At 69.9% G+C, this 113,653-nt stretch carries 94 protein-coding genes, 4 tRNA genes, 2 pseudogenes and 1 riboswitch (2 of these 101 running past the window's edge); of the genes and pseudogenes, 46 read left to right on the top strand and 54 right to left on the bottom strand.

Translation table 11 applies throughout. From position 1 onward, the window contains the following. Positions 1–1,019: the 5' portion of a stealth family protein gene (locus ACTWLI_RS04030; protein WP_445155395.1), read on the bottom strand. Its footprint begins 565 nt before the window's first position; 1,019 of the gene's 1,584 nt are visible here — the first part of the coding sequence; its start codon is at positions 1,017–1,019; the stop codon falls past the left edge of the window. Positions 1,020–1,111: 92 nt separating this feature from the next. After that, complete coding sequence (locus tag ACTWLI_RS04025) at positions 1,112–2,020, bottom strand: hypothetical protein (protein ID WP_445155394.1); 909 nt, start codon at positions 2,018–2,020, stop codon at positions 1,112–1,114. Between the two features lie 211 nt (positions 2,021–2,231). Here ACTWLI_RS04025 and ACTWLI_RS04020 point away from each other — a divergent pair, with 211 nt between their 5' ends. Continuing rightward, positions 2,232–2,531, top strand: a complete 300-nt coding sequence (locus ACTWLI_RS04020; protein ID WP_445155393.1) for a type II toxin-antitoxin system VapB family antitoxin — start codon at positions 2,232–2,234, stop codon at positions 2,529–2,531. Then, on the top strand, positions 2,524–3,204 hold the full coding sequence (locus tag ACTWLI_RS04015) for a LytR C-terminal domain-containing protein (RefSeq protein WP_445155392.1): 681 nt from the start codon (positions 2,524–2,526) through the stop codon (positions 3,202–3,204). Before ACTWLI_RS04020 ends, ACTWLI_RS04015 begins: the two co-directional genes overlap by 8 nt. Positions 3,205–3,215: 11 nt before the next feature. Here ACTWLI_RS04015 and ACTWLI_RS04010 read toward each other — a convergent pair whose 3' ends face one another. From ACTWLI_RS04010 to ACTWLI_RS04000, 3 genes are all read right to left on the bottom strand, one after another. Further along, positions 3,216–3,854: a TetR/AcrR family transcriptional regulator gene (locus ACTWLI_RS04010; RefSeq protein ID WP_445155391.1), complete on the bottom strand. Its 639-nt coding sequence runs from the start codon at positions 3,852–3,854 to the stop codon at positions 3,216–3,218. A 67-nt stretch (positions 3,855–3,921) separates the two neighbouring features. After that, complete coding sequence (locus tag ACTWLI_RS04005) at positions 3,922–4,638, bottom strand: DsbA family oxidoreductase (protein ID WP_445155390.1); 717 nt, start codon at positions 4,636–4,638, stop codon at positions 3,922–3,924. A 57-nt stretch (positions 4,639–4,695) separates the two neighbouring features. Next, on the bottom strand, positions 4,696–5,229 hold the full coding sequence (locus ACTWLI_RS04000) for a GNAT family N-acetyltransferase (protein ID WP_445155389.1): 534 nt from the start codon (positions 5,227–5,229) through the stop codon (positions 4,696–4,698). Between the two features lie 189 nt (positions 5,230–5,418). Between ACTWLI_RS04000 and ACTWLI_RS03995 the strand changes: the two genes are divergently transcribed. Then, a complete protein-coding gene (locus tag ACTWLI_RS03995; RefSeq protein WP_445156115.1) occupies positions 5,419–6,567 on the top strand; it encodes an MFS transporter in 1,149 nt (382 codons plus the stop codon). 235 nt (positions 6,568–6,802) lie between these two features. Here ACTWLI_RS03995 and aceB read toward each other — a convergent pair whose 3' ends face one another. Together aceB and aceA are read right to left on the bottom strand one after the other, a co-directional pair. Next, positions 6,803–8,464, bottom strand: a complete 1,662-nt coding sequence (gene aceB, locus ACTWLI_RS03990) for a malate synthase A (protein WP_445155388.1) — start codon at positions 8,462–8,464, stop codon at positions 6,803–6,805. Positions 8,465–8,570: 106 nt separating this feature from the next. Further along, a complete protein-coding gene (aceA, locus tag ACTWLI_RS03985; protein WP_445155387.1) occupies positions 8,571–9,902 on the bottom strand; it encodes an isocitrate lyase in 1,332 nt (443 codons plus the stop codon). Between the two features lie 139 nt (positions 9,903–10,041). Between aceA and ACTWLI_RS03980 the strand changes: the two genes are divergently transcribed. Both ACTWLI_RS03980 and ACTWLI_RS03975 read left to right on the top strand, forming a co-directional pair. Continuing rightward, on the top strand, positions 10,042–11,553 hold the full coding sequence (locus ACTWLI_RS03980) for a helix-turn-helix domain-containing protein (protein ID WP_445155386.1): 1,512 nt from the start codon (positions 10,042–10,044) through the stop codon (positions 11,551–11,553). A gap of 247 nt (positions 11,554–11,800) precedes the next feature. Then, the gene (locus tag ACTWLI_RS03975; protein WP_445155385.1) at positions 11,801–13,549 is read left to right on the top strand and encodes a pyruvate dehydrogenase; all 1,749 of its coding nucleotides are present in this window, start codon (positions 11,801–11,803) and stop codon (positions 13,547–13,549) included. Positions 13,550–13,867: 318 nt separating this feature from the next. Here ACTWLI_RS03975 and ACTWLI_RS03970 read toward each other — a convergent pair whose 3' ends face one another. Continuing rightward, a complete protein-coding gene (locus tag ACTWLI_RS03970) occupies positions 13,868–14,731 on the bottom strand; it encodes a hydroxymethylpyrimidine/phosphomethylpyrimidine kinase (protein WP_445155384.1) in 864 nt (287 codons plus the stop codon). A gap of 142 nt (positions 14,732–14,873) precedes the next feature. Here ACTWLI_RS03970 and ACTWLI_RS03965 point away from each other — a divergent pair, with 142 nt between their 5' ends. Then, the gene (locus ACTWLI_RS03965; RefSeq protein ID WP_445155383.1) at positions 14,874–16,265 is read left to right on the top strand and encodes an MFS transporter; all 1,392 of its coding nucleotides are present in this window, start codon (positions 14,874–14,876) and stop codon (positions 16,263–16,265) included. 241 nt (positions 16,266–16,506) lie between these two features. Further along, complete coding sequence (locus ACTWLI_RS03960) at positions 16,507–17,205, top strand: queuosine precursor transporter (protein ID WP_445155382.1); 699 nt, start codon at positions 16,507–16,509, stop codon at positions 17,203–17,205. Positions 17,206–17,248: 43 nt separating this feature from the next. On the opposite strand, the gene ACTWLI_RS03955 is transcribed toward ACTWLI_RS03960, so the two are convergent. The 6 genes from ACTWLI_RS03955 to ACTWLI_RS03930 all read right to left on the bottom strand — a co-directional run bounded on the left by ACTWLI_RS03955 (position 17,249) and on the right by ACTWLI_RS03930 (position 23,259). Then, on the bottom strand, positions 17,249–17,998 hold the full coding sequence (locus tag ACTWLI_RS03955) for a dienelactone hydrolase family protein (protein ID WP_445155381.1): 750 nt from the start codon (positions 17,996–17,998) through the stop codon (positions 17,249–17,251). Positions 17,999–18,056: 58 nt separating this feature from the next. Continuing rightward, positions 18,057–19,355, bottom strand: coding sequence for a tRNA guanosine(34) transglycosylase Tgt (gene tgt, locus ACTWLI_RS03950; protein ID WP_445155380.1), 1,299 nt, complete (start codon positions 19,353–19,355; stop codon positions 18,057–18,059). A 33-nt stretch (positions 19,356–19,388) separates the two neighbouring features. Continuing rightward, complete coding sequence (locus ACTWLI_RS03945; protein ID WP_445155379.1) at positions 19,389–20,114, bottom strand: SRPBCC domain-containing protein; 726 nt, start codon at positions 20,112–20,114, stop codon at positions 19,389–19,391. A 123-nt stretch (positions 20,115–20,237) separates the two neighbouring features. Continuing rightward, positions 20,238–21,311: a DUF6707 family protein gene (locus ACTWLI_RS03940; RefSeq protein ID WP_445155378.1), complete on the bottom strand. Its 1,074-nt coding sequence runs from the start codon at positions 21,309–21,311 to the stop codon at positions 20,238–20,240. Positions 21,312–21,440: 129 nt separating this feature from the next. Continuing rightward, positions 21,441–21,980 (bottom strand): NUDIX hydrolase family protein, encoded by a 540-nt coding sequence (locus ACTWLI_RS03935; protein WP_445155377.1) that lies wholly within the window; start codon positions 21,978–21,980, stop codon positions 21,441–21,443. 76 nt (positions 21,981–22,056) lie between these two features. After that, the gene (locus tag ACTWLI_RS03930; protein WP_445155376.1) at positions 22,057–23,259 is read right to left on the bottom strand and encodes a PucR family transcriptional regulator; all 1,203 of its coding nucleotides are present in this window, start codon (positions 23,257–23,259) and stop codon (positions 22,057–22,059) included. A gap of 251 nt (positions 23,260–23,510) precedes the next feature. Here ACTWLI_RS03930 and ACTWLI_RS03925 point away from each other — a divergent pair, with 251 nt between their 5' ends. The 5 genes from ACTWLI_RS03925 to ACTWLI_RS03905 are packed head-to-tail and all read left to right on the top strand — an operon-like array spanning position 23,511 to position 30,958. Continuing rightward, complete coding sequence (locus ACTWLI_RS03925) at positions 23,511–24,839, top strand: MFS transporter (RefSeq protein ID WP_445155375.1); 1,329 nt, start codon at positions 23,511–23,513, stop codon at positions 24,837–24,839. Further along, the gene (locus ACTWLI_RS03920) at positions 24,836–26,464 is read left to right on the top strand and encodes a thiamine pyrophosphate-dependent enzyme (RefSeq protein ID WP_445155374.1); all 1,629 of its coding nucleotides are present in this window, start codon (positions 24,836–24,838) and stop codon (positions 26,462–26,464) included. The genes ACTWLI_RS03925 and ACTWLI_RS03920 overlap by 4 nt, the downstream gene beginning before the upstream one ends. A gap of 11 nt (positions 26,465–26,475) precedes the next feature. Further along, complete coding sequence (locus ACTWLI_RS03915; protein WP_445155373.1) at positions 26,476–27,888, top strand: gamma-aminobutyraldehyde dehydrogenase; 1,413 nt, start codon at positions 26,476–26,478, stop codon at positions 27,886–27,888. A gap of 19 nt (positions 27,889–27,907) precedes the next feature. Beyond that, on the top strand, positions 27,908–29,623 hold the full coding sequence (locus tag ACTWLI_RS03910; RefSeq protein WP_445155372.1) for an amidohydrolase: 1,716 nt from the start codon (positions 27,908–27,910) through the stop codon (positions 29,621–29,623). A 60-nt stretch (positions 29,624–29,683) separates the two neighbouring features. Then, a complete protein-coding gene (locus ACTWLI_RS03905) occupies positions 29,684–30,958 on the top strand; it encodes a M20 family metallo-hydrolase (protein ID WP_445155371.1) in 1,275 nt (424 codons plus the stop codon). On the opposite strand, the gene ACTWLI_RS03900 is transcribed toward ACTWLI_RS03905, so the two are convergent. After that, on the bottom strand, positions 30,955–31,719 hold the full coding sequence (locus tag ACTWLI_RS03900; RefSeq protein WP_445155370.1) for a VOC family protein: 765 nt from the start codon (positions 31,717–31,719) through the stop codon (positions 30,955–30,957). The two genes, ACTWLI_RS03905 and ACTWLI_RS03900, sit on opposite strands and share 4 nt — an antisense overlap. 43 nt (positions 31,720–31,762) lie before the next feature. Between ACTWLI_RS03900 and ACTWLI_RS03895 the strand changes: the two genes are divergently transcribed. Both ACTWLI_RS03895 and ACTWLI_RS03890 read left to right on the top strand, forming a co-directional pair. Then, on the top strand, positions 31,763–32,368 hold the full coding sequence (locus ACTWLI_RS03895; RefSeq protein WP_445155369.1) for a YdeI/OmpD-associated family protein: 606 nt from the start codon (positions 31,763–31,765) through the stop codon (positions 32,366–32,368). A gap of 52 nt (positions 32,369–32,420) precedes the next feature. Beyond that, positions 32,421–33,245, top strand: a complete 825-nt coding sequence (locus ACTWLI_RS03890) for a phosphatase PAP2 family protein (RefSeq protein ID WP_445155368.1) — start codon at positions 32,421–32,423, stop codon at positions 33,243–33,245. A gap of 67 nt (positions 33,246–33,312) precedes the next feature. On the opposite strand, the gene ACTWLI_RS03885 is transcribed toward ACTWLI_RS03890, so the two are convergent. The 5 genes from ACTWLI_RS03885 to ACTWLI_RS03865 all read right to left on the bottom strand — a co-directional run bounded on the left by ACTWLI_RS03885 (position 33,313) and on the right by ACTWLI_RS03865 (position 40,573). Then, a complete protein-coding gene (locus ACTWLI_RS03885; RefSeq protein WP_445155367.1) occupies positions 33,313–35,217 on the bottom strand; it encodes a glycogen debranching N-terminal domain-containing protein in 1,905 nt (634 codons plus the stop codon). Positions 35,218–35,268: 51 nt separating this feature from the next. Further along, on the bottom strand, positions 35,269–36,444 hold the full coding sequence (locus ACTWLI_RS03880; RefSeq protein WP_445155366.1) for an ABC transporter ATP-binding protein: 1,176 nt from the start codon (positions 36,442–36,444) through the stop codon (positions 35,269–35,271). Next, positions 36,441–37,940, bottom strand: coding sequence for an ABC transporter permease (locus ACTWLI_RS03875; RefSeq protein ID WP_445156114.1), 1,500 nt, complete (start codon positions 37,938–37,940; stop codon positions 36,441–36,443). The genes ACTWLI_RS03880 and ACTWLI_RS03875 overlap by 4 nt, the downstream gene beginning before the upstream one ends. 96 nt (positions 37,941–38,036) lie before the next feature. Further along, positions 38,037–39,089 (bottom strand): iron ABC transporter substrate-binding protein, encoded by a 1,053-nt coding sequence (locus ACTWLI_RS03870; protein WP_445155365.1) that lies wholly within the window; start codon positions 39,087–39,089, stop codon positions 38,037–38,039. Between the two features lie 164 nt (positions 39,090–39,253). Then, positions 39,254–40,573, bottom strand: coding sequence for a glycoside hydrolase family 76 protein (locus ACTWLI_RS03865; protein WP_445155364.1), 1,320 nt, complete (start codon positions 40,571–40,573; stop codon positions 39,254–39,256). A gap of 158 nt (positions 40,574–40,731) precedes the next feature. Here ACTWLI_RS03865 and ACTWLI_RS03860 point away from each other — a divergent pair, with 158 nt between their 5' ends. Next, on the top strand, positions 40,732–41,541 hold the full coding sequence (locus tag ACTWLI_RS03860) for an SDR family NAD(P)-dependent oxidoreductase (RefSeq protein WP_445155363.1): 810 nt from the start codon (positions 40,732–40,734) through the stop codon (positions 41,539–41,541). Positions 41,542–41,549: 8 nt separating this feature from the next. Further along, the gene (locus tag ACTWLI_RS03855; protein WP_445156113.1) at positions 41,550–42,770 is read left to right on the top strand and encodes an acyl-CoA dehydrogenase family protein; all 1,221 of its coding nucleotides are present in this window, start codon (positions 41,550–41,552) and stop codon (positions 42,768–42,770) included. A 110-nt stretch (positions 42,771–42,880) separates the two neighbouring features. On the opposite strand, the gene ACTWLI_RS03850 is transcribed toward ACTWLI_RS03855, so the two are convergent. Next, positions 42,881–43,708 carry a DUF1684 domain-containing protein gene (locus ACTWLI_RS03850; protein ID WP_445155362.1) on the bottom strand — a complete coding sequence of 276 codons (828 nt, stop codon included), beginning with the start codon at positions 43,706–43,708 and terminating at the stop codon, positions 42,881–42,883. A 16-nt stretch (positions 43,709–43,724) separates the two neighbouring features. Then, positions 43,725–44,372 (bottom strand): TetR/AcrR family transcriptional regulator, encoded by a 648-nt coding sequence (locus ACTWLI_RS03845; RefSeq protein ID WP_445155361.1) that lies wholly within the window; start codon positions 44,370–44,372, stop codon positions 43,725–43,727. A gap of 135 nt (positions 44,373–44,507) precedes the next feature. Here ACTWLI_RS03845 and ACTWLI_RS03840 point away from each other — a divergent pair, with 135 nt between their 5' ends. From ACTWLI_RS03840 to ACTWLI_RS03825, 4 genes are all read left to right on the top strand, one after another. Next, the gene (locus ACTWLI_RS03840) at positions 44,508–45,188 is read left to right on the top strand and encodes an NADPH-dependent F420 reductase (protein ID WP_445155360.1); all 681 of its coding nucleotides are present in this window, start codon (positions 44,508–44,510) and stop codon (positions 45,186–45,188) included. 88 nt (positions 45,189–45,276) lie between these two features. After that, a complete protein-coding gene (locus ACTWLI_RS03835) occupies positions 45,277–46,131 on the top strand; it encodes a Rieske 2Fe-2S domain-containing protein (protein WP_445155359.1) in 855 nt (284 codons plus the stop codon). 150 nt (positions 46,132–46,281) lie between these two features. Beyond that, positions 46,282–49,098, top strand: coding sequence for a phosphoenolpyruvate carboxylase (gene ppc, locus ACTWLI_RS03830; RefSeq protein ID WP_445155358.1), 2,817 nt, complete (start codon positions 46,282–46,284; stop codon positions 49,096–49,098). A gap of 120 nt (positions 49,099–49,218) precedes the next feature. Next, complete coding sequence (locus ACTWLI_RS03825) at positions 49,219–49,524, top strand: hypothetical protein (protein ID WP_445155357.1); 306 nt, start codon at positions 49,219–49,221, stop codon at positions 49,522–49,524. A 34-nt stretch (positions 49,525–49,558) separates the two neighbouring features. On the opposite strand, the gene ACTWLI_RS03820 is transcribed toward ACTWLI_RS03825, so the two are convergent. Next, positions 49,559–50,203, bottom strand: a complete 645-nt coding sequence (locus ACTWLI_RS03820; protein ID WP_056736046.1) for a DedA family protein — start codon at positions 50,201–50,203, stop codon at positions 49,559–49,561. A 67-nt stretch (positions 50,204–50,270) separates the two neighbouring features. Continuing rightward, positions 50,271–51,272 (bottom strand): RluA family pseudouridine synthase, encoded by a 1,002-nt coding sequence (locus tag ACTWLI_RS03815; protein ID WP_445155356.1) that lies wholly within the window; start codon positions 51,270–51,272, stop codon positions 50,271–50,273. 142 nt (positions 51,273–51,414) lie between these two features. On the opposite strand from ACTWLI_RS03815, the gene yczE reads away from it, so the two are divergent. Continuing rightward, complete coding sequence (gene yczE, locus ACTWLI_RS03810; RefSeq protein WP_445155355.1) at positions 51,415–52,059, top strand: membrane protein YczE; 645 nt, start codon at positions 51,415–51,417, stop codon at positions 52,057–52,059. A 30-nt stretch (positions 52,060–52,089) separates the two neighbouring features. Here the strand turns inward: yczE and ACTWLI_RS03805 are convergent, their stop codons facing one another. The 7 genes from ACTWLI_RS03805 to ACTWLI_RS03775 form a co-directional block, all read right to left on the bottom strand. After that, positions 52,090–52,926 (bottom strand): DNA-formamidopyrimidine glycosylase family protein, encoded by an 837-nt coding sequence (locus ACTWLI_RS03805; RefSeq protein WP_445155354.1) that lies wholly within the window; start codon positions 52,924–52,926, stop codon positions 52,090–52,092. Continuing rightward, positions 52,919–57,991 carry an Lhr family ATP-dependent helicase gene (locus ACTWLI_RS03800; RefSeq protein ID WP_445155353.1) on the bottom strand — a complete coding sequence of 1,691 codons (5,073 nt, stop codon included), beginning with the start codon at positions 57,989–57,991 and terminating at the stop codon, positions 52,919–52,921. Before ACTWLI_RS03800 ends, ACTWLI_RS03805 begins: the two co-directional genes overlap by 8 nt. A gap of 67 nt (positions 57,992–58,058) precedes the next feature. Continuing rightward, positions 58,059–58,685 (bottom strand): DUF4232 domain-containing protein, encoded by a 627-nt coding sequence (locus tag ACTWLI_RS03795; protein ID WP_445155352.1) that lies wholly within the window; start codon positions 58,683–58,685, stop codon positions 58,059–58,061. A 605-nt stretch (positions 58,686–59,290) separates the two neighbouring features. Then, positions 59,291–59,860, bottom strand: coding sequence for a copper resistance CopC family protein (locus ACTWLI_RS03790; protein WP_445155351.1), 570 nt, complete (start codon positions 59,858–59,860; stop codon positions 59,291–59,293). A 92-nt stretch (positions 59,861–59,952) separates the two neighbouring features. After that, positions 59,953–60,687, bottom strand: a complete 735-nt coding sequence (locus ACTWLI_RS03785; protein ID WP_445155350.1) for a YcnI family copper-binding membrane protein — start codon at positions 60,685–60,687, stop codon at positions 59,953–59,955. Positions 60,688–60,826: 139 nt separating this feature from the next. Continuing rightward, a complete protein-coding gene (locus ACTWLI_RS03780) occupies positions 60,827–61,456 on the bottom strand; it encodes a hypothetical protein (protein ID WP_445155349.1) in 630 nt (209 codons plus the stop codon). A 284-nt stretch (positions 61,457–61,740) separates the two neighbouring features. Continuing rightward, positions 61,741–61,830: transfer RNA gene (locus ACTWLI_RS03775), tRNA-Ser, on the bottom strand. A 185-nt stretch (positions 61,831–62,015) separates the two neighbouring features. On the opposite strand from ACTWLI_RS03775, the gene ACTWLI_RS03770 reads away from it, so the two are divergent. The 4 genes from ACTWLI_RS03770 to ACTWLI_RS03755 are packed head-to-tail and all read left to right on the top strand — an operon-like array spanning position 62,016 to position 65,867. After that, on the top strand, positions 62,016–63,032 hold the full coding sequence (locus tag ACTWLI_RS03770; protein ID WP_445155348.1) for a zinc-dependent alcohol dehydrogenase: 1,017 nt from the start codon (positions 62,016–62,018) through the stop codon (positions 63,030–63,032). Between the two features lie 3 nt (positions 63,033–63,035). After that, entirely contained in the window at positions 63,036–63,434 is a 399-nt protein-coding gene (locus ACTWLI_RS03765; protein WP_445155347.1) for a 6-pyruvoyl trahydropterin synthase family protein, read from the top strand. A 7-nt stretch (positions 63,435–63,441) separates the two neighbouring features. Next, entirely contained in the window at positions 63,442–64,593 is a 1,152-nt protein-coding gene (locus ACTWLI_RS03760; protein WP_445155346.1) for a glycosyltransferase, read from the top strand. 38 nt (positions 64,594–64,631) lie between these two features. Next, positions 64,632–65,867, top strand: coding sequence for a DNA glycosylase AlkZ-like family protein (locus tag ACTWLI_RS03755; RefSeq protein WP_445155345.1), 1,236 nt, complete (start codon positions 64,632–64,634; stop codon positions 65,865–65,867). Here the strand turns inward: ACTWLI_RS03755 and ACTWLI_RS03750 are convergent. Then, complete coding sequence (locus ACTWLI_RS03750; RefSeq protein ID WP_445155344.1) at positions 65,864–66,373, bottom strand: nucleoside deaminase; 510 nt, start codon at positions 66,371–66,373, stop codon at positions 65,864–65,866. The two genes, ACTWLI_RS03755 and ACTWLI_RS03750, sit on opposite strands and share 4 nt — an antisense overlap. Before the next feature lie 98 nt (positions 66,374–66,471). Between ACTWLI_RS03750 and ACTWLI_RS03745 the strand changes: the two genes are divergently transcribed. The 3 genes from ACTWLI_RS03745 (at position 66,472) to ACTWLI_RS03735 (ending at position 68,512) form a co-directional block, all read left to right on the top strand. Next, positions 66,472–67,368: a phosphatase PAP2 family protein gene (locus ACTWLI_RS03745; protein WP_445156112.1), complete on the top strand. Its 897-nt coding sequence runs from the start codon at positions 66,472–66,474 to the stop codon at positions 67,366–67,368. Between the two features lie 12 nt (positions 67,369–67,380). Then, a complete protein-coding gene (upp, locus tag ACTWLI_RS03740; RefSeq protein WP_346960434.1) occupies positions 67,381–68,016 on the top strand; it encodes a uracil phosphoribosyltransferase in 636 nt (211 codons plus the stop codon). Between the two features lie 118 nt (positions 68,017–68,134). Continuing rightward, positions 68,135–68,512: a VOC family protein gene (locus ACTWLI_RS03735; protein WP_445155343.1), complete on the top strand. Its 378-nt coding sequence runs from the start codon at positions 68,135–68,137 to the stop codon at positions 68,510–68,512. A 115-nt stretch (positions 68,513–68,627) separates the two neighbouring features. Here ACTWLI_RS03735 and ACTWLI_RS03730 read toward each other — a convergent pair whose 3' ends face one another. From ACTWLI_RS03730 to ACTWLI_RS03720, 3 genes are all read right to left on the bottom strand, one after another. Next, positions 68,628–69,374, bottom strand: a complete 747-nt coding sequence (locus tag ACTWLI_RS03730) for a hypothetical protein (protein ID WP_445155342.1) — start codon at positions 69,372–69,374, stop codon at positions 68,628–68,630. Further along, a riboswitch (cyclic di-AMP (ydaO/yuaA leader) is annotated at positions 69,373–69,543 on the bottom strand. (Overlaps the previous gene by 2 nt.) A 163-nt stretch (positions 69,544–69,706) precedes the next feature. After that, entirely contained in the window at positions 69,707–71,275 is a 1,569-nt protein-coding gene (locus ACTWLI_RS03725) for a HAMP domain-containing sensor histidine kinase (protein ID WP_445155341.1), read from the bottom strand. Between the two features lie 3 nt (positions 71,276–71,278). Further along, positions 71,279–72,019 (bottom strand): response regulator transcription factor, encoded by a 741-nt coding sequence (locus ACTWLI_RS03720; protein ID WP_445155340.1) that lies wholly within the window; start codon positions 72,017–72,019, stop codon positions 71,279–71,281. 627 nt (positions 72,020–72,646) lie between these two features. Between ACTWLI_RS03720 and ACTWLI_RS03715 the strand changes: the two genes are divergently transcribed. From ACTWLI_RS03715 to ACTWLI_RS03695, 5 genes and pseudogenes are all read left to right on the top strand, one after another. Beyond that, positions 72,647–73,510 (top strand): winged helix-turn-helix domain-containing protein, encoded by an 864-nt coding sequence (locus tag ACTWLI_RS03715; RefSeq protein ID WP_445155339.1) that lies wholly within the window; start codon positions 72,647–72,649, stop codon positions 73,508–73,510. A gap of 188 nt (positions 73,511–73,698) precedes the next feature. Beyond that, the gene (locus tag ACTWLI_RS03710; protein WP_445155338.1) at positions 73,699–73,902 is read left to right on the top strand and encodes a dodecin family protein; all 204 of its coding nucleotides are present in this window, start codon (positions 73,699–73,701) and stop codon (positions 73,900–73,902) included. Positions 73,903–73,955: 53 nt separating this feature from the next. Next, positions 73,956–74,483, top strand: a complete 528-nt coding sequence (locus tag ACTWLI_RS03705; RefSeq protein ID WP_445155337.1) for a SixA phosphatase family protein — start codon at positions 73,956–73,958, stop codon at positions 74,481–74,483. A 111-nt stretch (positions 74,484–74,594) separates the two neighbouring features. Further along, positions 74,595–75,152 carry a hypothetical protein gene (locus ACTWLI_RS03700; RefSeq protein ID WP_445155336.1) on the top strand — a complete coding sequence of 186 codons (558 nt, stop codon included), beginning with the start codon at positions 74,595–74,597 and terminating at the stop codon, positions 75,150–75,152. Positions 75,153–75,173: 21 nt separating this feature from the next. Beyond that, positions 75,174–76,055, top strand: a pseudogene (locus tag ACTWLI_RS03695) (EamA family transporter); the annotation flags it as partial. Between the two features lie 761 nt (positions 76,056–76,816). Here the strand turns inward: ACTWLI_RS03695 and ACTWLI_RS03690 are convergent. The 5 genes from ACTWLI_RS03690 to ACTWLI_RS03670 form a co-directional block, all read right to left on the bottom strand. Beyond that, positions 76,817–77,458 (bottom strand): TetR/AcrR family transcriptional regulator, encoded by a 642-nt coding sequence (locus ACTWLI_RS03690; protein ID WP_445155335.1) that lies wholly within the window; start codon positions 77,456–77,458, stop codon positions 76,817–76,819. Then, positions 77,455–79,500 (bottom strand): YhgE/Pip family protein, encoded by a 2,046-nt coding sequence (locus ACTWLI_RS03685; RefSeq protein ID WP_445155334.1) that lies wholly within the window; start codon positions 79,498–79,500, stop codon positions 77,455–77,457. Before ACTWLI_RS03685 ends, ACTWLI_RS03690 begins: the two co-directional genes overlap by 4 nt. After that, positions 79,497–80,171 carry an ABC transporter ATP-binding protein gene (locus tag ACTWLI_RS03680; RefSeq protein WP_445155333.1) on the bottom strand — a complete coding sequence of 225 codons (675 nt, stop codon included), beginning with the start codon at positions 80,169–80,171 and terminating at the stop codon, positions 79,497–79,499. The genes ACTWLI_RS03685 and ACTWLI_RS03680 overlap by 4 nt, the downstream gene beginning before the upstream one ends. A gap of 130 nt (positions 80,172–80,301) precedes the next feature. Further along, on the bottom strand, positions 80,302–81,759 hold the full coding sequence (locus tag ACTWLI_RS03675; RefSeq protein ID WP_445155332.1) for a dihydrolipoyl dehydrogenase family protein: 1,458 nt from the start codon (positions 81,757–81,759) through the stop codon (positions 80,302–80,304). Between the two features lie 200 nt (positions 81,760–81,959). Further along, positions 81,960–82,033 (bottom strand) — tRNA-Arg (locus tag ACTWLI_RS03670). A gap of 278 nt (positions 82,034–82,311) precedes the next feature. Between ACTWLI_RS03670 and ACTWLI_RS03665 the strand changes: the two genes are divergently transcribed. Beyond that, the gene (locus ACTWLI_RS03665) at positions 82,312–84,144 is read left to right on the top strand and encodes a phosphoenolpyruvate carboxykinase (GTP) (RefSeq protein ID WP_445155331.1); all 1,833 of its coding nucleotides are present in this window, start codon (positions 82,312–82,314) and stop codon (positions 84,142–84,144) included. Between the two features lie 233 nt (positions 84,145–84,377). Beyond that, positions 84,378–85,757, top strand: coding sequence for an FAD-binding oxidoreductase (locus ACTWLI_RS03660; protein ID WP_445155330.1), 1,380 nt, complete (start codon positions 84,378–84,380; stop codon positions 85,755–85,757). Positions 85,758–85,873: 116 nt separating this feature from the next. Here ACTWLI_RS03660 and ACTWLI_RS03655 read toward each other — a convergent pair whose 3' ends face one another. The 4 genes from ACTWLI_RS03655 to ACTWLI_RS03640 form a co-directional block, all read right to left on the bottom strand. Beyond that, on the bottom strand, positions 85,874–87,034 hold the full coding sequence (locus ACTWLI_RS03655) for a globin domain-containing protein (RefSeq protein ID WP_445155329.1): 1,161 nt from the start codon (positions 87,032–87,034) through the stop codon (positions 85,874–85,876). Positions 87,035–87,183: 149 nt separating this feature from the next. Further along, positions 87,184–87,633 (bottom strand): RrF2 family transcriptional regulator, encoded by a 450-nt coding sequence (locus ACTWLI_RS03650; RefSeq protein WP_445155328.1) that lies wholly within the window; start codon positions 87,631–87,633, stop codon positions 87,184–87,186. 13 nt (positions 87,634–87,646) lie between these two features. Beyond that, positions 87,647–88,153 carry a hypothetical protein gene (locus tag ACTWLI_RS03645; RefSeq protein ID WP_445155327.1) on the bottom strand — a complete coding sequence of 169 codons (507 nt, stop codon included), beginning with the start codon at positions 88,151–88,153 and terminating at the stop codon, positions 87,647–87,649. Positions 88,154–88,158: 5 nt separating this feature from the next. Continuing rightward, on the bottom strand, positions 88,159–89,577 hold the full coding sequence (locus tag ACTWLI_RS03640) for a phosphomannomutase/phosphoglucomutase (protein ID WP_445155326.1): 1,419 nt from the start codon (positions 89,575–89,577) through the stop codon (positions 88,159–88,161). A 123-nt stretch (positions 89,578–89,700) separates the two neighbouring features. On the opposite strand from ACTWLI_RS03640, the gene ACTWLI_RS03635 reads away from it, so the two are divergent. Continuing rightward, positions 89,701–91,884: a RecQ family ATP-dependent DNA helicase gene (locus ACTWLI_RS03635; protein ID WP_445155325.1), complete on the top strand. Its 2,184-nt coding sequence runs from the start codon at positions 89,701–89,703 to the stop codon at positions 91,882–91,884. 8 nt (positions 91,885–91,892) lie between these two features. On the opposite strand, the gene ACTWLI_RS03630 is transcribed toward ACTWLI_RS03635, so the two are convergent. The 3 genes from ACTWLI_RS03630 to ACTWLI_RS03620 all read right to left on the bottom strand — a co-directional run bounded on the left by ACTWLI_RS03630 (position 91,893) and on the right by ACTWLI_RS03620 (position 96,080). After that, entirely contained in the window at positions 91,893–93,530 is a 1,638-nt protein-coding gene (locus ACTWLI_RS03630; protein ID WP_445155324.1) for a phytoene desaturase family protein, read from the bottom strand. A 125-nt stretch (positions 93,531–93,655) separates the two neighbouring features. Next, positions 93,656–93,743: transfer RNA gene (locus ACTWLI_RS03625), tRNA-Ser, on the bottom strand. Positions 93,744–93,824: 81 nt separating this feature from the next. Next, positions 93,825–96,080, bottom strand: coding sequence for a prolyl oligopeptidase family serine peptidase (locus tag ACTWLI_RS03620; RefSeq protein WP_445155323.1), 2,256 nt, complete (start codon positions 96,078–96,080; stop codon positions 93,825–93,827). 74 nt (positions 96,081–96,154) lie between these two features. Between ACTWLI_RS03620 and ACTWLI_RS03615 the strand changes: the two genes are divergently transcribed. Continuing rightward, positions 96,155–98,218, top strand: a complete 2,064-nt coding sequence (locus ACTWLI_RS03615; RefSeq protein WP_445155322.1) for an FAD/NAD(P)-binding protein — start codon at positions 96,155–96,157, stop codon at positions 98,216–98,218. Here the strand turns inward: ACTWLI_RS03615 and ACTWLI_RS03610 are convergent. The 3 genes from ACTWLI_RS03610 to ACTWLI_RS03600 all read right to left on the bottom strand — a co-directional run bounded on the left by ACTWLI_RS03610 (position 98,215) and on the right by ACTWLI_RS03600 (position 104,676). After that, complete coding sequence (locus tag ACTWLI_RS03610) at positions 98,215–98,433, bottom strand: hypothetical protein (RefSeq protein WP_445155321.1); 219 nt, start codon at positions 98,431–98,433, stop codon at positions 98,215–98,217. The genes ACTWLI_RS03615 and ACTWLI_RS03610 overlap by 4 nt on opposite strands. Further along, complete coding sequence (locus ACTWLI_RS03605; RefSeq protein ID WP_445155320.1) at positions 98,430–99,872, bottom strand: glycosyltransferase family 2 protein; 1,443 nt, start codon at positions 99,870–99,872, stop codon at positions 98,430–98,432. Before ACTWLI_RS03605 ends, ACTWLI_RS03610 begins: the two co-directional genes overlap by 4 nt. Before the next feature lie 271 nt (positions 99,873–100,143). Continuing rightward, positions 100,144–104,676: an ExeM/NucH family extracellular endonuclease gene (locus ACTWLI_RS03600; protein ID WP_445155319.1), complete on the bottom strand. Its 4,533-nt coding sequence runs from the start codon at positions 104,674–104,676 to the stop codon at positions 100,144–100,146. Positions 104,677–105,041: 365 nt separating this feature from the next. On the opposite strand from ACTWLI_RS03600, the pseudogene ACTWLI_RS03595 reads away from it, so the two are divergent. After that, positions 105,042–105,167: pseudogene (locus tag ACTWLI_RS03595) on the top strand (helix-turn-helix transcriptional regulator); the annotation flags it as partial. 20 nt (positions 105,168–105,187) lie between these two features. Here the strand turns inward: ACTWLI_RS03595 and ACTWLI_RS03590 are convergent. The 3 genes from ACTWLI_RS03590 to ACTWLI_RS03580 are packed head-to-tail and all read right to left on the bottom strand — an operon-like array spanning position 105,188 to position 106,562. Continuing rightward, complete coding sequence (locus tag ACTWLI_RS03590; RefSeq protein WP_445155318.1) at positions 105,188–105,589, bottom strand: VOC family protein; 402 nt, start codon at positions 105,587–105,589, stop codon at positions 105,188–105,190. A gap of 10 nt (positions 105,590–105,599) precedes the next feature. Then, positions 105,600–106,049, bottom strand: a complete 450-nt coding sequence (locus ACTWLI_RS03585) for a helix-turn-helix transcriptional regulator (protein ID WP_445155317.1) — start codon at positions 106,047–106,049, stop codon at positions 105,600–105,602. Positions 106,050–106,058: 9 nt separating this feature from the next. Then, positions 106,059–106,562, bottom strand: coding sequence for a TspO/MBR family protein (locus ACTWLI_RS03580; RefSeq protein ID WP_445155316.1), 504 nt, complete (start codon positions 106,560–106,562; stop codon positions 106,059–106,061). Between the two features lie 111 nt (positions 106,563–106,673). Here ACTWLI_RS03580 and ACTWLI_RS03575 point away from each other — a divergent pair, with 111 nt between their 5' ends. Further along, the gene (locus ACTWLI_RS03575) at positions 106,674–107,429 is read left to right on the top strand and encodes a ZIP family metal transporter (protein ID WP_445155315.1); all 756 of its coding nucleotides are present in this window, start codon (positions 106,674–106,676) and stop codon (positions 107,427–107,429) included. Between the two features lie 91 nt (positions 107,430–107,520). Here the strand turns inward: ACTWLI_RS03575 and ACTWLI_RS03570 are convergent. Beyond that, positions 107,521–107,608: transfer RNA gene (locus tag ACTWLI_RS03570), tRNA-Ser, on the bottom strand. 160 nt (positions 107,609–107,768) lie between these two features. Here ACTWLI_RS03570 and ACTWLI_RS03565 point away from each other — a divergent pair. The 7 genes from ACTWLI_RS03565 to ACTWLI_RS03535 all read left to right on the top strand — a co-directional run. Continuing rightward, positions 107,769–108,752: an NAD(P)H-quinone oxidoreductase gene (locus ACTWLI_RS03565; protein WP_445155314.1), complete on the top strand. Its 984-nt coding sequence runs from the start codon at positions 107,769–107,771 to the stop codon at positions 108,750–108,752. Between the two features lie 178 nt (positions 108,753–108,930). Then, complete coding sequence (locus ACTWLI_RS03560; RefSeq protein ID WP_445155313.1) at positions 108,931–109,464, top strand: PadR family transcriptional regulator; 534 nt, start codon at positions 108,931–108,933, stop codon at positions 109,462–109,464. Between the two features lie 221 nt (positions 109,465–109,685). After that, positions 109,686–111,986, top strand: a complete 2,301-nt coding sequence (locus ACTWLI_RS03555) for a carbon starvation CstA family protein (protein ID WP_445155312.1) — start codon at positions 109,686–109,688, stop codon at positions 111,984–111,986. Positions 111,987–111,996: 10 nt separating this feature from the next. After that, complete coding sequence (locus ACTWLI_RS03550) at positions 111,997–112,188, top strand: YbdD/YjiX family protein (protein WP_445155311.1); 192 nt, start codon at positions 111,997–111,999, stop codon at positions 112,186–112,188. Between the two features lie 138 nt (positions 112,189–112,326). Beyond that, on the top strand, positions 112,327–112,995 hold the full coding sequence (locus ACTWLI_RS03545; protein ID WP_445155310.1) for a bacterial proteasome activator family protein: 669 nt from the start codon (positions 112,327–112,329) through the stop codon (positions 112,993–112,995). 7 nt (positions 112,996–113,002) lie between these two features. Beyond that, entirely contained in the window at positions 113,003–113,452 is a 450-nt protein-coding gene (locus ACTWLI_RS03540; protein ID WP_445155309.1) for a hypothetical protein, read from the top strand. Positions 113,453–113,563: 111 nt separating this feature from the next. Then, on the top strand, positions 113,564–113,653 hold the 5' end (the start) of the coding sequence (locus ACTWLI_RS03535; RefSeq protein WP_445155308.1) for an aldo/keto reductase. It continues 756 nt past the right edge of the window; 90 of the gene's 846 nt are visible here — the first part of the coding sequence; it begins with the start codon at positions 113,564–113,566; its stop codon lies beyond the right edge, outside the window.

The following is a 113,653-nucleotide window of genomic DNA, read 5'->3' as shown; positions in this document are numbered from 1 at the left end:
TCGTTGGAGTACAGGAAGTGCTCGGAGAGGCCCTCGATGTGGTGGAGTTGGCACTCCACGGCCTGGGAATTGTGCGTCGGCAGCACCGAGGGGTCGGCGAAGAACTCCTCGCTGCGCACGATTGTCACGCCCGGGTGGTCCGCGAGCCACTCCGGTGCCGGGGAGTCCGTCGCGATGAAGATCCGGCGGATCCAGGGCGCGAACATGTACACCGAGCGGAGCGCGTACTTCAGTTCGTTGATCTGGCGGAAGCGGGCCTCGTGGTCGTCGCCCTCGCCGACGACGACGCCGGCCATCTGCGCCCGGCGCGCCGCGACGTACTCCGGGGAGCTGCCGTCCACCCAGGAGAACACCAGATCGATGTCGAAGCTGATGTCGCTGGCGTGGTCCGCGAACATGTTCTCGATCGTGGGCCAGGTGTGGCCGTAGCGTTCCACCGTGCCGCGGACGGCGTCCTGCGCCAGCAGGGTCCGCCGGGTCAGCGAGTTCTCGATCGGCAGGATCAGCTCGTCGCCCTCGAAGCTCCACAGCTCCAGCTGGACTCCGGCCGAGGCGCCAAACTCCAGTCCGCCGCCGGGTTCCACCCGCGGCCGGTACAGGCGGAAGATGCGGCCCTGGCGGTTGGGGGAGAGTTCGCCGTCTGCGACCAGGACGGAGGACTTCTTCTTGGCGTCCACGGTCATGGAGTAGAACGGTTCGTCCCGGCAGGCTTCGACCAGCGCCTTCCGGAGCTCCCGGCGGTTCTTCCAGTCCACGGCCAGCACCGGCCGGTCGTTATTGCCGCGGACCAGCAGGTAGTCCAGTTTCGCCTCGGCCAGGACGGCACGAAGGAAGAGCAGGTCCTCCACCATGGCCTGGTACGGGGTGCGGTTCTCATTGATCAGCGCATATCTGCCGTGCCGGCGCACGACGTCGGGGCGCGTGCGGAGCCGTGCGACGGCGGCCGGCGAGGTGACCTCGGCGTGGGCGTGGTTGTCCTCGGTCGCCTGGCTGCCGTAGTAAATCTCGTCCTGGATCAATGCGTCCGTAATGTCAGTTCTCCGAGTCGTTGAAGGCCTACTGGGTTCTCTACTTGCATAATAGCCCGCGCCGCAAAACCGGCCTTGGGGGCCTACCCGGCCAGGGCCTCCCGCCAGCTGCGCAGGAACGCCGCGCCGGCGTCGTCGTGGATGACCTCCGCCCCGAGCCCCAGATCCGCGGCGGTCAGCACGTCGTAGGGCTTGACCGGCACGCCGTCGGCCGGCCGGACGTCGACGTGCTTGACCTGATGGTCGTTGTGGTGCAGCCAGTCCGCCATGGCGTAATCGGTCCGCGAATCGCCGACGGTCCGCCAGGCCTGCGGAGTGATGCCCTGGCCGGCCAGCAGTTCCACCGCCCGGCTGGCGCCCAGGTCCTTGCCCAGCCGGACGGATTCGATGTCGGTGGAGATGATGGTGGGGTCCACCCGGTAGTCGATGCGGTCGTCGCTGTCCGGGGCGTGGTGGTCCAGCCGCACCACCCCCAGGCCGTGCCGGGCCATCAGGTCCATGGCATCGGCGTCGAACAGCGCCTGTTCCTGGCGGTACTCGGCGTTGGCGACGGCGATGTGCTGCTCCACCGAGACCATGGCGCGCTTCGTCTCATCGAAGAACATGTGGGTGGCGTAGTCCTCGGCGACGAGCCGGCGCACGTCGTCGCCGAAGGCCTGCGGGACGGCCAGTTCGCGGTCCACGTGCACCGGGCCCGGCCCCGCGGCGGTGTAGCTGAACCACACCGCGCCCTTCTCGCAGATGGCGTGGACCAGGAGCCCCTCCGGCATCCCGGCGGCGATCATCGGGGCCATGACCTGCTCGCGGATGAACGCATCCGAGCGTCCGGTGTTGAACACCACCGGGATTCCGGCCGCCGCCAGGGCCAGCAGATCCGCAATGATGCCGGGCCGGACGTCACGGGTCAGCGGACTGGCCACCGGGCCGTCGACGTCGAGCAGCAGGGCCAGAGGCGGAGTCAGGGGCGCGGCGGGTCGTGCGGTTTCAGTCATGGCTCCATTCTCTCAGCCGGGGGCCGGGAGCCGCCCGTCGGACGCCGTTCATGACGCGCCGCCGGCCGGCGGCGGGATGACCGTGACCGTCCCGGCCGCGGCGGTGACAAGCCGGGCCGGCGGTGTGACAAATGATCACTGTTTGGCCACAACCTCCGGCGTCAACCCCGCTGTGATTCCCCTGGCCGGTGATCTTCCTTAGGCTTGCATGGTGATCTTTAAAGCTGTGGGCGAGGGACGCCCGTACCCCGACCATGGTTTCAACACGCCCAAGGACTGGGCCGCCCTGCCGCCGCGGCCCGTCCGGCTGGACGAGCTCGTCACCACCAAGCGGAACCTGGACCTGGACGCCCTGCTCGCCGAGGATTCGACCTTCTTCGGAGACCTTTTCCCGCACGTCGTCGAATACCGTGGTGTGCTCTACCTTGAGGACGGGCTGCACCGGGCCGTCCGCACCGCCCTGCACCAGCGCACCGCGATCCACGCCCGTGTCCTGGTGCTCAATGGCTAGGAAGCCCAAGGACCCGACCGTCCTGCACGGCCATCACGTCGTCACCGGCTCCGAGCTGCGGGCCGCGTTCGCGGAGGATGATGAGCTCGAGAACCCGGCGCGGATGCGGCGCCGGATCCTGCACGGCGTGGTCCTGGTGCTCCTGGTTGCGCTGGTGACCGCCGCCGTCGTCGTCGCCCTCCAGATCCGCGACGGCCAGATCAAACTCCCGACGGCGGAGCGCAGCCAGGCGGCGGCGACAGTGTGCCCGCAGGCAACGTACGATTACACCCCGCACGCCAAGATCAAGGTGAACGTCTACAACTCCACCAGCCGGCCCGGCCTGGCCCGGACCGTGGCCGGCGAGCTCCGGGCGCGCAAGTTCACCGTGGGCGCGGTGGGCAACACGTCCTCCGGGTTCCGCGGGGTGGCCCTGGTCGTCTCCGGCGCCGCGGGCCAGTCCGGGGCGTTCAGCGTCCAGCGCAACCTGCCGGGGTCGGACTACGTGCAGGACGCCCGCAACGACGCGAGCGTGGACGTCATCCTCACCGGCGACTTCAAGGCGCTGGCCAAGCCCGCCCTGGTGGACCAGACACCGGGCAAGCTCAGCTGCCCGCGGGAAACCCGGCGGGTCGTCGAGGATCCCGCAGCTCCGGTGGTGCCGACCGTGGTGCCGGCCAGCCCCAACCCCTGACCTTCGGACGCCTAGGCTTCCAGGCGGAGGGGGCGGCCGGCGTCGTCGAACCGGGCCCCGGCGCCCAGCTGGATGAAGCGCACGATGCGGGCGATCCGGGCCTCCGCCTCCGCGTCTTCGCCGGCCCCGTCGCCGCGGGCCGCACTGGAGGAGAGGGTGCCGTGGATGAGCTGGGCGAGCTGGCCGATGTCCGCGTCCGGCAGGTAGCCCTGGGCCATGCCGTCGCGGAGGATGTCCTGCAACAGGACGCTGAGCTCGCCCACATGGTCCGCCAGTTTCGCGAACGACGCCGGGGAGAGCACCGCGCCCATGGCCGGGCCGGGCGGCAGGTGGCGGCGGCTCAGGTCTGCCACCTGGGCGCGGACGTACAGGGCCAGGCGCTCCACGGGATTCTCGAGCGAGGCCAGGGAATCGCGCAGTTCCACGAGGAACCGCTCCGTCTCGTCCAGGGCGTAGGCGATGAGGAGTTCTTCGATGTCCGCGTAGTAGTTGTACACCGCGGTGCGGCCGATCCGCGCGTGTCGGGCGACATCGGTCATGGTCAGTCCGGGCAGCCCGTGGGTGAACAGCAGTTCGCCGAAGGCGGTCAGGATACGGCGCTGGGTCTCGGCGCGTTGGGCGGCGTTGCTCGCGGCCGAAATCCTGGGCATACGGACACTTTAGCGCGATCTGTCACTAAAAGCGGCACCTGTGGTCCTGCCGGGCCGCGGCGCCGCCTCAGACGGCGCAGCCGTCAGGCCCGCACACGGCGCCGTCATCGCCGGCTGCCGGCGCACCGGCGTCGACCATCACCAGCGGGTGGCTTTCCTGCCAGGCCTGTTCCAGGGCAGCGGTAAAGGTTTCCGCCGGCTGCGCGCCCGAGAGCCCGTACTTGCGGTCGATCACGAAGAACGGCACGCCGCTGATGCCCAGGGCCCGGGCTTCGGCGAAATCCTGCCGGACCTCGTCCGCGAACCTGTCGGTGCTGAACAGCTCCTCGACCGCGGCGGCGTCGATTCCGAGGTCCCGGCCCAATGACGTCAGGTAGTCGCGGCTGCCGATGTCGCGGCCGTGCTCAAAGTGGTCGCTGAGCAGCCGTTCCTTGGCGGCGTCCTGCTTGCCGTGCGCGGCGGCCAAGTGGATCAGCCGGTGGGCCGTGAAGCTGTTGGCCACCACGACGTCGTCGAACCGGTAGTTCAGGCCCTCCGCGGCGGCCACGGCGGCCACCTGCTCGAACATGCCGCTGACCTGCGCCGGCGCCATGCCCTTGCGGGTGCTCAGGTAGTCCAGTTCGGTGCCGTCATAGTGCTCCGGCAGGGAAGGGTCCAGCTGGAAGCTGCGCCACCGCACCTCCACAGCGTCGCGGTGCGGGAAGGCCGCGAGGGCAGTTTCAAAGCGGCGCTTGCCGATGTAGCACCAGGGGCAGGCCACGTCGGACCAGATCTCGATCTTCATGCTGGCGACAACCGCGGCCGCCCCGGGCTCATTCCCGCAGGGGTGCGGGCGGGGACGTCAGGGGACCGGGCGCTCCATCACGAAGTCGTGCTCGACGGCGGCCCCGAGGGTGAAGGATTTCGTCCCGACCTTCCGGAAGCCGGACTTCTCGTAAAACCGGATCGCCCGGGCGTTCTGGTCGTTGACGCCCAGCCACAGGCCGCCGGCACCGCCGGCCGCCGCGGCGGCGATGCTGGCCCGCATCAGCTCCGCAGCGGCGCCGAGGCCGTGGTGGTCCGGATGGACGTAGCACTTGCTCAGTTCCGTGGCGGGGCTGGTGTGCAGCACCGCGGCCACCTCCGGGTCCTGCGCCGGCCGGGCCACCAGCAGGCTGTAGCCGCGGAGGGCGCCGTCGACGTCGAGGACCAGCACCGTGACATCCGGATCGGCCAGGTAGCCGCGGAAGTTGGCCGCGCTGAGCGTGTTGGCCAGGTGCGCGGCGATATCCTCCGGCCGGGACTCCGGCGGGCAGGCGAGCGGAAACGTGACGGCGGCGAGCTCGGCCAGCTGCGCGGCGTCGTCGGCGGTGGCTTTCCGGATGCGGTGGGTCATGCCAAAACCCTAGCCCGCGGGCGGTGCCCGGGGATTTTCGTGAATCCGGCCCGTCATGTTCGGGCGGGTGCGGCGCCGGCGCCCGCGGTGCGTGATAGCAATGGGACTGATGAAAACATATTTCTGCCGCGCCGGGTCCCGGGCCGCCGGGTGAGCGCCCTGGGCAGGGTCCCGCGCGGGGTGCTCCTGATGGTCGCGATCGGCCTCATCGCCTTGAACATGCGCGGCCCGTTCGTGGCCGTGGCGCCGGTGGTGGGCGACATGCAGCGCGATTTGGGCTTCTCCCCGGTCGAGATCGGCTTTCTGACCGGCATTCCGGTGCTTTGCTTCGCCCTCGCGGCCCCGTTGGCGTCGCTGACCGGGCGGAAGCTCGGCCCGGAGTTCGCGATCACGCTGACCCTGCTGGGCGTGCTGGCCGGCGTCGTGGTCCGTTCCGCCGGCGGCGGCGCCTTGGTGATGCTGGGCACCGTCATCCTCGGCATTGCGATCACGATCGGCAACATCGTGGTGCCCCTGATCATCCGGCGCGATTTCACCCCGGCCCAGCAGAGTGCCGCCATGGGCACCTACACAGCGGCGCTGAACATCGGCTCCTTCGTCACCTCGATGGTCACGGCGCCGCTGGCGGAGCTGCTCGGCTGGCGTCCGGCCATCGCGGCGTGCGCCCTTTTTGCCCTCGCGGCCGGCGTGGTCTGGGTGCTGGCTGCCGGCAGGAGCTCGCTCCGGGCCGAGCCCATCCCGGGTGTGGACCCGGACCGGACGGCGGGCCGGCCCGCGTCGCGCTGGATCACGGTGGCGCTGACGGCGGGCTTCGCCGGGCAGGCCTTCTCCTACTACGGCGTCACTGCCTGGCTGCCCAGCCTCCTCGGCGATGAGCTGGGCCTGGCCCCGGCCGCGGCGGGTGCCGGGTCCTCGCTGTTCCAGATCCTGGCAATCGCCGGAGGCCTCGGCGTTCCGCTGGCGGCGCGCTTTGCCAGCACGACGACGGTCGGCCTTACCCTGGGTGCGCTGTGGCTGACGGTTCCGCTGGGGCTGCTGTTCGCCCCGGAACTGTGGTGGCTGTGGTCCTCGATCGGCGGGGTGGCGCAGGGCGGCGGCATTACCCTGATCTTCCTCGCCATCATCCGGCTGGCCCGGGACCAGGCCTCCGCCGGCAGGATGTCCGCCGTGGTCCAGGGCGCCGGCTACAGCTTCGGCGCGGCGGCCCCCACGCTGCTGGGCTACGTGCACGGCCTCTCGGGTTCGTGGACCGGGCCGCTGCTGATGATCCTCGGCTCGGTGGGCCTGTTCATTGTCGGGTGCGCGCTCTCCCTGCGGCACATCCCGAAGACGCACTGACCCCCGCCGTCCCTCCCGCGCGAACGGGCGCGCGAACGGACACTTGGGGCCCAGGCGCTGACTGACCCCCGCGCGAACGGACACTTGGGGCCCATGTTCTGAAGAGAACATGGGCCTCAAGTGTCCGTTCGACGCCGTTGTCGGGAGGTCTGCGGAGGGTTTTCCGTTGCCGGGCTGCCGCCCCGGATCTCGGGGGGCCTGTTGCGAAGGGCGTGGCAGCCCGGCGGACGGAAGTTTAGACAGAGACCAGATCCGCGCCGCGAACCTCCGCGGCGCCGTCGCGGGCCTCGTGCAGGAAGCGGTCATACGCCGGCAGGGTCAGGAAGGCCGGGAACTCGTTGCCGAGCGTGACCTCCTCGAAGATGTCGCGGGCGTCGGCGAAGCGGTCGCCCTCGAACCGCTCGAGCTTGGCGAACTCCTCGTCCAACATGTCCTCGACCCATTCGCGGGTGATGACGTCGCCGTCGTCGGTGATGGCCCGGGAGAAGATCCACTGCCACAACTGCGAGCGCGAGATTTCCGCCGTCGCGGCGTCTTCCATCAAGTTGTGGATGGCCACCGCGCCGTTGCCGCGCAGCCAGGACTCGATGTACCGGATGCCCACCTCGATGTTGTTCCGCACGCCCTGTTCGGTGATCGTTCCGGTGGTGGAGGCGATGTCGATCAGGGCGCGGTCGTCCGGCGTGACATCCTCGCGGAGCCGGTCCAGCTGGTTCGGGCGGTCGCCGAGGACGCCGTCGAACACCTCCCGGCACACCGGCACCAGGTCCGGGTGGGCCACCCAGGAGCCGTCGAAACCGTCGCCGGCCTCACGGGTCTTGTCGGCGCGGACCTTCTCGAAGGCGATGGCGTTGGCTTCCTCGTCCTTGCGGTTGGGGACGGCGGCGGCCATGCCGCCGATCGCCATGGCGCCGCGCTTGTGGCAGGCCCGCACCAGCTGTTCGGTGTAGGCGCGCATGAACGGCTGGGTCATGGTGACCTGGCCGCGGTCCGGGAGCACGAAGCGCGGCCCGCGGGTGCGGAAGTTCTTGATCAGCGAGAAAATGTAATCCCAGCGGCCGGCGTTCAGGCCCGCGGCGTGGTCGCGCAGTTCGTAGAGGATCTCCTCCATCTCGAATGCCGCGGTGATCGTCTCGATCAGCACGGTGGCGCGGATAGTGCCCTGCGGGATGCCCAGCAGGTCCTGGGCCAGGACGAAGATGTCGTTCCACAGCCGCGCCTCGAGGTGGTTTTCGATCTTCGGCAGGTAGAAGTACGGTCCCTTGCCCTGGGCGATGAGCCGGCGGGCGTTGTGGAAGAAGTACAGGCCGAAGTCGACGATGCCGCCGGCCACCGGAACGCCGTCGATCAGCATGTGCTTCTCCGGCAGGTGCCAGCCGCGGGGCCGGACCACGATGGTCGGCAGGTCCTCGGCGGCGCGGAGCTTGTACTCCTTGCCCTCCGGGGAGGTGAAGTCGATCCGGCGCTCCAGCGCGTCGGTCAGGTTCAGCTGGCCCTGGATGACGTTGCGCCACGACGGCGTGGAGGAGTCCTCCATGTCGGCGAGCCAGACCTTGGCGCCCGAGTTCAGCGCGTTGATGGTCATCTTCTTATCCACCGGTCCAGTGATCTCGACGCGGCGGTCCTCCAGGCCCGGTGCCGGGGGAGCGACGCGCCACTCCGGGTCGTTGCGGATGGACTCGGTTTCGGGGAGGAAGCTCGGGTCCTGGCCCTTGCTGATCCGCTGGCGGCGTTCCTGCCGGGCCCGCAACAGCTCCTGCCGGCGCTCCGCCGTCGTCCGGTGCAGCTTGCCGATGAAGGCCAGCGCATCCGGCGTCAGGACCTCGCCCTGCCGGCAAATCGGCTGTGCGGTCAACGTAACCCCGTTGATGGTGAAGTTGTCAGTGAAGCTGTTCATGGGAGTTGCTCCTTGGAAAGTCCGCCGTTGCCCTATCACTTGCGGTCCCTCTGAGGGGTCCATAGCGGCGCTAAGTGATAGGGCAACGGGCGGGTAAAGCCGGGGATTAGTGGAACTGGCCTTCTTCGGTGGATCCCACCAGGGCCAGGGTGGATGCGTTCGGGTTGAGCGCGGTGGCGATGTCGTCGAAGTAGCCGGTGCCGACTTCGCGCTGGTGCTTGGTGGCGGTGTAGCCGCGTGCTTCGGAGGCGAATTCCTTCTCCTGCAGCTCGACGTAGGCGCTCATGCCTTCCCGGGCGTAGCCGTGGGCGAGGTCGAACATCGAGTAGTTCAGGGCGTGGAAGCCGGCCAGGGTGATGAACTGGAAGGTGAAGCCCATGGCGCCGAGTTCGCGCTGGAACTTCGCGATGGTGGCGTCGTCGAGGTGCTTGCGCCAGTTGAACGACGGCGAGCAGTTGTAGGACAGCATCTGGTCCGGGAATTCGGCCTTGACCGACTCGGCGAACTTGCGGGCCAGCTCCAGGTCCGGGGTGCCGGTCTCCATCCAGATGAGGTCGGAGTAGGGAGCGTAGGCCTTGGCGCGGGCGATGCAGGGTTCGATCCCGTTGCGGACCTTGTAGAAGCCCTCGGGGGTGCGAACGGGCTGTCCACCTTCGCGGAGGATGAACTCCTGGTCGCGTTCGTCGACGTCGGAGGTGATCAGGGTGGCGGCCTCGGCGTCGGTGCGGGCGATGATGACCGACGGGGTGCCGGCGACGTCGGCGGCCAGCCGGGCCGCGTTCAGCGTGCGGATGTGCTGCTGGGTGGGGATCAGGACCTTGCCGCCGAGGTGGCCGCACTTCTTCTCCGAGGCGAGCTGGTCTTCCCAGTGCACGCCGGACGCGCCGGCCTGGATCATGGACTTCATCAGCTCGTAGGCGTTCAGCGGGCCGCCGAAGCCGGCTTCGGCGTCGGCCACGATCGGCACCATCCAGTCCTCGACGGTCTGGATGCCCTCGGAAAACTCGATCTGGTCGGCGCGGAGCAGCGCGTTGTTGATGCGGCGGACCACGGTGGGGACGGAGTTGGCCGGGTAGAGCGACTGGTCCGGGTAGGTGTGGCCGGAGTTGTTGGCGTCGGCGGCGACCTGCCAGCCGGAGAGGTAGATGGCGCGGAGGCCGGCCTTGACCTGCTGCACGGCCTGGTTGCCGGTCAGGGCGCCCAGGGCGTTGGTGTACTTGCCGGTCTTGTGTTCTTCGGTCAGCTGGTTCCAGAGCTTCTCGGAGCCGCGGCGGGCCAGCGTGTGTTCCTCGGAGACCCTGCCGCGGAGGCGGACGACGTCGGAGGCCGAGTAGTCCCGAGTGACGCCTTCCCAGCGCGGGTTGGCAGCCCACTCGAGCTCCAGGGCGGCGGCCTGCTCTTCGGGCGTCTGCTGGGTGGGCTCAAATGCTGCAGTCATTGTTGATCTCCTTTGATGACCCGGCCGGTGCCTGCTGCTTCCTCACAGCGGGACCGGGTGTTCCGGGCGGATAACTTTTCCGTACAACCAACTTTTCTGCACTTTCAAGGGGGTTTCTAGACTAAAACTGTGGAAAGAAATGCAGTTCTTCCCGTATTCTTCAGAAATGCATCCGAACAGCTGGAACCGCCGCGCCGCGTCCCCCTCCGCCGCCGTCGAGCCGGAAGCCGACGTCATCAGCATGGGCCGCAGGGTCCGGCATCTGCGCAAGGCGGCCGGCCTCACGCTCGATGACCTCAGCGCCGCCGTCGGCACCGCGCCGAGCCAGCTGAGCCTGATCGAAAACGGCAAGCGCGAACCCAAGCTTGGCCTGCTCCAGCAGCTCGCGGCCGCGCTGGGCACCACCATCGACGAACTGCTCGGCGCGGAACCGCCGAACCGGCGCGCGGCGCTGGAAATCGAGCTGGAACGGTACCAGCGGAGCCCGCTCTACGAGTCCCTGAAATTGCCGAAAATCCGCATCAGTTCGCGGCTTCCGATGGACGTGCTGGAGTCCATGGTGGGCCTGCAGCACGAGCTGGAACGCCGGCTCAACGAGCAGGTCGCCACGCCGGAGGAGGCCCGCCGGGCGAACGGCGAACTGCGGGCCATGATGCGGGAACGGAACAACTATTTCCCGGAGTACGAGGCGGAGGCGCAGAAGGTCCTGGCATCGGTCGGGCACACCTCCGGGCCGCTGTCCCACCATGTCATCGCGGACATTGCCGGGCACCTCGGTTTCAGCCTGCACCACGTGGGCGACCTGCCCCATTCCACCCGCTCGGTGACGGACCTGAAGAACCGCCGAATTTACCTCACGCAGAACGCCCGGAGCGACCATGACCCCCGGTCGGTGCTGCTGCAGGCCCTGGGCCACTACGTGCTGGGCCACCAGACCCCCACGAACTACGGCGACTTCCTGATGCAGCGGGTCGCCACAAACTACTTCGCCGCCGCGCTGCTGCTGCCGGAGCAGGCCACTGTCGAGTTCCTGAAACGCGCCAAGCAGGCCAAGGAAATCGCGGTCGAGGACATCCGGGACGCGTTCGCGGTGTCCTACGAGACGGCGGCTCACCGGTTCACCAACCTTGCCACCGAGCACCTGGACCTGCGCACGCACTTCCAGAAGACGCACAAGAGCGGGATCATCTACAAGGCCTACGAGAACGACGGCGTGACGTTCCCCCAGGACCACACCGGCGCCATCGAGGGCCAGCCCTCGTGCAAGAACTGGACCTCCCGCGTGGTGTTCGACGTGCCGGACAAGTTCAGCGCCTACAACCAGTACACGGACACCCCCGCCGGCACGTACTGGTGCACGGCCCGGACGGAACGTTCCGCGAACGGGGAGTTCTCGCTCTCCGTGGGCGTGCCCTACGCGCAGGTCAAATGGTTCCGCGGCCGCGACACCACGGAACGGTCCAAGTCGACCTGCCCGGACGAGAGCTGCTGCCGCCGGCCTCCGGCGTCGCTGACCGCGGAGTGGGCCGGGAATGCCTGGCCGTCCGCCCGCGCCCACTCCCACCTGCTCGCCGCGATGCCCCCCGGCGCCTTCCCCGGCGTGGACGAGACCGAGGTCTACTCCTTCCTGCAGGCCCACTCCGGCTCCTGACCCCCGGCGCCGACGCTCCCTCAGGTCTGGCGGGTTTTTGGGTGACGCTCCCTCACGTCTGGCGGGTTTTTGGGTGACGCTCCCTCCATCGGCTGAGGGAGGGTCTGTTGGTTGGCTGCCGGATCTGAGGGAGGGTCTGTTGGTTGGCTGCCGGAGGTGAGGGAGCGTCCGCTGGGAGAGGCTCGGAGGTGAGCGGACTATATTGGCCAGTGTCAGCTCATCGACCTACCCGCGGGAGCGTGCACCCATGGCCAAGGAACTTGCCACCCAGCTTGTCGAACAACTCCAGGCTGCCGGCGTGCAGCGGATCTACGGGATCGTCGGCGACAGCCTGAACCCGATCGTCGACGCCGTCCGGAAGACCGGCGGCGCCGCAAAGGGCGGGATCGACTGGATCCACGTCCGGCACGAGGAAGCCGCCGCCTTCGCCGCCGCGGCCGAGGCGCAGCTGACCGGCAAGCTCGCGGTCTGCGCCGGTTCCTGCGGTCCGGGCAACCTGCACCTGATCAACGGCCTGTACGACGCCAACCGCTCCGGCGCCCCGGTCCTGGCCATCGCCTCGCACATCCCAAGCAAGCAGATCGGCAGCAGCTTCTTCCAGGAAACGCACCCCGACCGGCTCTTCAACGAGTGCTCGGTGTACTCCGAACTCATCAGCACCGCCGAACAAGCGCCGCGCGTCATGCACAGCGCCATCCAGCACGCCGTGGCGCTCCGCGGGGTTGCCGTCGTGACCCTGCCCGGCGACATTGCCGGACTGGAAGCGACCGCCGAAACCCCGGCGCCGGCGTCGTTCCGGCCGGCCGCGCTCGTGCCCGACCCCGCCAGCGTGCGGGAGCTCGCGGACGCCATCAACGACGCCGGCAAGGTCGCCATCTTCGCCGGGGCCGGCGTCGACGGCGCGCATGATGAGGTGATTGCGCTCGCCGAACTGGTGAAGGCTCCGATCGGCCACTCACTGCGCGGCAAGGACTTCATGCAGTACGACAACCCCTACGACATCGGCATGACCGGTCTGCTCGGCTACGGGGCCGCGGCCGAGGGGATCGAGGACGCGGACCTGCTGATCCTGCTCGGCACGGACTTCCCCTACGACCAGTTCCTCCCCGGGACCCGAACCGCGCAGGTAGACCGCGCCGCGCAGAACCTGGGCCGGCGCACCGACGTCGACATCGCCGTGCACGGTGACGTGCTGCCCACGCTCGCCGCGTTGGTGCCGCTGCTCAAGGCGAAGAAGAGCCGCCGCTTCCTCGACGCGATGCTCAAGAAGCACGACCGGCTGATGAACAAGGCTGTCGGCGCGTACACCCGCAAGGTCGAGAAGACCCAGCCGATCCACCCGGAGTATGCGGCGTCGCTGCTGGACCAGGTCGCGGCCGAGGACGCGGTCTTCACGGCGGACACCGGCATGTGCAACGTCTGGACCGCGCGGTACATCAACCCGCTGGGCACCCGCAGGCTGATCGGTTCGTACCTGCACGGCTCCATGGCCAACGCGCTGCCGCACGCAATCGGCGCCCAGCTGGCCTACCCGGGCCGCCAGGTGATCTCGGTTTCCGGCGACGGCGGCCTGTCGATGCTGCTGGGGGAGCTGATCACGGTGGCGGCGCACCGGCTTCCGGTCAACGTGGTGGTGTTTAACAACTCGACGCTCGGAATGGTCAAGCTCGAGATGCTGGTGGACGGGCTGCCCGACTTCGGCGTGGACGTGCCGGACGCCAACTACGCAGAAGTCGCCCGGGCCCTCGGGTTCCACGCCGTCCGCGTCACCGACCCGGCCAAAATCGAAGCCGCCTACCGGGAAGCGTTCGCGCACCCCGGGCCGTCATTGGTGGAGCTCATCACCGATCCCAAGGCACTCTCGATCCCGCCGAAGATCAAGGGCGCCCAGATTCTTGGCTTCGCCACGGCCATGTCCAAAGTGGTCCTGAACCGTGGCGCAGGCGAGGCCGTGAGCATGGCGCGCAGCAACCTGCGCAACATCCCGCGGCGCTGACCCGGGCGCGGGGCGCGCGCGGGGCCGCCGCGGTTGGTTGACTGGCGGCAGGCGGATCTCCCGCCGTTCGACGCCGTTGCTTAGGGCCTTGGGGGCGCGATGAAGCAAATCGCACACGTCGAAACCGGACTACCCGTCTTCATGGGGACGGGCTTCGGACCCCAGCCCATTCATGAGACGCTCCCTCAGATTCTGCAGTGAAACTTCGAACGCTTGCGCAGATTCTGCAGGGAAACCTCGAACGCTCCCTCAGATGTGAGGGAGCGTCGGGGTGGGAGGCGCCGGATGTGAGGGAGCGTCGGGGGAGGGAGCCGCGGCTTAGCGGGGACCGCCCTGCCAGAGGGCGTCGAACGGAGCTCCCGAGGCCACCCGGTTCCGGATGCCCGCGGTGACGAAGTCCTTCGCGGCCCGGGCGGCCTCCAGTGGGGTGGCGCCTTTGGCCAGCTCGGCCGTCACCGCGGCCGCCAGCGAGCAGCCGGCGCCGGAAACGGCCACCTCGCCCACCTTCGGGGCGGAGAGGACCTCCAGCGTCTCGCCGTCGTAGTACACGTCGACGGCGTCGGGCCCGTCCAGGCGCACGCCGCCCTTGGCCAGCACGGCGGCGCCGCTCAGCTCGTGGATGCGGACGGCCGCGGCCTTGAGCGATTCGACGTCGGTGATCTCCAGCCCGGAGAGCGACTCGGCTTCGAAGTGGTTCGGCGTGACGAAGGTGGCCAGCGGCAGGATCTGCGCCTTGAGCGCCTGGTCGGTGTCCAGGGCGTGGCCGGGCTCCTGGCCCTTGCAGATGAGCACCGGGTCCAGGACCACGTTCCGGAAGGCGGAGTCGGCCAGCGCCGACGCGACCGTGGAGATCGTCGCCGGGCTGCCCAGCATGCCGATCTTGACCGTGTCGAGCACCGACGGGGCGCCGGAAGCGGCGCCGTACGCCGCCGTCGTCGCCTCCAGCTGGTCAGCGATGACCTGCTGGTCCACCGCGACGAAACGGTGGTTCCAGTCGTCCTTGGGGTCGAAGGAGACAATGCAGGTGAGGTTCGCGATGCCGAAGACGCCCAGTTCCTGGAACGTCTTCAGGTCCGCCTGCGCGCCGGCGCCGCCGGTCGCCTCGGAACCGGCGATGGTCAGGGCGACGGCGGGGTAGGCGTCGGCGCCGGAGGTTACGTTGTCCACAGCGTAGGAAGTCATGGACCCATCCTGCCACCCGCCGAAATCCGCTCGCATTGTGCGGATGACCAATATGACCAAAAGGCAAGTGTTCTGGATCACGGGGAATATGGTGGCGGACGGTGTTGCTTACTTGCGGCGCCGGATCCAGGAAGGTTCATTTATGAGCACCCAGCTGTCCGAAGCGGCACAAACCAGACGAGCCGTAGGCAACATCCTCAAGGGGTCTGCCGGCAACCTCGTGGAGTGGTACGACCTCTACGTCTACACAGTCTTCGCGGCGTATTTCCAGTCGCACTTCTTCAACTCCAAGGACGACCTGCAGGCCGGGCTTGAAGCGATGGCGGTCTTCTCGACGTCGTTCCTGATGCGCCCCATCGGCGCCTGGTTCTTCGGCCGGTACGCCGACCGCAAGGGCCGCAAGGCGGCACTGACCCTCAGCGTGACGCTGATGTCCGCGGGTTCCTTTGCCATCGCGGTGCTGCCCACCCAGCAGCAAATCGGCCTGTGGGCGATGATCCTGCTGGTCCTCATCCGCGTGATCCAGGGTTTCTCCGTCGGCGGCGAGTACGGCACCAGCGCCACCTACATGTCCGAGGCCGCCACCACCAAGCGCCGCGGCTTCTTCTCCAGCTTCCAGTACGTCACCCTGATCGGCGGCCAGATGCTGGCCCTGCTGGTCCTGGTCATCCTGCAGAACGTCATGCCCAAGAGCGATCTCGGCGAATGGGGCTGGCGGATCCCGTTCGCGATCGGCGGCGTCGCCGCGCTCGTAGTGCTGTGGCTGCGCCGTTCCATGGAGGAGACCGTCTCCGAGGAACAGATCGAGGCGGCCAAGGCCCCCGCCGTCGCCGGCCAGGCCCAGCCGGGCACCATGAAGCTGCTGTTCACCAGCTACTGGAAGCCGCTGCTGATCTGCATCGGCATCACCCTCGGCGGCACGGTGGCGTTCTACACGTACACCAACTTCATTTTGAAGTTCATGAATGACACCTCCGGCATCGCCAAGACCGACACCTCGGTGATCAACTTCTGGGCGCTGTTCATCTTCATGCTGCTCCAGCCGGTCTACGGCATCATCTCCGACAAGGTGGGCCGCAAGCCGCTGCTGCTCTGGTTCGGCATCACCGGCGTGCTCTTCACCTGGCCGCTGCTCTCCACCCTGGCCGGCACCAAGGATCCGTTCACCGCATTCCTGCTGATGATGGGCGGCCTGCTGATCGTCGGCGGCTACACCTCGATCAACGCCCTCGTGAAGGCCGAGCTGTTCCCCGCCTCCATCCGCGCCCTCGGCGTCGGACTGGGCTACGCGATCGCCAACTCGCTCTTCGGCGGCACCGTTCCGCTGATCGGCGCGGCGCTGCAGAAGGCCGGCCAGGAAGAGCTGTTCTTCACTTACGTCACGGTCGCGATCGGCATCTCGCTGCTGGTCTACATCTTCGCGCTGAAGAACAAGAAGTCCACGCACCTGGACCACGAGCAGGGCCACGCCTGGGAGCCCGCCGCTGCCAGCGAGGACGACGGCAAGGACCTCGTGGACGCCGCGCGCCGCTAGGGCTCGCGCTTCACGGACGACGGCGGGCTGCCGGCTCCGGGACCTCGGTTCCGCAAGCCGGCGGCCCGCCGTCGTCGTTAACGGCTAAGTGGCCGGCGCGCCGGGAGTGCGCCGTGCGGGTGGGAGAATGGAGGCGGTTCCCGGCCGCGTGCCGCAGGAACCTCCAGTGCTAATACAGCCGGCCGTCCTGGGCAGCACACGTCAGGGGCCGCCGAGCGAACCACTACGAAATGGAACACCCATGACTTCCGCCAAGACCTTCCCGGCAGCGGCCCCGCCGAAATTCGCGTCGATCGGCTCCCCATACTTCGGCATCATGCTGGCCGTCATGGCCGTGGTGCTGATCCTCTCCAACATCGGAGCCTCCAAGGGCGTGGCGATCGGTCCGATCATCACCGACGGCGGGTTCTTCCTCTTCCCGCTGGCCTACATCCTCGGTGACGTCATCAGCGAGGTCTACGGCTTCAAGGTGGCCCGCAAAGCCATCGTCACCAGCTTCGCACTGTCCGTCTTCGCCTCCCTCAGCTACTGGATCATCATCGCGCTGCCCGGCTTCGACGACGAGTACGGCGCGGCCAAGCAGTCCGCGCTGGAAGGCGCCCTGGGCCCGGTCCCGCAGATCGTGCTGGCCTCGCTGCTAGCCTTCCTGGCCGGCCAGACGATCAACTCCTGGATCCTGGTGAAGATGAAGGCCCGGACCGGGGAAAAATCGCTGTGGGCCCGGATCATGGGCTCCTCCGTGGCGGGCGAATTTGTCGACACGCTGATCTTCTGCAGCATCGCCGCCTCGGTGATCGGTATTCCCGACGTCGCGACCTTCGTGAACTACGTCCTGGTGGGGTTCCTGTACAAGACCCTCGTGGAGTTCGCCTTCGTCCCGCTGACCACGCTCGCCATCGGCTGGGTCAAGAAGCGCGAACCGAGTTACGGCGCGGCCTAGCTCCGCCCGGGCGTCGCCGGGTCCTGCCGGCGGAGCGCCCCGGTCAGGCCCTGAGCGTCCCGTCGAGGAGGTCGCGGAGTTCGCGGAAGTGCCGTTCGGTGGCCTCCGAGTGGAACGCTGAGGTGTCCGCCATCGAGTAGCCGTGGGGCGCCCCGGCGTAGACCTCGTTGCTCGCCGCGAGCCCGGCCGCGTCCAGGGCCTCGCCCAGCCGGGCCACCGCGGCGGCGTCCATGCTCCGGTCATGATCGGCGTGGCCGAACACGAACCGGGCCTGGGAGGTGCCGAGGCCCAGATGGGGGCTGTCGGGCTCGTCCGTGGCCAGGCCGCCGCCGTGGAACCCGCCGCAGGCCGCCACCTCGTCCGGGTGGGCGGTGGCGGTGCGGACGGCCAGCCGTGCGCCCATGCAGTAGCCCGTGACACCGATGGGGCCCGGAGCGACGCCGTCGAGCCCGCGCAGCGCCTGAACCCAGGCATCGATGTCCGGCAGGGCTTTGTCCGTGGTGAGGCGTCCGACGCGCGGGAAGGCAGCTGCGCCCGCCGCCTCGCGGCCCTCCGGCGTCGTCATGTCGAGGGCCGGCGCCAGCTCGGCCGCCGTTCCTTCGCGGTAGAAGACGTTCGGGGCCAGGACGATGTAGCCCCAGTCGGCGATGCGCTGCGCCATGTCCTGGATCCGGGGGCGCAAGCCGAAAGCGTCCATGTAGAGGATGACGCCCGGGAACGGGCCTTCGCCGGTGGAGGGGCGGGCTACCAGAGCCTCGGCGGGGCCGGCTGCGGCGGGGATGTCGATAAACATCCGGCCAGCCTATCCGACGCCGTTTCCCCGGGCGCGGGAGGAGCGCCCGGGGCGCGGCCTAGGAGTAGTAGCGGGCCAGGGTCTCGGCCTTGAACTCGAAGAAGGTGCCGTTCTCGATGGCGAGGCGGGCGTCGTCGACCATCTTCACCACGAAACGCTCGTTGTGGATCGAGATCAGGGTGGCGGAAACCATTTCCTTGGCCTTGAACAGGTGGTGGATGTAGGCCCGGGAGTAGTTCAGGCAGGCGTAGCAGTCACAGCCTTCCTGCAGCGGCCCGAAGTCGCGCTTGTACATGGCGCCGGAGAGGTTGTACCGCCCGGTGGGGTGGTAGAAGGCGGAGTTGCGGGCCACCCGGGTGGGGGAGACGCAGTCGAAGGTGTCCGCGCCGTTCTCGATCGCGGTGAAGATGTCGTCCGGCTCGGAGATGCCCAGCAGGTGCCGGGGCTTGTCCTCCGGCAGCTCCTCGTTGCACCAGCGCACGATCGTGCCGAGGTTCTCCTTCTCCAGCGCGCCGCCGATGCCGAAGCCGTCAAAGTTCATCGCGCCAAGGTCCCGGCAGGCCTTGCGGCGCAGATCCTCGTACTGCGCCCCCTGGATCACGCCGAACAGCGCCTGGTACGGCTTGCCGACCCGCTCCTCCGTGAGCCGGAAGTGCTCGGTGATGCAGCGCTCGGCCCAGCGTCGGGTGCGTTCCAGGGACTCCTCCTGGTAGCCGCGCGAGTTCTGCAGCGTGGTCAGCTCATCGAAGGCGAACATGATGTCCGCGCCGATCTGGTGCTGGACGTTCATCGAGATCTCGGGGCTGAACCGGTGCCGGTCGCCGTTGAGGTGGCTCTTGAACCACACGCCTTCCTCGTCGACGTGGGCCAGGCGTTCCTTGCCGGGGGCGACGGCGTCGTCCGGACCGGAGGAGTCGACGGACTTCATGTCGATGACCTTCTTGAACCCGGAGCCCAGGCTCATGACCTGGAACCCGCCGGAGTCCGTGAACGTCGGCCCCCGCCAGTTCATGAACGCGCCCAGCCCGCCGGCCTCGTCCAGCACGTCCGCGCCCGGCTGCAGGTAGAGGTGGTAGGCGTTGGCGAGCACCGCCTGCGCGCCGAGTTCGGCGACAGACTCGGGCAGCACGGATTTAACCGTGGCCTTGGTGCCGACGGCGATGAAGGCCGGCGTCTTGATCTCGCCGTGCGGGGTAGTGATGGTGCCGGTGCGGCCCAGGAACTCGCCGCCGTTCTGCTGGACCTGCGCGGGTGACGGGGCGCAGGTTTCGCTCAGGCGCTTGCCCACCCGGAACGAAAACTCGGACTGGCGGGCGGCTGCGGCGGGCAACGGCGTGGACTCGGGGTTAGCTGGCACCGTTCAAGTGTGCCAGCTAACACCGCCCAGGCCTTAGTGCAGCGGGTCGGATGTGGGGTAGTTCTCAGCCCGCCAGTTCTCCCAGTAGGTGCGGATGGCCTCCAGTTGGTGGGCGCCGAGGTCGTAGGTCGAGACGATCACGAGCGAACCGCCCTGGGGCCGCAGCTCGGGAATGGCGGGCTGGTCGGCCACGATGACCAGGCCGTCACCGTGTTCGGCGTAGCTGTGGACGGTCAGGCCCACCTGGTGGTTGCTGCGGTACCAGACCTTCCCGGCGACCTCCTCGCCGGTCGCCAGGGTGAGCGCGTAGGGCTCCCCAGAGGGCGGCACGTCGGCCAGGCCCAGCTTCTCGATCGCGGAGCCATCGGTTCCGGGGACGGCGAAGAAGAAGGTGCGCCGCGTGCCGTGCGGGTGCCGCTCAAGGGCGAAACGGAGCTGGTGCAGAAAGGTCAGCCAGCCCTGGGTGATGTCCTCGTCCCAGGCCGCCCATTCGGAGTTGTGGTCGATTGCAGCGCGCGTCACGCTGACTTCGGTACCGGCGGGGACCGGTTTGAGCGTGAAGATGTCGCCGCCGTCGACGACGAGCGAGGTGTGGTCCGCGCTTTCGACGACGTTGGGGCTGAAGTAGATCGCGTTGATCTCGGCGGCCTGGTCGTCGGCCTCCCAGCCGTGCCACTGGGCCACTTTGGCGGGTTCACGCAGCATGGTCCAGACCTGCTGCGCGTCGGAGTTGATCACGACGCTGAGATTGTTCGTCATGGGGGTGAATGTACCGCTACCCGGCCCCGCCCGGGTAGGGTCCACCGGTGCGCGGCGGCGTCCCGGCGGCGCCCCGCGGCGGCGTCCCGGCGCCCCAGGCCCTGCCCCGGGCCCGGCCCGGGGTCAGCCGCGGACGGACTCGAGTTCGTTTCCGATCCGGCGTTCGAGCTCCGGCCCGTCGATGGTCTGCGAACCGCCGTGGGCGCGCAGGAACAGGAGCGCCTCCAGCCGCAGGAGCCGCCATTCGCGCTCCGCGTCCGCGTTGGAGTTGTCAATCGCCCGGAAGATTTCCTTGTCGTACAGGTTCGGCTCGTTCAGGGAGCGCTGGCGCACCTTGGCGTTGATCCTGGCCTTGAACGGGTCGGTCTCCATGCTGTCCGGGGCGCGCAGGAACTTCTCGTAGACGGCGGCGCGGTCCGCCTCGCCGCGCTGCCGGCAGATGTAGCTGGCCAGCGCGAGGGAGGACTGCACGGAAGCCCAGCGGCCGCGGTTCCCGTCGAAGGGCAGCACGTTGAGCAAGTCCGCGACGGCCAGCGCGTTGTCGGCGTCCTGGAGCACGACAAACAGCTCGTGGGCCAGGTCGCTGAGGTCCTTGAGGCAGCTGCCGGACTTGGTGTTGATGCCTTTGGCGAGCCGGTCGCAGAGCAGCTGCACGCCCTGCGCGTCGGGGTGCGCACCGGCCGCGGCCTCGACAACCGACTCAGGGGTCCCCTCGGCGGCCGGGATCAGGGCCAGGTCGGCTTCGCTGGGTCCGCTTACCGCGGGCGGGACCACGGGAGCCGGAGGGACGACGACGGCGGGAGCCGCCGCGCTGTCGGCCGCGGCGGCGGGCCGGACAAGCTGGAGTTCGGGGCCGTTGTCCGGGCCGGGGGCTCCGGCAGCGTCACCGGCGTGACCGGCGGCTGGGCCGTCCGGGGAGGAACCGGCGTCGGCCTCAGAGGCCTGTCCGGGCGCCGGGTCCGGGCTGTCGTCCGAATGGTCCTGGACCAGGACCACGGAGCCGGCCGCGATCCGCAGCACCCCGCCGCCGGTGAGGGTGGCCCGAATGAGCGCGGGGGAGCCGAAGTCGTCGTCGTCAACGTCCACGCGCTGGATTTCGGCCGTGCGCGTGGCATCAGGCAGGAGCAGCAGATCCCCGGTCCGCAGAGATCCCGCCTGCCGTTCGCTGTAGTTCAGGGAGGCTGTGGGGTGGGTCATCTGGAGTCCTTAAATTCTCTTTCGGTCCGCCCACCAGTCTACAAAGGCGGGCGTGCGAAGTCGGGGACGCCGGGGTTCCTCCGGGCGCCCCCGGCGTCCCGTGCGGGCCGGCGGCGCTGCCGCCGGGCCCTAGTGGCCGACGCCGGCGAAGGCCAGGGCCTGGCGGATCAGGGCGCCCCGGCCGCCGCTGAACTCCAGCTGCACGCCGGAGCTCAGCACCTCGTCCGGGGTCATCCACGTCAGTTCCAGCGCATCCTGCCGCGGGGAGCATTCGCCGGTGACCGGGATGATGTACGCGAGGGCGACGGCGTGCTGCCGGTCATCGGTGAAACCGGTGTGGGACGGGGAGGGGAAGTATTCGGCCACGGTAAACGGGACCGGGCTGATCGGCAGTTGCGGAAACGCCAGCGGGCCCAGGTCCTTTTCCATGTGGCGCAGCAGGGCCGCCCGGATGGTCTCGCGGTAGAGCACCCGGCCGGACACCAGGGAGCGGACCATGGTGCCGTCCTCGTCGGCCTGCAGCAGGGTGCCGACCTCGTTCACGAACCCCAGTGGGTCCAGCCGGACCGGCACCGCCTCGACGTAGACCATCGGCAGCCGGCCGCGGGCTTCGAAGAGATCCTCATCGGAAAGCCAGCCGGGATTGGGGTCGGGAGTGCGCACGTTCATGCTTAAGTTCTACCCCATCCCGGTTCGGCGGGCGTGGTTGCGGCCCGCCGGGCCCGCCGGTGTCCAGGCCCAGGCGTCAGGCCCAGGCGACGACGACGCGGGCAGCCTGCGCGGGCACCGCCAAGTCCAGCCCGGTGAGGTCCTGGAAGCGGCCGATCCGGTTGAGGATGGTGTTGCGGTGGCAGAACAGCCGCTCGGCCGTGGCGGTGATGCTCCCGGTCTGGAGGAAGTGCCGGACCGTCTCCTCCAGCCGCTCGCGTTCCCCGCTGCGGCACGCCGCCAGGGCCGCGTCCAGGTGGGCCAGCAGGTCCAGTCCGGCGTCGGTCAGCTGCTGCTTGGCCAGCCGCATCCACGCCTCGTGGGCGGAGAGCGGCCCGGTGTCCGTGCCCTGCAGCAGGGAGGCGAGGGTCTCAGCCGTGCGGGCCGCCGCCGGCAGGGCGCGCAGTCCGGCGGCCTCCGGGACGTAGCCGCAGGCCACGCCAGCGAGGGCGGCCGGAACCGCCGGCCGGCTCCCGGGGCGCTGCTGCGGCAGCGGCCAGAAAACGTACGTGTTTCCGCCGAATTCGTGGACGAAGAAGCGGCTCCGCTGCTGCGGCCCGGATCCCGGGGCTGCGGCCCTGCGCAGGGCGGCCGCCGCGGGGCCGCTGGCGGCCACGAGGCCAAAGCGCGCGGCCGGATCAATCCCGAGTGCCGCTGCGACCTGGTTGACCGTGTCCGCGGACGGGCTGGTCTGATTGAAGAGGCGGGCGATGAACTCGCCGCGGATGCTGGACTCCTCCTGCGCCATCCGCACCCGCTCGGTCAGGTAGCTGGTGTGCGTGCGGGTGGCGAACTCGTCCACGACCCGCCAGACCCGGTCCACCCGCGAGGCCAGCAGGGCGGCATCCCCGGCGTCGGCGATCTGGAGCAGGCACTCCCAGATGATGCTGAAGTCCAGCCGCACCGCGGAGATTAAGGCTTCCGGTGGGATGCCGGCCCGGGCCCGTTTGGCCCCGAGCCCCGCGGCGAAGTCCAGCAGCGACTCCATCTCCGGTTCCGCCCCGGCTTCGTCGCCGGGCCGAAGGTGCTGCTTCCTGCTGCGCAGGCCCTCGACCAGCCGGCTGAAGGTCTCGCGGGCGGTTTCCGCCAAGTCGCCAGGGCCGAGCTGGGTGTCGGCGTATTCCGGGATCTCGCGGACCCTTGCCGCGAAGACCTCGGCCAGGGAGTCGATCCGGCCGTGGAGCAGCTCAACGAGTTCGGCCCAGCGGCGGGAGTCGCCCGGGGAATGGAAACTGTGCATTCACACATTCTAGGCGCGGATTTTCGTGGTGCACTGCTAGTTTTTTGGGCGAATCGTGCTGGCAGAATGGAGCACAAGAAACCGCGTGAGCGTAGTCACATCGCCGCCACAGCATCCGCAGGCACTCCGGCGGCAACGACAGCGGCTGTTCACGCAGCAACTCACGCAGCATCACCGCACCGGCGCACTCCGCAGTCCCGCACTGCCGGATGGCCGGCCGTCCCGGTCCCTTCCGCCTCATTGGAGAAACCATGGCAAGCAACGCCACAACGCAGCTGAACCAGCAGCCGCCCCGCATCGTCGACGAGAGCGTGACCAAAAAGGTCGCGCTCGCTGCCCTGGTGGGCACCGCCCTGGAATGGTACGACTTCTTCCTCTTCACCACCGCGGCCGCCCTGGTGTTCAACACCCAGTACTTCGTCTCGCAGGACCCCTTCGTCGCGGCCATGAGTTCCTTCGCCACCCTTGCCGTCGGCTTCGTGGCCCGGCCCATCGGCGGCTTCATCTTCGGCGCCCTCGGTGACAAGATCGGCCGCAAGAAGATCCTCATGGTCACGATCGTCGGAATCGGCGTCGTCACCGGCCTGATCGGCGTGCTGCCGAACTACATGAGCATCGGCGCCGCCGCCCCCGCCATCCTGGTGGCCCTGCGCATCCTCCAGGGCCTCGCCGTCGGCGGGGAGTGGAGCGGCGCGGTGATCATCGCCGTCGAGAATGCCCCGGTGGCCAAGCGCGCCCGGTACGCCGCGCTTCCGCAGATCGGGTCGCCGATCGGCACCATCCTGTCCTCGGGCGGCTTCTTCGGCATGCTCGCACTGGTCGGCCAGAGCAACTTCGACGCCTGGGGCTGGCGCATTCCCTTCGTGGCGGCCCTGCCGCTGCTGGCCGTTTCGCTCTGGATCCGCAGCAAGCTCAGCGAATCCCCGGAGTTCGAGGCGCTGATGGAGGCCGGCGAAACCGAGCACGCCCCCATCCGCGGGGTGCTGACCAAGAGCTGGCGCCAGATCCTGGTGGGCATGTGCTCGGCGCTGCTCGGCATTGGCGGTTTCTACCTCATCACCAGCTTCGTAGTCTTCTATGGCACCAAGATCCTGAAGATGCCCTCCGAGATCCTGCTGGCCGGTTCGCTGCTCGCGGCCGTGTTCGAAATCTTCGTCCTGATCTGGGCCGGCCGGATGGGCGAGAAGTACGGCGCCAGCAAGGTCATCCTGTGGGGCGGCGTGGCGTCCGCCGTCGTCGCGATCCCCGTCTTCCTGGCCATCAACACCGCCAACCCGGTGCTCGTGATCGCCGCCATGATCCTCGGCGTGGCCACCCTGTCGGTGCCGTACGCGGTCTCCGGCACGGCCCTCACCGCACTGTTCGCCACCAAAGTCCGTTACACCGGCGTGGCCATCACCTCCAACAGTGCCGGGGTCATCTCCGGCTTCATCCCGCTATTCGCGACCGCGCTGGTCGCCGCGGCCGGCAACTCGTTCTGGCCCGGGGCCTTCATCCTCCTGGTGGTCTCCGCGCTGACCGCGCTCTCCGGGCTGCTGCTGCCGTCCCTGAGCATTGCGGAAGAAGGAATGAAGCATTGAGCACCACCGCCGGGCATCTGATCGTCGAGCAGCTGGAACGGGCCGGCATCAGGCGGGTCTACGGGGTGCCCGGTGAAAGCTTCCTCGACGTCCTGGACGGGCTCCACGGTTCGCCGATCGAGACGGTCGTCACCCGCCACGAGGGCGGCGCCGGGTTCATGGCCGTGGCCGAGGGACGGCTGACCGACCTGCCCGGCGTGGCCATGGTCACGCGCGGGCCGGGGGCCGCCAACGCCTTCATCGCCGTCCACACCGCGCACCAGGACGCCACGCCGATGCTCCTCTTCGTGGGGCTCATCCCGGTGGCCGACCGGGGACGGGAGTCGTTCCAGGAGTTCGACATCAACGCCTGGTTCGGCAGCACGGCCAAGAAGGTCGTGACGCTCGACGACGCCGGCTCCGCCGCCCGGGTGGTGGACGACGCCATCTTCACGGCCCTCAGCGGACGGCCGGGACCCGTCGTCATCGGACTGCCAGAGGACGTACTGGTCCGCAGCGTGGACGCCGGCACCGTCGAGCCGCGCCGGGTGGCCCGGACCCGGCCGGCCGACGCCGGGCTCGCCGAGCTGGAGGAACGGCTGGCCTCCGCCGCCAGGCCCCTGCTCGTCGTCGGCGGCGAAGGCTGGGACCAGGCGGCATCGGACGCCCTGGCTGGCTGGGCCGAGCGCCACGGCGTCCCCGTGCTGGCCGACTTCCGCGCCTACGACGCGGTCCCGCACGGCAGCGGCAGCTACGCGGGCTACCTCGGCTACGCGAGGAGCGACGCCAACGCCCGGCGGCTGGATGAGGCGGACCTCCTGGTCTTCGTCGGCTGCGTGCGCTCCGATGTCCTGTCCGACGGCTACACCCGCGGGCTGGAGGCGGTCACCGTCGTGGTCAACCCCGACGCCGACCTCAAGGGCCACTTCGGCCGGCTGGACCAGCACCTGCCGGTCCACGTCGCTGCCTTCGCGGACGCCATCTCCGGCACGACGTCGGCCGCGCGGCCGGCGGCGGGCTGGCTGGAGGGCGCCCGGGCCGATTACGAAAAGTTCTCCACCGCGCAGCCGGACGCGGCCGGCGACCCGGGCTACGTTGACCTCGGCGTGGTGATGGAGATCCTGAAACAGGAGCTGGACGACGACGCCGTCATCACCTACGGCGCCGGCAACCACTCGCTGTGGCCGGCCCGGTACCTCCGGCACAACGCGGCCAACTCGCTCGCGGCGCCCCGCAACGGCGCCATGGGCATGGGGATTCCCGCCGCCGTGGCGGCGTCGCTGGCCTACCCCGGCCGCCAGGTGGTCTCCGTTGCCGGCGACGGCTGCTTCCTCATGAACGGGCAGGAGATCGCCACCGCGATGGGCCACGGCGCCCGCTTCATCGCGCTCGTGGTCGACAACGGAATCTTCGCGACGATCCGCGAACACCAGGAGCAGCACTACCCGGGACGGCCATCCGGCACGCACATGACCAACCCGGACTTCGCCGCCCTGGCGCGCTCCTACGGCGGCTACGGCGAGCGGGTGGAGTCAACGGCGGACTTCGCCGCCGCGTTCCGCCGCGCCGCGGCCTCGGGGCTGCCGGCCGTGCTGCACCTGCCCCAGGACCCCGCCGTCCGCGCCCCCAAGACCGCAAGCAACTGACTGGAGCGAGAGTGCTTACGCTGAAGAACGTCATCAACGGCCGCCCCGACGACGGCGGGACCGGCGCCACCCTGCCGTTCCACGATCCGCGTACCGGCGGGCAGCTGGGGGTCGCCCCGGATAGCGACGCCGCCACAGTGGACCGGGCGTTCACCGCGGCGCAGGCAGCATTCCGCAGCTACAAGCGCACCACGCCGGCCGAGCGGCAGGCCATGCTCCTGGCGCTGGCGGACCTGGTCGAAGCGAACGCGGACCGGCTGCTGGAGGCCGAGGTCGCGTGCACCGGCAAGCCGGCGGCCATCACCCGCAGCCTGGAGATCCTGCGCGGCGCGGACCAACTGCGCTTCTTCGCCGGCGCCTGCCGCGTGGTCTCCGGGACGGCCCAGACCGAATACGTGGCCGGATTCTCGTCCACCGTGCGGCGCGAGCCGCTGGGGGTCGTCGCCCAGATCACCCCGTGGAACTACCCCTTCATGATGGCGGTCTGGAAGCTCGGCCCGGCCCTCGCCGCCGGGAACACGGTGGTCCTCAAACCGGCGGACACCACGCCGTGGTCCTCGGTGATCCTGGCCGAACTGGCCCAGCAGGTCTACCCGGCCGGCGTCGTCAACGTCGTCTGCGGCGGGCGGAACACCGGAGCCGCCATGGTGGACCACCCCGTGCCCGAGCTCGTCTCGATCACCGGGTCCACCCGGGCCGGCGCCCAGGTGATGACGGCAGCCGCCGCCACGCTGAAGGACGTCCACCTGGAACTGGGCGGCAAGGCCCCCGCGATCGTCTTCGCCGACGTCGACATCCCGCAAACCGCCCGGGAGATCGCGCTCGGTGCCTTCTTCAACGCCGGGCAGGACTGCACCGCCGTCACCCGCGTCCTGGTCCACGAAACCATCCACGCCGAGTTCGCGCAGGCGCTCGCCGACGCGGCGTCGGCCCTGGTCACCGGCGGGGAGGACGCGGACCTCGGCCCGCTCAACAGCGCCGCCCAGCTGGACCGGGTGGAGGGCTTCATGGCCCGGCTGCCCGCGAACGCCCGCATATTGACCGGCGGCAAGCGCACCGGGACCGGGTTCCACTTCGCCCCGACGGTGATCGACGGCGTCGTCCAGTCCGATGAGGTCGTCGCCGAGGAAATCTTCGGCCCGGTCGTCACCGTGCAGCCGTTCGCAGACGAAGCGGAGGCCCTGGAGCTCGCCAACGGCACGAAGTACGCCCTGGCCTCCAGCGTCTGGTCCAACAACCACGGCACCGTGACCCGGGTGGCGAACGAACTCGACTTCGGCTCGGTCTGGATCAACTGCCACCAGGTGATCCCCGCCGAGGCGCCGCACGGCGGCTTCAAGCATTCGGGCACCGGCAAGGACCTCTCCGTTTTCGGGCTCGAGGACTACACCCGGATCAAGTCCGTCACCACCTCCCACCGCTGAGAATGACGCAAGGTATGCCATGAAACTCGATCTGCTGCTGACCAACGCCGACATCATCACCATGGACCCGCGGCGGCCCTCGGCCACGCGGCTGGGGATCTGGCAGGGACGCGTCGTCGGGCTGGATGAGGAGGTGGCGGACCTGGCCGCGGCCGAAGTCCTTGACCTCGGCGGCGCCACCGTGACCCCCGGTTTCATCGACGCCCACTGCCACACCACCTGGTTCGGGCTGGGCCTGGGCGAACTGGACGTCTCCGGCGCGCGCGGACTCAACCAGCTGTACGCGCTGCTGGAGGCGGGCATGGCGGCAGACGGTACCGCGGCAGACGGTACGGCGGCCCCGGCCGCGGTACCGGGCTGGCTGCTCGCCACCGGTTTCAGCCAGCAGCAGCACGGCGGGGCGTTCCCCGACATCGCCGTCCTGGACAGGATCACGGGCGACCGCCCGTTGTTCATGCGCCACAACTCCGGCCACATGGCCGTGGTCAACACCGCCGCGCTCCGGCTGGCCGGCGCGGACCAGGCATCGTTCGCGGATCCCGACGGCGGCGTCATCGTCCGCGACGACGCCGGCCGCCCCACGGGACTGGTGCAGGAAACCGCCCAGCAGCTCATCCAGCAGCTGATCCTGCCCTACTCCACCGAGGCGATCGAAGCGGCGCTGGACCGCGCCACCCGGTACTACGCGGCGGAGGGCATCACCAGCTTCACCGAGGCGGGGATCGGCGGCGGCTGGATCGGCCACAGCCCGGTGGAACTGGCTGCCTACCAGCGGGCGGCGTCCGCCGGCCGGCTGCACGCACGCGCCCAGCTGATGCCCGTCCTGGACGTCCTGCACCCGCTCGACGGGAAGCACCCGGGCGGCGCAGCCCATGCGGGCCTGGACCTGGGCATGGCCAGCGGCTTCGGCGACGACCTCCTGTCGCTGGGGCCGGCGAAAGTGTTCCTGGACGGCTCGCTGCTGGGGGAAACCGCCGCAGTCAGCCACGAGTACTGCAGCCACGGCGGAACGGACAACACCGGGAACACCGGCTACTTCCAAGCCGACCCGGCGGTCCTCCGGGACAACATCGAGGCCGCCTACGCCGCGGGCTGGTCCATCGCCGCTCACGCCATCGGAGACCGGGCCGTGGACCTGGCCCTGGACATCATCACCGACTGTGCGCGCCGGTTCGGGCCGCGCGCCGTGCCGAACCGGATTGAACACGCCTCCATGACCCGGCCGGACCAGCTCGGCCGGCTGGCTGCCGCGGGAATCGCCGTCACCCCGCAGGCCAGCTTCTTCCACGAGGGCGGCGACGGCATGACCGCCTCCCTGGGACCGGAACGCACCGGGTGGGCCTACCGGGCCTCCTCCTTCCTGAGCGCCGGGGTAATCCTGGCCGGAAGTTCGGACCGGCCGGTGGCGGACGGCAACGTCCTGCGCGGCATGCAGGCCTTCGTGGACCGGCGGACCTCCTCCGGCGCCCTGTTCGGCAACGCCGCCGAACGACTGACCCCGCGGCAGGCGCTCGCGGCGTACACCACCGGTGCGGCCGCGGCCACCGGCGCCGCGCAGGCCAAGGGCTCACTGGAACCGGGGAAACTCGCCGATTTCACCGTCCTGTCCGGCTCGCCGCTGACCGCGGAACGGATCGACGCGCTGGAAGTCCTGGCCACCGCCGTCGGCGGCCGCTTCACCCACCAGGCGCTGCCGGACCGCCCCGCAGGCACCGCCGCAGCCCTGCACCACTAGTCCCGCCGCCACGCCCGGCCCTTGTTCACTTCATCCCGTCCACCAGCACCAGGGGAACCCATGACCGCCAGCACTTTCAGCCCCGAAGACGCCGCCTTCCTCCGCGACTTCGCCACCATGAGCCGGTTCGGCGCCACCCCCAACGGCGGGGTCGACCGGCAGGCCGCCACCGCCGCCGACGGGGAGCAGCGGCGCTGGCTCACCGGATTGCTGGAATCCCGCGGGTTCAGCGTCCGGTTCGACCGGGCCGGCAACCAGTGGGGCCTGTACGAGGCCGTCCCCGGGGCGCCGTTTGTGGTGGTCGGTTCGCACATGGACTCGCAGCCGACGGCGGGAAGGTACGACGGCGCCTACGGCGTCCTCGCGGCGGCGCACGCCGCATTCCGGCTGGTTGAGGCATGGTCCGGCGGCCAGCGGGCCCGCGCGGCCGGCGGACCCAGGTTCAATATCGCCGTGGTCAACTGGTTCAACGAGGAAGGCTCGCGGTTCAAACCGTCCATGATGGGCTCGTCGGTCTACACCGGCAAGCTGGCCCTGGAGACGGCGCTGGAAACCACGGACGCCGCCGGGATCCGCGTGCGCGACGCCCTCGACGCGATCGGCGGACGCGGCGACTACGACGGCCCGGAAGCGGCCTGTTGCGCCGAAATCCACATCGAGCAGGGCCGCAGCATGGAACGCGACGGCGTCACGATCGGGCTGGTCAACTCAAACTGGGCGGCCAACAAGTACGAGTTCGTGGTGCTCGGCGAACAGGCCCACACCGGCTCCACGGTGATCGCCGACCGCAGGGATGCCCTGCTCGGTGCCTCGATGATGGTGGTTGCGGCCCGGGAACTCGCTGACCGGTTCCCAGGCGTCCTGCACACCTCCGTGGGACAGCTGACCGTCTACCCTAATTCGCCCGTCGTCGTGCCCTCCCGGGTGAACCTGCTGCTGGACCTGCGCAGCGCGGACGAAGCGGTCCTGGCCGAAGCCGACGCCCTGCTGCACCGGCGGATCGGCGAGATCGAGCAGCTGGCCAACGTCTCAGTCGAGCGCCACCACGGGCACTCCTGGCCGGTGACCCCCTACCAGCCCGAGGGAGTGGAGCTCGCGGCCAAGGTCGCCGCCGACCTCGGCCTGTCCAGCCGCGAGGTGATGACCCTGGCGGGCCACGACTCGACCAACATGAAGGACCTGGTCCCTACCGTCATGCTGTTCGTTCCCAGCGTGGACGGCATCTCCCACAACGAACACGAATTCACCCGGGACGAGGACACCGTGGCCGGGGTGGCGATGCTGACCGAGGTCCTCGGCCGGCTGTGCGAGGGAGCCCTGGCCGAGGGCGCCTAGGACGTCTCCGGCGCCGCCGAGATCCAGAGGGCGTGCGCGTGGGCGGCGCCTCCGTCCGCGTCGGGATTGGCGACGTGCAGCAGCGGAACGGCGGCGTCCTCCACGGCGGCCACCTCGTGGCCGGCCTCGGCGAGCCGGGTGCGGAGCGCCTCGAGGTCCCCGGCGTATTCGAAGGCCAGCCCGGCGCTGCCGGCCCCCGTTCCGGACCCGACCATCAGCACACCGCCGTTCTTGGCGGTAAACGTCTCGCTCTCGCCGGGGTCCGTGCCGGGCGCTCCCGGGGCTCCCGGCACCCGGGGGCGTGCGCCGATGTCGCGCAGCGTCCGGGTGGCGGCGGTCGGGTCCGCGGCGAACCAGATTCCGACGACGGCGAGGTCCGGCTCCGCTTCCGGGGACCCGGCCCAGCTGCCGTCCGGGGCGCGGACGGCAGGGTCGGCGAAGAACGCGAACCCGTCGGGGGCCGTCACCCGGCAGGACGAGCCGTGGTCGGCCTCGATGACCTCCGCCGTGGTGCCGCCGTCGCCGGCCGCCTCGGTGGTGCGCCGGGCGAATTCGGCAAGGTCGCCCACTTCCACCCCAAAGGAGGTGGAGCCGTCCTCCGCCGACCCCGCCTCGGCGAAGTGCAGCGCAAGCCGGCCGCCGCCGGCGTCGAACTCCCGCCAGGTGGCCTCGTCGACGGTCTTGACCAGGCCCAGGTCGATCAGCAGGCGCTCCCACTGGTCGAGCCGTGAGGTGAAGTGGATGGGTCGCACGCGCAGCATGGCAATCTCCCTGGCGGATCGGGGCTGGGAGCACAATGGTGCCATGGCTGCCGAACTAAGGGAACTGCTGCTCCGCGACGCCGCCGAATGGCGGGCCTGGCTGGAGCGGCACCACGCCGAGAGTCCCGGCGTGTGGCTGGTGCTGCACAAGAAGGGCGGCTCCGTCACGGAATTGGACTACGAGGCCGCCCTCCAGGAGGCGCTGTGCTTTGGCTGGATCGACGGCCAGGGCAGGCGCCGGGACGCGGAAACCTCCTTCCAGCGGATGACCCCGCGCAGCCGCCGGAGCGCGTGGTCCGCGCGGAACGTGGAGCGGGTCGGCCGGCTCGAAGCCGCCGGCAGGATGGCCCCGGCAGGCCGGGCCGCCGTCGAGAGCGCCCGGGCGGACGGCCGCTGGGAGGCGGCCTACGCCGGACAGGGAACGGCTGACGTGCCGGAGGACCTGGCCGCGGCCATCGCGGCCGAGCCGCGGGCGCAGGCGATGTTCGAGGTGCTGACCTCGGTGAACCGGTACGCGCTGATCTACCGGACCAACTCCGCCAAACAGGCCGCCACCCGGCAGCGCAGAATCGAGGGCTTCGTGGAGATGCTGGCCCGCAACGAGACCCCGCATCCGCAAAAGCGGCGGCCGGAGACGGGCGGACAGTAAGCTCCCAGCACCCGTCCGGGCAACCCGCAGCCGGTCATGGCAAAGTAGATGGATGCCTTCCCCAGAACGCGGACAGCCCCGCAGCGCAGACCCCACCCCGCGATCCCAGCGCCGGCTGTTCTTCGCCGCCGCGGGACTGCTGGTGGCCGGCGACGCCGTTTTCTGGCTGATGCTCGCCGCCGTCCAGACGGACTCGGGACTGGCGCTGCTGGACGGCGCCGTCCACAACGCGCTCGTGGCGGGCCGGTCGCCGCTGGCCACAGGCGTGCTGGCCGCGGTCAGCACCGTGACCTCCCCGGGCGCGATGGCGGCCATTGGCACGGCCGTGGCGCTGGTCTGGGCGGTCCGGGCCCGGGAGCTGTGGCGGCCCGGGCTGCTGCTCGGGGCGATGGCGGCCACCTTCGCGGCCTCCACCTTCATCAAGCACCAGATCGGGCGCGGCCGGCCCTCCGCCGCGGACTTCCTGATGGGGCCGGACGACGCCCTGTCCTTCCCGTCCGGCCATACCTTCGGAACCGGCGTCTTCCTGCTGGTGCTCGTCTACCTCCTGCTGGGCCGCAGCGGCCCGGGCCGGCGCTCGACGGCGGTGCTCGCCTTTACCGGCGCCGCGCTGGGGACGCTGCTGGTGGCGTTCAGCCGGCTCTACCTTGGCTATCACTGGCTCACCGACGTCGTGGCGTCGCTCGGGCTGGCGGTGGCCGTGACCGGCCTCGCCATCCTGGTCGACGGCCTCCGCGCCGCCCGCCGGGACCCCGCCGGCGAGGCCGTCCCTGCCGTCACGGTCACACCGGAGGCCGCTGCCGGGACCGCGGCCGCCACCCCGGAGGTCCTGCCCGGAACCACGGAGGCCGCGGCTCCCTCCCGCCGGCTGCCCTAGCTGTACTGCCCGTAGGCCGCGGCGCCTAGACCGCGGCGCTTAGACCGCGGCGCTTAGACCGCGGCGCTTAGACCGCGGCGCCCAGGGCCTGGGCCAGCACCACCGCGGACGCCGAGGACCACGCCTGCGGGTGGCACGAAGCCGGATACGGCACCGCCTGGCCGGACTCCGCGGCGCTGACACCGGCGAAGAGTTCCGGCAGCCGGTTCCCGAAGGCGCCGGCCGCCGCCAGCAGGCCGCCGGCGAGGACCTGCGCCTCGGCGGTGAATCCCTCGCCCAACAGGCCCCTGACGGCGATCGCGGTGTCATGGCTCCAGACCGACCCGCAGTGGTAGCTGAACGGCCAGAAGCCCGCCGCCCGCCGGGACAGCGTGTGCAGCCCGTACCCGGAGAAGAGTTCCGGGCTCAGCAGCCGGTCCGCCACCAGCCGTGCCTCGTCGGGATCCAGCAGTCCGGTGCCCAGCAGGTGTCCCATGTTCGACCCGGGGATGTCCAGCGCCTCGCCGTGGCCGTCGAGGGCCATCGCGGGGAACCGTCCGCCGTCGTCCTCCACCCAGAACCGTTCGCGGAACCGCTGCCGCAGCGCCGCCGCGAAGTCGCGCAGTTCCGCGGCCCCGGGTTCGCCGTAGGCGTCGAAAAGGTCCGCGGTCGCCACGGCCGCCTGGTAGGCGTAGCCCTGCACCTCCGCGAGGGCGATCGGCCCGTCGGCCTGCCGCCCGTCCCGGAACTGCATCGCATCGCGGGAGTCCTTCCAGCCCTGGTTGCTCAGGCCGTGCCCGGAAGTGTCCAGGTAGCTGAGGAACCCGCGGTTGGCCGTGTTGTCCGTGGCGGCGCCGGCCGCCAGCAGCCACTGCGCCGCGCGGGCGGCGTTGGGCAGCAGCGACCGGACCGCGGCGTCCTCGGCGCCGGTCCGGCCCAGTTCGGCGAGCAGGCACAGCCAGAGCGGGGTGGAGTCCACCGCGCCGAAGTACACCGGGGGAAGCCGCAGGGACTGGCTTTCGAGGACGAGTTCCTTGGCGCGCAGTTCATGGAGGATCTTGCCCGGCTCCTCGGCCGCGGCGGGGTCGGTCCCGGTGCCCTGGTAGGCGGCCAGGGCCCGGAGGGTGCCGGCGGCCAGCCCGGTATCGACCGGCAGCAGCAGCCGTGCCGCCCAGAGCGAGTCCCGGCCGAAGAGGGTGAAGTACCAGGGGGCGCCGGCGGCCAGGAACGGCGCGTCGGGTGCCGTGCGGGTCGCCAGCCGGAGCCCGTCGAGCTCGTCGAGCGCGTTGTCCAGGAGCAGGCCCAGAGCGCCCTCGGGGCGGCGCTGCACCCGGGCCGTGGTCGACGGCGGGGCGGCCACCACGGCGTCGCCGTCGTCGGACAGCACCGCCTGCCACTCCGCCGTCAAGGGTGCCCCGCGGCCGGCGGTGCCGCGCCAGGTGAGCCGTTCGCCCGGGCCGACCCGGCCGGGCGCGGCCACGGTCAGGGTCTTCCCGTCCTCGGCCCAGCGCAGGGAGGAGTCATCCGCTGCCGACGGCGGCAGCGGGTCCCGGAACCGGCCCAGCCGGATCGCGGCCATGTCGGTGAAGTCCGCAGCGAGCCGCACCTCGATCTCCGCGTCCAGCGCCTCCAGCGAGGTGCTCAGCCGCAGGGCCACGCGGACGGCGCCGGGCGTCACGGTCCAGGTCTGCAGGAGTTCGACGGCGGGGTCTTCGGTGGGGCCCTCGATGCCGCGGACCAGGCCGCGGACGCGGAGCACGCCGCCGGGGGAGGCCTCCACGGTGGCCGGCTCCGGTGCGAAGCCGTTGACGGTCACCTCGGCGCGGCACAGCATCCGGGTGTCCCCGTGCAGCAGTCCGGTGAACCAGCCGGTCTGCCCTCCGTCGTCCCCGCCGCCATCCCCGCCGCCCAGGCGGCCGTCGGCGTCCAGCCAGACCTGGGTGGGGGCTGCCACGGAGCAGTGCTGTCGGTGAAGCGCAGGCTGAACAGTCATGCGCCCACCCTATGCCGGAGGGCGGGGCCGGACCTAGCCTGCGGGCGGGGCTCAGTCCTCGGTGGTGTCCTCCATCGGGAAGGCCACGGCTTCCCCGACCACCCGGAGGCAGAGTTGCATGCCGGGCCGGGCGATGGAGGCGTTCCAGTGCCGGATGGTGATGATTTCCCCGCCGCCGGGGTAGCGGTGGTCGGCGACGGCGCCCTGGGCCAGCACCGGCGGCACGGAGAGCTTGAGCCGCACCGTGGTTTCCGGGCCGAAGTAGTCGGTGTCCACCACGGTGCCGCGGATCGGGCCGTCCTCGGCGATCCGGATCTGTTCGGGCCGGAGCATGAGCTGGACCCGTCCCTGTGCCGGCGGACGCCGGACCGGGATGCCGCCCAGCGAGCAGGTGGCCAGGGAACCCTCCATCCAGGCGTCCAGGATGACGGCGTCGCCCAGAAACTCGGCGGTGGCCCGGTCCGCCGGCCGGGTGTAGACCACGAACGGGTTGCCGATCTGGGCGAGTTTGCCGCCGCGCATCACCGCGACCTGGTCCGCGAAGGAGAGCGCCTCCGCCTGGTCGTGGGTGACCAGGATGGTGGTGACGCCGGCGTCCTGCAGCACCTTGCCGACGGCGCGGCGGGTGGCGACGCGCAGGCCGGCGTCGAGGGCGGAAAACGGCTCATCGAGCAGCATCAGCTCGGGCTCCCGGGCCAGCGCGCGGGCCAGGGCAACGCGCTGCTGCTGGCCGCCGGAGAGCTGGTGCGGCCGGCGTCGGGCCATCGCCGGGTCCAGGGCGACCATTTCCAGCAACTCGGCGACCCGGGACTTGACGGCCCGGTGGCCGCCGGGGAGCTTCCCGGCGTCGAGCCCGAAGGAGATGTTCTGGCCCACGTTCAGGTGCGGGAACAGCGCACCGTCCTGGGCGACGTAACCGACGTGGCGCTTGTGCGCCGGAACCCAGACGCCGTCGCCGGCCACCGGGCTGCCGTTGAGCGAGATGGTTCCGGTGTCGGGGTGTTCGAACCCGGCGATCAGCCGCAGCAGCGTGGTCTTGCCGGACCCCGATGGTCCCACGATCGCCGTCGTTCCGCCCTTGGCCACGGCAAGGTTGACGCCCTTGAGGACGGCCTGGGACCCGAAGTTCTTGGTCACGGCCTGGACGTCCAGGTGGCTGTTGGTGCTGGGCGCCACGGACGGTGCGATCCGGGGCTCCGGAAGCCGGGAGGGGTTTTGTTCGGTCACTGTCCCGCTGCTTTCTTGGACTGCTGGAAGAGGAGGTAGGTCATCGGCGCCGAGATCAGGATCATCAGCAGCGCGTAGGGGGCCGCTCCGGCGTAGTCGATTTCGCTGCTCTTGCTCCAGAACTCGGTGGCCAGGGTGCGGGTGCCGTTGGGGGAGAGCAGCAGGGTGGCGGTGAGTTCGTTGACGATGCCGAGGAAGACCAGCGCCGCACCGCCCGCCGCGGCCGGGGCCGTGAGGCGCAGGGTGACCCGCAGGAACGCCAGCAGCGGCGGCTTGCCGAGGGCCTGCGCCGCCTCGTCAAGCTCCTTGGGCGCCTGGGCGAGACCGGAGCGGAGGTTGACCAGGGCCCGCGGCAGGAACAGCAGCACGTACGCGGCGAGCAGCACGGCCGTGGTCTGGTAGAGGTCCGGGGCCATCCGGATGCTCACCGTGACGAACGCGAGGCCGACGACGATTCCGGGCATGGAGCTGGTGACATAGTTCGACAGTTCCAGGGCCTTGCTGAACCAGCCCGGGTGCCGCACGGCGAGGTAGGCCATGGGGAAGGCGACGACGACGGTGGCCGCGGCGCCGCCCAGGCCGTAGCCGAGGGTCTGCAGCAGCGCCGGCGCGAACTCGTCGGCGGCCCAGATCTCCGGTCCGCCGGCGAAGATCCAGCGCAGCACGAAGGTCAGCGGGAGCCCGAAGGCCAGCGCGGTGAGGGCCAGCAGGGCCAGCTGTGCCGGCACCTGGTAGACGTGGAGCGGCAGGCGCAGCGCGCGGGCCTGGGCGCCGGAGCCGACGCGGGCGTAGCGCGCGGTGCCGCGGCCGCGGACCTCCACCAGGAGCAGGATCAGGCAGAAGAACACCAGCACGCTGGCGAGCATGTTCCCGGCCGTTCCGTTGAAGGTCGACTGATACTGGACCATGATCGCGGTGGTGAAGGTGTCGAAGCGGATCATCGCGAAGGCCCCGTATTCGGCCAGCAGGTGCAGCGAGACCAGCAGCGCGCCGCCGGTCATGGCGATCCGGAGCTGGGGCAGCACCACGCGGAAGAAGGCCCGCCACGCGCCGAGGCCCAGAGAGGCGGCGGACTGCTCGATCGCGGGGTCCAGCCGGCTGAGCGTCGCGGCGGCGGGAATGTAGACCAGGGGGAAGTAGGAGAGCGTGGCGATCAGGACGCCGGACCAGAGCCCGCCGAGCGAGGGCACCGCGGAGACCCAGGCGTAGCTGTTGACGAACGCGGGAATGGCCAGCGGGGCCGCGAGCAGCACGGCCCAGACCTTGTGGCCCTTGAGGCTGGTGCGTTCCACCAGCCAGGCGCCGCCGACGCCGAGGACGACGCACAACGGCACGGTGACAAGCATCAGCAGCACGGTGTTCAGCAGCAGCTCGCCCACCCGGGAGCGGAAGATCAGGGCGACGGCGGTGTCCCAGCCGGTGGCGACGGTCATGAAGACCACGTAGCCGAGCGGGATCAGCGAAAAGAGCGCGATCAGGACGGCCAGGACGCCCACTGCGGAAACGCCGAAAGGCGGGCGGGGGCGCTTGCCCCTGCCCGCCGTCGTCGTGCCTCCGGTGGTTCCGGAAGCCGTTAGCGTTTTTGCCACTGCTTAGAGCAGGCCTGCCTTGGTCATCAGCTCGGTGACCTTGGCGGAGTTCAGCTTGGCCGGGTCGACCTTGGGCGCCTGCAGTTCCTTGAGCGGAACCAGCTTGTCGTTGGACGGGACGTCCGAGCCGACGGCGTACTCGAAGGAGTTGCCCTTCTGCAGGACTTCCTGGCCCTTCTTGCCGGTGATGAACTTCAGGAACGCCTGGGCGGCTGCCGCGTTCTTCGAGGACTTCAGTACGCCGCCGCCGGAGACGGACACGAACGCGCCGGGATCCTGGTTCTTGAAGTAGAACGGCGTGACGTTCTTGGAGTTCTCGCCGGTCTTGGCCTGGTCGCCGTAGTAGTAGTAGTGGTAGATCAGGGCGGCGTCCACCTCGCCGGCGTTGACGGCCTTCATGGCCGTGCTGTTGCCCTTGTAGGCCTTGTAGTTTCCCTTCATGCCCTTGAGCCATTCCTCGGTGGCGGCTTCGCCCTTGAGTTCGAGCAGGGCGGAGACGATCGCCTGGAAGTCGGCGCCGGACGGCGATGCCGCCCACTTGCCCTTCCACTCCGGCTTGGCCAGGTCCAGCATCGACTTCGGCAGCTTGTCGGCGGACAGCTTGGTCTTGTCGTACACCAGCACGGTGGAGCGGGCGGCGATGCCGGTCCACTTGTTCGTGGAGGGGCGGAATTCGGCGGGGACCTGGTCGACGGTGGCCTTGTCCACGTCCGCGAACAGCCCGGCGTTTTCGACCTGGGCCATGGCGGGGGAGTTCTCGGTGAGGAAGACGTCGGCGCGGGAGGCTGCGCCTTCCTGGATGATCTGGTTGGACATCTCGGTGTCGTCGCCCTGGCGGAGGGTGACCTTGATGCCGGTCTCCGCGGTGAAGGCGTCCACCCACTCCTTGGTCAGGGATTCGTGCTGGGCGTTGTAGACCGTGATTTCTCCGGCGGGCTTGCCGTCGGCTCCGGTAGTGCTGCCGGAGGTCGAGGTGCCGGCGCCGCAGGCGGACAGGCCGAGGGCGGCGGAAGCGGCCAGGGCGATGCCTGCCAGCGCGTTGGTGCGGATCTTCATGGGACTGCTTTCTGCAAGGAAATGGGCGTTGGTGCCTAACCTCCGTGAGCGGGGAAGTTAGGGCATGCTCACTACGAAAAACTGTAGTTAGCCGTACCTAAGTAACCAAGCCGAGAAGCCCTTAAGTGAGCAGGATCACACGAATTACGAAACTATTGCGTGACTTAATTCCCTGAGGCCGGCGGTGCGGGCTCCACGGAGGCCGGATCCGCGTCGTCTCCGGGGGCGGCTGCCTGGGCCTCGGCCGGCTGGGCCGCGGCCGGCAGAGATGCCTGGGCGGGCGCGCCCACCGGGGGGACCTTCCCGGCGATCGAGGCGGCTGCCTCCAGCACCATCCAGGCCTGCAGCTGGGTGGAAAGTTCGACGGCGGATCCGGCCGGGTACGTGCGGCGCGCCGGCAGCTCGGGCCGGGCCGAGAAGACCAGCCGGGCTCCCCGGCGTGCCAGCGGCTCCTGGGCCGCGACCAGGCGACGGCCTTCCCAGAAGGCCTCCGCCGTGTCGGTCACCAGCAGGGCTGCCTCGGCCCGGGTCTCCGCAGGCAGCCGCTCGTCGACCGCGGCCAGGGCGAGGTAACGGACCAGGATCCCGGTGAAGAGGCCGCCGTCGCCCGTCCCCTCGGAACGCAGCACGGTCGCCTTCCGCCCCATCAGCGGGGCGTCGACCGTGAGGCTGCGTCCGGCGGCCGCCACCAGCGCGGCCGCCCGTGCGAGGTTGGACTCGCCGCCCAGTTCCAGCAGCGCGCCCAGCACCGGGCCCTGGTTGTAGGTGTAAATAGCGCCTTCGAGGACCAGCTCGCCGCCGGGCGCGATCCGCAGGCCGTCGCGGTACATGCCCTGATCGGGGTCGTAGAGCTTGGCGTCCAGCCAGTCGAGCAGGGCCTGGGCCTTCGCGGCCTGCCCGGTCCGGGCGTAGTACAGGGCCACCGGGGCGGTGGCGGGGGTGTTCTTGAAGTCCCGCTTCTTGCTCCAGAAGGTGCCGCCGCCGAGGTCGTCGGTCGAGGCCGAATCGAACTGGAGAGTCAGGCTCCGGAGCACTTTGGCGTTGCGGCGGCGGCCGGCGGTCTTTCGGCTGTCCGCGGCCAGCTTCTCCAGCCGCAGGGTTGCCAGGGCGAGCCAGGCCATGTCGTCGTAGTAGTTGTTGACGACGGTCAGGAAGTTCCGGAGCCGGATGCCGGTGACGAGCCGGGAGGCGAGCCTGCCGGCGCTGGGCAGGTTGTCGCCGTCGAACTTCCCCGGCGTGTGGCCGTCGGTGCCGAGTTCGCGGCGGCCGGTGTCCACCAGGCAGTCGACGTAGTGCGCCTGCCACCAGTAATGCCAGGGCCGGGCGAGGTTCTTCAGCCGGCCCGAGGGGCGGGTGGTGGCGGCAATGTGGGTGCCGGGCAGGAAGAAGAGGCGCTGCCCGAACAGCCGGGTCACCGAACGGGCGGCCTCGTCGGCGCGGAAGGACCAGTTCGGGGCGGGGGAGTGGGCGGGTGCTGCGGTCATGGACCAAGCCTAGTGGCGGCCGCCGCCTCGGCGCGGACACCCGGCGCGGGGGTGCGCAACATTCCTATTCCAGTTAACCTAAACTAACTAAGTGTTCCCCGGCCGGCGGGCGCGACAGGTGCCTGGGCCGGGGTTTCGTTCCACATCAAGGAGGATGCATGGACGTCTTGGGTACTGTTGCGCTGATTACGGGCGGTGCGTCCGGGCTGGGGGCCGCGACCGCGCGGCGGCTGTTCGACGCCGGCGCGTCTGTGGTGCTGGTCGACCTGCCAACTTCGGCCGGGGAAGCCTTCGCAGCCGAGCTCAACGCGTCGGCCGGCGGCGGCGCGCCCGCAGCGGCCCACCGGGCCGTCTTCGTCCCCGCGGACGTCACCAGCGAGGAACAGGTGCAGGCCGCTGTCGACGCCGCCGCCTCCCTGGGCCCCCTCCGGATCGTGGTGAACTGCGCCGGCATCGCCACCCCGGGGAAGGTGCTGGGCCGGGAAGGCGTGCTGCCGCTGGAGACTTTCAGCCGCGTCATCCAGATCAATCTCATCGGTACCTTCAACGTCATTCGTCTGGCCGCCGCCGCGATGGCCGCCACCGAGCCGGTGGCCTCCGAGCTGGGCGGCCCGGAGCGCGGCGTCATCATCAACACCGCCTCGGTCGCCGCGTTCGACGGCCAGATCGGCCAGCCCGCCTACTCCGCCTCCAAGGGCGCCGTGGCCGCGATGACCTTGCCGATCGCCCGGGAACTGGCGCGCTCGCTGATCCGCGTCGTGACGATCGCCCCCGGCATCTTCGAGACTCCCATGATGGCGGGCCTGCCGCAGGAAGCGCAGGACTCGCTCGGGGCGCAGGTACCCCACCCGTCCCGGCTCGGCCGCCCCGCGGAGTACGCCAACCTCGCCGCGCACATCGTGGATAACGCGATGCTCAACGGCGAAACGATCCGGCTCGACGGCGCCATTCGGATGGGACCGAAGTGAGCCTCGGCGTGGACGCTCCCGCCGGCGGCTCCAGTGCTTCGGCCGGCGGGTCTGCCGCCGCCGGGCTGCCCACCGCGGACTTCTACGGGTTCGAGGCGCTGCTCAGTGCCGCCGAGCAGGCCAAACTGGCGGAACTGCGGGACTTCCTGGCCCGCGAGGTGGCGCCGTACGCCACCCAGTGGTGGAACGACGCCGAATTCCCGGCGCACATCCTGCCCAAGCTGGCCGCACTGGAACTCAGCGCCCCGGCCCAGCGCGGCTACAGCCACCTCTTCGCCGGCCTCGTCATCGCCGAGATGACCCGGGTGGACACCTCGCTCGCCACCTTCTTCCTCGTCCACCACGACCTGTTCGTGGAGTCGCTCTACGGCTTCGGCTCCGAGGACCAGAAGGCCCGGCTGCTGGCCGACGCGGCCGCCCTGCGCACCACGGGGGCCTTCGCGCTGACCGAACCGGACCACGGCTCCGACGTCGCCGGCGGCATGGAGACCACGGCGCGGCGCGTCGCAGATGACGCCGGCGACTACTGGGTGCTCAACGGCGCCAAGCGCTGGATCGGCAACGGCACGTTCTGCGACTACATGCTGGTCTGGGCCCGCGACGAGGCCGACGGGGCCGTCCGCGGTTTCATCCTCGATGCGGCATTGCCGGGGGTGCGCCGGAGCCGCATCGAGAACAAGATCGCGCTGCGCACCGTGCAGAACGCGGACATTGAGTTCACCGATGTCCGGGTGGCCGAGGCCGACCGCTTCGCCGGGATCAACAGCTTCGAGGATACGAACGAGCTGCTCCGCGGCTCGCGGATCATGGTCGCGTGGCAGGGCGTGGGCCAGCAGCTGGCCGCGTTCGACGTCGCCCGGCAGTACGCCGTCGAACGCGAGCAGTTCGGCCGGCCGCTGGCGAAGTTCCAGCTGGTCCAGCAGCAGCTGGTGGCAATGCTGGGCAACGCGGTGGCGAGCATGGGCATGATGGTCCGGCTGGCGCAACTGCAGGCCGACGGTGCCGCGGACATGCCGCAGGTGGCCCTGGCGAAGTCCTATGTCAGTGCCCGGATGCGCGAGACCGTCGCGATGGGCCGGTCCCTGCTGGGCGGCAACGGGATCGTCACCGACTACCGGATGGCCAAGATCTTCGCCGACGCCGAAGCGATCTACACCTACGAGGGGTCGTACGAGATCAACACCCTGATCGTGGGCCGGGCCGTGACGGGCGTGTCGGCCATCGTCTAACCCCCAGAGCGCGAACGTACACTTCAGGCCCCTGCGGGTGCGCGAACGTACACTTCAGGCCCCTGCGCCCGCGCGTTTTTGGGCGCGAAGTGTCCGTTCGCGCTGGGGGATTAGGCGAAGGGGGCTTTCTCGCCGGCTTCGATCCGGTAGTCCAGGCTGTTGTTCTTCACCGGCATGGGGCACGTGCCGTAGGGGGTGAAGGCGCTGGGGTAGTTGATCGCCCGGTTGAAGTCCAGGATCACGCTTCCATCGGGCCTCGGCCGGGCCGTCGAGACCTTGCGCCACTCGTCCGTCGTGTCGCCGTTGGTCTCGTCGTGGAACGTCACCGTCAAAGCGCCGAGCTTCTCTTCCTCGGCCTGCAGGCGGCACTCATGCGCCTGCCCGGGGAGCCGGAAGACGAGTTCGCCCACGGACGGGTGCACCCCGTCCACCAGTGGATTCGCGGTCCCGATCGGCACGTCCACCGGCTCCGGGTAGGGCTCGAAGCGGGCTTCGATGACAAGGTCCGGCCGGTAGTCGAAGGTGGGCACGCCGTCGAACCCGGTGAACACCGGCGACGCCGAATCGCGGGTGCGGATCGCGTACCGGCCGGCCCGCATGGCCAGTTCCACCCGGACCCGGCGCCCGTCCGCCCCGCCGAACTGGACCCAGAGCAGGGACTCCTCGTCGGCAAGGACGGCGCTGACGGTACCGTCCACGGCTTCGCCGGTCTCCACGAGCGTCAGCCCGTCGGCCGCGGCGGCGGTCAGGACCGCCGTCGAGCCGTCGGTGGACCACAGTCCCGGGGCGGGTTCGACGGCGGCGGGTGACGCCGGGAGCCACTGGAAGGACGTCAGGGTGAGCCAGCCGTAGTCGGCTGCCAGGGCTTCGTTGCGGTTCTTCCGGAAGCGCTGCCAGCGGGCCAGCTGGGCGTCGGCGGCGGGAGCGTCAGTGGTCACAAGATTCTCCGGCAGGTCAGTGGCGGGCGGGCGGGGACGGAAGGGCGGCGGCCACCAGCTGCGCCGCGGTGTTGCGGGCGGCGGTGGCGGCGGCGGGGTCGGCGTCGAGCACGCCGCTGGCCAGCCCGCCGTCGAGGACCAGGGTGAGGCTGCGCGCCAGCTGGTCCGGGTCGGTGGCCCCCGCCTGCTCGGCCAGCCTCCGGATCCAGGCCAGGATGTGTTGTTTGTGGGCGACTGTGCGCTCATGCACGCGCGTGCCCGACGGCGATTCGGCGGCGGCGTTGATGAACGCGCAGCCCCGGTAACCGTCGCGCCGGCAGGCGCTGGAGAGCGCGTCAAAGAGTCCCACCAGCTGGTCCGCGGGGTCCGGCCCGGCAGCTTCAGCGGCGGCGCGCAACTGCCCGGTCCACACTCCGTCCACCTGCTCCAGGTACGCGAGGATCAGGTCGTCCTTGGCTGGGAAGTACTTGTAGAAGGTTGCTTTGGCGACGCCCGACTCGGCGATGATCGTGTCGACGCCGGCGGCTCGGAGGCCCTGGGCGTAAAAGAGCCGGAAGGCCGTGGCGAGGATTTTCTCCCGGGCTGCTCCGGCCGGGGTCCGCGCTGCCCGCGGGCCGGCCTCGGCGGGGGCGGTGGCTGCGGCGGTGGCTGCGGACGGAGTCATAACTTCATGGTACGCAGACGAGTCTGTCCAAACAGTGATTGCCGTAGACAGTTCTGTCTGATAGCGTCGCGTTTGCGGTAGACGAACTTGTCTACCCGTTCCAAGCCCGATCCCTTTTTCCAGAATGAGGTCCCCATGAAAATTGCAGTTTTCGGCACCGGCACGGTCGGCCCCACGGTCGCGGCCGCCCTCGCCGCGCTGGGCCACGACGTCGTCATCGGCACCCGCGACCCGCAGGCAACGCTGGCCCGGACCGAAGCCGGTCCGATGGGCGGCGCGCCGTTTTCGCAGTGGCACGCCGACCACAGCGGGATCCCCCTGACTGGTTTCGCGGAGGCAGCCGCCGGGAGCGAGATCGTGGTCAACGCCACCAACGGCACGGGCTCCCTGGACGCGTTGACCGCGGCCGGCGCCGACAACCTTGCCGGCAAGGTCGTCGTCGACATCGCCAACCCGCTCGACTTTTCCCAGGGCTTTCCGCCGTCGTTGAATCCGGTGAACACGGACAGCCTGGGCGAGCAGCTCCAGCGCGCTTTCCCCGAGGCCCGGGTGGTGAAGACGCTCAACACGATGAACGCGGCCGTCATGGTCGACCCGGCGAGCGTGGCCGGCGGGGACCACTCGGTGTTTATCTCCGGCAACGACGCGGATGCCAAGGCGGTGGTGGCGGGGCTGCTCGCGGCGCTGGGCCACCGCGACATCATCGACCTCGGCGATATCACCACGGCCCGCGGCACGGAGATGCTTCTGCCGATCTGGCTGCGGCTGTGGGGCGCCTTCGGCAACGCGGACTTCAACTTCAAGATTGCCCGCTAGGAGTCCCTGCGGACCTTGATCCGCCCGCGGGCCGGGTGGAACACTGGGTGCCCTGCGCAGTTCTCCGGCCCGAAACCCAGGAGCAGACATGAACCCGCTGGATTCCCTCGTAGCTTCCATCGAGCGCTTTGACCGGCTGGATGGGGTTTCCGCCGCCCTCGCCGGGGTGGTCGGCAAGGCGGTGCAGCCGCGAGTTGTCCGGAACGTCCTCAGCGGCACCGTCATCGGCCACCCGGTCCATCCGCTGCTGACCGATCTCCCCATCGGCGCCTGGAGCATGGCGGCCCTGCTGGACGTCCTGGGCGGTGAGGCCATGGAGCCCGCCGCGGACCTCCTGGTGGCCATCGGGATCGCCGCCGCCGTTCCGACGGCCGCGGCCGGGCTCAACGACTGGTCGGACACCCACGGGAAACCCCGCCGGGTGGGGCTGGTACACGCCGCGGCCAACAGCGCAGCACTCGGCCTCTACGCCGCGTCCGGCGTCGCCCGGTCGAAGGGAAGCCGCGGGCTGGGCAAAACGCTGGGCCTGGCCGGATTCGGCATCCTGATGGTCGGCGGCTTCCTTGGCGGCCACCTCAGCTACGCCAGTGGGGTGAACGTGAACCGGACGGCCAACCGGACCGGCCCGGCGAAGTGGACCCCGGTGCTCGACGACGCCGAGCTGCCCGACGGCAGCCACCGCAAGGTGGAGGCCGGCAAGGTCTCGGTGCTGCTGTACCGCTCGGGTTCGCGGATCCTGGCCGTGGACAGCGTCTGCAGCCACATGGGCGGCCCGCTGGAACAGGGCGAGATCGACGGCGGCTGCGTCGTCTGCCCCTGGCACGGCAGCACCTTCCGCCTGAAGGACGGCAGCGTCGTCCGCGGCCCCGCGACCCGCCCGCAGCCCCGCTACGAGACGCGCCTGAACGAGGGGCGGATCGAGGTCCGCCGGACGCCCGGATAGCCCCGCGCCGGACCCCAAAGGGCTGGACGCTATGTGAGACGGATTCACGGCCACAGCGTGAGCCGGGTAACATCCCATGGGTACAAGTAACCCGGCTCACAGTATCCAGCGCAGTGTACGAGCCACGTCGAACCCTCGAAAGATGTTTCCATGGCTGACACTGCAATGACTTCCGGCACCGATCTCGCCGCCGAGCTGCGCGCCGACGTCCGCCGGGTGTCCACCCTCCTCGGCGAATCCTTGGTCCGCCAGCACGGCCCCGAGCTGCTCGACCTTGTGGAGCAGGTGCGCCTGCTGACCAAGGAATCCAAGGAAGCCGCCCGCGGCGGCGCGGACGCCACCGGACCCTGGAGCTCGTACGACGTCGTCGCCCAGGTCCGTGAGCTGCTCGGCTCCCTGCCGCTGGACCAGGCGACCGACCTCGTCCGGGCCTTCGCGTTCTACTTCCACCTGGCCAACGCCGCCGAACAGGTCCACCGGGTCCGCGGGCTCCGGACCCGGCAGGAAAAGGACGGTTGGCTGGCCAAGGCCGTCGCGGACATTGCCGGACAGGCCGGGGCCGGGGTACTCCAGGACGTCGTGGACGAACTCGACGTCCGGCCCATCTTCACCGCCCACCCCACCGAGGCGTCGCGCCGGTCGGTGCTGGACAAGATCCGCCGGATCTCGGACATCCTGGCCGAAACGACCCGGGAGGGCACCACGGCCCGCCGCCGCCAGGACCGCCAAGTGGCCGAGGTGATTGACCAGATGTGGCAGACGGACGAACTCCGGCAGGTCCGGCCCACTCCGGTGGACGAAGCCCGGAACGCGATCTACTACCTCACCGGAATCCTCGGCGACGCCATGCCGGAGATGCTCGCCGATCTCTCCGACCTGCTCGGCGAGCACGGCGTCACCCTGCCGGTCGGGAAGGCGCCGATCCGCTTCGGTTCCTGGATCGGCGGCGACCGGGACGGCAACCCCAACGTCACCGCCGGCGTCACCCGCGAAATCCTGCAGATCCAGAACCAGCACGCCATCCGGATCAGCATCGGCCTGATCGACGGGCTGATCTCCATCCTCTCCAACTCCACCGCGCTGGCCGGGGCGGACCAGGAACTGCTGGACTCGATCGACGTCGACCTGAAGAACCTTCCCGGCCTGGACCGCCGGGTGCTGGAACTCAACGCGCAGGAACCGTACCGGCTCAAGCTCACCTGCATCAAGGCCAAGCTGCTGAACACCGGCCGCCGGGTCGCGGCCGGATCCTCGCACGAGCCCGGCCGCGACTACGCCGCCACCGCGGAGCTGCTGGCCGAACTCGGCCTGCTCGAGGCCTCGCTGCGGAACCATCAGGGGGGCCTCGCCGCGGACGGCGCCCTCGCCCGGGTCCGCCGCGCCGTCGCTTCCTTCGGCCTGCAGCTGGCCACCCTCGACATCCGCGAGCACGCCGACCACCACCATGACGCCGTCGGCCAGCTGATGGACCGCCTCGGCGGACCCGGCGTGCGGTACGCGGAGCTCAGCCGGGCGGAACGCCTGGAGGTGCTCGGCTCCGAGCTCGCCTCCCGCCGGCCGCTCTCCGGCCACCCGATCAAGCTCGACGGCGTCGCGGACGGAACGTACGACGTCTTCCGCGAGATCCGCCGGGCGCTGCGCACCTACGGCCCCGACGTGATCGAGACGTACATCATTTCCATGACGCGCGGCGCCGACGACGTGCTGGCCGCGGCGGTGCTGGCCCGCGAAGCCGGGCTGGTCAACCTCTTCGGTGAGGCGCCGTACGCGAAGATCGGCTTCGCCCCGCTGCTGGAAACCGTGGAGGAGCTGCGCGCGTCGGCCGAGATCGTGGACGCGCTGCTCTCGGATTCGTCCTACCGGGAACTGGTCCGGCTGCGCGGCGACGTCCAGGAAATCATGCTGGGTTATTCGGACTCGAACAAGGAATCCGGCGTGATGACGAGCCAGTGGGAGATCCACAAGACACAGCGCAAACTCCGCGACGTCGCCGCCCGGCACGGGGTGCGGGTGCGGCTCTTCCACGGCCGCGGGGGATCCGTGGGCCGCGGCGGGGGACCGACCTACGACGCGATCATGGCCCAGCCCAACGGTGTGCTGGAAGGCGAAATCAAGTTCACCGAACAGGGCGAAGTCATCTCGGACAAGTACTCGCTGCCCGAGCTGGCCCGCGAGAACCTGGAACTCTCGCTCGCCGCGGTGCTGCAGGGCTCGGCCCTGCACCGCACCCCGCGCACTTCGGAGGACCAGCGCGAGCGCTACGGCCACGTGATGGACGCCGTCTCCGACGCCGCGTTTGCCCGGTACCGCACCCTGATCGACGATCCGGACCTGCCGGCGTACTTCATGGCTTCCACCCCGGTGGAACAGCTGGGCTCGCTGAACATCGGTTCCCGGCCCTCCAAGCGGCCCGATTCCGGCGCCGGGCTCGAAGGGCTCCGCGCCATCCCGTGGGTCTTTGGCTGGACGCAGTCGCGGCAGATCGTGCCGGGCTGGTTCGGCGTCGGGTCGGGCCTCAAGGCCGCCCGCGAGGCCGGCCACTCGGCCCAGCTTGTGGAAATGATGGAGAGCTGGCACTTCTTCCGGTCCGTGCTCTCGAACGTGGAGATGACGCTCGCCAAGACGGACATGGACATTGCCGGCTACTACGTCTCCACCCTGGTTCCGGAGGAGCTGCACCACCTGTTCAAGGCCATCCGGGCAGAGTACGAGCTGACCGTGGCCGAGATCCGGAACCTGACCGGCGAGGACCTGTTGCTGGACGCGCAGCCGACGCTCAAGCGGTCCCTCGAGATCCGCGACCAGTACCTGGACCCGATCAGCTACCTGCAGGTGGAGCTGCTCCGCCGGGTCCGGGCCGGCGCCGCGGAGAGGGACATGCCCAACGCCGAGATCGACGAGCGCCTCCAGCGGGCCATGCTGATCACGGTCAACGGCGTGGCCGCAGGCCTGCGCAACACCGGGTAGCCCCTTCGGACACTCCCTCAGGTCCGGCTCAAAGTCCTCTTGGATGCCGCCGGATCTGCGGGAGGGTCGCTGTAGTGCGGCCGGATCTGCGGGAGGGTCGGGGGCCGCTAGGGTGGGTTCATGCCCTCGTTCCAGACCAGACTCAAAATCACCGGGCTGAAGCCGGGAACGCCGCCGGAGGCGGTCATGGAGACCGCCATCGAGGCGCTCGGGACCCGGCACCACGTGGAGGCCAACCAGCTTGAAATCGCCGGGGGCGTGCCGCAGTTGAACCTGCGCTTCCTGGTGGACGCCACGGCCTACGCGGCGGAAAACCGCCAGGCGCTGGAGTCGGCCGCCATGATGCGTGACGCCGTCGAACGCGTTGCGGTCACCGGGACCCTCATGGTGCTGCGGCGCAACCGCGGCCGCTGGGCGCCGGTCTAAGAGAGCCGGTCTCACAGCAGCGGCGGGTTGCCGCCTAGAAATCGAGCTCGGCGTCCGGATCCGTTGCCGACGGTCCGGCTTCCACGACGGGCGAGCGGCTGCCGCGGCGGCGCGTGACGATCAGTCCGACGACGGCGCCGATCACCAGGCCAAGGAGCACGCCGATCAGCGAACTGGCCCAGAACGGCAGCCGCGTGGCCGACCCTGTGACGTAGCCCAGTCCCGCGGACCAGGCGGCCCAGAGCGTGCCCCCGAGCGCGGCGCAGAAGCTGAACCCGCGGGTGGAGACGTTGGCGATCCCGGCCGCCGCCGTCGTGGCGAGCCGGCCGCCGGGAATGAAGCGGATCCCGATGATGCCGCCGTAGGTGGAGGACCTGCCCGCCTTGGCGATGGCTTGGTGCACGCCGCGGTGGAAGGTGCGCCCCCAGCGCCAGCGGTCCAGCACATGGCTGAGCCGGCGTTTGAACAGCTGGAACACCAGCACGTCGCCAATCCAGGAGGCCAAGGCGGCGAGAAGCACCACCAGGAACACGTTCGCGCGGCCGTCGGCGGAAAGAGCGCCGCCGGTGATAACCAGCATCTCGGACGGGACCGGCGGGAAGATGGCGTCGCCGAGCACGATGGGAACGATCCAGCAATAGATTGCCGCTCCCCAGGTGTCCGCGCTCGCCAGTTCCATGGGCACAAGGTACCGCAAAGCGGACCGGACACGCGCGGGCCGCTCCCGCGCCGGCCGGGGAAGCCGGTTACCGGCCGGCGGCTGCGCCGTGCCGGTCGTCGGGATCGCCCGGGCGGGCCTCGGAGAGCTCGAGCCGGCTGCGGTACTCCACCGGCTTGCCGGAAATGGGGTCCACGAACCGGATGCCGCGGGCGAGCAGCTGCAGCGGCCTGGCGTAGTCGTCCGGCGCCTTGTCCAGCAGCTCGGGATAGAACGCGTCGTTCACGATCCCGAGACCCAGCGAGGCCATGTGCACGCGCAACTGGTGCGTCTTCCCGGTGTGTGGCTCCAGCCGGTACAGCGCCCGGCGCGGGCCGCCGTCGTCGGGAGCGGCCGACGACGCGTCGCCGGGACCGCCGAAGGTGCGGATCCGTTCGATCCGGGTCTCGGCGTTCGGCTCGCCGTCGATGACCTCGGCCAGCAGGTAGCTGCGGGACTTGGTCATCCGGTTCCTGACCACCACGGGGAAGTCGACCGCGGCATGCCCCGGCGCGGGGTCCGCGGCGGACACGCACTCATATTCCTTCTGCACCCGGCGTTTTTCGAACAGCACCTGGTACCTGCCGCGGGTCTCGGGGTTCGTGGAAAGCAGCAGGATGCCGGCCGTCATCCGGTCCAGGCGGTGCATCGGGACCAGGTCCGGCAGCTCCAGCTGGTTCCGCAGCCGCACCAGGGCCGACTCCTGGATGTAGGTGCCGCCCGGGGTGGTGGGCAGGAAGTGCGGCTTGTCCACGACCAGGAGGTGCTCGTCCTGGTGCAGGATGTTCAGTTCCACCGGGATGCGCGTCTCCGGCGGCAGCGAGCGGTAGTACCAGATGAAGGTGTGGCGCTGCAGCGGGGTGGTCCGGTCCAGGGGGACGCCGGCCTCGCCCACGATCTCGCCGGCGTCGAAGCGGTCGGCGATGCCCTGCGGGTCGATGTGCCCCCAGCGGTGCATCATGTAGTCCATCGCCGTCTCCCACGGACCCTCGTCCGGCAGGCGGAGGCGGGTGGCGTTGACGCCGTCGCGCACGGGAAGGGGGGACTGCATCACCGCTCCATTCTACGTGGCCGTCCCACCGTCCAAACGGACCGTCAATGTCGGCGCAGCTGCAAGAAGCGGAGCGGGGAATGCCGTAACGAAGGCGGCCTCGAGGAACTCCCGCGCGCGGGACGGTGGCAGGATGGTGCCTATGATGACGCGCCGACTGCTCCAGCTCCTGATTGGCCTCGCCTTGTTCGGCGTTTCCCTGGCCATGGTCGTCCGTGCCAGCCTCGGGGTGGCGCCGTGGGACGTGTTCCACCAGGGGCTGGCGGGCAGGACCGGGCTCAGCCTCGGCACGGTGGTCATCATCGTCAGTTTCCTGGTGCTGCTGCTGTGGATCCCCCTCCGGCAGCGGCCCGGAGTGGGGACCGTGGGCAACGCCGTGCTGGTGGGCGTGTTCGCCGACATCGGGCTGGCCCTGATCCCGCAGTTTTCATACCTTGGCGGCCAGATTGCGCTGCTGATCGGAGCTGTGCTGCTCAACGGCGTGGCATCCGCCCTCTACATCGGCGCCCGCCTGGGGCCCGGACCGAGGGACGGGCTGATGACCGGCCTCGCGGCGCGCGGCTGGAGGGTAGGAACAGTTCGGACCGGCATCGAGGTGGTCGTCCTGGCCGCCGGCTGGCTCCTGGGCGGTTCGGTGGGCGTGGGAACGGTGCTGTACGCCCTGGCGATCGGCCCGCTGGTCCAGCTCCTGCTGCCACGGTTCACCGTGCCGGAACCTGCCGGCAAGGGCAAAGAGCTGCCCGAGGCTGACGCTCTGGCAGCAGGGACCTCCTCGCCGGCGTCGTAGGCGTTCGTCAGGCCGCTACCGGCGCCGCCCCTAGCTCCCGGGCGGCGGCTGGCAGCGCGGGCAGAAGTAGATATCGCGTTCCTCGGTGCCGCTGTCCTTGGCCAGGACGCCGCGGCGGATCGGCGTGCGGCATTTGAGGCAGGGCTGGTGTTCGCGCCGGTAGACCCAGTACCCGGGCCGCCCGGCCGTGCGCCCCACCGGAACGCCGCGCGCGTTCAGCACGGTGACCCGGCGCCCGGGGCCGAGATTGGCGGTCAGCAGGACCTTCGCGTCGGTGATCATCGCCGCGAGGTCGGGCACCGCGGAGACCGGCGCCGCGGGATGCACGCCGGAGAGGAAGCAGGCCTCGCAGCGGTAGATGTTGCCGATGCCGGCAAGGTTGCGCTGGTCCAGGAGGGCGACGCCGATCGGCACCTCGGGCGCAGCGCGCATGCGGCGCTCGGCTTCGGCCATATCCCAGTCCGGGCCGAGCAGGTCCGGACCGAGGTGCCCGACCACGCTGTCCTCATCGGCGGTCGGAATGACCTCCAGCAGCCCGAGGGAGAACCCGACGGCGTCGGCGCTCGCGGTGCGGAGCACGCACCGGGCCGTGAACCCGGGCTTGCGCCAGCGGCCCCCGGGCGGGTAGATCTGCCAGGTCCCTTCCATCTTCAGGTGCGAGTGGATCGTCAGCCGGTCCCGCGGCCGCGGCCCCGCCACCCGCATCAGCAGGTGTTTGCCGCGGGGAACCACGTCCTGCACGGTCCAGCCGCCCAGTTTCAGCGTGGCGAACCGCGGCACGCGGAAGTCGGAAGCGAGCAGTTCCTTGCCCGCCAGCGCGGCGTGCAGCTGGGCCGCGGCGCGGAAAACGGAATCCCCCTCAGGCACGGATTCTCAACCCCTTCGGTGTCGAGTAGGCGCCGGCCTGCGCCAGCGCGGCGGCGACGGGCGTATCCAGGATTCCGTGCCCGTTGACCTTTTCCATGATCAGCTTGTCGACGGCGCCGCGGGTCACCACGCCCACCAGGGCGGCGCCGGCGGCGGCGAGGACCTCGGCGTCGTCGTCGAAGGCCAGCAAGGTCTTGCCGCCGCGTTCGACATAGAGCACCAGCGCGCCGTCGACCAGGACCACGAGTGCGCCGGCTTTACGGCCGGGGCGGTGGCCGGTGCCGGCTTCCACGTCCAGGGCAGGCCAGGGCAGGGCCGCGCCGTAGGGGTTCGCCGGATCCGTGGCGGCGAGGGCCAGGGCGACCGGCTCGGACTTGTTCACCTGGGCATCCTCGACGTAGGACCGCAGCCGGTCCACCGTGGCAGGCACCGCGAACTGGGCGGCGCCGAGGTGCTCGATGAAGTAGCCGCGGCGGCAGCGGCCGGCCTCCTCAAGCCGGGCCAGGACCTTGTACATCAGGCCGAACCCGCCCAGGATGTTCTCTGCCATGACCGAGCCCCGGGTGACGACGCCGTAGCGGTCCAGCAGGAGTTCCGCGGTGGCGCGGGCGTGGATCGTGGCATCCAGTTCGGGGGCGGGCAGCGCCGACCAGCGCCCCGCTGCCAGCGGCGGCGTGGGGGCCGCCCCGGCGGCGGAGCCGTACCGGCCGCCGGGCAAGCCGGCGGATCCGAGCAGCCCGGTGCCGTGCGCGCGGCCCAGCCGGCTGAGCCGCGGTGCCCGGGCCCGCGGCGCGCGGGCGACCTGCCGGTGGGCGGTGTGGCCGCCGGCGATCAGGGCCCGGACCGGGGCGAAGGTGTCCCCGGTGATCCGGCCGGCCCAGACCAGGTCCCAGAGCGCCGCGACGACGTCCTGGTCGCTGAGGACCGCGTCCATACCGCCGGCGATGTCGGTCAGCTGCCGGAAGAAGTAGCCGCCGCCGTTGTTCTGCAGGTGGTCCAGCAGCCGCTGCTGGGCGTCGCCCGGTGTGAACTCCGGGGCCGGGTTCAGGGTCAGTTCGGCCGAATCCGCCAGGTGCAGACTCACCCAGCCGTCGTTTCCGGGCAGCGACCCGGCGCCGGACCAGAGCACCTCGCCGGCGGCCATAAGTTCGTCCAGCATGGCCGGCTGGTAGTTGGAGACGCGGCCGGCCAGCACCAGCGGTTCCCACGCGGAGGCGGGAATCGGCACACCGGAGAGCTGGTCGATGGCGGTGATGATGCCGTCCAGCCCGCGCAGCGCCGACTGGCCACGGCCGCCGGGCGTCCGCACATGCTGCCAAGCCGGCAGGAACCGTCCGTAGGCCGACGCGTCCACCGGTTCCACCTCGGCGCGCAGGGCGGCCAGCGAGCGGCGGCGCAGCTTCCGGAGCACCTCGGCGTCGCACCATTCGCTGGCTCCGGCCGGAGGCACCACGACGGCCGGAGCGGCCGCCTCCGCGGTGCCGACTTCGGCCGGGTTGCGGTCACCCTCCGGTGCTGCGGCATGGGGCCGGAACTCGCCCTCGACGACCCTCCCGTCCGCGGCCAGCCGTTTCAGCGCGGTGCCGACGACGGCGACGCCGAGGCCCAGCCGGGCGGCCGCCTCCGCGGCGGTGAAGGGTCCGTGGGTGCGCGCGTAGCGTGAGACCAGGTCATCGAGCGGGTCCGCGACGGGTTCGATGAACGCCAGCGGCACGCCCATGGGCAGGGGAACGCCGAGGGCGTCACGGAGCCTGGCTGCGTCTTCGACCGCCGCGTAGCGTTCGACGCCGCCGATGTTGACCTTGATGGCGCGGTTGGCGCGCTGCAGCGCGGCCAGGTGCGCCGCGGCCGTGGATGCGTCCGCGGGGGGAAGGTCGGGAGCTGCCTCCGCAGCCTCCGTTCCGGCCTCCGGGACATCCGGGCCGCCGGGGGCCTCCGCACCGCCGGGAGCCTCCGGCGCGACGGCTTCGGCCGGGGCCGGCAGCGAAGCGGTATCGGATGCCGCCTCGCCCTGGAGCCGGAGCGCGACCTCGTCCGGGGTGAGCGGGCCCAGGAGCCGCAGCAGGTCGGCCACGCCCTCCAGGCCGCGCATCCGCCGGTCCGGGGCCAGCCGCTGCAATTCCAGCTCCGTGGCCTCGATGACCTTCGCGTCGAGCAGTTCGCGCAGCTCCACCCGGCCCAGGAGTTCGTTGAGCAGGGTCGAATCCAGCGCCAGGGCGGCGGCCCGGCGTTCGGCCAGCGGCGAGTCGCCCTCGTAGAGGAACTGCGCGACATAGCCGAACAGCAGGGATTTGGCGAACGGGGAGGGCTGCTGCGTCGTGGTCTGCAGGATGCGCAGCTCCCGCCGGTCGATCGAGGCGGCGATGTCCTTCAGGGCCGGAAGGTCGTAGACATCCTGCAGGCACTCGCGCACGGTTTCGAGCACGATCGGGAACGTCGGATACTTCCGCGCCACGTCCAGCAACTGCGCCGAGCGCTGGCGCTGCTGCCACAGGGGCTGGCGCTTGCCGGGGGTCTGGCGGGGCAGGAGCAGGGCGCGCGCGGCGCACTCGCGGAACCGGGAGGCGAAGAGCGCGCTGCCGCCGACCTCCGCGGTGACGATCTGTTCGAGCTCTTCGGGTTCGAACAGGAACAGTTCCGCCCCGGGCGGCTCATCCTCCATCATCGGCACGCGCAGCACGATGCCGTCGTCGGCGGCCATCGCCGAGCCGTCCATCCCGTAGCGCTGGTGCAGCCGCTGGCCGACGGCGAGGGCCCACGGCGCGTGCACGGGCAGCCCGAACGGGCTGTGCAGCACCACCCGCCAGTCGCCGAGCTCATCGTGGAACCGCTCCACCACCAGGGTCGTGTCGCTGGGGACCACCTCGGTGGCGAGCTTCTGTTCGGCGAGGTACTGGACCAGGTTGTTGGCCGCGAAGTCGTCCAGGCCGCTGGCCTTGCAGCGCTCGGTGGCAGGCCCGACGTCGGACGCGGACAGTTCGCGCACGAACGCGCCCAGCGCCCGGCCGAGGTCCACCGGGCGGCCGAGCGAGTCACCCTTCCAGAACGGGAGCTTGCCGGGCTGGCCGAAGGCGGGGGAGACCAGGACGCGGTCGTGCGTGATGTCCTCGATCTTCCAGCTGGTCGCGCCGAGGGCGAAGACATCGCCGACGCGGGATTCGTAGACCATCTCCTCGTCGAGCTCGCCGACGCGGCGGCCGCCCTTGGCAGGGGAGGCCTTGCCGGGCGCCTTGCCGTCGCCGGAGCCGCCCGAGCCGCCGGAGGAACCGGTCCCCTCGACCTCGGTGCCGATGATATAGACGCCGAAGAGGCCGCGGTCCGGGATGGTCCCGCCGGAGGTGACGGCCAGCCGCTGCGAGCCGGGCCGGCCCTCGATGGTGCCGGCGTTGCGGTCCCAGACGATACGCGGACGGAGTTCGGCGAATTCGTCCGAGGGGTAGCGGCCGGCCAGCAGGTCCAGGGTCGCCTCGAACGCGGAGCGGGGCAGGGAAGCGAAGGGGGCGGACCGCCGGACCGTGGCGAACCATTCCTCGACGTCGATCGCACCCAGCGCGGTGGCGGCGACGGTCTGCTGGGCCAGGATGTCCAGCGGGTTGGCCGGCACGCTGAGCCGCTCGATCTTGCCGTCGAGCATGCGTTCGACCGTGATGGCGGTGTGCACCAGGTCTGCCCGGTGCTTGGGGAAGAGCACGCCCTGGGAGATCTCGCCGACCTGGTGGCCGGCGCGGCCCACCCGCTGCAGGCCGCTGGCCACCGAGGGCGGGGACTCAACCTGCACCACCAGGTCCACGGCGCCCATGTCGATGCCGAGTTCCAGGGAGGACGTGGCGACGACGCAGCGCAGCCGGCCGGATTTCAGGTCGTCCTCGATCAGGGCGCGCTGGTCCTTCGAGACGGAGCCGTGGTGTGCCCGGGCCAGCACCGGATCCGCGCCGGCGGTGCTGCCGGCCTGGGCCATCATGTGCGCGGGCGTGGCCGTCGAGGCGGGTGGGCCGGACCCGCCTGCCGGCCCGCCGTCGTCGTCCCAGCCGCCGCCGGCGGCCATCAGCTGGCGCTCGGCGTAAATCTCGTTCAGGCGGGCGGTGAGGCGTTCGGCGAGGCGGCGGGAGTTCGCGAAGACGATGGTGGACTGGTTGGCCAGCACCAGGTCCACGATCTTCTCCTCGACGTGGGGCCAGATGGAGGCGTGCGGCTGCAGCCCGGACGCCGGACCCGAGTCGAACGCCCCGGCGGCGCCCTGCAGGTCGGACATGTCCTCGACCGGTACCGACACGGTCAGGTCCCAGGTCTTCTTGGCGGGTGGCGCCACGATTTCCGCCGGCGCCGAACCCGCGAGGAACTGCGCCACGAGTTCCTTCGGCTCGACCGTGGCGGACAGGCCGATCCGCTGGGCCGGTTTGGGCAGCAGCGCGTCGAGGCGCTCCAGTGAGACCGCCAGGTGGGCGCCGCGCTTGGTGCCGGCGACGGCGTGCACCTCGTCGATGATGATGGTGTCCACCTCCTCCAGGGTCTCCCGCGCCTTGGAGGTGAGCATCAGGAAGAGGGACTCGGGGGTGGTGATGAGGATGTCCGGCGGGTGGCTGAGCAGCGAGCGGCGGTCCGCCGCCGTCGTATCCCCGGAGCGCACGCCGACGGTAATCAGCGGCGCGGGCAGGCCCAGCCGCTTGGCGGTCTGCGTGATGCCGATCAGCGGGGCGCGGAGGTTGCGTTCGACGTCGACGCCCAGCGCCTTCAGCGGGGAGATGTAGAGGACGCGGGTTTTCCGCTTCGGCGTCTTGCGGCGCCCGGGCTTGGCGGCGGCGTCGACGCCGGGCAGCGGCTCGGGCTCGGCGGGCGCGGAAACCAGCAGGCGGTCCAGGGCCCAGAGGAACGCGGCGAGGGTTTTACCGGAACCGGTCGGGGCCACCACCAGGGCATGCGCGCCGGAGGAGATGGCGTTCCAGGCGCCCTCCTGCGCCGGCGTGGGCGCGGAGAAGGCACCCAGGAACCATTCCCGGGTCGGCCGGCTGAACCGGTCCATGGCTTCGGCTGCGAGTGTGCCGCCGGCGAGCTCCTGCCCCTTCATCCCTCCATCATGCCCTACCGCTCCGACACTCTTTCGCGGCGCGGATGGCGGTGTCCGGCGGGAGGGGTTACAGGGCCGTGAAGGCTCCGATGATCAGGAGGTTGACCGCGGATTCCCGGCACGCGTCCTTGGCCGCGGGGACGAACAGCGAGGCGGTGTCCTCGGGCGGGTAGACGCGGAATCCCGCGGCCGGGGTGCGGGTGCAGTCGGGGTAGTTGGCGGCCTGGGTGTAGCGCAGGGTGGCTTTGCCGGCTTTGCCCGGGGCGAGGAGCACGTCCGTGGCCGGCGCCGAGTCATCCCGCTTCGCGGCGGCCCCGATGGGTGCGCCGCTGGCCCCGGCAGTGAGGGATACCCCGGGGTAGCCCTGCAGCAGGCACGGTTCCGTGCCGGAGTTCTTCAGGATCAGCTGCATGTAGACGCTGCCCGCGGCCCCGCCGCCGCGGCTGTCCAGGGATGCGGTGAGATGTGCTGCCTTGCAGCGGGCGGGCCCGGCCGCTGACGTCGTGGCCGCGGCGGACGACGGCGGCGCCGAGGTGGTTCCGTCCGCAGTCGCCGCCGGGGTCTCGGCGGCGGATTCGCTGGCCGAGGCCGACGGCGGCGTGCCGGTGGCGGCGTTCGAGGCCCCCTGCGGCTGGCTGGTAGCGCAGCCGCTGAGCAGCAGCGCCGCGGCCGCCGCCGCTGCCAGGGAAGACATTGCCAGTCGTGTTGTGCTCTGCTGAGGCCTCATGGCTCCAGCCTTATGTTCCACGGTTGCCTGAGTCAACGACGCCACGACGCAGGACCCGGATTGATGCCCGGATTGTAATTTCCGGGGATCAATCCGCGGCGGTGGGTGAGATTTCGCTGCGCGGACGGATTTGGGCGCCGGAATTGGACCAGTGCTACCCGGGCCCGGGGTGCGTCCGTCCGGAAGCGCAGCCGCGGTCCGGAAACCCAGCGCAAACGACGGCGGTGACGCGACGAGCCGGGCAAAGCGAGGCCCCTGCCTCCTCGTAAACCAAGGAAAGCAGGGGCCTCGCTACGTAGCGGTGACTGTGGGATTTGTACCAATTACCCCAGTCAGGCGGGGTATCGGCGCAGCGCCGCAACTCCCGTAAACATAGCGATTTCGACTACTAGCTCACAGGCAAACACAGGTGCTCACATGTAATCCTGCACCAAAATGCACCACAGTTGTCCGCTGTTGGGCGACGCTGCTCATGCCGGATGTTCGCCAATCCTTCGTGGTGAATCGGCATGGATGGGCTTGCGCGCAGCCGATTCGATCAATCCGTCGACTAGCCCGGACGCGAGCTCGTCCTACTCCTGGCTTTCCGGGCTTCGGAGTCGCCGCTTGATGAAGAACCCGACCACAATCAACCCAATTACTAGGACAGCGGCTACCGCGCCCACCGTTATCAGTTCGGTCTCGAAGCCGGATCCTGTGCCTGCCGTTGTTGGGGAAGACGATGACGCCGGCGCGGCGGTGGTGTTTGATGCCCCGGCGGTGAACTTAAAGGTACCTTCGATGGGGTGGCCGTCGGAGGAAACGACCCGCCAGATGACCGTGTACTTGCCTTCGGGGGAGTCAGTCTTCACAGCCTGGGTGACGTGGTTATCAACGATAGTCACGGGCCCGTCAGCCTGGTCGGTGCCGGTGCTGTCTTCGACGCGGACGACGGATCCGAGGGCAACCGGCGTGTGGTCGAAGGTCAGGCCGATCTTCGCGGGGACGGTGCGGACCGTAGAGTCGTTGGCCGGGTCGGTGGTCTCGAGGGCATCGTGGGCCTGCGCGGCCGCGGCGGGAACCATCAGGAGCGCTGCCGTGGCGAGGGTCGCTAGGCATCGCGCGAGTCGGCCTCCCGGGCGAATGCGGTGTGCTGTATTCATGGGCGGGTCCTTTCAGAAGGGCGGGATCCCGGAGGCTGTGGCGGGACAGAGACCCCGCCACAGCCCCGGGCTCGAAGTGCGTCTAGCCTGCGCTACTTGGCTGCGGTGCCGGTGCGCCGGCCGGCTAGGACCAGTCCCAACGACGTTGCGCCGAGGATGAATCCGGCGGCGCCCAGGACGATGCCCCACACGCTTGTCGCGTCGCTGGATGCTGCTGAGGTCTGGCTCCCGGTCGCGGGGGAAGCCGCAGCCGGGGTCGTGGCGGCGTCCGTGCCGTCCTCGGCGGTTGTGGTGAAGGACGGGGCCGGGTGCTTCGGTTCCGGCTGTCCTTCAGCGCTCTGTTCGTCCCAGTTCACGACGGTCCCGTCGGTGTAGGTCTGGGCCGCCTTCAGGGTCACGGTCGTGCCCGCTGCGGGGAGTTTTCCGACGGAGAGTGAGAACGCCTGGTATTGGTTCTTTCCAAGCTGGTGCGTTGCGTCGGCGGTCCAGACCACGGAGCTCGGGGCCTTGGTGACGGTCGTGCCGGATACGGTGACCGGCTTGGGCAGGTCGCTGGTGATGACTTGGGCGCTCCAGCCCTCGACGGGTTTGACCGAGACCGAGGTGAACGGGGTCTCGGTGGGCAGCTGGACTTCGAGCTTGCTGGTCTTTGCGGTAGGGGACTCGTTCGGGACGTTGAACGTCAAATGCGTGTAGCCATTGGCTCCGGTGTCGTCGGGGTTGACGGTGACGTGGGCGGACGCCGCGCTGGCGCCCAGAGCGACCATGCCGGCCGTTGCGGTGACCGCAGCGAGGGTCTTTAGGGTATGGCGGATCGAGGATTTCATGAACAATGCCTTCCAAAAAAGGGTGCGCCAAGGGGCCGCATGTGCGGCGGCGCGAGTCAGGGGAAACGCATGCTGCCGACAGCGAGCCCTTGCCTGCGGGCAAGGCGGACGGGGTCAGCGGGGTAGAGCCAGGTGTCGCTCAGAGAGCGGAAGGGGCAGCAGGCGGCCCGCGCAGGGCGGGCAGCCTGAGGCTTCTCCACCGGGAAGGAATGACGAGGACGAGCGGGGCCCGAAGATGCGGGCAGACAAAAATGACCACCGCCGTCAGGATCCTGATGAGGGGCCTGAGCCACGCGGCCAGCGCCCAGACGGCGGCTTCTCCCCGGGCCAGGACCAGGGCGGTGACCAGCGTCGCTGCGGTGTGCAGGATCAGCATCAGCGATCCCGGCGCTGCGGCGTGCTCCGGCATCAGAGTTGACGTCAAAGGCAGGACGGGCCCGGTGCCGTGCAGATGACCATCTGAGATGGGGGTGAATGCCGTTGGCACCGACAGACCATTGAAGGCCTCGTGCAGGAGCAGCTGGCTGGAGCCGAGTAGAACGGTCATGACCGGTGCCGTGATTCTGGTTTTGGCCACAATCATCACCGGTGCCAGAGTCAGGGCGAAGAGGCCTGCGACGATGGTCGGGTCAGGCAGAGAACCGCCGGCCAGCAGGTGGGCGCTAGCGGCCAAAGCGAACATGGCGGCGGTAAAGGCAGCGGCGCGATGAAATTGGAACGGAGGGGTTATGCCAATCGCCACCTTCCACTCAAAACTGCCGCTCTCCACTCTAAGGAAGTTCAGGTGGTGAGCGGTAATTTGTGCAGGACGGTCAGGGATCAAGCAGAATCGTCTCCCGGTCAGCCTCGGAGGATTGCGAGATTCGCTGGAGACTGCAAGCCCTGGATTTTCAGGTCCCCGCAGCTTTGCGTCGGAACACCTCGGAATGGCTAGCGCCGCAGATCTGTTTGTCCCGCAAGTGCTTCACGCGTTGCCGGTTCCAACCTACGCTCACCAAGGGCACGTCACGTTCTGTGAATGAAGAAAACCCCCGGTTTCCCGGGGGTTTTCATTGGCGGTGACGGTGGGATTTGAACCCACGTTGGCTTTTACACCAAACAACATTTCGAGTGTTGCACCTTCGGCCGCTCGGACACGTCACCAACCTGACTAGGGTACCGGAGCAAGTCCCTCAACCCCAAAACGGCCCGTCAGCCCGCAGCCCCGCGCCGGCCCCCCGAAGACACGTCGGCGGGCGCAACGGCAGCCGCCCGCAGCCGTAGTCCGCGCCCCGCGCGGCCCGGCTGCTTTCATCCAGCCCGGCTCCGGCACTAGATTCGTAAGCAAGATGAGTAACGACAACGAGACACGACAAGCGACCGCCTACTGGACCGTTGGCCCGGAAAAGGGCGAACTTCGGCGCGAGGAGCTGCCAGCGCCCGGCCCCGGCGAAGCGCTGGTGTGCGCGCTGTACTCCGGCATCAGCAAGGGCACCGAGATGGTGGTGCACAACGCCCGCGTGCCGGAGTGCGTCGCCGGGAACATGGCCGCGCCGCACCAAGTAGGCAGCTTCCCGTCACCGGTGAAGTTCGGCTACCTGTCCGTCGGCGTCGTCGAGCAGGGGCCCGCGGAGTGGCAGGGCCAGACCGTCTTCTGCCTGTACCCGCACCAGGACCGCTACATCGTGCCGGTTGAAGCGCTCACGAAAGTGCCGGAGAACGTCCCCGCCCGCCGCGCCGTCCTCACCGGCACGGTGGAGACCGCCGTCAACGCCGTCTGGGAGGCCGGGCCCCGCCTGGGCGACCGGGTCGCCGTTATCGGCGCCGGGCTGGTCGGCGGCATGGTCGCCCAGCTCCTCGGAACCTTCCCGCTGGGCCGGCTGCAGCTGATCGACGTCGACCCCGCCAAGCGCGCCTTCGCCGACACGCTCGGCGTCGGGTTCTGCCACCCCGACGACGCGCTGGACGACTGCGACATCGTGATCCACTGCTCCGCCTCTCAGGCGGGACTGCAGCGCGCCCTGCAGCTCGTGGGCGACGAGGGGGACATCATCGAGATGTCCTGGTACGCCGACCGCGCTGTCACCCTTCCGCTGGGCGAAGACTTCCACGCCCGCAGGCTCTCCATCCGCGCCAGCCAGGTGGGCGTCGTCGCCCGCGCCCGCCGCCACCGCCGCACGAACGCCGACCGGCTGGACCTGGCCGTCTCGCTGCTGGCCGACCCGGTCTTCGACACGTTCCTCACCGGCGCCTCGGCGTTCAGCGAGCTGCCCGACGTCGTCCAGCGGCTCTCCGACGGCAGCCTGGACGCGCTCTGCCACGTCATCGAATACCCCGAAGTCCCCGCAACCGAAAGCACGAGGTAATCCGTGTTCAGCCTGACCGTCCGCCGTAATTTCATGATCGCCCACAGCCTGCCCCGGCCCGCCTTCGGCCCGGCACAGGGCCTGCACGGCGCCACCTTCGTCACGGAGGTGACCTTCCGCCGCCCCGCCCTGAACGAGGACGCGATCGTGCTGGACATCGGCGAGGCCGGCGAGGTGCTCGACGACGTTCTGGCGGGCCTGAACTACAAGAACCTCGACGAGCACCCGGACTTCGCCGGCAAGCTCAGCACCACCGAAGCGCTCGCCCAGTACATCGCCGACGCCGTCGCCGGCCGGATCCGCGGCGGCAGTGACGGCCAGGCGCTCGCCGGCATCGACGTCACCTTGCGCGAAACCCCCGACGCCTGGGCAAGCTACTCGCTCGAGTTCGACGCCGGCTAGCAGCACCGTGGAAGCGCCCGGCGTCCGGCTCCTGGTGCCCGGCAACGTCCGCCACACCTCCGGCGGCAACGCCTACAACGCCGCACTGCTTCGCGCCCTCGCGCAGCTCGGCGTCGCCACCGAAACCCTGCCCGTCGACGGCGGCTGGCCGGTCGGCAGCCCGGCGGAGCGGGGCGCGCTGCGCCGCATGCTCACCGCGCCCGACGCCGGCCGGGTCACCCTGGTCGACGGGCTGGTGGCCTGCGGGGCGCCGGAGGAGCTGGAGGCGGCGGCCGCGGCCGGGGCACCCGCTTGGATCCTGCTGCACATGCCGCTGGCGGCGCATCCCGACCTGGAACGCCGTGCCCTCCGGGCTGCCGCCGGCGTCATCTGCACCAGCAACACGGCCGCGGCGGCGCTCCGGACGGCCCACGGCCTGCGGGACACCGACGGCGGGATCCACGTCGCGGTCCCTGGCACCGACCCGGCGGCCCCAGCTGCCGGTTCGAGTCAGCCGCACCTGCTGGTCCTGGCTGCGCTGCTGCCCAACAAGGACCAGCAGCTCCTGCTCTCCGCCCTGGCGCAGCTCACAGACCTGGCCTGGACGGCGACGCTCGCCGGGTCGGACACCGCAGACCCGGGTTACGCCGCCCTGCTCCGCCGCCAGGCCGAACACCCGGGCCTGGCGGAACGGGTGCGGATCCCGGGGGAACTGCGCGGCACCGCGCTTGAGGCCGAATGGTCCGCGACGGACCTCAGCCTGCTGATATCCCGGTCCGAAACCTACGGGCTGGTGGTGGCCGAGTCACTGGCCCGCGGCGTGCCGGTGATCGTCCGGGACGGCACGGGAGCCGTCGAAGCGTTGGCGGCCGGCACCCCCGGCACGCCCGTTAACGGTACCCCCGCCCCCGGAACCCCCGGAACCCCCGCGGACGCCCCGGCGTTCCCGGCGCTGCCGGGCGCCGCCGTCGGCCTTGGCGAGGACCCTGCGCCGCTGGCGGCGCTGCTGCGCCGCTGGCTCACCGACCCCGCGCTCCGCTCCGCTTGGCGGGCCGCGGCCCACGCCGCCCGCGGCCACCTGCCCGGCTGGGACGCCACGGCGCGGGCCGTCCTGGACATCCTCGACCGCCCCGCCGGCCCGCGGCAGCAGCCGGGCCGGTCTCCCCACGCGGCCAACTAATACGGGCAACTCGGGCCGGGCGGGTGCAGAATGAGCCCATGGAGACCGAGCCCAGAACCGTGCAGCTGCCTTCCGCCGAAAGCCTGACGCCGGAGCGGCTGCGGGCCTGGTCCTGGCACCGCCAGGGCCTGGACGGCTCGCTCGCCGGGTGCAGCGCGGACGAAGTCTTTGCCCGGGCCGGCTGGGCACGGTCCATCGGCGGCGCCAACCCCTACCTCACCCTGTTTGCCCGGGCCGGAATCCGCCGGGCGCAGGTGGACGCCGACGTGCTGGCCCACAAAATCCTTGAACTTCCGACGGCGCGGGGCTGCACCTACGTGCTGGGCGCCGACGACTTCGCCTGGTCCCTGCGGCTGGGACGCGGCGCAGCCGAGTCCGGCTTCCGGGTGGTCGGCCGGCTCGGCGTGGACCGCGGGGAGATCGCGCTCCTCGAAGAACAGGTACTGCACACCCTCACCGAAGCCGGCGTCCCGCTCGACCCGCGCCGGCTCAAGGACGAACTCGGCGACTCCGTGCGCAACCTCGGCGAGGAGGGCAAGAAGAAGGGCGCAGCCACCACGCTCCCCACCGCCCTCGGCATCCTCCAGGCGGACGGGAGGATCCGCCGGGTCCCCGCGAACGGCCGGCTTGACCAACAGCGCTACGCCTACGAGCCGTGGGGCCTGTCGCCGAGTACGCTCAGCGACGAGGAGGTCCGCGAGGAACTGATCCGCCGCTACCTCGGCTGGACCGGCGGGGCTACCTTCAAACAGTCCCGGTGGTTCAGCGGCTTCACGGTGGCGCAGAGCAGGGACGCCTTCGCCGCCGTCGGCGCCGTCGAGGTTCCCACCGCAGCCGGGGGAGACCCGCTCTGGATGCTGCCCGACGACGTCGGCCTCCTCGCCGCCTTCGAGGAACCGGCCGAGGAACAGATCCAGTTGCTCGCGGGCTCGGATTCACTGGTGCTGTTGCGCCGGAACGCGGCCGAGCTGCTGGCCGAGGAGGATCAGGACAAACAAACGCTGGGCTCGCTCGCGCTCCAGGCGGACCTGCCGGACCATCCGATCCTTGACCGCGGCCGGATCATCGGACTGTGGCAGTACGACCCGGGCCGGGAACAGGTCGCGGCGTGGGTGTTCACCGCGCCCACCCCGGCGGTGGCGCAGCGGATCGCGGAAGTGGAGGCCTGGATCAAGGCCGACCTGGGTGACTTCCGCGCCTACAGCCTGGATTCGCCGGCGTCCCGGCAGCCGCGGATCGACGCGCTGCGGGCGTCGTCGGTGGCCGGGGCCTAGGCTTCGGTCGAGCGGTGGCCGGCGAAGAACTCCCGCAGCAGGTCCCCGCACTCCTGTTCGCGGACCCCGGCGTAGACCTCTACCCAGTGGTTGAGCCGGCGCTCCCGGAGGATGTCGAACACCGAGCCGGCGGCCCCCGCCTTTTCATCCCACGCACCGAACACCACCCGCGGAATCCGGGCCAGCACCACCGCGCCGGCGCACATCGCGCAAGGTTCCAGCGTCACCACCAGGGTGCAGTCCGCCAGCCGCCACCCGTCGTCGTGCAGTCCCGCCGACGCGCGGCGCTCGCGGAGCCGGGCCGCGGCCTCCCGGATCGCCACCATCTCGGCGTGGGCCGTCGGATCGCCGAGGGCCTCCCGCTCGTTCCGCCCGGAGCCCAGCACGGACCCGTCCGGCCCGACCACGACGGCGCCGATCGGCACGTCCTCGGTGGCCAGGGCCCGGTGCGCCTCGGCGAGGGCCAGACCCATCCATTCCGCATGCCGGGGCTCGGGGGAAGTCATGGCTCAATGATAGTTTCGATCCTAAGCAAGCTGTGCACCTGAGTGGTGCACCGGGAAGTCGGGAGAGGGCATTGAGCACCAGGACTGAAAGCTGGCTGATGCGGCGCTGGGGCAAGTGGGTGGTCCCGTACGCGGCCCTGTGGGTCACCATGCTGATCGGCGGCATCGTCGTGGTCGCCCTGGCGCTGACCAGCGCCGAGGTCTACGACGACGTCGTGGATGACGCCGGCATGGCCGGCCTGGACGAACCGACGCTGGCGTTCATGCAGCAGCTGCGCAACCCGGGCCTGGATTCGTTCGTCACCGGCTTCACCAACATTGGCGGTGGCATCGGCATGCCGATCCTGGCCAGCATCCTGACCGCCTGGCTCATCTGGGCGTCCCGGACCTGGCGGCCGCTGATCCTGATCGGCGGCGCCGCCGCCGTCTCGGTCACTGCGACCTCGCTGGGCAAGAAGCTGATCGGCCGCACCCGCCCGGACCACGCCGACGCCGTACCGCCCTATGAGGATTCCCCCTCGTTCCCCAGCGGCCACACCCTGAACACGACGGTGGTGATCGGGCTGGTTGTCTACCTCGCCTGCCTGCAGGTGAAACGCACCGTCGCCCGTGTCAGTTTCATCACGGCGGGCGCGGTGTTTATCTTCCTGATGGGCATGAGCCGGGTGTTCCTGGGCCACCACTGGATGACCGACGTGATCTTCGGCTGGGCCCTGGGACTGGGCTGGGTGGGGATCGTGATCCTGGCCCACAGGCTCTTCCATGTACTGCGGCACCGGGAGCGTACCGGTCCCGCGCCGACCTTCGACAACAAGGCGCACCTGCGCGACCGGGCCCCGGCGTCGGTCGTGGAAGGAAATGGAAATGGTGACGCCCGCGCGGACGACGACGGCGGGCGGGCCCACGACGGCGGGACCGCCAGCGCTGGGGCCGACAGCGGGAGCGCCGACGCCGGAACCCCCGGGCCCGGGGGACGCTCCTCAGCGTCCGGATGATAGTTTTGACCCATGCGCACTCTCGTTGTTGACCACCCGCTGGTCGCCCATAAGCTCACCGTACTGCGGGACAAAAACACCCCGTCCCCGGTCTTCCGGCAGCTCACCGAAGAGCTGGTCACGCTGCTGGCCTACGAGGCGACCCGCGACGTCCGCACCGAGCCTGTCACCATCGAGACGCCGGTCAGCACCACCATCGGCACGGCGTTCACCAAGCCCACCCCGCTGGTTGTCCCCATCCTGCGCGCCGGGCTCGGCATGCTCGAAGGCATGACCAAGCTGGTCCCCACCGCTGAGGTCGGCTTCCTGGGCATGGCCCGGGACGAGGAAACGCTGGACATCATCACTTACGCGGAGCGCCTGCCGGAGGATCTGACGGACCGGCAGATCTTCGTCCTCGACCCGATGCTGGCCACCGGCGGCACCCTGCGTGAAGCGATCAAGTTCCTCTTCAAGCGCGGCGCCTCCGATGTCACCTGCATCTGCCTGCTGGCCGCCCCCGAGGGGTTGGCGAAGCTGGAGGAGGAACTCTCGGACGCCAACGTCACGATCGTCCTGGCCTCGATCGACGAGAAGCTCAACGAAAAGTCCTACATCGTGCCGGGCCTGGGCGACGCCGGCGACCGGCTCTACGGCATCGCAGTCTAGACGCGGCGCAAGGCCCCGGACCAGCGGTCCGGGGCCTTTCTGCTGTCCACTGCCCGCCGTTTCCGGCGTCCGGCGTCGAAGGGTTCCGGCGGAACCCGTCCGGGACTAGCCTGTGGCCATGGACTGGAAACTTGAACTCGTTTTCGTGCCCGTGTCGGATGTGGACCGGGCCAAGGACTTCTACGTTAACAAGGTGGGCTTCAACGCCGACTATGACGAACGCCCCTCCGAGGGCATCCGTTTTGTCCAGCTGACACCGCCGGGATCGGCCTGCTCGATTGCGATCGGCGAGGGGCTTACCGATGCTCCGCCCGGCACCGCGCCGAGCCTCCAGATGGTGGTCAGCGACATCCAGGCCGCGCACCGGCAACTCAAGGAAGGCGGCGTGGACGTCAGCGAAGTCGACGTTCAAGACTGGGGCGAGTTCATCTACTTCGCCGATCCGGACGGCAACAAATGGGCAGTGCAGTACATCCCCGGCCGTCCCAACGGGTAGCCGGCCGGATCCGCCCCGCCGCTGGCCGCGCGGGGCGCAAGGCAGAAAGAGGCCCCGGATCCGGCGGATCCGGGGCCTCGTTCTGCGGGCACCCTACGGGAAGGGCCCGTGGTGCTTAGTACCAGTTGTTCGCGTAGTGGAAGTTCAGGGCGTTACACGGCGAGCCGTAGCGGTCCTCGACGTACTGCAGACCCCAGTTGATCTGGGTCCGGTAGTTGGTCCGGTAGTCCGCGCCGGCGCTGGCCATTTTCTCCGCCGGCAGGGACTGCACCACGCCGTACGCGCCGCTGCTGGGGTTGGTCGCGGTGGTCTTCCAGTCCGATTCCTTGGTCCACAGCTTCATCAGGCACTGCATCTCGCTCGGCGCCCAGCCGTGGGCCGGCAACTGGGAGGCCGCGTAGGCCTGCGCCCCGGCCGGGTCGTCGACGGCGATCGGCTTGGCGGGCTTTGCCGCCGCCGGTTTGGGGGCCGCCGGGGCCTTCTTCGGCGCCGCAGCCTTGGCGGTGGGGGAGGCCGGCGCCTTGGCTGCCTTGCTGGCCTTGGCCTCCACGCTCGCCGGGGCGGGGGAGGCAGGGGTGTTGCTGCCGACCCGTTCAAAGTTCAAGGTTTGCAGGGAAGCGGCGGTGTCCCTGGCCGCTTCATCGGCGCGGGCGCTCTGGCCCGAGGCCTGGCCTGCAGCGCCGGCGCCCAGCAGGACGGCGAAAGCTGTGGCGGCTACGGCGGCGCGCTTGCCGGCCGAGCCTGCACGAAGCCGTGACAGGGCAGAAGTGCGTTGGGCCGGGACGGCGCGGTGGCGCGCGTGGTCGGTGTCGGACGTGCGTTTAGCGCCTTCCGGGCGCGCGGGTACCTTGAAATCAGTCATCTATGCCTCTCAACGCCTACGGAGTGAGCTGTCGGGTTCGGATCCGTGACCCGGCCGCACGGAATCTCAACGTGTCGGCTTAACCCCAAGGGTGCATGGCTGCAGAATGCCCGGGAACACTGGGTCCCCCGCCTCTGCCTGGTCCATGAGAATCCGGGAAGCGGCAGAGCTTGGCGTCAACCCGGATGCGCGGTCAGATCGATGACCGCTCCATAAAACCGTACCGAACTCTCCTCCGAAAGTCACATTTAGGTAACGGGCGTGGTGTGGCGTGGTGTGGCGGCTTGCCTTTGGCGCCCAAGAGGATAGCGGGTTGGTGCAAGGCCGGCCGGTCAGGAAGCGGCAGCCGCTGCCGGCAGCCTGACGGCGAACTGGGTCCGGCCCGGCCGGGAGGTCACCTCGACCGTCCCGCCGTGGGCCTGGACGATCGAGTACACGATGGATAGCCCCAGCCCGCTGGTGCCCTCGGACGCCGGTGCGGCGACCGCCGTCGTCCCTGCCGACGGCGCTGCTGACGGTCCGGCGGGCCCGCCTGCGGCCCCGGCCGCCGGATTCGTGCGGGCGGCGTCGGCCCGGGCGAAGCGCGCGAAGACCCGGCCGACGAACTCCGGGGCGATGCCGCCGCCGTTGTCCGTCACGGTGACCACGGCGCTGCCGTCGGCCGCGCGCATCACGCCGGTGACCACGGTCGTTCCCGGCCCGGTGTGCTTGCGGGCGTTGGACAGCAGATTGGCGAGCACCTGGTGCAGCTGGGTGGAGTCGCCGCGCACCAGCACGGGCTCGTCGGGAAGTTCCAACTGCCAGATCCGGTCCGGGGCCATGACCTTCTCGTCGCTCACCGTTTCGACCGCCAGCTGGGTGAGGTCGACGTTGCCGAAGGTGGGCGGCTGCCCCTCGTCCAGCCGCGCCAGCAGCAGCAGATCCTCCACCAGCGCCGTCATCCGCTCCGACTGGCTTTGCACACGGGCCAGGGACTTCTCGCCGTCGGGGGTGAAATGCTCCGTCATCCGCAGCAACTCGGTGTAGCCGCGGATCGCGGTCAGGGGCGTCCGGAGTTCGTGGGAGGCGTCCGCGACGAACTGCCGCACCTTCATCTCGCTTTCCTGCCGGGCTTGCAGGGCATTGGAGACGTTCTCCAGCATCTGGTTCAGGGCGTAGCCGACGCTGCCGACCTCCGTGCCCGGGTGGGCGGCCGACGGCGGGACGCGCACCCCCAGCGCCACCTCGCCGGCGTCCAGCGGCAGCCGTGAGACCTTGGTGGCGACCTCGGAGAGCTGCTCGAGCGGCTGCATGGTCCGGCGGATGAGGGCGGTGCCGACGAGCCCGACCAGGATCAGGCCGCCGGCGGACACGGCTCCGAGGGTGCCCACCAGGGACGCCAGGGTGCTTTGCTTCTCGGCCAGGGGCAGCCCGGTGACAATGACGTCGCCGTACGGGGCGGTCGCGGCGATAAGCCGGTAGGCGCCCGCCGAGAGGGTCCGGTCCACCGGCTCCGCGTTCGGGGCCAGCGCCAGCAGGACCGCGTTGTCGTCGGCGGAGAGGCTCCTGCGCGTGGCATCGCCGGCAAGGACACCGGCGCTCACCACGGCGCCGCCCTGCAACCGGGCATTCAGCGTGCCGATGCCCTGACCGCGTGCCTCAAGCGGGTCCGGCCGTCCGCGGGGGTCGTCGGGGTCGGATCGGCCGAACTCGCTGGAGCGGTGCGCGGCGGCTCCGAGCTGTTCGTCGAGTTGCCGGGTGAGGAAGGAATCCATGGAGATGTAGCTGAAGACGCCCACTGCGCCGCAGATGGCCACGAGCAGTCCCATGGCCACCAGGACCAGCCGGGTGCGCAGATGCCACGTGGACGGGCTGCGCCAGTCGGGCCCGGGAGCGGCCGCAACGTCGGGGAAGGAAGGCATCGGTCAGTCCGCCGGTTTCAGGACGTAGCCGGCGCCGCGCACCGTGTGGATCATCGGCGCGTGGTTGGCGTCGATCTTCTTCCGCAGATAGGAGATGTACAGTTCCACGATGTTGGCCTGGCCGCCGAAGTCGTAGTCCCAGACCCGGTCCAGGATCTGGGCCTTGCTGATGACCCGTTTCGGGTTCTCCATCAGGTAACGCAGCAGTTCGAACTGGGTGGCGGTCAGGTGCACGTCCTCGCCGGCCCGCGTCACGTCGCGGGTGTCCACGTTCAGCACGAGGTCCCCGACGACGAGCTCGGCAGTGTCCATGGCGGCCACCCCGGAGCGCTGGACCAGCCGGTGGAGCCGCAGCAGGACTTCCTCCATGCTGAACGGCTTGGTGACGTAGTCATCGCCGCCGGCTGCCAGTCCGGTGATCCGGTCCTGGACGGCGTCCTTGGCCGTGAGGAAGAGCGCGGGTACCTCGGGCGCGAACGCGCGGATCCGGGTGAGCAGCTCGACGCCGTCGAACCCGGGGAGCATCACGTCCAGGACCAGCACGTCGGGGCGGAATTCCTTGGCCAGCTTGACCGCTTCGGGGCCGTCCGCCGCCACGGCAACGGACCAGCCCGCCATGCGCAGCCCCATGCTCATCAGCTCCGAGAGACTGGGCTCGTCGTCCACCACCAGGGCCCGGATGGGGGAGCCGTCCGGATGCGTCAGTTGGGGGAGGTGGTTGGTCATGGAGTGCGAAGTGGCCATGGGACGACTCTCCGATCTGCCGGTGAGGTGCGGCTTTGGGGATCCTGTGCGGCACCTGTGACTTCCAGACTATCGAGCTGGGTGTCCGCCCGGGACCGGGGCCGCGGCGGCCGGGTCGGGTCCTCAGGGCTGCCCACTGCGTGGACGGCCGGCCCGCGCACCGGACCAAAGATGCGATTTCGTAATTTCTGCTTACGGAAAACGCAAAGCCGCCACCAGGCCGCAAGATCGAATCATCTTCGGGCACGTGGCGAAATGCAGTTCTATTCCGCGTGATCTCCCGGCCCCAGACCGGCAGCGCAGAATTGTGATCTCCACTACAAACGGCGATTTTGTCTCACCATGCGGACTTTAGCGTCCATTGTTACTTGCTAGTTCTCATTGTTACGTTGCACACTTCCAATGTGAACAAGAACTCAACAGCACCTGCAGCCGCAGCTTCCTGGATCAGCGCACCCGCTGGTACTGAGATGCCCTGTTGTCGAATGCACGCCTAACTTCTACACCCCAGAACGTTTTCTAGGCATTCGCCCCCAGCCCAGCGTCGGGCGCCCCTCCCCAGTTCTCATTGCGGGGAAAAAGCATTCGAGCCGCGATGACGGCCATTCACATTGAGGTAAGCAATCCATGTCAGTTGCATCCGGATACGTCCACATCTCCGTCCGAAACGCTAACAAGGCCGGCCAGACCGGTGTCCGCCAGGGCTTCGGCGGCAGGCCCAGCTTCGGCCCTGCCGGATCCGCCAGCTTCCCCGCTCCGGGTTACGCCGCCCAGGGGTACAACCCGAACTCGTACGGCCAGCTGCGCGCGGTACCGGCCGAGACGGCCCCGACCACGGCGCCCACCCCGGTGATTGCCCCCGGGACTTCCGGCCCCGTCCGTCCGGTCCCCAACGACAACGTTGCCCGCGGCTTTGTGCTCTACATGGGCATTGACGAGGAGACCGCGGCTGCCGCCGGCACGTCCATTGCCAAGCTGGCCCAGGAAATCCGCGCCTACGCCCAGTCGCTCGTGCCCGGCGCGGAGAGCTACGCCGCGGTGGCCGTCGCCCCGGCTTCCGCCGCCGGTTCGGCCCTCGACGTCGTCCGCTCCACGTTCGGCGACCCCACCGCCGGTGCCCGGCAGCGCGCCGAAAACGCCCGGCTGCAGCAGCCGCAGGATCCGCGCCCGTCCGGTGTGCTGATCGACCTGGCCCGCCGCGAGGTGGCGCTCGACGGCGAATCGCTGAACCTGACGTTCAAGGAGTTCGAACTCCTTAATTACCTCGTGGAAAACGGCACCCGCACCGTGGGCCGCGACGAGTTGCTCGAAGGCCTGTGGAAGAACGCCGAGGAGGTCCCCAACGAGCGCACCATCGATGTGCACATCCGCCGGCTGCGCTCCAAGCTGGGCCGCCTGGCCAACACCGTGCGCACGGTCCGCGGCCAGGGATACCGCTTCTACGAACACCCGGAAGTTGTCGTCTGGGCCGCCCCGGAATACTCCATCTAGCTTCCAAGTCCGGCGCAAAGCGTCCGTCCCTGTTCCGGGGGCGGGCGCTTTCGCTTTGGCGGCACGATCCCTCGGCGCCTGCGCTCGGCGTCGCCGCAACCCGCGCCTCGCAACGCGCTTATGGACCCTATTGCGTTTCCTGCCTTCGGCGTAGTCTCGGACCGTCGATCCGACTATTGGGAGGAATCATGTCTGTTGCACGTATTACTACCCTGAGCTCGAACTCCAAGACCTCGTTCGAGGACGCCATCAAGGAAGGCGTGGACCGGGCCAACAAGACCCTGCGGAACGTTACCGGCGCCTGGGTCAAGGAGCAGAAGGTCGAAATCAGCGGCGGCGCTGTCGTCGCCTGGCACGTGGTGCTGGAAGTGACCTTCGTCCTGGAGGACTGAGGCCTCACCGGCGGGCGCGCTCGTGGCCGGCGGTCCCCACTAGGATGGGAGCCATGAGCGCGCATCACATACGACGGCTGGTGCTCATGCGGCACGCCAAGGCCGACTGGCCCGGCGGCGTGGCGGACCACGAGCGGCCGCTGGAAGAACGGGGCCACCGCGATGCACCGCTGGCCGGAGAGTGGCTCCTCAAGCACCGGGTGGTCCCGGATTTCATCCTCTGTTCCAGCGCCCTGCGGACCCGCCAGACCTGCACCTGGGTGTGCAGCGCCCTGGGGGACAAGGCGCCGACGCCGAAGCTCGAAGACGGTCTTTACGGCGCCTCCGCACTGCGCATGCTGGCCGTGATCAACCACGTCCCGGACACCGTCACAACGCTGATGGTGATCTCTCATATGCCCGGCGTCCAGGACCTGGCCATGCATCTGGCATCCCGGGACTCCAACCACGAGGCGTACATGGACGCGGCGACACGTTACCCCACCAGCGGGCTGACGGTATTCGAAACGGAGAAGCCCTGGGCCGAACTGGACGGCCAGGATGCCCGGCTGACCCACTTCAAGGTGCCCCGCGCGAAGTAGGCGACCGCACCGTCCTCGCTGATAGGCAGCCCGCGCTTTGTGTTGTTTACTGATGCTGCAACTGCTTTTACTGCCGGGTTTTATCAGCGACCGAGGAAAAGGTGGGTCACCGTGGATTCAGGACAGCTCATAGGCATCATCGTCGGCATCGTCGTGGTGCTCGCGATCATCGGTGTGGCAATGTACCTCAGCCGCAAGCGCAAGGCAGACGCGGACCGGAACCGGGCGGCGGAAATGCGGGAAAAGGCGGAGGCGGATCAGCTCGCTGCCCGCGAGCATGAGGCGAAGGCGGCACGGACCGAAGCGGACGCGAAGGCCGCCGAGGTGGAGGCCGAACGCCTTCGCCGGCAGGCCCGCGGAACGCAGCAGGAGGCCGAAGCCGTCCGTGCCGGCGCCCAGGAGCAGCTCCGCCGGGCCGACGACGTCGACCCCGACGTCGTCACCACCGAACGCGGCGACACAGCCCGCGGCGACGAATTTCACAGGGACACTGAACGGGACGCCGAGCGCAGGGACACCGTGGGCGGTGACACTCCCCGGGAACAGACCGGACAGGATGCCGAACTCCGCCGTGACCGGACCCACCGCGAGCCCCCGGCGGCTCCGGCCCCGGAGGCCGAGCACCCCGATGCCGACCGCCCGCACGACGAGCGGCCGCGCAATCTCTGAGCTGCGCGGCCGGGCGGCCCCGTGACGCCGCGGCATTCCGCGCTGGCCCTGCTCGTCGCGGTCCTCTGGGGCGTCAACTTCGTCGCCATTGACCTTGGCCTGCATCCCTCCGGCGCTCCGATGCCGCCGCTGTTGTTCGTCGCCATGCGCTTCGCCCTGGTCGTTGTCCCGTGCATCTTCTTCATCCGCAAGCCGGACGTCAGCTGGCGGGCGATTATTGGCGTCGGCCTCTTCATGAGTGCTGGCCAGTTCGGGCTGCTCTATCTGGCCATGGCCCTGGGCATGCCTGCCGGCCTGGCCTCGCTGGTGCTGCAGGCCCAAGTGCTACTCACGGTTCTGCTGGCCGCGGGGATCCTCGCCGAGCGGCCTACGCGCCGGCAGCTCGCCGGCGTTGTGCTGGGTATCGCCGGGCTCGCCGTCGTGGCCGTGGGCCGGAGCCTCGTGGCCCCGCTGCTGCCGCTGCTGATCGTGCTGGCTGCCGCGTTGTCCTGGGCGGCGGGGAACATCGTGGCCCGCAAGGCGCGCGCCGCCTCCGGGCTGGGGCTGGTGGTGTGGTCCGGCGCCGTCGTGCCAGTGCCGCTGGCCGGGCTGTCGCTCCTGGTCGACGGACCCTCCGCCGTCGCCGATGCCCTGCTGCAGCTGCAACCTGTGACGGTGCTTAGCGCGCTCTACACAGCGGTGTTCGGTTCGCTCGTGGGGTACGGCATCTGGAACCGCCTGCTGGGGCTGTATCCGTCCTCCGCGGTCGTGCCGTTCACCCTGCTGGTCCCGGTGGTGGGGATGACGACGGCGTGGCTGGTGCTCGCCGAGGTGCCGTCCGGGGCGGAAATCGCCGGCGGGCTGCTGCTCCTGTCCGGCGTGGCGATCGCGGTGCTGCGCTCCGTCCCGCGGACCCGGCCGGTCCGGGCCGGTCAGCGGCGGGTGCGGGGCGGGGCCGGGCGGGACGATGCGGCGGGACGGGCGGGTGCCTTGGCCGGCGCCTTCGCGGCCGGCTTGGGCGCAGGGGAGCGGGGCGCCGACGCCGGCGGCCGTTTCGCGGCCGGTGCCGGGGATGTGCGCGGAGCGGCCGGGCGCGGGGCCGATGCCCGCGGCGCCGCGGCCCGGGGCGCAGGAGTCCTGGCCGCCGACGTCCTGGCCGCTGGTCGGGCCGCCGGCCGGGCCGCCGACGAACGCGGTGCCGGGCGGGACGCCGACGAGCGGGACGCCGGCCGTCCGGACGCCGCGCGCCCGGACGCGTAGGCGGTACGGGGGCGCCGGCCGGGCAGGACGGTGCCCGCGAGCAGCAGGAGCAGCGTGGCGGCGCCGGCGGCGGCCGAAAGGTAGAAGTACAGATCCGGATGCTCGGAATCCACCCGCGTGGACAACGCCTCCGGGTCGGGGTTGAACGCCAGGCCCCACTGCCGCAGGAAGGCGATCCCGAAGGCGGCGAACAGGATGCTGCCGACGCCGCTGGCCAGCAGCGTCTTGTGCCGCCGTCGGACAATCACTTCCGCCACGCAGGCCACGTACGCGACGGCGGCGGCGGCGAGGAAGCAGAGGCCCACCGTTTCGTGCAGCGTGGCGCCGGTGAGGGCGAGCAGGGCCACGGCGGCCACGGAGGCTCCGATGGCGATCTTGCCGCTTATTCCCATGTGGCGCATGTGACCAATCATCCCCGACCGGGGCTAGTTCACCACGTAGCCACGCATGCTGGCCATGATCGCGGCAACGCTCTGGGCCCGGGTGCGCTCGGGGTTGTAGGTCTGCCGGTCGAGCCCCACCACGAAGCAGGCCCCGAAGATGGCGGTCTCCAGGCTGCCGCGGGACACCCGGGAATCCACCTGGTACTTGGCGGCCACGGCGTCGATCGCGGCGCCGATCACTCCGAGCAGGCGTCCGCGCAGTTCGGTAAAGGTGTCCTGCCATTCGCTGGGCGTGCGCCAGTTCTCGCTGACCCACAGCCGGGCGAAGGACGGGTACTCCGCCATGAAGTCCATGGCCTGGCCGATCATTTCGTCCATGGCGTCCAGCGGATCCGCGGCCGCGTCCTGCACGCTCAGCAGGCGCGTCATGAGGATGTCCACCCCGTGCCGCAGCAGCTGGGCGATCAGGTCCGATTTGCTGCCGAAGTTGTAATAGACCGTCCCCTTGGAGACGCCGGCGGCCGCCGCGATCTCGTCGACGGTCACCCCGGCGGCCCCGCGCTCGCCGATCAGTTCCATGGATGCGTCGAACAGTTTCTGCTTTGTCGCGTTGGTGCGCCCGGGCCGGAGCTTTTTCCCGCCGCCGGCGTCGGAGGCCGCAGTCTCGGGGGACGTGGTGCTCATACGGCGATCTCCGGCTTCAGGGTCTTGAGGGTCCAGAACTTGTGTTTCCGGACGGCGACGGCGGACATCGCCAGTCCCAGCACAGTGTAGCCAACCAGGCCCAGCAGGATCGGCACGATGCCGGCAAGGTCGGCGCCGTAGATCAGGTGCCGCATGCCGCCGACGACGTAGCCCATGGGCAGGATCTGGTGCACCACGTGGAGCGGCTCGGGGGTGGTCTGCCAGGGGAAGGTGCCGCCGGAGGAGACCAGCTGCAGGACCAGCAGGATCAGCACCACGAGCTTGCCGGGCGAGCCCAGCAGCGCCACGACGCCCTGGATGATCGCGCTGAAGGCCATCGAGGCGGCGAGCATCAGGACCCACATCAGCACCGGGTGCGCCGGGTTCAGGCCCAGCCCCACATCGACCACCAGGGTCAGCAGGCTGGCCTGGACGGCGGCGACGGCGAGGAACGGCAGCCAGCCGCCCGCGGCGATCTTCCAGGCCGGGGCGTTGGAGGCCAGGGCGCGCTGGGTGACCGGGCGCATCGCCTGGACGAGCATGAAGATCCCGATCCAGAGGGCCAGGGTGAGGAAGAACGGGGCCAGTCCCGCCCCGTAGGACCCCGCCTTGGCCTGCGAGACGTTGCTGACGGCCACGGGGTCCGCCATGACCTTGGCGAGGCTGTTCTTTTGCGTGTCATCGGGGTTGGGGACCTTGCCGGCGCCCTTGGACAGTTCCCCGGCGAGCGTGCCGGCGCCGTCGGAGGCCTTCGCCGCCCCGGTCTCGAGCTGAGCGGCGCCGTCGTCGAGCTGCTGCGCGCCACCGGCGAGTTTCTCCGCGCCGGCCAAGGCGTCCTGCTGGCCCGCGGCGAGCTGGGCGGAGCCGCCGGCAAGCTGGTCGGCGCCCGCCGAAGCCTTGCCGACCGCGCCGCTCAAGGCCGGGGCAGCGGCGGCGATCCGGGCGGCTCCGGAGCTGACGGCAGCGGAACCGTCGGCGAGCTGCTGGACCTGGGTTGCGGCGCCCTTGAGCGCAGCCGCCGCCGGGGACGGCGTGGGTGAGGTGTGCGCGTCGTAGTCGGCCATGATGGCGTCGGCCTGCTGCCGCGTGATGACTGCGGCTGCCACGAGCCGGTCGTTGGACGCGGCGACCTTGGCCCGCTGCGCCTGGGCGGCGGCCTGTTCGGCGGACGCCATTTGGCCGGCCATCCCCTGGAGCTTGGAGTTCAGGGCGGCGTTGCCGGCGGCGACCTGCGCCGCGCCGTCGGCCAGCCGCTGCGAGTCGGCGGGGAGGCCGGCGGTCTTGTCCTTGAGCTCCCCGAGCCCTGTTGCCAGTTGCCCGGCCCCGGCATTGAGGCTGTTTGCGCCGTCGAGCAGCTTGCGCTGCCCTGCGACCAGCTCGCCGGCCCCGTTCGTCAAGCCGGTCGTGCCCTCGTGCAGGCTGGCCGTGCCGTCGTGGAGCGAGGAGATGCCGCCGGCCAGGTCCTTCGCGCCGTCGGAGGCCTTGAGCATCTGGGTGTGGATGGTGCCGAACCCGGTGAGGAGCTGGTTCGCGGTTTCCTCGCCGACCTCTTTGGCGACCGTGCCGTGCACCGCGGTGGTGAGCTTGTCGACGATCGTGCTGAGCAGGTAGTTGTTGGCGTCGTTGGTGGTGACGTTGAGCATGGCCTGGTTGGCGGCGTCGAAGCTGCCGGGGGAGGCTAGGTTGGCCGAGAAGTCGCGCGGGATCTTCAGCGCAAAAGCGTACTTGCCGCTGCTGACGCCCTCGTCCGCCGTCTCAGCGCTGGAGACAGCCTGCCAGTTGAAGACATGGCCGTCCACCAGGCTGTCGGCGACCTTCCGACCGGCCTCCAGCCGGGTGCCGTCAGCCGAATCGGCGCCGGCGTCCTCCACCAATAGGGCGGCGTCGATCTGGTCCAGGTTGCCGTAGGGATCCCAGTTCGCGTACAGGTACACCGCGCCGTACAGCAGCGGCACCAGGGTCAGCGCCAGGATGGTGAGCTTCGGCAGCAACCCGCCGGTCATGCGTTTGAGTTCGGAACGGGCCAGCCGCAGGACGGTCATCGGGCCTCCTCCTCGGTTTCGGGCTGGAGCGGGGCTTCGGCCGGCGCGGGGACGGCATTGCCGATCCGCGCGACTGGACCGGTATAGCCGGCCGGGACGGCGGCGACGGTGGCGACGACGGCGAGCGGCCGCCCGGCGTCGTACGCCAGCTCCTCAAGCCGCGGCAGCCAGTGGGCCGGGTCGCCGCTGTGCCGGTCGGGGGAGTCCACCGCCAGCAGGTCGGTATGCGGGTTGGCCAGGGCCAGCGCCGTCAGCAGTTCGAGCCGCCGGTCGGCGGGCAGTTCCTCGGCCCAGCGGTCGGCGATGTCCTCGAAGCGGTTGACCTTGAGCCACGGCGTGCTGAGCAGCGCGCCCCGGTAGCGGCGGGGAACCAGCGCCAGGTCCTCGGTGACGAGGTCCCGGACGCTCAGGTGCTGCTCGGGTTCGTTCACGCCGGGCGCGTCCACGACGGCGGCCGCCTGCCGCAGCTGCTTGGTCCGGGCGCTGCCGTCCCATTCGACGGTGCCGCCGGAGGGCTTCATCCGGCCGCTGAGGGCCAGGGCAAGGGCCGTGCGCTGGTCCTGGCGGTGGCCGACGGCGAGCAGCAGCCCGCCGCGGGCGGTCTGGAGGGAGGTCGGCGGGAGCAGGAAGTCCCGGCGGCCGTTCACGTGGAGCTGGTGGGCGCTGAGCAAGGAAAGCCTTTCGCAGATGGTCTGCTTCAAGGCTAACTAAACTGACCGGTCAGTTCAAATAGATGTGGGCGAACGTACACTTGAGGCCCCGGAAAACAACGATTCCGGGGCCTCAAGTGTCCGTTCGCGCTTAGAGGCCGTACTCCTCGAGCAGGCGCAGCCACACTTCGCTGATGGTGGGGTAGGACGGGACGGCGTGCCACAGCCGGTCCAGCGGGACCTCGCCGACGACGGCGATCGTCGCCGCGTGCAGCAGCTCGGCGACGTCGGGACCCGCGAAGGTCGCGCCCAGCAGGACCCGGCGGTCCTCGTCGACCACCAGCTGCGCCCAGCCCTTGTAATGCTCAGAGTGCAGCGACGAGCCGGCGACCTGGATGGGCAATTCCACGGACCGTGCGCGGTAGCCGTCATTGCGGGCCTGCTCCAGGCTCCGGCCCACATTGGCCAGTTCCGGGTCGGTGAACACCACGTTGGGGACGGCATGGTCGTCGGCCGTGTGGGCGTAGCGGCTCCAGGCGGCGGGCGCGCCCGTGAGCGTTCCCTTGGCGCGGGCGGCGATCGCATCGCCGGTCGCACGCGCCTCGTACTTGCCCTGGTGGGTCAGCAGTACCTTCCCTGCGGCATCGCCGACGGCGTACAGCCAGGGCCGCTCCGCGTTGTCCGCTGCCCCGTCGATGAGGCCGCTGCTGTCCGTGCTTACCCGCAGGGGTTTCCCTTCCGTAGGGGAGAGCCCGACGCTTTCCAGTCCGATCCCCTCCAGCGCGGGCTGCCGGCCGGTGGCCACCAGCAGTTTGTCCACCGTGACGCTGGCACCGCCGTCCAGTACGAGGGTCACGGAGCCGTCGTCCTCCTGCCGGACCTCCGTGGTTGAGGCTTTCAGGTGGAGCTCGACGCCGTCGGCGCGCAGCCCCGCCTGGACGAGTTCGGCCGCGGGGGCCGGGAACGCGCCCAGCAGCGCGCCGCGGGCCACCACTGTCACCGCCGACCCGAGCCGGGCAAAGGCCTGGGCAAGTTCGGCCCCGGCCACGCCGCCGCCGAGCACCCCGAGCCGGTCGGGAATGTCCCGGGCGGAGGTGGCATCGCGGGTGGTCCAGAAGTCGACGCCGTCGAGGCCGGGCAGCGGCGGGATGGTGGGCCGGGATCCGGTGGCGACGACAACGGCGTGGCGTGCGGTGAGTGCGTAGGTGTTGCCGTCCAGCCCTGCCACCTCAACGCGGCGGATCCCGGCGACCCGCCCGCTGCCGCGGACCAGTTCGATTCCGGTGTCCTCGACCCACTGGACCTGGCTGTCGTCCTGCCAGTTGGAGGTGAAGTAATCCCGGCGTTTGAGCACCGCCGCAGCATCGAGCACCCTGGTGACCGCTTCTTCGGCGCCGGGCACGGTCTGGGCGCCATGGAGCGCGGTGCCGGGGCGCAAGAGGGCCTTCGATGGCATGCAGGCCCAGTAGGAACACTCGCCGCCGACCAGTTCCGCTTCCACCAGGACCGCGGTCAGGCCGCCCTTGACGGCGCGCTCGGCCACGTTCTCGCCCACAGCGCCTGCGCCGATCACGATGACATCGAATTCACGCTCAACCTGTGCCGTCATGGCACCAGCCTAGACCCGCGCGGTCCGCGCTACGGTTCCGGACCGGTGCGCCGCTGGCCCGGGGTGCCCCAGTCCGGAACCGGCGCGGTTTTCCGGAACATCCGCGCCGGGGCGCCGGCCCGTCCCTGGCAGGGCTCCCGGTGCGGCGGCAGGGCACAAAAAAAGATCCGCACCGGGACCGGTGCGGATCTTTTTCTCTGTGCGCCCAAAGGGATTCGAACCCCTGACCTTCTGTTCCGTAGACAGACGCTCTATCCAGCTGAGCTATGGGCGCATCTTCGGTTCTTCGGAAACTCTCGCTCCCCCGAACCTCGAATTACTTTACGCGAGACCGGCCCGGAGTGCCAAATCGAAGACGCTGTAATCTGCCCGACTAGACCGGTCTACGTGACCTTGATCACTTAATTCCAGCCTCCGCAGGATCCTGAACCCTGAGTTTGTGCGGTTTTTGGAGAGAACCCTGCCACCGGGCCCGGAATCCGGCCGGAAAGGCGGGAGTGTGCGGGCCCTAGCATTTGAGACACACCACTGAACCCGAAGAAGGGAACCGTAATGGGCGATCTGGCGCGACTGCCGCTGCTTGAGAAAGCACCCACCACTCATGCTGGCCTGCTGGCGTGGGTTGAGGAGGTAGCTGAACTGACCCAGCCGGACCGCATCCACTGGGTTGACGGGTCCGAAGAGGAGAACACCCGCCTGACGGACGAACTCGTCGCTGCCGGAACCCTCACCCGGCTCAACCCCGAACTGTTCCCGAATTCCTTCGCGGCCTTCTCCGATCCGGCCGACGTTGCCCGGGTCGAGGAGCAGACCTTCATCTGCTCCGAGAACGAACGCGACGCAGGGTTCACCAACAACTGGATGGACCCGGCCGAAATGAAGGAGAAGCTGCGCGGCCTGTTCAGCGGATCCATGCGCGGCCGCACCATGTACGTCATTCCGTTCGTCATGGGCCACCTCGACGCGGAGGATCCCAAGTTCGGCGTGGAGATCACCGACAGCGCGTACGTCGTCGCCTCCATGCGCATCATGGCCTCGATCGGGACCAAGGTCCTGGACAAAATCACCGAGACCAACGCCTTCTTCGTGCCGGCCCTGCACTCCCTGGGAGCGCCGCTGGAAGCCGGCCAGGCCGACGTCGCCTGGCCGTGCAACCCGGAAAAGTGGATCGTGCACTTCCCGGAGGAGCGCTCCATCTGGTCCTACGGCTCGGGCTACGGCGGCAACGCCCTGCTGGGCAAGAAGTGCTACGCGCTGCGCATCGCCTCGGTGATGGCTCGGGACGAGGGCTGGCTGGCCGAGCACATGCTCATCCTCAAGCTGACCTCGCCGGAAAAGAAGAACTACTACGTCTCCGCCGCGTTCCCGTCCGCCTGCGGCAAGACCAACCTCGCCCTGCTGGATCCGACCATCGAGGGCTGGGAAGTGGAGACCCTCGGCGACGACATCACCTGGATGCGGATCGGCAAGGAGGGCGAGCTGCGCGCCACCAACCCGGAGGCCGGTCTCTTCGGCGTCGCCCCCGGCACCGGCTGGGGCACCAACCCGAACGCCATGCGCGCCATCGCCAAGGGCCACAGCATCTTCACCAACGTCGCCCTCACCGACGACGGCGGCGTCTGGTGGGAGGGCATGACCGACGAGGTTCCGGCCCACCTGATCGACTGGCAGGGCAACGACTGGACGCCCGAGTCGGACCAGCCCGCCGCGCACCCGAACTCCCGCTTCTGCACCCCGATCTCGCAGGTCGACATGCTGGCGGAGGAGTACTACAGCCCCGAAGGCGTGGAAGTCTCGGCCATCCTCTTCGGCGGCCGCCGCAAGACCACGGTTCCCCTGGTGACCCAGGCGCGCAGCTGGACCAACGGCATCTTCATGGGCTCCACGCTGTCCTCGGAGACGACCGCCGCCGCCGCCGGACAGGTGGGCCGGCTGCGCCGCGACCCGATGGCCATGCTGCCCTTCATCGGCTACGACGCCGGCGACTACCTGAAGCACTGGATCAGCGTCTCCGGCAAGGCCAACCCGGAGCGGCTGCCGCACATCTTCCTGGTGAACTGGTTCCGCCGCACGGCCGACGGCGGCTTCGCCTGGCCCGGCTTCGGCGACAACGCCCGGGTTCTCAAGTGGGCCATCGAGCGCATTGAGGGCAAGGCCGACGCCGTCGAGACGCCCATCGGTTTCGTGCCGACCGGCGCATCGCTGGACCTCACCGGCCTGGACCTGACCCACGCGCACGTGGAAGACGCGGTCCGCGTGGACCGCGCCGAGTGGGACGCCGAGCTTGCCTCCATCGAGGAGTGGTACGCGCGGTTCGGTGACTCGCTGCCCGAGGCGCTGCGCGCGGAACTGGATTCGCTCAAGGAGCGCATGTCCGCGCACTAACCGGCGCTGAACCGACGACGGCGGCCCCGCACCTTGGCAAAGGTGCGGGGCCGCGGTGTTTTCCGCCGGGAAGCGGCTGCCGGGGCTAAGGTCCCTACCCCGAAGCCGGGCCGGGCCCTAGGCTCAAGCCATCCACCAGCCGGGCCGGCAGCCCCGTGTGCGGGACGGCGTCGTCCCGGGCCGGGCGCCGCGCCCTCCGTCTGCCGCGGCGGGCGAGACCCCAGGAGCCCAGCATGCTTGCACCCGAGGACATCCAGGCCCTTTCGAGTACCGTCCGCGGCCCCGTGTTGACGCCGGACAGCGAGGATTACGCTGCCGAGACGTTCGCCTTCAACGCCGCGACCGTGCACCGGCCCGACGTCGTACTGGGGGCCGAGGATGCCCAGGACGTTGCGGCAGGCGTGCGGTGGGCGGCGGCATGCGGGCTGCCGGTTGCCGTGCAGGCCACCGGGCACGGAGCCGACTCGGTAGTGGAGGGCGGCCTGCTGATCAGCACGCGGCGGCTCCAGGCGCTGCAGGTCGACCCGGCCGCGCGGACCGCGCGGGTGGGCGCGGGCGTCAAGTGGCGCAGCGTCCTGGAGGCCAGCGTGCCGCATGGCCTCGTCGGGCTGCACGGGTCCAGCACCGACGTCGGCGTGGTCGGCTACACGGTCGGCGGCGGCCTGCCCGTCCTGGGCCGGGCGCACGGGTTTGCCGCCGACCATGTGCGCAGCATGGAGGTAGTCACGGCCGACGGCGCGCTGCGGCGGATTAACGCCGAGGCCGAAGCGGAACTGTTCGCCCTGATGCTCGGGGGCAAGGGCAATTTCGGGATCGTCACGGAGCTGGAATTCTCCCTGTTCCCGCTGGGGGAGTTTTACGGCGGCGGGATCATCTACCCCGGCGCCGATGCTGCCGTCATCCTGGCCGCGTTCCGGCAGTGGCTGCCCACGCTGCCGGAGGACGCGTCGCCCTCCATCTCCTTGCTGCGGCTGCCGGACATGGAGTTTGTCCCCGCACCGCTGCGCGGCCAGTTCGTGGTCCATCTGCGCTTCGCCGCGGCGGCCGGGCGTGAGGAGGGTGACCGTCTCCTGGCGCCGATGCGCGCCGTGTCGACCCCGCTGATGGACACGGCCGGACCGATGGACTATCTGGATGTCGACCAGATCCACATGGACCCGGCGGATCCCCTCCCGTTCGCCGACGCCGGGGCGCTCCTGACGGACCTGAACGAGGAAACCGTGGCGGACCTGCTCGCCCTCGCCGGCGAGGGTACGGATTGTCCGCTGCTGCTGGTGGAGATCAGGCCGCTCGGCGGGGCGCTGGCCCGGGCCGGGGCGTTGCCGAACGCCGTCTCGGGGCGGGATGCGGCGTTCCTGCTTTTCCTGCTGGGCTTCAAGATGCCGCCCATCGCAGAGGCGGTCCAGGCGTCCATCCGCACCATCCTGGCTGCCATGGCCCCGCACTCCACCGGCTACACGCTGGTCAATTTCCATGGCCAACCCGGTGACGAGGCCGACCGGGCCCGCGCCTGGTCACCGGCGGTCTACGAGCGGATGCGGGCGGCGAAGGCCAGCTACGACCCCGCCAACGTCCTGCGGTTCGGGCACGCCATTACCGGCGTCCCGGCCTGACCCGCGGCAGGCGCCGGGACGCCGGGTGCGTTCCGGCCCGGAGAACGACGACGGCCGCCCGCCTCCTTCGCGCCGAAGGTGCGGACCGCCGTCGTCTGTTACTGGCGAGGGGCTGCTCAGTTGGCGAGCCAGATGTCCGGGCCGAAGACCTCGTAGTGGATCTTGGTGGCGGGGATGCCGGCGTTGATGGCCTCGTTGCGGATGTTCTTCATGAACGGCAGCGGCCCGCACAGGTACAGCGAGGCGTTCGCCGGCAGGTCCACGTCGCGCAGCGACATGAAGCCCTCCCGGGCGCCGGCCTCCGGGCGTTCCAGCCAGAGCTGCAGTTCGGCGCCGTCGAGGCGTTCGACGTCGTCGGTCATCTGGGAGCGCAGCGCCCAGCTGTCCAGGGTGCTTTCGGCGTGCAGCACCAGCACCTGGCGGTCCGAGCCTGACTCGGCGAGGGAGCGCAGGATTGAGGCGGACGGTGTGCAGCCGATGCCGGCCGAAGCGAGGACCACGGGGCCGTCGTCCTCCTTCAGCGTGATCTCGCCGTAGGGGTTGGAGATCTCGAGGATGTCGCCGACTTCGACGTGCTTGTGCAGGACGGGGGAGACCTCGCCGCCGTCGTCGAGCTTGGTGGTGAAGCTGCGGCTGGTGCCGGCGTCGCCGGAGAGCGAGTACTGGCGGACCTGCCGCAGGCCCTCCGGCAGGGTCACCTTGACGCTGACGTACTGGCCCGGAAGGGCGGCGGTGACCGGGGTGTCGTCCGCCGGTTCCAGGGTGAAGGTCATGGAGCCGGTGCCGGCGGGGGCCTTGGCGGCGACCCGCCACGGGGTCCACATCTTGTCGTTCGCCTGGTTGGCGTAGAGGCCCTTTTCCAATTTGATCAGGGCGTCGGCCATCAGCCAGTAGACCTCGGTCCAGGCCTCGGCGATTTCGGGGGTGATGACGTCCGCGAGGTCTTCGGCGATGGCGGCGAAGAGGTGCTCGTAGACCACCTGGTACTGGGGTTCGGTGATGCCGAGGGACGCGTGGCGGTGGGCGATGCGCGACAGCACGGTCTCCGGGAGGGTGCCGGGGTTGCTCACAAGGTGGCTGGCGAAGGCGGCGATGCTTCCGGCCAGGGCCTGCTGCTGGTTTCCGGAGCGCTGGTTGGAACGGCTGAAGAGACCGTCGAGCAGTTCGGGGTGCGCGCCGAAGAGGCGGGCATAAAACTTGGGCGTGATGTCGGCGATCCGGGAACCGACCAGCGGCAGGGTGGCCTCGATGACGGGGAAGGACTTGTCCGAGAGCATTGCTGACTCCTGAGATAGTGGCCCGGGGTCTTCAACCGGACCGATTCCGAAATACTTGTATTTAAAATACGAGTATTTATGCCTCAGTTCTACAGGTCGTAGAAATTGGTTGCAAATCGGCGTGACGCCCGGGCGTGGCGCGGCCTTGCCTAGAGCTCCGGGCGCAGGCCGATGGTCTGGAAAACGGGAGCCATCTGCCGTTCGGTGGGCAGGGACGCGACCACGAGCCCATCCAGTTCCCGGTAGAACGCCTCACGGGCGCGGGCCAGGGCTCCGCGCAGCCGGCACTCGGCGATCAGTGGGCAGGTACCTGCGGAGCCGACGCAGTCGGCCGGGTCGGTCCTGGTGTCCAGTTGGCGCAGCAGCTGGCCGACGGTGGCGACGCGCCCCGCGGCGCTGAGCCGGGCCCCGCCCAGCCGGCCGCGCTCGACGTCGATCAGGCCGAGTTCGCGCAGCCTGGCCATCGCCTTGCTGACGTGGTTGTAAGGCGTGCCGACCGCGTCCGCGATGCTCTGGGTGGTGAGCAATTCGCCGTCGGGCGCGGCTGCGAGCACCATCATGGCGCGCAGGCTCACGTCCGCGAAGGCGTTGATCTTCATCGGGGCGGCTTGTCTAGTCCACCCAGACGGTGGGTTCGTTGGTGTCGGCGGAGAGCTCGCCGAATTCCAGCGCGTTTGTTTCCGGATTCCCGCCGTAGGGCAGGACGGCGGCGAAAACGGAGCCGTCCCGGTGTTCGGCGGCCACGTGGATGGCGTCGGAATCCTCTTCCAGCAGGGTGATGTCGCAGACGATCGCGGCGGCGCGGAACTCGTCCCGGTGCTGGCGGAGCAATTCGGTCAGGTCCGCGATCATGCCGTCCGCGTCGAAGTCGGCGTCGGTGCCGCCGGCAGCGTCGGCCGGGGTGACGGCGACGAGGCGGACCTCGCCGTCGTTCTCCACTACCAGGGCGAAAGGCAGGAAGCCGCCGTTGCGCTCGAGCTGTTCCTGCGCCGCCCCGACTCCGGTGCCGAGCAGGTTCTCCAGGTCGGTCGCGCTGGCGTCCGGCACGGAACCGCGCCAGGAATCCTCGGCGGGGTCCGCCGGTTGCAGGGCAGCGTTGGAGGCCTCGGGATCAGTCACGGCGTTCAGCTCCGGACCAGGGCCAGGACCCGGTCGCGGACGCGTTCCATGGTGTCCTGGTCGACCGCTTCGACGTTGAGCCGCAGGAAGGGTTCGGTGTTGGAGGGGCGCAGGTTGAACCAGTAGCTTCCGTCCGCGGCGATGAAGGTGCTGCCGTCCAGGTAGTCGACCTCGACGTCCTCGGTGTGGAAGTCCACCCGGACCCGTTCCACGGCGGCGGCCTTGTCCTCGATTTCCGAGTTGATCTCGCCGGAGGACCGGTAGGGCTCGTATTCGCGGCCCAGTTCGGACAGCGGGCCGTCCTGCTCGCCCAGCGCGGCCAGGACGTGCATGGCCGCCAGCATGCCGGTGTCGGCGTTCCAGAAGTCGCGGAAGTAGAAGTGCGCGGAGTGCTCTCCGCCGAAGATGGCCCCCTCGGCGGCCATGACGGCCTTGATGAAGGAGTGTCCCACGCGGGTGCGGAACGCCCGGCCGCCTTCGCTGGCGACGAGTTCAGGCACCGCCCGGGACGTCAGGAGGTTGTGGATGATCGTCGGGGTGTCCTCGCCGTTGGCCTTGGCGCGGGCGATTTCGCGCCGGGCCACCATGCCCGTCACGGCGGACGGGGAGACCGGCTGGCCCTTTTCATCGATCACGAAGCAGCGGTCCGCGTCGCCGTCGAAGGCGAGACCGACGTCGGCGCCGTGCGCGATGACGGCGGCCTGCAGGTCGCGCAGGTTTTCCGGCTCCAGCGGGTTGGCCGGGTGGTTCGGGAACGAGCCGTCGAGCTCGAAGTAGAGCGGGATGATCTCCAGCGGGAGCTTGGTCAGCAGCGTGTCGCCAAGCACCGCAGGGGTGGTCATGCCGGCCATGCCGTTGCCGGCGTCCACGACGACCTTCAGCGGGCGGGAGCCGCTGAGGTCCACGAGACTGCGCAGGTATTCGGCGTAGTCCCTGAGCACATCGCGGACACTGATCAGGCCGCGGGGAACGTCGCCGGGGATGGTGCCGGCGTTGAGGTAAGCCTCGGCGGCGGCCTGGATCTCTTTGAGGCCGGTCTCGGAGGAGATCGGCACCGCGCCGGCCTTGGCCATCTTGATGCCGTTGTATTCGGCCGGGTTGTGGCTGGCGGTGAAGGTGGCGCCGGCCGCGTTCAGCGATCCGCAGGCGTAGTAGAGCTCGTCGGTGGAGATGAGGTCGAGCAGCTGGACGTTGGCGCCGCGGGTGGCCGCACCGTTGGCGAAGGCCCGGCTGAACTCCGGCGAGGAGGGGCGCATGTCGCCGCCGACCAGGACGGTCTCTCCGGCCAGGTCCAGGACGTCCACGAACGCGGCCCCGACGGCCTCGACGATTTCGGTGGTGATGGATTCGCCCACAATGCCGCGCACGTCGTACGCCTTGAAGGACGCCGAAAGGTCAAAGGTCTTCGTCTGTTCGCTAGTCACGGCTCCTATCTTACGTGGAACCGGCCACGGCCCTGCCGGGCCGCGGACGTATGTGGACAGGCCTTCTCCACATACGCGCCGGCCCGCTTCGTGGCTGTCGGACCGGGCTGGGATACTGAATCAATGGCCAATAACCAGAACGCTGCAGTCCTTCCCGCCCCCGGTTCCGCCGCCGGCGGCGGAACCCGTGACCAGGCCCGCGCCGTTTTGCGGGAATTGGTGGGGCATCCGGAAGCGGAGTTCCACGACGGCCAGTTTGAGGCGATCGAGGCGTTGGTCGACGGCGGCCGGCGCGCCCTCGTGGTCCAGCGCACCGGCTGGGGGAAGTCCGCCGTGTACTTCGTCGCATCCCTGCTGCTCCGCCGCCGCGGCGCCGGGCCGACGCTGATCGTGTCCCCGCTGCTGGCACTGATGCGCGACCAGGTGGCCGCCGCCGCCCGCGCCGGGGTCCGCGCGGTGGCCATCAACTCCGCCAACCAGCTGGACTGGGACACCGTCCGCGCACAGCTCGCCGCCGACGAGGTCGACGTGCTCCTGGTCTCTCCCGAACGTCTGACGAACCCCTCCTTCCGTGAGAACCAGCTGCCCGAACTGGTCCGCCGCACCGGCCTGCTGGTGATCGATGAAGCCCACTGCATCTCCGATTGGGGCCACGACTTCCGCCCCGACTACCGGCGGATCGCGGACCTCATCACGCAGCTGCCGGACAGCGTGCCCGTACTGGCCACCACCGCGACTGCCAACTCCCGGGTGGTCCACGACATCGAGGAGCAGCTCGGTGAGGGGGTCCTGACGATCCGTGGCGCACTGGGCCGGGAATCCCTGCGCCTTGGCGTGCTGCGGCTGCCTGATTCCCGGCAGCGGCTGGGCTGGCTGCTGACCCATTTGCGTGACCTCCCGGGCAGCGGCATCATCTACACCCTGACCGTGTCCGCCGCGGAAGACACCGCCCGGCTGCTGGCCGAAGCCGGCCACGAGGTGCTCGCTTACACCGGACGCACCGACCCCGCGGACCGGGAACGCGCCGAGCAGCTGCTCAAGGACAACCAGGTCAAGGCGCTCGTGGCCACGTCCGCCCTCGGCATGGGCTTCGACAAGCCGGACCTGGGCTTTGTGGTCCACCTGGGTGCGCCGTCGTCCCCGGTGGCCTACTACCAGCAGGTCGGCCGTGCGGGCCGCGGCGCGGCGAACGCCGACGTGCTGCTCCTGCCCGGTGCCGAGGACCGGGACATCTGGCAGTACTTCGCCACCGCCTCCATGCCCTCCGAGGAAAAGGCGGCTGCGGTCCTGACCGCCCTCGCCGAGGCAGGCACGGCCGTGTCCACCGTGGCGCTCGAGGCCCGGGTGGACCTGCGCCGGACGCCGCTGGAACTGCTGCTCAAGGTGCTCGCCGTGGACGGGGCAGTCGAGCGGGTCGGCGGCGGGTGGCGCTCCACCGGACGCCCCTGGACCTACGACGCCGAGCGGTACCGGCGGATCGCCGAGGCGCGGGTGGACGAGCAGGACTCCATGGTGATCTACCAGGACACCGCCGGCTGCCGGATGGAGTACATCACTTCGGTGCTCGACGACGAGACCGCCAGCCCCTGCGGGCGCTGCGACAACTGCGCCGGCCAGTGGTTCCCGGCCGACATCGCAGCGGACGCCACGCAAGCGGCGGGGGAGACCCTGAACAGGGCCGGCATGGTGCTGGAACCGCGGCTGCAGTGGCCCAGCGGCATGGACCGGCTGGGCGTGCCGGTGAAGGGCAAGATCAAAGCGGAGGAAAGCGTCACCAACGGCCGGGTCCTGGCCCGGATGACGGACCTGGGCTGGGGCGGAGCCCTGCGGGAGATCTTCGCCGCCGGCGCCCCCGACCGCGCCGTGGACCAGGCCATGCTGCAAGCGTGCGTCCAGGTCCTGCGCGAGTGGGGCAGCGGTGACGCGCGCAACCCGGGCTGGAGCGGCGCGGGGCGCCCGGCGGCCATCGTGAGCGTCCCGTCCCGGAGCAAGCCCGAGCTGGTGCAGACGCTGGCGCAGGGGATTTCAGGGATCGGCCGGATCCCGTACCTCGGCCAATTGGAACTCGCCCATGGCGGACCGACGGGCGGCCGCGGCGGCAACAGCGCCTACCGGCTCGCGGGCGTCTGGGACCGCCTCGTGGTCGGGCCGGAGCTCGAGGCGGCCCTGGCGGGCATCCAGGGCCAGAGCGTGATGCTGGTGGACGACCTGGCGGACAGCCGCTGGACCGTCACGGTGGCCGGCCGGGCGCTCCGGCTCGCGGGCGCCGGGGCTGTGCTGCCGCTCGTACTCGGCCAGGCCGGCTAGGCCCAACGCTAGCGGCCTGAGTCCTCTGCTTCCAGGACGGCCATGGCGGCGTTGTGACCGCCGATGGCGCTGACCGCGCCGCCGCGGCGGGCACCGGATCCGCAGAGCAGGAGCTGCGGGTCGTCGGTCGCGACGCCCCAGCGCCGGGCGGGGGTGTCCAGCGGGGTGTCGTCCTCCGCGAAGGGCCAGTCCAGTCCGCCGTGGAAGATATTGCCGCGAGGCATCCCGACGGCCCGTTCGATGTCCAGCGTGGTCTTGGTTTCGATGCAGGGCCGTCCGTCCGGGCCCGTCAGCAGGAGGTCCTCCACCGGTTCGGCGAGGACGCTGTTCAGTGACCGCAGCACGGCGGCCTGCAGTTCGGCACGACGCGCGTCATTGTTGGCGGCCGTGACGAGCCGGTCCGGGACGTGCAGGCCGAACACCGTCAGGGTCTGCGCACCTGAGTCCTGGAGTTCGGGGGAGAGGATGCTGGGGTCCGTCAGCGAATGGCAGTAGATCTCGCAGGGGAGCGGGTCGGGAACCTCGCCGGCCGCGGCGCCAAGGTAGGCGGCGTCCAGTTGGGACCAGGTCTCGTTGATATGGAACGTGCCGCCGAAGGCCGCCTCCGGACTGACCGTATCGTCCAGCAGCCGCGGCAGCCGTTTGAGTAGCAGGTTGACCTTGACCTGGGCGCCTTCACGGAGATGGTTCGGGTTCTGCGTCCCGTGCGGTGACCCGGTCCGGGCGGCGCCGGTCCCGGCCTCACCGGCGGTGCGCAGGCGGTCCAGGACAACCGGTGCCACGTTGGCCAGCACCCAGGGGGCGGAGACCGTGTGGTCGGCGCCGTCGTGCCGGTACTCCACGACGCCGCCGGCCCGGACGGACGTGGCTTCAGCCGAGGTGAGGATGACCGCCCCGGCCTCCCGTGCGGCGCGTTCCAGTTCCCCGGACACCGCACCCATCCCGCCCACGGGCACATCCCAGTCGCCGGTGCCGCCGCCGATCAGGTGGTAGAGGAAGCAGATGTTCTGCTGCAGATCGGTGTCGGCCGCCCGGGCGAAGGTGCCGATCAGGGCGTCGGTGAGCACGACGCCGCGGACCAGGTCGTGGTCCAGCGCCCGGGTGATCGCCTCTCCGACCGGCCGTTCCACCATGGCTTCCCACGCGTCGCCGGCTCCGGCCAGGGCCGCCAGCCGTTTCGCCTCGGAGCGGGTCGGCAGCGGGGCGGTCATGGTGGGCCAGAGCGCGCGGGTGAGTTTGCCGCAGCCGGCATAAAAGTCGGTGAAGGCGCGGAATTCGCCCTCCGGAGCCCCGAGCGCGGTGAACGACGCCGCCGTGGCCGCGTCGTCGTCGTTGTCGATCAGCAGGCCGCGGCCCGGGTCCGCAGGGTCAGGGGTGTAGGAGGAATACCGCCGCCGGGCCAGGGTGATGTGCAGGCCGAGGTCGTCGATGATCTGCCGCGGCAGCAGGCTGACCAGGTAGGAATAGCGCGAAAGCCGGGCCCCGACGCCGTCGAATGCCTCGGCGGAGACCGCCGCGCCGCCGGGCCGGTCGAGCTTCTCCAGGAGCAGGACCTTCCGCCCGGCCCGGGACAGGTACGCTGCGGCGGCGAGCCCATTGTGGCCCCCGCCCAGGATGATCGCGTCAAACGCGTGGTTGGTCGACATGCGCCTATCCTGCCATCCGAGAACCCGCCCGGAGGTGAGGGAGCGTCGGGCGGGTTCGGCCCGGAGGTGAGGGAGAGTCCGACCCGGGTACGCAAAAGGCCCCGGTCCAGGACCGGGGCCAAACGCGGAGACGGGGGGATTTGAACCCCCGGTGGAGTTGTGCCCCACACTTCATTAGCAGTGAAGCCCATTCGGCCGCTCTGGCACGTCTCCAATTGCTATTACTAGCCAACCAAGGATACGCAGAACCGGCCATGCAGTGCAAAACGGTCGACGCGCCGCCCGGCGCCGGGGTCAGGCGGTCCGGCCGGCCAGCGCACGCCAGAGGAAATGCTGGCTCCGGCTCTGCAGCGCCGCGGCCTGGCGGTTGTCCGAGGCGCCGGCATGGCCGCCCTCCAGCGCCTCGTGGAACCAGACGTTGGGGATGCCCATGGCCTGCATGCGGGCGGCCATCTTGCGGGCCTGCACCGGACCGACCCGGTCATCCGAGGTGGCGGTCCAGATGAAGGTCTCCGGGTACTCCACGCCGTCGCGGAGCAGGTGGTACGGCGAGAAGGTCCGGATGAACTCCCACTGCTCGGCGACATCGGGGTCGCCGTACTCGGCGATCCAGGAATACCCCGCGGAGAGCTTGCTGTACCGGCGCATATCCAGCAGCGGCACCCCGCAGGAGACGGCGCCGAAGAGCTCCGGGTACTGGGTGAGCATGTTCCCCACCAGCAGCCCGCCGTTGGAGCCGCCGACGCACCCCAGCCGCTGCCGGGACGTCACCCCGCGGGAGATCAGGTCCTGCGCGACCGCGGCGAAGTCCTCATAGGCCCGGTGCCGCTTGTCCTGCAGGGCGGCGCGGTGCCAGGACGGCCCGTACTCGCCGCCACCGCGGATGTTCGCCACCACGTAGACGCCGCCGCGGCTGTGCGGTGCATCGCCTTCGGCCGCCGCGGATTCCTCCGTGCGGCGTTCCAGCCAGGCCCGGCCGACCGCGCCGCTGTAAGCGGGGGTGCGGGAGATCTCGAAGCCGCCGTAGCCCGAGAGCTGGGTGGGGTTCTGTCCGTCCAGGACGAGGTCCCGGGCGGCGATCTGGAAGTACGGCACCCGGGTGCCGTCCTTGGACACGGCGAAGTGCTGCTGGACCTCGTAGGCGTCGTCGTCGAAGAACGACGGCGCGGTCCGGACCACCTCGTGCGTGCTGGTAACGCCGTCCACGCCGGCGCGGACCAGGGTGCCGCGCGTCAGCGTGCTCGGGGTGGTGAACCCGGTGGCGACGAGCCAGAAGTCGTTCCCGGCGGTGCCGCCGGCCTCCTCCGTGCCGCCGGCCTCATCGTCATCGAGATCGTCCTCGTCGCTGACGGCGTAAGCGGTCACGTCGTGCAGCGGCGGGCAGGCGTCCAGCGTGCTGGACGCCCAGGCCGCGTCGGTGCCCGGCCGTTGCGGATCCAGCACCCGGATCTCCGAGGACACGTCCCGCAACAGGTTCAGCAGCAGGAAGTCCCGGGTCCAGCTCCAGGACTGCAGCGAGGTGTGTTCGTCGGGGGTAAAGAGAACGGACAGGTCCCGGCCGCCGGCCAGGAAATCCTCGAAGTCCGCCGCCAGCAGGGAACCGGCCGGGTAGGTGGTCCCCTCCACGGTCCACTCGCCCTGCGGGCGGAACAGCAGCCACTCGCGGTGGGAGCTGAGGTTGACGTCGGCGGGCACCTCAAGTTCGACCCACGAGCCGTCCCGCAGCACCGAGGTGCGCTTTTCGAAGAAGCTGATCCAGTCCACCGCGAAGGTCCGCTCGAAGCCGGGGGTCGGGTCGTGGAGCAGCAGGGCCATCATGTGCTCCTCGGGGATCTCGAAGAGCCGCTCCGCGGCGTCCAGGGTTTCGGCGCGGCGCAGCCGCACGCCGGTCCGCGCGTAGGAGGAACTGGTGCGCGGCAGGTCCGCGGCCGTCGTCGCCACCAGCAGGGTGTCGGCGTCGAGCCACGAGACGTTGCCCTTGGCCGTCGGCAGGTCGAAGCCGCCCGCGGCCGGGTCGACGAAGCTGCGGGTCTCGACGTCGAACTCCCGGTAGCGGTTCGCGTCGCCGCCGTCGGGGGACAGCGCCAGGAGGGCGCGGCGGTGCGGCTCACCGGGCGCCGGACGGAGGAAATTCGCGCCGTGGAAGACCCATTCCTCGCCTTCGTCCGCGGCAAGGGCATCGACGTCCAGCAGCACCTCCCAGGCGGGCGCCCCGGCGCGGTAGCTCTCCCAGTCGGTCCGGCGCCACAGTCCCTTGGGGTTCTCGCGGTCTTTCCAGAAGTTGTAGTACCAGCGGCCGTGCTTGCCCACCATGGCGATCCGGTCGGTGGAGTCCAGCACCTCCAGGATCCGGTTTTCAAGCTCGCCGTAGTCGGCGTCCTCGAACAGTTCCTCGGTGCGGGCGTTCTGCTCCCGGACCCAAGCCAGTTGCTCCTCGCCGTAGATGTCCTCCAGCCAGATGTTCTCGTCGACGGGTTCGGGTGCGGTAGCGGAAACGTCCCCTGAGGACTCGCCGGACGCGGTGGAATGTTCAGCTGCAGAGGTGCTCATTGGCCCATCCAAGCAACAGCGGCGCCGCGCAGGCAAGTCAAGCCGCCGGCCCGGATGCCGATACGCTGGATGCCGTGGGAATATCGCAGAGCATCCGGACGGCACTGATCGGCGCCGGGCCTCGGGGCACCAGCGTGCTGGAACGGCTGCTTGCGAACTGGACACCGGCCGCGGCGGGCGCGTCGCTGCACATCGACGTCGTCGACCCCTACCCGGCGGGCCCGGGCCACGTCTGGCAGCCCGGGCAGTCGCGGCTCTATCTAATGAACACCCAGTCGTTTTACCCCACCGTCGTGCCCCAGGAGCCGGAGCTGGCAACGCCGCTGGCCGGCGGCACCTTCGACCAGTGGCGGCAACGGCAGCAGACGGAACCGGACCCGGAGCTCTCCGCCGGGGACCGGGAGGAGCTCGCCGGGCTGACCTCTGCCGACTTTCCCAGCCGTGCCCTGTATGGCCGCTACCTGCGGTGCACGCTCAAGGAACTGATCCGCAGGCTTCCCGCCGGTGTCACCGTGGAGTTCCACCGCAGCGCCGCGGTGTCGGTCCGGCCGACGGCGCAGGACCCGGTTCCCGAAACCGGCCCGGTGCCCGACGACGTGCATGTGCCCGCGGACGGGCAGGCCGGCGGGGGCGCCCGGTTCGATGTCGCCCTGGACGACGGAACCGTGCTCAGCGTCGATTCCGTAGTGCTGGCGCTGGGGCACCTGGAGTCCCGGCTCAGCCCGGAGCAGCGCGAACTCCAGGCCGCGGCCGAGGAGCTGGGGCTGAAATACCTGCCGCCCGCGGTCCCCGCCGACGTCGACTGGTCCGTGATCCCCGCCGTGCAGCCGGTCCTGGTGCGCGGCATGGGCCTAAACTTCTTTGACGTCATGGGCCAGCTCACCGAGGGGCGCGGCGGCAAGTTCCTGCCCGCCCCGGACGGCGGCCTGGCCTACCAGCCCTCCGGCCGCGAGCCGAAGATCATCGCCGCCTCGCGCCGCGGGACCCCGTACCGGGCCAAGGCCGCCCTGGCCGGTTACTACCCGTCGTCGGTTTCGCTGCGCTACTGCACCGAGGAAGCGCTCGCGAAGTTCGCGGCGGCCGGCATCGTCCCCGGCTTCGACCACGACCTCTGGCCGCTGCTGCACCGGGACGTCCTGTGGGCGTATTACTCCACCCTGGCGCGCTCGCAGCCCGGCGCCGTCGGGACCGGCCCGGAGGTCTTCCTGGCAGCGCTGGCGGAAGCATTGCAGCCGCACGCGCACTCCACGGCGAAGTGGGAGGAAGCTGCCGGGGCCGTTATCGATGCTCACGTCGGCCAGGCCCACCGGCTCGATCTGCTGGGGCTCGCCGCGCCGCTGGCTGGCCGCACCTTTGCGTCCCGGGCGGAGCTGGACGCCGCCGTCGTCGAGTACCTGCTCGATGACGCCCGGCGCTCCGCGCTCGGTGAGCAGGATCCGGTCAAGATGGCCATCGGCGCCCTGCACCATGGCCGGGCGGTACTCAAGACGGTTGTCGCTGACGGCGGTATCACCGACGAATCGTGGGTCGCCGGGCTGCGCGGCTGGTTCGAGTCGTTCGTGGAGGGGCTGGCCAGCGGGCCCCCCGCCCTGCGGGCCGAGCAGCTGGCGGCGCTCGCCCGGGCCGGTGTGGTCAGTTTCGTCGGGCCCGACCCGAAATTCGGCGTCGACCGGAAGGCCGGGGCGTTTACCGCCGCGTCGCCCTGGGTGGGCGGCCCGCATGCCCCGGGCTCCGGCGGATCCGGCGCAGCCGTTGACGGCCCGGACCGTGTGGAGGCGACGGCGATGATTGAGGCCCTCGCCCCGGCGAACCGGGTGGCGGTCAACGCGTCGCCGTTGCTGGAACAGCTCCTGGCCGACGGCCTGGTGCGCCCGCGCTTGATGATGAGCGCCGAGGGGATGCCGGTGCAGAGCTCCGGCCTGGACGTGGTGCCGCACCCTTACCGCCCGGTAGGGGCGAACGGAGCGGTCACCGAGGGCGTCTACGTGCTGGGACTGCAGCTGTCCGCGGCGCAGTGGGGTACGGCCATCGCCGCGGAGGCCCGGCAGCAGCAGGGACCCGCCTACCGCAGCGGCCAGCGCACGCTGCGCGACGCCGACGAGATCGCCCGCGGCATCCTCGGCCGGGACCTGTCCTAGTCCGCGGCGTCCGGGTGGATGCTGCGCGTCTCGGAGCGCTCGTTGCGGGTCCGGATCCACTCCGTCGGGTGCAGCTTGGGAAGAATCTTGGCCAGCGCCAGGGCGGCGTACATGACGGTGTTGATCGCCACGAAGGTGGCCAGGACGGCGAACCACTGCGAGTGCAGCAAGGATTCCGGGAAGAGGAGCCCGGCGGGGATCAGGGCCGCGGTCACGGGCGCTCCGCCGCCTGGAACTCCCGCGGCCGGGCGGGCGTGAGGTGTTTCCAGCTGGCCGTCCGGCCCAGCGAGATGTCGGCGACGCCCTTGAGGTAGACCACATTGAGGAACATGTCGAAGAACAGTTCCGGGAACAGCGTGACGGCCAGGAGCCGGGCACGCCAGCCGCCCTGCCAGACCGTGGCGACGCGTTCGACCATGAACAGGGCGCCCAGGCCCAGCCAGAACGGGAACCAGATCCAGGTGTCCAGGGCGAAGACCATGAGGAAGATCAGCAGCAGGTAGGAGCCGAGCGCGATCACGCCGTAGCCGATGCCGAACTGCTGCGCCCAGTACCGCATGGTCTGCGGCGTGACGCCGTAGGCGCCGATGTTTTCCAGGGCGCCGCGCTGCCAGCGCAGCCGCTGCGCCCAGAGCATGCGCCAGCCGGGCATCAGTTCTGTGACGACGGTGCACTGGGCGGGCGAGATCATCAGCCCGCCCAGGGACTTCAGCGCGATTGTCAGTTCGTTGTCTTCGGTGAGGGCCGCGGTGTCGTAGACGTCGCCCGGGGTTCCCGGAATCGAGGCGCCCCGGCTCTGCGCCACGGTGCGCAGGGCCCTGGACCGAAACATCGAGGCGGTGCCGGTCAGCACGAAGACCCGCCCGCGCCGCCGGCCGATCTCGCGGCTGTAGCGGAGGTACTCGTTGCGCTGGAACTGCCCGATCAGGCCGTGGCCCTCTTCACCGTAGAACAGGCCGCCCACTGCCATCAGGGCGCGGTCTTGCGTGAAGCGGTCGACGGCGACGGCGAGGAAGCCGTCGTCGAGCATGGTGTCCGCGTCCATGACCATGACGACGTCGTTATCGCCCAGGCCCGGCAGCAGCTGGTCCAGCACCTGGTTGAGCGCGCCGGCCTTCTTCTGGGTGTTCGCCACCGACTCGACCACCTCGACGCCGGCTTGGCGGGCGAGTGCGACGGTGGAGTCCGTGCAGTTGTCCGCTACGACAATGACCCGGTCCGGGCGCCGGGACTGCTCCAGCAATGAGGCGATGGTGCCTGGCAGCGACGCCTCCTCATTGTGGGCCGGAATCAGGACCGTGACAGTGACCGGGCCGGCGAAGACGCCGCGGGTCTCGGACATCACCACCCGCGGGGCCAGCGGGCGGGTGAGTGGGTCCAGGGAGCGGCGGGAACGGTTGGCGATCCTGCGGTCCACCGCAGCGACGCCGGCGGCCAGCAGCAGCGCCAGGGCGACAGCGGCCAGGAGCACGCGCGGGGCCGGGGCGTCGGTGTTGTAGAGGATGTTCCAGAATCCAAGCAGGAGGCCCTGGGCGGGGGACTGGCTTAGCTCCGGTCCGCCCGCGGCCACGGCGAACCACAGCAGCGCCGCCGCACCGCTTGCCGTCAAGGCGATGACGATGCCGACCGCCCGGTTGAATTTGCCCCTGCGCACCGGCAAATTCTATCGCGCCACAGCAGTCACGGCTGCCACAAGTTCCCCGTGTGACACAGGGTCCTCCGCCGGAAAACGGGCAGGTCCGTCTGCGGGGAGCGACGACCGGGCAAGTCCGTTTCCGCGGGGAGCGACGAATGGGCAGGTCCGTTCCTACGCGGCACGACAAATGAGCATGCCGCGCCCCCGGCGCGGGCCGGTGGACATAAGGTTCTATGTCCACCGGCCCGGGCAGGGACGGGGCGTGCTCACTCGTAGGAGGGCTGGCGGATCAGCCCTTCAGGCACTTGCGGTAGGCGGCCATGGCCTGGCCGTAGTTCATCTGCCCCACAAGGTCCGCAGGCCGCTTCGGCTTGACCGGTGCGGTGCACTTGGGCGGAACCGGGACACTGGCCGCCACCGTCACGTCGGTGGCCACACGGGTTCCGGATTCGACGGCGGTGAGCACCAGGGTGCCGGTGCCGGCTGCCGCGCCGGCGGGCACCTTGACGTCCACCGTCGCCGCACCGGCGGTGACCGGTACCGACCCGAGGGCGGTGACGGTCCCGGCCGCGTCGGTGAACTCGGCCCGCAGCGAGGTGTTCGCCGGGCTGCCCAGCGAGGTCAGGTCCAGCTTGGAAACCGCCAGGGTGATGGCCTCCCCGCCCTTGACCTCGGCTGCGGTGGTGTTCACTACGGCCACGGATCGCCGCGCGAAGTCCGGCGACACGGGGTTGTGGGCCTGCAGGTACTTGATCCATGCGTCGCGGTCCACGAGCCCGGAGTCCTTGGTGCCGGTGCCGGAGGTGAAGACCCGGAAGTTGTCGCCCCCGGTAGCCAGGAAGCTGAACGTGCCGATCCGGTAGGACTTCGCCGGGTCGATCAGTGCACCATTGATCCGGATCGAGGTGACCCGGTCTCCGGCGGCGCGCGCCGCATCGTAGGTGTAGTTCACGTTCTTGGACAGGCCCAGCTGCTGGTAGGCGCGGCTGGGAACCGTACCGTCCGGGTTGGTCTGCCACTGCTGTTCCAGCAGCGTCTTGAACTGGGCGCCCGTGAGCGAGGTGGTCCACAGGTTGTTCACAAACGGCAGGACCGCGTTGGCCTCGGCGTAGGTGATGGTCCCGTCGGGGGCGTAGTACAGCTCGTTGCGCAGCCCGCCGGGGTTCGCGACGCCGATCTCGGCGCCGCCGAGTTCCGGCGCCTTCAGGGCGTCCACGAGGGAGTCGGCCACGAGGTTGCCCAGGGTGGACTCGCTCGAGCGGTCATCGCGCACGGCGGGGGTGCCGGCGAACGCCGTCGTGATGTCCGCGGTGACCTTGCCCACCGGCTGGCTGCCGATCACGGCGGCGTCGGCAACAGCCTTGTCCACGATCGCCTTCACCGCGGCAACCCGCGGGTACGCGGCGACGAGGTCGGCTGCCGGCTCCGTGGTCCGCTTGACGTTGCCCGCCTTGTAGCCGGTGACAGCCATGGTCTTGGTGTCGATGGTCAGCTGGATCTGGCCAATGTACTCGCCGTAGTTGCCGGTCTGCACGATCGGACGGGTCTTGCCGGTCGGCTGCCCGGAAGCATCCAGGACCGGGGCGTCCCACGCGTACTGCTTGTGGGTGTGGCCGTTGAAGATCGCGGCCACATCCGGGGTGACGTCCTGGACCATTTTGGCGAAGAGGCCGCCGGCGGCGACTTCCTGCTCCAGGGTGGCGCCTTCGGGGGCACCGGATCCGGCGCCGTCGTGGTTCTCGACGATGATCACGTCGGCGAGCTTGCCCGCCTTGATCTTCGCGGCGACCCGGTTGATGGCATCGACCGGATCCCCGAACTCGAGGTCCGCGACACCGGCCGGGGTGACGAGCGACGGCACTTCCTGCGTGACGGTGCCGATCACGGCGACCTTGATGCCGTTCATGTCCAGCACGGTGTACTCCGGCAGAACCGGCTCGGTGGTGCCCTTCGTGTAGACGTTGGCGCCCAGGTAGGGGAACTTGGCGTTGGCCCCGCCGGCGATGACCCGGTCACGCAGGTCGGCCCAGCCGCCGTCGAACTCGTGGTTGCCCACGGCCGAGGTGCGCAGTTCCAAGGCGTTCAACACGTCGATGGTCGGCTGGTCCTTGGCCACGGCCGAGGCGAACAGCGAGGCGCCGATGTTGTCCCCGGCGGAAAGGAACGCCGTGGCTCCGGGCGCCGCCGCGGCACGGAGCTTCTCGATGGTGCCGGCGAACAGGACAGTGTTCGAGTCGATGCGGCCGTGGAAGTCGTTGATGCCCAGGAAGTTCAGGTCAACGCTGGCCGGGACGGTGGTGCCGGCTTTCAGGTCAAGCCCGACCACGACAGGATCGTGGTCGCTGGCCCGGAACTGGTCCGCCGCGTAGTAGTCGGTGACGTTGCTGTTGTAGCGGCTGTACTCCAGCGCCACGGATTCCACCGAGTTGATGTTCCAGATGTCCGCGCCGGTGACGACGGCGTTGGCGGCCGGCGAAGCGAGGATGTGGTCCAGGGAGCCGACCAGGCCCCCGTAGAGGTAGGAGTGCTTGGCGGAGCCGTCGGCGTTTTTGGCCTTCTCGTCCTGGTTGACGTACCCGGCGGCCGTGAGGACGTTGATCGGATCCTCCTTGGCGTAGGAGTTGAAGTCGCCGATCAGGAAGACCTTGTTGGTGCCCTTGGATTTCTGCAGTTCGTCGGCGAAGCCGAGCAGCGATTGAGCCTGGGCGGTGCGGGCGAGGTTCGAGTTGCCCTGGCCCTTGTCGGTGTCCTCCGGCGTCGCGGCGGAGCCCTTGGACTTGAAGTGGTTGGCGATCGCGATGAACTTCTGGTCATCGGCGGCGCCGACGGGCTTGAAAACCTGGCCCAGCGGTTTGCGGGCACTGGCAAAGGCAACCGTGTCGTTGTGGATGATGGATTCGCCCACAGGTTCGGCTGCCGCCTTCTTGTAGATGAAGGCGGTGCGGATCATGTCCTCGTCAGTCAGCGGGGGTGCGTTGGCGGGCGTCCGCACGTAGTCCCAGATGCCGGGCGTGGCGATGTTCAGGGCGTCAACCAGCTTGGCGAGGGCGTCGTCCCGGTTCTTGCCGAACTGGGCCGAGTTCTCCACCTCCATGAGGGTGACGACGTCGGCTCCGGACTTGCTGATGGCGGCAACGATCTTGTCCTGCTGGCGCTTGAAGTTCTCGGCGTTGGCCGCGCCGCGGACGTCGCAGCCGCCCTTGACCGTGATCGGGTTGCCCGCACGGTCGGTGTAAAACGTGCACCCGGGAACCTGGTCCCCGGTGGTCGGGAAGTAGTTGAGCACGTTGAACGAGGCGAGCTTGAGGCTTCCGCCGACGGCGGCCGGGGCCTGCGCACGGGTGCCGCCGAAGCTTGCCGGCTGCACCGTGTCCGCGTTCTCGGCCGTCAACTGCGACAGCGGCTGGAACTTCCACGAGCTGTTGGCGTAGCTGAGCACCACGTTGGTCTTGAAGGTTACCGGCGAGCCGACCCGGACGTGGTCCGTGGTGGTCAGGTAGGGCAGGGTTTGCGCCTTGGTGGCGGCGTCCTTGAGGAAGTTGGTGCTGGCGCCGTCGTCGAGCTTGATGCCGCGCGCGGCGTTGGCCGCGACGGTGCCGGTGTACTCGGCGGAGCCGTAGGGGGCGACGGCGGTGGGCTGCTCCAGCGGGGTGGTGCCGCCGGCCAGGCCGATTTCGCCGTACTGGTTGAGGGAGTAGTTGTCCGCGACGGTGACGGGCCCCTGCGGTGCCAGAAGCATGGCTTCCAGGGATTCGCGGAAGGCTTCGTCGGCCGGAAGGGTGAAGCCGGTGGCCTTGACCTCCGGGGCAGCCTCGGTCAGCTGGGTCACGCTGGCGGCGTTGATCTGGGTCATGCCGTAGTACTCGGCCACATCACCGGTGACCTGGACGTAGTCGCCGATCTGCACGGATGCGACGGCGGCCGGGGCGTAGACGAAGATGGCGTCCGACGCGGTGTGGTTGGCCGGCGTCAGTTCGCCGCCGGTTCCGGGCGTCTGGAGGTAGAACCCGGCGAAGCCGCCGGTCGGGAAGGCGGCAGTGACCTTGCCCCGGGTGGTGACCGCGGAGCCGGCGAGCGGGCTGGCCGCACCGGTGCCCTGGATCTCGGCGATGCTCTTGGAAACCGGGGGAGTGACCGGGCCCGGGTCCACCGGGGTGGCTTCCCCGTTGGCCGCCTTGGGCGTGATGGCCGCGTTCAGCGTGAAGTCGGCGGCGTTATTGTTGCTGTCCGCGCCGCCGCTGCGGTTCAGGCTCTTGACGTCCGTGTTGCCCGACGGCGCCGTCGCCGCCTGGGTCTCGAAGGTGTTGGAGCTCCCGTAGCCGATCAGGTCGGCGACGCCGGCGGTTTCGACGACGGATCCGGTGCCCAGCGACTGCAGCGTGGTGGCCTGCCGGGCGAGGACGATCGTTCCGCCTCCGCCTGCCGGATTGAAACCGGCGGCGGTCGCGTCGGCGGCGGGAAGGTCGGCGCCGACGGCGCCGTTGCTGCCGCCCTTAAGCAGGTAATACCCGCCGGCGGGGATGGTCCCCGTGAGGGCCGCCGTGTTGTTCGGTGCGGCGGTCCCGGTGGCGGAGCGGTACTGGAGTGACCAGCCGTCCAGGGAAACCGCGGCGTCCGAGGTGTTGTGCAGCTCGACGAACTTGTTCTTGTAGGCCGCGCCGGCGCTGCCGCCGCTAAGGTACGCCTCGTTGATGATGACCGGCGACGTTCCGGCGGCCACCGGGGTGGCCTCCAGGGCGGCGGCGGGCAGGGCCGTCAGCGGGGCAATTAGCCCTGCGGACAGGGCTGTGCCCAGCGCTGTTTTCCAAGGTGTGAATTTCATCCGCTCTAACTCTCATTAGGGTGCCCGGGTAAGGGCTGGGTGCGATGTCCGGGTTGAGGGCCGCGGACCGGCCGGTCTGCTCCTGGTCAAGCAGATTCCGGCACAGCAAAACAGGGGTGAATGAACACAGGGTGGATTGCATGTGCATTCGGCGAGACGGCCCCCAGCGGAACGCCCCACAGCCGGCAGTTGACCCGACGGTGCCCGCGGCAGTGGGGGTGCGGGATCGTGCGGGCGCCCGGCCCGATGTCCCCCTGCCCGAGCTGTCACGAGACTACCTGCCGGTAGCGGCGCCGTAAGCGGTTGGCGGCCAATTTTTCCAGCAGTTTTTCCGCAGGATCTCCCCACCGTCGGTCCCGGAGCGGTTGCGGGTCGACGGTGAACAACCATCTGAGGTCGCTGCGGGAGGGCGGGGCTGGACCCAGGGTGCGCTCGCGGATCGGCTCGGTGTTTCCCGGCAGACCGTGAACGCCCTGGAAACGGGCCGCTACGATCCCGCGCTGCCTTCCGGTCAGGCCTGGTTGAAGCGGATCATGTTGCCGGACGGGTCGCGGAAGGCGCAGTCTCGCGGTCCCCACGGCTGGTCGATGGGCTCCTGCAGCACTTCGGCGCCGGCGGCCCGGACGGCTTCGAAGGTGGCGTCGAGATCGTCCGTGCGGAACACAATCACGGGCAGGACCCCTTTGGTGAGCAGTCGCTGGAGCGCGTCGCCGTCTTCCTGCGAGCGGCCGGCGTGCGGGGGCGAAAGAACGATCTCCAGGTCGGGCTGGGCTGCACTGCCAAGGGTGACCCAGCGGTGGCCGTCGGAACCGACGTCGTTGCGCACCTCGAGGCCGAGCACGTCGCGATAAAAGGGCAGGGACTCGTCCAGGTCGTTGACGGTGATCTGGGCGTATTGCAGTGAAATGTTCATGACGTCCACGCTACGAGGGCGGCAGGGGCGGTGCTTCTTCGATCCTGCTCGAATTCCGTGGCGGGTTGCGTGGAGGGCGGGTGTGCTGCCGCGCCACGCATGAGGGCATGGCCTTGACCGCCCCGTGCTCGCGCTCCCGGTACGCGCTGGGAGACATGCCGACGACCTCGGTGAACCGTGAACTGAAGGAGCCCAGCGACGTGCAGCCCACCTCCATGCAGGCGTAGGTAACGCTGGCGCCGGCGCGCAGCAACGCCATCGCCCGCTCGATCCGCCGTGTCATCAGGTAGTTGTACGGTGTCTCGCCGTAGGCGGCCTTGAACCGGCGGGAGAAGTGCGCCGGGGACATCAGCGCGCGGGCGGCCATGGCCGGCACATCGAGCGGCCGGGCAAAGTCGCGGTCGATCAGGTCCCGCGCGCGGCGCAGGTGTGCCAGGTCGGCCAGTTCCTGCGGCGTCATGCCGGCAGTTTAGCGCTGATTCGGCCCGGCCGGATTGAGCCGGGCGATCGCGGTGGACAGGACGGTGGCGAAGCCGCACCAGAGGGCGTACGGCGCCAGCGCGACGCCGGCGCCGCGGCGGAGCCGGTAGGTCCGCCGGACCAGATCCGCGCTGCTGACCGTCAACACGGCGGCCTCGGCGGCGGCCAGCCACGGCCGGCGGGAGCGCCAGAAGAACCAGCTCCACGAGGCGTTCAGCACCAGGTTCGCGGCGAGGGCGCCGCGATACGCGCGGACTTCCCGCCGCCGGTCCGCCACGGTGTCGCCGTCGTTCTGGTCAAGGGCGACGGCGGAAGCCACCGCCAGATCCGTATACAGGGCCGTCCACACCACCGGGAACGCGACCGGCGGCGGCTGCCAGTCCGGTTTCCGCAGCGCCCGGTACCAGCGGCTCTCCGGATCCGTCGCGGCGCCTCCCGCTGCTGCCGCGCCCGCCGTGGCGGCGGCCGTCCAGGCCACTGTCGAGAGTTTCATCACCGTTTCCCGGTCCCGTTTGCCATGCCCCAGAGGTAACCGACCCGGCCGGGCCGCGTCAAGACTCTCCGGGTGTAGCGTTGCTTGAGGCAACAGAAGGGTTCAACAAAAATGCCGATGTGGTTCCAAGCACTGCTGTGGGGCACGGTCGCCGGCGGCGCGCTGGTGCTCGGCTCAGCCCTGTCCTGGAAGTGGCAGATCCCGCCCAAGATTGTCTCCTCGGTCATGTCCTTCGGCGCCGGCGTGCTGATCTCCGCGCTCGCCTTCGACCTGGTGGGGGAGGCAGCGGACGGCGGCGGCCTGTGGCCAACGGCGGCCGGATTTCTGGGCGGGGCACTGATCTATGTTGCGGCCAATGCCTTGCTCGCCCGCCGCGGGGCCAAGCACCGGAAGCGGTCGGGCGGAAAGCAACCCACCGAGCAGGCCAAGCCCGGCAGCGGAACGGCCATAGCCGTCGGCGCCCTGCTCGACGGGATCCCCGAATCTGTTGTCCTCGGACTGGGCCTGGTCACCGGCGGCGCGGTGAGTCCGGCAATGCTGGCCGCAGTGTTCATCTCCAACGTCCCCGAAGGGCTCTCCAGCACGGCGGGCATGAAGAAGTCCGGGCGCAGCGCGGGCTACGTGTTCGGGGTCTGGGGCGGAATCGCCCTGGTGTCCGGCCTGGCCTCGCTGATCGGCTACGCGACAATGCAGAACGCACCGGCCGAGTTGGTGGCCTTCATCACGGCCACCGCCGCGGGCGCCATCCTGGCCATGCTGGCCGACACCATGATCCCCGAGGCCTTCGAGGAGCACCACAACCTCACCGGCCTGATTGCCGCTGTCGGATTCCTGGCCGCCTTCACTATTAGCCAGGCAGGAGCCTAGGCAGCCGGGCACGGATGCGAAAAGGGGCTGCCGCGCCGACCCCTCAGGTCCGGCTCAACAGCCCCTCAGGCCACGGAAACCGTGGCCGACGCGGAAGGTAAGAGATTCGAACTCTTGGTACGGGGTTACCGCACACTGGTTTTCAAGACCAGCTCCATCGGCCGCTCGGACAACCTTCCCTACCCAGTAGTGTTCCATAGCCCGTCATGAGCGACAAAAAGCAGCGGCGCTGGCGCACCGGGCTGATCCGGCCACCTATTCTGGATTGGGGGCGGTGCCGGCGCCGCGGTCTGTCCGGGCCTGCCCCGCACTACATGAGCAAGGAAACGGGAGTTCTCCATGAAGGCTGTCTACATCTCAGAGCCCGGCGGTCCGGAGGTCCTGGAGCTCCGCGAGGTCCCCGCTCCCGTGCCCGGCGAGGGCGAGGTGCTGATCGACGTCGTCGCCGCCGGACTCAACCGCGCGGACGTCCAGCAGCGCAGGGGGTTCTATCCGCCGCCGCCCGGCGCGTCCGATATTCCGGGCCTTGAGGTCTCGGGGCGGATCGCCGGATTCGGCCCCGGCGTCACCAAGCCCTTCTCCGTGGGCGACAAAGTGGTGGCGCTGCTCGCCGGCGGCGGCTACGCCGAGCAGGTGGCGGTTCCGGCCGGGCAGGTGCTGCGGATCCCCGACGGCGTGGATCTGGTCACCGCTGCCGCGCTGCCGGAAGTCGCCGCCACGGTTTACTCGAACCTGGTCATGACGGCCCAGCTGCAGGCGGGGGAAACCGTGCTCATCCACGGCGCCACCGGCGGCATCGGCACCATGGCCATTCAGCTGGCGAAGGCGCTCGGGGCCCGGGTGGCCGCGACGGCGGGGACCGCCGAGAAGGTCGGCACTGCCACTGCGTTCCTCGGCGCCGACATCGGGATCAACTATACCGAGGAGGATTTCCCGGAGAGCCTGCGCGCCCAGAACGGCGGCAAGGGGGCGGATGTGATTCTTGACGTCGTGGGCGCGAAATACCTGGGGCAGAACGTGGATGCCCTGGCTGACTACGGGCGCCTGGTGGTGATCGGCCTGCAGGGCGGCACCAAGGGCGAACTGGACCTGGGGCAGCTGCTGACCAAGCGCGCGGCGATCATCGCGACCTCCCTGCGGCCGCGCCCGGTCGAGGAGAAGACAGTCATCATGAACGCCGTCCGCGACGCGGTGTGGCCGATGCTGGCGGACGGGCGGATCCGGCCGCTGGTCGCCAAGACGTTCCCACTGGGCGAGGTCCAGGCCGCGCACCGCTATTTCGATTCCGGCGAACACGTCGGCAAGGTCCTCCTGGTCACCTGACCCGCGCCGGCCGGACGCCGCTGCCGCACTGCCCGGCGGCCAGTGTGACGCACCGCATTCCGTCGCAGGCATATGTCGGGGCCCGGCGGACCAAAAGGACGATAGTGTAATTCCATGCGCGGTATACACGCGTCTTGGGGCGCGTGTATACCGCCGTCCTGCTACCCTCGGGAACACCATGTCAATCCGCCACAGCCTCCTCGCGCTGCTGCAGGAACGGCCCCGCTACGGGTACCAGCTCAGGACTGAATTCGAGGACCGGACCGGTTCGTCCTGGCCCTTGAACATCGGGCAGGTGTACACCACCCTCGACCGTCTGGAACGCGACGGACTCGTCGAACGGAACGGCGCAGACGCCGAGGGCCACATTGTCTACAGCGTCACCGACGCTGGCCGGGCCGAAGCCCGGGAATGGTTCGCCGCCCCCGTCAGCCGGACCAGCCCGCCGCGCAACGAACTCGCCATCAAGCTGGCCCTGGCGCTGACCCTGCCAGCGGTCGACGTCGGCGCCCTGATCCAGGCGCAGCGGGCCGTCTCGATCAGGACCCTGCAGGAATACACCCGGACCCGCCGCGAAGCGGTAGCGCATCTCCGGGCGGCGGACACTGCCCGTCTGCTGGTACTGGACTCGCTGATCTTCCAGACCGAGGCGGAGGTCCGCTGGCTGGATCTGTGCGAAGCCCGCCTGATGCAGCTGGCCGGCCCCGCCTGACGCGCGCCGGCCCCGCCTGCCGCCCGTCTGGCCTGAAACGTCCGCCGGCTGGGGCATCCGCCGGCACGCATGTGACGCCGTTCACCGCGGGCTTTGCGCCGTTCGGCGAGCCGACCGGAGCGGCGGCCGTGAAGCCGTATCCATCAGGTTGCGCCGTTGATAGGGTGCCATGGGGCAGATCTGACTGCTGATCTGTCAGAGGGGTTTCTCAAGGAGGAGACATGGGCACAATGCCAGATGGCAGGCCAAACACAGCACCACTCGACGACGGCATCACGCCGGTGCCGGGCCTTCCGGCTACCGCCGTCGACGACGCCGTCCGCGAAGCGGAAGAGCGCAAGTGGACGCCGGCGAAAATCGCTCTCTGGGCGGCCATCGCGCTGCTGGGCGGCGTCGCCTGGTTCATGCTCGCGATCATCCGCGGCGAAACCGTCAACGCGATCTGGTTCGTGTTCGCCTCGGTCTGCACCTACCTCATCGGCTACCGGTTCTACTCCAAGGTCATTGAGCGGTACATCGCCAAGCCCAACGACCGCCGCGCCACGCCGGCCGAGTACAAGGCCGACGGCAAGGACTACGTCCGCACGGACCGCAACGTCCTGTTCGGCCACCACTTCGCCGCCATCGCCGGCGCGGGCCCGCTCGTCGGCCCGGTTATCGCAGCCCAGATGGGTTACCTGCCCGGCACCATCTGGATCATCATCGGCGTCGTCCTTGCCGGCGCCGTCCAGGACTACCTGGTCCTCTTCTTCTCCATGCGCCGCGGCGGCCGTTCCCTCGGCCAGATGGCCCGCGAGGAACTCGGCGTGATCGGCGGCACCGCCGCCCTGATCGCGACCCTCCTCATCATGGTCATCATCGTCGCCATCCTGGCCCTCGTCGTCGTCAACGCCCTCGGCGAAAGCCCCTGGGGTGTCTTCTCTGTCGGCATGACCATCCCGATCGCCCTGTTCATGGGCGTCTACCTCCGCTACCTGCGCCCCGGCAAGGTCATGGAGGTCTCACTGATCGGCTTCGTGCTGCTCATGGCCGCCATCATCGGCGGCGGCGCCGTCGCCGGCACCGAATGGGGCGCCGCGTTCTTCCACCTGGACAAGGTCACCATCGCCTGGGGCCTGATCATCTACGGTTTCATCGCCGCCATCCTGCCGGTGTGGCTGCTGCTCGCCCCGCGCGACTACCTCTCCACCTTCATGAAGATCGGCGTGATCGTGATGCTCGCCCTCGCCATCATCGTGGTGAGGCCCGAAATCACGGTTCCGGCGTTCAGCGAGTTCGCCTCCCGTGACAACGGCCCGGTCTTCTCCGGCGCCGTGTTCCCGTTCCTGTTCGTCACCATCGCCTGCGGCGCCCTCTCCGGGTTCCACGCCCTGATCTCCTCCGGCACCACGCCGAAGCTGATCGAGAAGGAACGCCAGACCCGCCTGATCGGCTACGGCGGCATGCTGATGGAGTCTTTCGTGGCGATCATGGCGCTCGTTGCGGCCATCTCGATCGACCGCGGCATCTACTTCGCCATGAACGCCCCGCTCGCGCTGACCGGCGGGACCGTCGAAACCGCGGCCCAGTGGGTCAACAGCCTGGGCCTGTCGGGCGTCAACATCACTCCCGACGTCCTCGCCCAGACCGCCAAGGACGTCGGCGAGGAAAGCATCATCTCGCGTTCCGGCGGCGCCCCCACCCTCGCCGTCGGCCTGGCGCACATCATGCAGCAGTTCATCGGCGGCACCGCGATGATGGCGTTCTGGTACCACTTCGCCATCATGTTCGAGGCGCTCTTCATCCTCACCGCGGTCGACGCCGGCACGCGCGTTGCACGCTTCATGCTGCAGGACTCGATCGGCAACTTCGTCCCGAAGTTCAAGGACCACTCCTGGCGCCCGGGCGCCTGGCTCGCCACGGCGGTCATGGTGGCGGCGTGGGGCGCGGTGCTGCTGATGGGTGTCACGGACCCCCTCGGCGGCATCAACACGCTCTTCCCGCTGTTCGGCATTGCCAACCAGCTGCTCGCCGCCATCGCCCTCTCGGTCGTGCTCGCGATCGTGGCCAAGCGCGGCACCTTCAAGTACCTGTGGATCGTGGCGCTACCGCTGGCGTTCGCCGCCGTGGTGACCATCACCGCGAGCTTCTACAAGATCTTCTCGCCGGTCCCGGCCGTCGGGTACTTCGCCAACAACGCCGCCTTCTCCAAGGCCCTCGCCGACGGGAAGACCTCCTTCGGCACCGCCAAGACGCAGGCGGCCATGGAAGCCGTGGTCCGCAACACCATGATCCAGGGCTGGCTCTCGGTGATCTTCGTGGTGCTCAGCATCATCGTCATCATCACGGCGCTGATCGCCACCGCCAAGGCGTTCCGCAACGCCAAGGCCGGCATCGCCAACGTCGAGTACGAGGACCCGGCCCAGCCCTCGCGCGTGTTCGCACCGGCCGGGCTCTTCCCGACCGCTGCGGAGCGCGAGCTTGAGGCGGAGTGGAAGAAGCTGCCGGCGGACCAGCGGCTCGAACACTCGGCCGGGCACTGAGGCACCGGCCATGAACGCGCTCGTAGCCGGTTTCCGGGGCTTCGCCGAATACTTGAGCGGCGTGCTCGGAGCCGACGCCTATAAGAAGTACCTGGAGCACCACCGCGCCTCGGGCCACGCCGGGCCGCCGATGTGCGAGCGGGACTTCTGGCGCGACCACACGGACCGCCAGGACAGCAACCCGCAAGGCCGCTGCTGCTGAGTTGCGGCGCAAGTGAAGGCGCCGTCGGGAACTCCGGTTCCCGGCGGCGCCTTCGGCGTCCCGGGGCAGGTGCGCCAACGCCCGGCGCGGAGGTCCTGCGGCCCTGCCGCGCACCCGCCGTCGTGAGAGTATGAAGCCATGAGCGATCCGAACGACACTCAGCCCGGCGCCGGCGCCCCGCCGGAAGGCGCCGCTACAGCGCCGGAAGACGCTGATACTCCGCTGGAGGGCACCGCTACCCAGCCGGACGGCGCGGACCCCCGGCCCGCTGAACCGGGGGAACCCCGGAGCCGGGCGAGCCAGCTCCAGGACCTCGTCGACGAGCCGGCCAAAGTCATGCGGATCGGCACCATGATGAAGCAGTTGCTCGACGAGGTGAAATCGGCGCCGTTGGACGACGCCGCCAGGCTCCGGCTTGCCGGAATCCACGAACGCTCCATCAAGGAGCTCGAAGACGGCCTCGCCCCGGAACTGGTCCAGGAACTGGAGCGGATCCACCTGCCCTTCACCGACGACGGCACCCCGTCGGACGCGGAACTCCGCATCGCCCAGGCCCAGCTGGTCGGCTGGCTCGAGGGGCTCTTCCACGGCATCCAGACAGCCATCGCCGCCCAGCACGCTGCCCGGGAGCACGCCGCCGCGCAGCTGCAGCTCCGCCAGCTGCCGCCCGGCACCATGATCGCGCCGGGTGTCATCATCGGGGAGAACGGGGAGCCGCAGCGCGCGGCCGAGCGGCGGCCGGGCACGGACCCGTCACGGCCCGCCGAAGCCGCCGACCCGGACCACGGCCCCGGCCAGTACCTTTAGGGCTGCGTTGGGTTTCTTCAGCGCCGCACGGCAGGGACGCAAGGACGACGCCGAACTCGGCAAGGGACTCTGGCGGCGCGCCCACGACCGTTTCATCCGGGGCCTTGACCGTTACCACCAGGTCCTCGAGGGAGTCGAGGACGAAGACCTCTACGCCGAGCTGGTGGAGATCGCCAACGACCTGTCCGCGCTGGCCGTGCGGGTGCGCTCCATCTGCCGCGAGGCGCAGCGCCGGTCGCCCAGCGACGGCCTGGACATCCCCGGGGCACTCGCCGGCGTGCACCGGTCCCTGTCGACGGCCGGCAACTCGCTGGCCATGACGGCGGAGGCGGCCGCGATGCTCCGCCTCGCCGTCGGCCCGGTACCGGTGGGCGCCGCCTCGGTGCGCCGGCGTGCGGACACCGTCGCGGAGCACGTCGACGACGCCGAACGGCGCTTGGCGGAGTCGGGCTCCTGACGCCGCCGCCGGGGACCCGCGGCAACCCGCTCCGGATATTCCGGGTTACGCGGCTAGCTTAGCGGGGACAAAACACTGGCATCGGCGGGAACGACTTGGCAGGATAAAAAGATGACTTCTTCTCCTGAACTGACATTCAATGACGGCAACACCATCCCGCAGCTCGGCTACGGGGTGTGGCAGGTCGAGGACGACGTGGCC

This window comes from Arthrobacter sp. Hor0625 (genome assembly GCF_052567525.1).
This window is presented reverse-complemented; position numbering and strand designations above follow the sequence as displayed.

Excerpts from the sequence above, each read along its gene's own strand:
- ACTWLI_RS03900 (WP_445155370.1), bottom strand. The coding sequence starts at position 31,719 with ATGCTGCGCGTGCGACCCATCCACTTCACCTCACGGCTCGACCAGTGG.
- ACTWLI_RS03785 (WP_445155350.1), bottom strand. The coding sequence starts at position 60,687 with ATGAAATCCTCGATCCGCCATACCCTAAAGACCCTCGCTGCGGTCACC.
- ACTWLI_RS03715 (WP_445155339.1), top strand. The coding sequence starts at position 72,647 with ATGTCAGTTGCATCCGGATACGTCCACATCTCCGTCCGAAACGCTAAC.
- ACTWLI_RS03965 (WP_445155383.1), top strand. The coding sequence starts at position 14,874 with ATGAGCACCCAGCTGTCCGAAGCGGCACAAACCAGACGAGCCGTAGGC.
- ACTWLI_RS03620 (WP_445155323.1), bottom strand. The coding sequence starts at position 96,080 with ATGAGCACCTCTGCAGCTGAACATTCCACCGCGTCCGGCGAGTCCTCA.
- ACTWLI_RS03720 (WP_445155340.1), bottom strand. The coding sequence starts at position 72,019 with ATGGCCACTTCGCACTCCATGACCAACCACCTCCCCCAACTGACGCAT.
- ACTWLI_RS03840 (WP_445155360.1), top strand. The coding sequence starts at position 44,508 with ATGAAAATTGCAGTTTTCGGCACCGGCACGGTCGGCCCCACGGTCGCG.
- ACTWLI_RS03800 (WP_445155353.1), bottom strand. The coding sequence starts at position 57,991 with ATGAAGGGGCAGGAGCTCGCCGGCGGCACACTCGCAGCCGAAGCCATG.
- ACTWLI_RS03655 (WP_445155329.1), bottom strand. The coding sequence starts at position 87,034 with ATGCTCTCGGACAAGTCCTTCCCCGTCATCGAGGCCACCCTGCCGCTG.
- ACTWLI_RS03995 (WP_445156115.1), top strand. The coding sequence starts at position 5,419 with ATGGTCGCGATCGGCCTCATCGCCTTGAACATGCGCGGCCCGTTCGTG.
- ACTWLI_RS03590 (WP_445155318.1), bottom strand. The coding sequence starts at position 105,589 with ATGAACATTTCACTGCAATACGCCCAGATCACCGTCAACGACCTGGAC.
- ACTWLI_RS03845 (WP_445155361.1), bottom strand. The coding sequence starts at position 44,372 with ATGACTCCGTCCGCAGCCACCGCCGCAGCCACCGCCCCCGCCGAGGCC.
- ACTWLI_RS03820 (WP_056736046.1), bottom strand. The coding sequence starts at position 50,203 with ATGGAACTGGCGAGCGCGGACACCTGGGGAGCGGCAATCTATTGCTGG.
- ACTWLI_RS04010 (WP_445155391.1), bottom strand. The coding sequence starts at position 3,854 with ATGCCCAGGATTTCGGCCGCGAGCAACGCCGCCCAACGCGCCGAGACC.
- ACTWLI_RS03705 (WP_445155337.1), top strand. The coding sequence starts at position 73,956 with ATGAGCGCGCATCACATACGACGGCTGGTGCTCATGCGGCACGCCAAG.
- yczE (WP_445155355.1), top strand. The coding sequence starts at position 51,415 with ATGATGACGCGCCGACTGCTCCAGCTCCTGATTGGCCTCGCCTTGTTC.
- ppc (WP_445155358.1), top strand. The coding sequence starts at position 46,282 with ATGGCTGACACTGCAATGACTTCCGGCACCGATCTCGCCGCCGAGCTG.
- ACTWLI_RS03545 (WP_445155310.1), top strand. The coding sequence starts at position 112,327 with ATGAGCGATCCGAACGACACTCAGCCCGGCGCCGGCGCCCCGCCGGAA.
- ACTWLI_RS03555 (WP_445155312.1), top strand. The coding sequence starts at position 109,686 with ATGGGCACAATGCCAGATGGCAGGCCAAACACAGCACCACTCGACGAC.
- ACTWLI_RS03825 (WP_445155357.1), top strand. The coding sequence starts at position 49,219 with ATGCCCTCGTTCCAGACCAGACTCAAAATCACCGGGCTGAAGCCGGGA.
- upp (WP_346960434.1), top strand. The coding sequence starts at position 67,381 with ATGCGCACTCTCGTTGTTGACCACCCGCTGGTCGCCCATAAGCTCACC.
- ACTWLI_RS03905 (WP_445155371.1), top strand. The coding sequence starts at position 29,684 with ATGACCGCCAGCACTTTCAGCCCCGAAGACGCCGCCTTCCTCCGCGAC.
- ACTWLI_RS03660 (WP_445155330.1), top strand. The coding sequence starts at position 84,378 with ATGCTTGCACCCGAGGACATCCAGGCCCTTTCGAGTACCGTCCGCGGC.
- ACTWLI_RS03860 (WP_445155363.1), top strand. The coding sequence starts at position 40,732 with ATGGACGTCTTGGGTACTGTTGCGCTGATTACGGGCGGTGCGTCCGGG.
- ACTWLI_RS03675 (WP_445155332.1), bottom strand. The coding sequence starts at position 81,759 with ATGACGGCACAGGTTGAGCGTGAATTCGATGTCATCGTGATCGGCGCA.
- ACTWLI_RS03970 (WP_445155384.1), bottom strand. The coding sequence starts at position 14,731 with ATGACTTCCTACGCTGTGGACAACGTAACCTCCGGCGCCGACGCCTAC.
- ACTWLI_RS03815 (WP_445155356.1), bottom strand. The coding sequence starts at position 51,272 with ATGCAGTCCCCCCTTCCCGTGCGCGACGGCGTCAACGCCACCCGCCTC.
- aceB (WP_445155388.1), bottom strand. The coding sequence starts at position 8,464 with ATGAACAGCTTCACTGACAACTTCACCATCAACGGGGTTACGTTGACC.
- ACTWLI_RS03975 (WP_445155385.1), top strand. The coding sequence starts at position 11,801 with ATGGCCAAGGAACTTGCCACCCAGCTTGTCGAACAACTCCAGGCTGCC.
- ACTWLI_RS03955 (WP_445155381.1), bottom strand. The coding sequence starts at position 17,998 with ATGTTTATCGACATCCCCGCCGCAGCCGGCCCCGCCGAGGCTCTGGTA.
- ACTWLI_RS03835 (WP_445155359.1), top strand. The coding sequence starts at position 45,277 with ATGAACCCGCTGGATTCCCTCGTAGCTTCCATCGAGCGCTTTGACCGG.
- ACTWLI_RS03665 (WP_445155331.1), top strand. The coding sequence starts at position 82,312 with ATGGGCGATCTGGCGCGACTGCCGCTGCTTGAGAAAGCACCCACCACT.
- ACTWLI_RS03735 (WP_445155343.1), top strand. The coding sequence starts at position 68,135 with ATGGACTGGAAACTTGAACTCGTTTTCGTGCCCGTGTCGGATGTGGAC.
- ACTWLI_RS03930 (WP_445155376.1), bottom strand. The coding sequence starts at position 23,259 with ATGCACAGTTTCCATTCCCCGGGCGACTCCCGCCGCTGGGCCGAACTC.
- ACTWLI_RS04005 (WP_445155390.1), bottom strand. The coding sequence starts at position 4,638 with ATGAAGATCGAGATCTGGTCCGACGTGGCCTGCCCCTGGTGCTACATC.
- ACTWLI_RS03635 (WP_445155325.1), top strand. The coding sequence starts at position 89,701 with ATGGCCAATAACCAGAACGCTGCAGTCCTTCCCGCCCCCGGTTCCGCC.
- ACTWLI_RS03685 (WP_445155334.1), bottom strand. The coding sequence starts at position 79,500 with ATGACCGTCCTGCGGCTGGCCCGTTCCGAACTCAAACGCATGACCGGC.
- ACTWLI_RS03935 (WP_445155377.1), bottom strand. The coding sequence starts at position 21,980 with ATGAACGTGCGCACTCCCGACCCCAATCCCGGCTGGCTTTCCGATGAG.
- ACTWLI_RS03565 (WP_445155314.1), top strand. The coding sequence starts at position 107,769 with ATGAAGGCTGTCTACATCTCAGAGCCCGGCGGTCCGGAGGTCCTGGAG.
- ACTWLI_RS03795 (WP_445155352.1), bottom strand. The coding sequence starts at position 58,685 with ATGTCTTCCCTGGCAGCGGCGGCGGCCGCGGCGCTGCTGCTCAGCGGC.
- ACTWLI_RS03600 (WP_445155319.1), bottom strand. The coding sequence starts at position 104,676 with ATGAAATTCACACCTTGGAAAACAGCGCTGGGCACAGCCCTGTCCGCA.
- ACTWLI_RS03755 (WP_445155345.1), top strand. The coding sequence starts at position 64,632 with ATGGAGACCGAGCCCAGAACCGTGCAGCTGCCTTCCGCCGAAAGCCTG.
- ACTWLI_RS03925 (WP_445155375.1), top strand. The coding sequence starts at position 23,511 with ATGGCAAGCAACGCCACAACGCAGCTGAACCAGCAGCCGCCCCGCATC.
- ACTWLI_RS04015 (WP_445155392.1), top strand. The coding sequence starts at position 2,524 with ATGGCTAGGAAGCCCAAGGACCCGACCGTCCTGCACGGCCATCACGTC.
- ACTWLI_RS03910 (WP_445155372.1), top strand. The coding sequence starts at position 27,908 with ATGAAACTCGATCTGCTGCTGACCAACGCCGACATCATCACCATGGAC.
- ACTWLI_RS03865 (WP_445155364.1), bottom strand. The coding sequence starts at position 40,573 with ATGACCGCAGCACCCGCCCACTCCCCCGCCCCGAACTGGTCCTTCCGC.
- ACTWLI_RS03980 (WP_445155386.1), top strand. The coding sequence starts at position 10,042 with ATGCAGTTCTTCCCGTATTCTTCAGAAATGCATCCGAACAGCTGGAAC.
- ACTWLI_RS03585 (WP_445155317.1), bottom strand. The coding sequence starts at position 106,049 with ATGACGCCGCAGGAACTGGCCGACCTGGCACACCTGCGCCGCGCGCGG.
- ACTWLI_RS03730 (WP_445155342.1), bottom strand. The coding sequence starts at position 69,374 with ATGACTGATTTCAAGGTACCCGCGCGCCCGGAAGGCGCTAAACGCACG.
- aceA (WP_445155387.1), bottom strand. The coding sequence starts at position 9,902 with ATGACTGCAGCATTTGAGCCCACCCAGCAGACGCCCGAAGAGCAGGCC.
- ACTWLI_RS03750 (WP_445155344.1), bottom strand. The coding sequence starts at position 66,373 with ATGACTTCCCCCGAGCCCCGGCATGCGGAATGGATGGGTCTGGCCCTC.
- ACTWLI_RS03710 (WP_445155338.1), top strand. The coding sequence starts at position 73,699 with ATGTCTGTTGCACGTATTACTACCCTGAGCTCGAACTCCAAGACCTCG.
- ACTWLI_RS03745 (WP_445156112.1), top strand. The coding sequence starts at position 66,472 with ATGCGGCGCTGGGGCAAGTGGGTGGTCCCGTACGCGGCCCTGTGGGTC.
- ACTWLI_RS03940 (WP_445155378.1), bottom strand. The coding sequence starts at position 21,311 with ATGACCCACCCCACAGCCTCCCTGAACTACAGCGAACGGCAGGCGGGA.
- ACTWLI_RS03580 (WP_445155316.1), bottom strand. The coding sequence starts at position 106,562 with ATGAAACTCTCGACAGTGGCCTGGACGGCCGCCGCCACGGCGGGCGCG.
- ACTWLI_RS03790 (WP_445155351.1), bottom strand. The coding sequence starts at position 59,860 with ATGAATACAGCACACCGCATTCGCCCGGGAGGCCGACTCGCGCGATGC.
- ACTWLI_RS03770 (WP_445155348.1), top strand. The coding sequence starts at position 62,016 with ATGAGTAACGACAACGAGACACGACAAGCGACCGCCTACTGGACCGTT.
- ACTWLI_RS03560 (WP_445155313.1), top strand. The coding sequence starts at position 108,931 with ATGTCAATCCGCCACAGCCTCCTCGCGCTGCTGCAGGAACGGCCCCGC.
- ACTWLI_RS03945 (WP_445155379.1), bottom strand. The coding sequence starts at position 20,114 with ATGACGAACAATCTCAGCGTCGTGATCAACTCCGACGCGCAGCAGGTC.
- ACTWLI_RS03630 (WP_445155324.1), bottom strand. The coding sequence starts at position 93,530 with ATGTCGACCAACCACGCGTTTGACGCGATCATCCTGGGCGGGGGCCAC.
- ACTWLI_RS03890 (WP_445155368.1), top strand. The coding sequence starts at position 32,421 with ATGCCTTCCCCAGAACGCGGACAGCCCCGCAGCGCAGACCCCACCCCG.
- ACTWLI_RS03725 (WP_445155341.1), bottom strand. The coding sequence starts at position 71,275 with ATGCCTTCCTTCCCCGACGTTGCGGCCGCTCCCGGGCCCGACTGGCGC.
- ACTWLI_RS03550 (WP_445155311.1), top strand. The coding sequence starts at position 111,997 with ATGAACGCGCTCGTAGCCGGTTTCCGGGGCTTCGCCGAATACTTGAGC.
- ACTWLI_RS03895 (WP_445155369.1), top strand. The coding sequence starts at position 31,763 with ATGGCTGCCGAACTAAGGGAACTGCTGCTCCGCGACGCCGCCGAATGG.
- ACTWLI_RS03960 (WP_445155382.1), top strand. The coding sequence starts at position 16,507 with ATGACTTCCGCCAAGACCTTCCCGGCAGCGGCCCCGCCGAAATTCGCG.
- ACTWLI_RS03885 (WP_445155367.1), bottom strand. The coding sequence starts at position 35,217 with ATGACTGTTCAGCCTGCGCTTCACCGACAGCACTGCTCCGTGGCAGCC.
- ACTWLI_RS04025 (WP_445155394.1), bottom strand. The coding sequence starts at position 2,020 with ATGACTGAAACCGCACGACCCGCCGCGCCCCTGACTCCGCCTCTGGCC.
- ACTWLI_RS03690 (WP_445155335.1), bottom strand. The coding sequence starts at position 77,458 with ATGAGCACCACGTCCCCCGAGACTGCGGCCTCCGACGCCGGCGGCGGG.
- ACTWLI_RS03650 (WP_445155328.1), bottom strand. The coding sequence starts at position 87,633 with ATGAAGATCAACGCCTTCGCGGACGTGAGCCTGCGCGCCATGATGGTG.
- ACTWLI_RS03575 (WP_445155315.1), top strand. The coding sequence starts at position 106,674 with ATGCCGATGTGGTTCCAAGCACTGCTGTGGGGCACGGTCGCCGGCGGC.
- ACTWLI_RS04000 (WP_445155389.1), bottom strand. The coding sequence starts at position 5,229 with ATGACCCACCGCATCCGGAAAGCCACCGCCGACGACGCCGCGCAGCTG.
- ACTWLI_RS03870 (WP_445155365.1), bottom strand. The coding sequence starts at position 39,089 with ATGAAGATCCGCACCAACGCGCTGGCAGGCATCGCCCTGGCCGCTTCC.